At 71.6% G+C, this 115343-nt stretch carries 87 protein-coding genes, 13 tRNA genes and 2 pseudogenes (1 of these 102 only partly in view); 38 read left to right on the forward strand and 64 right to left on the reverse strand.

The genetic code is table 11. From position 1 onward, the window contains the following. Positions 1–790, forward strand: partial view of a restriction endonuclease subunit S gene (locus WME83_RS34130; protein WP_437313896.1) — the 3' portion only. It extends 572 nt beyond the left edge of the window; 790 of the gene's 1362 nt are visible here — the last part of the coding sequence; its start codon lies off the left edge, out of view; the stop codon is at positions 788–790. A 16-nt stretch (positions 791–806) separates the two neighbouring features. Here the strand turns inward: WME83_RS34130 and WME83_RS34135 are convergent, their stop codons facing one another. From WME83_RS34135 to WME83_RS34155, 5 genes are all read right to left on the reverse strand, one after another. Next, entirely contained in the window at positions 807–2324 is a 1518-nt protein-coding gene (locus WME83_RS34135) for a hypothetical protein (RefSeq protein WP_437322080.1), read from the reverse strand. Positions 2325–3172: 848 nt separating this feature from the next. After that, positions 3173–4066: a polysaccharide deacetylase family protein gene (locus tag WME83_RS34140; RefSeq protein WP_437313897.1), complete on the reverse strand. Its 894-nt coding sequence runs from the start codon at positions 4064–4066 to the stop codon at positions 3173–3175. Between the two features lie 142 nt (positions 4067–4208). Continuing rightward, entirely contained in the window at positions 4209–4886 is a 678-nt protein-coding gene (locus tag WME83_RS34145) for a hypothetical protein (protein WP_437313898.1), read from the reverse strand. A gap of 106 nt (positions 4887–4992) precedes the next feature. Next, complete coding sequence (locus WME83_RS34150) at positions 4993–6957, reverse strand: S9 family peptidase (RefSeq protein WP_437313899.1); 1965 nt, start codon at positions 6955–6957, stop codon at positions 4993–4995. A gap of 299 nt (positions 6958–7256) precedes the next feature. Then, a complete protein-coding gene (locus WME83_RS34155; protein WP_437313900.1) occupies positions 7257–7565 on the reverse strand; it encodes a 4Fe-4S dicluster domain-containing protein in 309 nt (102 codons plus the stop codon). Positions 7566–7742: 177 nt separating this feature from the next. Here WME83_RS34155 and WME83_RS34160 point away from each other — a divergent pair, with 177 nt between their 5' ends. Continuing rightward, positions 7743–9140 (forward strand): sigma-54 interaction domain-containing protein, encoded by a 1398-nt coding sequence (locus WME83_RS34160; RefSeq protein ID WP_437313901.1) that lies wholly within the window; start codon positions 7743–7745, stop codon positions 9138–9140. A 55-nt stretch (positions 9141–9195) separates the two neighbouring features. Here the strand turns inward: WME83_RS34160 and WME83_RS34165 are convergent, their stop codons facing one another. Further along, a complete protein-coding gene (locus WME83_RS34165; RefSeq protein WP_437313902.1) occupies positions 9196–10113 on the reverse strand; it encodes a class I SAM-dependent methyltransferase in 918 nt (305 codons plus the stop codon). Positions 10114–10444: 331 nt separating this feature from the next. On the opposite strand from WME83_RS34165, the gene WME83_RS34170 reads away from it, so the two are divergent. Beyond that, positions 10445–12259 (forward strand): alpha/beta fold hydrolase, encoded by a 1815-nt coding sequence (locus WME83_RS34170; protein WP_437313903.1) that lies wholly within the window; start codon positions 10445–10447, stop codon positions 12257–12259. A gap of 187 nt (positions 12260–12446) precedes the next feature. Here the strand turns inward: WME83_RS34170 and WME83_RS34175 are convergent, their stop codons facing one another. Continuing rightward, positions 12447–12911, reverse strand: coding sequence for a hypothetical protein (locus tag WME83_RS34175; RefSeq protein WP_437313904.1), 465 nt, complete (start codon positions 12909–12911; stop codon positions 12447–12449). Between WME83_RS34175 and WME83_RS34180 the strand changes: the two genes are divergently transcribed. Further along, entirely contained in the window at positions 12910–13452 is a 543-nt protein-coding gene (locus WME83_RS34180) for a hypothetical protein (protein ID WP_437313905.1), read from the forward strand. The two genes, WME83_RS34175 and WME83_RS34180, sit on opposite strands and share 2 nt — an antisense overlap. A gap of 1176 nt (positions 13453–14628) precedes the next feature. Further along, positions 14629–14994 carry a hypothetical protein gene (locus WME83_RS34185; RefSeq protein ID WP_437313906.1) on the forward strand — a complete coding sequence of 122 codons (366 nt, stop codon included), beginning with the start codon at positions 14629–14631 and terminating at the stop codon, positions 14992–14994. Between the two features lie 196 nt (positions 14995–15190). Here the strand turns inward: WME83_RS34185 and WME83_RS34190 are convergent, their stop codons facing one another. After that, the gene (locus WME83_RS34190; protein WP_437313907.1) at positions 15191–15616 is read right to left on the reverse strand and encodes a hypothetical protein; all 426 of its coding nucleotides are present in this window, start codon (positions 15614–15616) and stop codon (positions 15191–15193) included. An 823-nt stretch (positions 15617–16439) separates the two neighbouring features. Between WME83_RS34190 and WME83_RS34195 the strand changes: the two genes are divergently transcribed. Further along, positions 16440–16985 carry a hypothetical protein gene (locus tag WME83_RS34195; protein ID WP_437313908.1) on the forward strand — a complete coding sequence of 182 codons (546 nt, stop codon included), beginning with the start codon at positions 16440–16442 and terminating at the stop codon, positions 16983–16985. A 316-nt stretch (positions 16986–17301) separates the two neighbouring features. Here WME83_RS34195 and WME83_RS34200 read toward each other — a convergent pair whose 3' ends face one another. The 3 genes from WME83_RS34200 to WME83_RS34210 form a co-directional block, all read right to left on the reverse strand. Beyond that, positions 17302–18309, reverse strand: coding sequence for a tetratricopeptide repeat protein (locus WME83_RS34200; protein WP_437313909.1), 1008 nt, complete (start codon positions 18307–18309; stop codon positions 17302–17304). 9 nt (positions 18310–18318) lie between these two features. Continuing rightward, entirely contained in the window at positions 18319–20481 is a 2163-nt protein-coding gene (locus WME83_RS34205; protein WP_437313910.1) for a protein kinase domain-containing protein, read from the reverse strand. A 293-nt stretch (positions 20482–20774) separates the two neighbouring features. Continuing rightward, the gene (locus WME83_RS34210; protein WP_437313911.1) at positions 20775–21533 is read right to left on the reverse strand and encodes a hypothetical protein; all 759 of its coding nucleotides are present in this window, start codon (positions 21531–21533) and stop codon (positions 20775–20777) included. Positions 21534–21853: 320 nt separating this feature from the next. Between WME83_RS34210 and WME83_RS34215 the strand changes: the two genes are divergently transcribed. The 3 genes from WME83_RS34215 (at position 21854) to lysA (ending at position 25499) form a co-directional block, all read left to right on the forward strand. Beyond that, positions 21854–22111, forward strand: a complete 258-nt coding sequence (locus WME83_RS34215; protein ID WP_437313912.1) for a hypothetical protein — start codon at positions 21854–21856, stop codon at positions 22109–22111. A gap of 213 nt (positions 22112–22324) precedes the next feature. Beyond that, on the forward strand, positions 22325–24022 hold the full coding sequence (locus WME83_RS34220; protein WP_437313913.1) for a phospholipase D-like domain-containing protein: 1698 nt from the start codon (positions 22325–22327) through the stop codon (positions 24020–24022). 178 nt (positions 24023–24200) lie between these two features. Then, on the forward strand, positions 24201–25499 hold the full coding sequence (gene lysA / locus WME83_RS34225) for a diaminopimelate decarboxylase (protein ID WP_437313914.1): 1299 nt from the start codon (positions 24201–24203) through the stop codon (positions 25497–25499). 56 nt (positions 25500–25555) lie between these two features. On the opposite strand, the gene WME83_RS34230 is transcribed toward lysA, so the two are convergent. Then, complete coding sequence (locus WME83_RS34230) at positions 25556–26146, reverse strand: hypothetical protein (protein ID WP_437313915.1); 591 nt, start codon at positions 26144–26146, stop codon at positions 25556–25558. A gap of 268 nt (positions 26147–26414) precedes the next feature. Between WME83_RS34230 and WME83_RS34235 the strand changes: the two genes are divergently transcribed. Continuing rightward, positions 26415–26783 carry a VOC family protein gene (locus tag WME83_RS34235; protein ID WP_437313916.1) on the forward strand — a complete coding sequence of 123 codons (369 nt, stop codon included), beginning with the start codon at positions 26415–26417 and terminating at the stop codon, positions 26781–26783. A 107-nt stretch (positions 26784–26890) separates the two neighbouring features. Here the strand turns inward: WME83_RS34235 and WME83_RS34240 are convergent, their stop codons facing one another. The 4 genes from WME83_RS34240 to WME83_RS34255 all read right to left on the reverse strand — a co-directional run bounded on the left by WME83_RS34240 (position 26891) and on the right by WME83_RS34255 (position 33475). Next, the gene (locus WME83_RS34240) at positions 26891–28249 is read right to left on the reverse strand and encodes an LLM class flavin-dependent oxidoreductase (RefSeq protein WP_437313917.1); all 1359 of its coding nucleotides are present in this window, start codon (positions 28247–28249) and stop codon (positions 26891–26893) included. Positions 28250–28567: 318 nt separating this feature from the next. Next, on the reverse strand, positions 28568–31279 hold the full coding sequence (locus WME83_RS34245; RefSeq protein ID WP_437313918.1) for a hypothetical protein: 2712 nt from the start codon (positions 31277–31279) through the stop codon (positions 28568–28570). Between the two features lie 199 nt (positions 31280–31478). Further along, positions 31479–32531 (reverse strand): ABC transporter permease, encoded by a 1053-nt coding sequence (locus tag WME83_RS34250; RefSeq protein ID WP_437313919.1) that lies wholly within the window; start codon positions 32529–32531, stop codon positions 31479–31481. After that, the gene (locus WME83_RS34255) at positions 32531–33475 is read right to left on the reverse strand and encodes an ATP-binding cassette domain-containing protein (RefSeq protein WP_437313920.1); all 945 of its coding nucleotides are present in this window, start codon (positions 33473–33475) and stop codon (positions 32531–32533) included. Before WME83_RS34255 ends, WME83_RS34250 begins: the two co-directional genes overlap by 1 nt. Before the next feature lie 339 nt (positions 33476–33814). Here WME83_RS34255 and WME83_RS34260 point away from each other — a divergent pair, with 339 nt between their 5' ends. The 3 genes from WME83_RS34260 to WME83_RS34270 are packed head-to-tail and all read left to right on the forward strand — an operon-like array spanning position 33815 to position 38713. Next, positions 33815–35581 (forward strand): protein kinase domain-containing protein, encoded by a 1767-nt coding sequence (locus tag WME83_RS34260; RefSeq protein WP_437313921.1) that lies wholly within the window; start codon positions 33815–33817, stop codon positions 35579–35581. 5 nt (positions 35582–35586) lie between these two features. Continuing rightward, positions 35587–36900, forward strand: a complete 1314-nt coding sequence (locus WME83_RS34265) for a tetratricopeptide repeat protein (protein WP_437313922.1) — start codon at positions 35587–35589, stop codon at positions 36898–36900. 1 nt (position 36901) lies between these two features. Next, the gene (locus WME83_RS34270; protein WP_437313923.1) at positions 36902–38713 is read left to right on the forward strand and encodes a hypothetical protein; all 1812 of its coding nucleotides are present in this window, start codon (positions 36902–36904) and stop codon (positions 38711–38713) included. Between the two features lie 200 nt (positions 38714–38913). Here WME83_RS34270 and WME83_RS34275 read toward each other — a convergent pair whose 3' ends face one another. Beyond that, on the reverse strand, positions 38914–39429 hold the full coding sequence (locus WME83_RS34275; RefSeq protein WP_437313924.1) for a hypothetical protein: 516 nt from the start codon (positions 39427–39429) through the stop codon (positions 38914–38916). Positions 39430–40046: 617 nt separating this feature from the next. Further along, on the reverse strand, positions 40047–40721 hold the full coding sequence (locus tag WME83_RS34280; protein ID WP_437313925.1) for a hypothetical protein: 675 nt from the start codon (positions 40719–40721) through the stop codon (positions 40047–40049). Between the two features lie 762 nt (positions 40722–41483). Here WME83_RS34280 and urtA point away from each other — a divergent pair. The 5 genes from urtA (at position 41484) to urtE (ending at position 46557) form a co-directional block, all read left to right on the forward strand. After that, positions 41484–42788 (forward strand): urea ABC transporter substrate-binding protein, encoded by a 1305-nt coding sequence (gene urtA, locus WME83_RS34285; RefSeq protein ID WP_437313926.1) that lies wholly within the window; start codon positions 41484–41486, stop codon positions 42786–42788. Positions 42789–42896: 108 nt separating this feature from the next. Next, positions 42897–43793: an urea ABC transporter permease subunit UrtB gene (gene urtB, locus WME83_RS34290; protein ID WP_437313927.1), complete on the forward strand. Its 897-nt coding sequence runs from the start codon at positions 42897–42899 to the stop codon at positions 43791–43793. 14 nt (positions 43794–43807) lie between these two features. Then, positions 43808–44971, forward strand: coding sequence for an urea ABC transporter permease subunit UrtC (gene urtC, locus WME83_RS34295; RefSeq protein ID WP_437313928.1), 1164 nt, complete (start codon positions 43808–43810; stop codon positions 44969–44971). 16 nt (positions 44972–44987) lie between these two features. After that, positions 44988–45851, forward strand: coding sequence for an urea ABC transporter ATP-binding protein UrtD (gene urtD / locus WME83_RS34300; RefSeq protein WP_437313929.1), 864 nt, complete (start codon positions 44988–44990; stop codon positions 45849–45851). Between the two features lie 4 nt (positions 45852–45855). Further along, positions 45856–46557 (forward strand): urea ABC transporter ATP-binding subunit UrtE, encoded by a 702-nt coding sequence (gene urtE / locus WME83_RS34305; protein WP_437313930.1) that lies wholly within the window; start codon positions 45856–45858, stop codon positions 46555–46557. A gap of 80 nt (positions 46558–46637) precedes the next feature. On the opposite strand, the gene WME83_RS34310 is transcribed toward urtE, so the two are convergent. Further along, complete coding sequence (locus tag WME83_RS34310) at positions 46638–47531, reverse strand: hypothetical protein (protein ID WP_437313931.1); 894 nt, start codon at positions 47529–47531, stop codon at positions 46638–46640. A 721-nt stretch (positions 47532–48252) separates the two neighbouring features. On the opposite strand from WME83_RS34310, the gene WME83_RS34315 reads away from it, so the two are divergent. Next, entirely contained in the window at positions 48253–49419 is a 1167-nt protein-coding gene (locus tag WME83_RS34315; RefSeq protein ID WP_437313932.1) for a formylglycine-generating enzyme family protein, read from the forward strand. Positions 49420–49428: 9 nt separating this feature from the next. Here WME83_RS34315 and WME83_RS34320 read toward each other — a convergent pair whose 3' ends face one another. After that, positions 49429–50397 (reverse strand): alanine dehydrogenase, encoded by a 969-nt coding sequence (locus tag WME83_RS34320; RefSeq protein ID WP_044986383.1) that lies wholly within the window; start codon positions 50395–50397, stop codon positions 49429–49431. Between the two features lie 279 nt (positions 50398–50676). Here WME83_RS34320 and WME83_RS34325 point away from each other — a divergent pair, with 279 nt between their 5' ends. From WME83_RS34325 to WME83_RS34340, 4 genes are all read left to right on the forward strand, one after another. Continuing rightward, positions 50677–52263: a DUF4215 domain-containing protein gene (locus tag WME83_RS34325; protein WP_437313933.1), complete on the forward strand. Its 1587-nt coding sequence runs from the start codon at positions 50677–50679 to the stop codon at positions 52261–52263. A 58-nt stretch (positions 52264–52321) separates the two neighbouring features. Beyond that, complete coding sequence (locus WME83_RS34330) at positions 52322–53398, forward strand: hypothetical protein (protein ID WP_437313934.1); 1077 nt, start codon at positions 52322–52324, stop codon at positions 53396–53398. Between the two features lie 542 nt (positions 53399–53940). After that, positions 53941–54348 (forward strand): hypothetical protein, encoded by a 408-nt coding sequence (locus WME83_RS34335; protein ID WP_437313935.1) that lies wholly within the window; start codon positions 53941–53943, stop codon positions 54346–54348. A gap of 34 nt (positions 54349–54382) precedes the next feature. Then, positions 54383–54958, forward strand: coding sequence for an HPF/RaiA family ribosome-associated protein (locus tag WME83_RS34340; RefSeq protein WP_044986385.1), 576 nt, complete (start codon positions 54383–54385; stop codon positions 54956–54958). A 75-nt stretch (positions 54959–55033) separates the two neighbouring features. On the opposite strand, the gene WME83_RS34345 is transcribed toward WME83_RS34340, so the two are convergent. From WME83_RS34345 to WME83_RS34445, 21 genes are all read right to left on the reverse strand, one after another. Next, positions 55034–57265 (reverse strand): protein kinase domain-containing protein, encoded by a 2232-nt coding sequence (locus WME83_RS34345; RefSeq protein ID WP_437313936.1) that lies wholly within the window; start codon positions 57263–57265, stop codon positions 55034–55036. Positions 57266–57379: 114 nt separating this feature from the next. Then, positions 57380–57898 carry an HNH endonuclease gene (locus tag WME83_RS34350; RefSeq protein ID WP_437313937.1) on the reverse strand — a complete coding sequence of 173 codons (519 nt, stop codon included), beginning with the start codon at positions 57896–57898 and terminating at the stop codon, positions 57380–57382. A 60-nt stretch (positions 57899–57958) separates the two neighbouring features. Then, positions 57959–58031: transfer RNA gene (locus WME83_RS34355), tRNA-Leu, on the reverse strand. 4 nt (positions 58032–58035) lie between these two features. Next, a tRNA-Leu gene (locus tag WME83_RS34360) sits at positions 58036–58117 on the reverse strand. A gap of 15 nt (positions 58118–58132) precedes the next feature. Further along, positions 58133–58206, reverse strand: a tRNA-Pro gene (locus tag WME83_RS34365). Between the two features lie 43 nt (positions 58207–58249). Continuing rightward, positions 58250–58323 (reverse strand) — tRNA-Pro (locus tag WME83_RS34370). A 26-nt stretch (positions 58324–58349) separates the two neighbouring features. Continuing rightward, a tRNA-Gly gene (locus WME83_RS34375) sits at positions 58350–58423 on the reverse strand. Between the two features lie 168 nt (positions 58424–58591). Then, a tRNA-Ala gene (locus WME83_RS34380) sits at positions 58592–58663 on the reverse strand. Between the two features lie 154 nt (positions 58664–58817). Then, positions 58818–58889 (reverse strand) — tRNA-Asp (locus WME83_RS34385). A gap of 7 nt (positions 58890–58896) precedes the next feature. Continuing rightward, a tRNA-OTHER gene (locus WME83_RS34390) sits at positions 58897–59017 on the reverse strand. Between the two features lie 76 nt (positions 59018–59093). Continuing rightward, positions 59094–59165, reverse strand: a tRNA-Arg gene (locus WME83_RS34395). Between the two features lie 184 nt (positions 59166–59349). After that, a complete protein-coding gene (locus WME83_RS34400; RefSeq protein WP_437313938.1) occupies positions 59350–61029 on the reverse strand; it encodes a TROVE domain-containing protein in 1680 nt (559 codons plus the stop codon). Between the two features lie 97 nt (positions 61030–61126). Further along, a tRNA-His gene (locus tag WME83_RS34405) sits at positions 61127–61201 on the reverse strand. Between the two features lie 12 nt (positions 61202–61213). Further along, a tRNA-Pro gene (locus WME83_RS34410) sits at positions 61214–61286 on the reverse strand. A gap of 101 nt (positions 61287–61387) precedes the next feature. Then, positions 61388–61459 (reverse strand) — tRNA-Asn (locus WME83_RS34415). Between the two features lie 154 nt (positions 61460–61613). Continuing rightward, positions 61614–61687: transfer RNA gene (locus WME83_RS34420), tRNA-Lys, on the reverse strand. A 486-nt stretch (positions 61688–62173) separates the two neighbouring features. Further along, the gene (locus WME83_RS34425; protein WP_437313939.1) at positions 62174–62350 is read right to left on the reverse strand and encodes a hypothetical protein; all 177 of its coding nucleotides are present in this window, start codon (positions 62348–62350) and stop codon (positions 62174–62176) included. 403 nt (positions 62351–62753) lie between these two features. Next, positions 62754–63833, reverse strand: a complete 1080-nt coding sequence (locus WME83_RS34430; RefSeq protein WP_437313940.1) for a protoporphyrinogen/coproporphyrinogen oxidase — start codon at positions 63831–63833, stop codon at positions 62754–62756. A 179-nt stretch (positions 63834–64012) separates the two neighbouring features. Then, positions 64013–64387, reverse strand: a complete 375-nt coding sequence (locus WME83_RS34435; protein WP_020738635.1) for a hypothetical protein — start codon at positions 64385–64387, stop codon at positions 64013–64015. Between the two features lie 185 nt (positions 64388–64572). Continuing rightward, a complete protein-coding gene (locus WME83_RS34440) occupies positions 64573–66063 on the reverse strand; it encodes a hypothetical protein (RefSeq protein ID WP_437313941.1) in 1491 nt (496 codons plus the stop codon). A gap of 190 nt (positions 66064–66253) precedes the next feature. Further along, positions 66254–67918, reverse strand: a complete 1665-nt coding sequence (locus WME83_RS34445) for a Ppx/GppA phosphatase family protein (protein ID WP_437313942.1) — start codon at positions 67916–67918, stop codon at positions 66254–66256. Between the two features lie 41 nt (positions 67919–67959). Here WME83_RS34445 and WME83_RS34450 point away from each other — a divergent pair, with 41 nt between their 5' ends. The 4 genes from WME83_RS34450 (at position 67960) to WME83_RS34465 (ending at position 71877) form a co-directional block, all read left to right on the forward strand. Continuing rightward, the gene (locus WME83_RS34450; protein ID WP_437313943.1) at positions 67960–68589 is read left to right on the forward strand and encodes a hypothetical protein; all 630 of its coding nucleotides are present in this window, start codon (positions 67960–67962) and stop codon (positions 68587–68589) included. Further along, on the forward strand, positions 68586–68849 hold the full coding sequence (locus tag WME83_RS34455; protein WP_437313944.1) for a hypothetical protein: 264 nt from the start codon (positions 68586–68588) through the stop codon (positions 68847–68849). The genes WME83_RS34450 and WME83_RS34455 overlap by 4 nt, the downstream gene beginning before the upstream one ends. Positions 68850–68889: 40 nt before the next feature. Then, positions 68890–69066, forward strand: a complete 177-nt coding sequence (locus WME83_RS34460; RefSeq protein ID WP_437313945.1) for a hypothetical protein — start codon at positions 68890–68892, stop codon at positions 69064–69066. A 441-nt stretch (positions 69067–69507) separates the two neighbouring features. After that, on the forward strand, positions 69508–71877 hold the full coding sequence (locus WME83_RS34465; RefSeq protein WP_437313946.1) for a hypothetical protein: 2370 nt from the start codon (positions 69508–69510) through the stop codon (positions 71875–71877). 1 nt (position 71878) lies between these two features. Here WME83_RS34465 and WME83_RS34470 read toward each other — a convergent pair whose 3' ends face one another. From WME83_RS34470 to WME83_RS34520, 11 genes are all read right to left on the reverse strand, one after another. After that, positions 71879–73912, reverse strand: coding sequence for a hypothetical protein (locus tag WME83_RS34470; protein WP_437313947.1), 2034 nt, complete (start codon positions 73910–73912; stop codon positions 71879–71881). A gap of 77 nt (positions 73913–73989) precedes the next feature. Further along, entirely contained in the window at positions 73990–74364 is a 375-nt protein-coding gene (locus WME83_RS34475; RefSeq protein WP_437313948.1) for a PAAR-like domain-containing protein, read from the reverse strand. Next, a complete protein-coding gene (locus tag WME83_RS34480; RefSeq protein ID WP_437313949.1) occupies positions 74361–75404 on the reverse strand; it encodes a beta-ketoacyl synthase N-terminal-like domain-containing protein in 1044 nt (347 codons plus the stop codon). The genes WME83_RS34475 and WME83_RS34480 overlap by 4 nt, the downstream gene beginning before the upstream one ends. Then, positions 75401–76414 carry a DUF2169 family type VI secretion system accessory protein gene (locus tag WME83_RS34485; protein WP_437313950.1) on the reverse strand — a complete coding sequence of 338 codons (1014 nt, stop codon included), beginning with the start codon at positions 76412–76414 and terminating at the stop codon, positions 75401–75403. Before WME83_RS34485 ends, WME83_RS34480 begins: the two co-directional genes overlap by 4 nt. A 21-nt stretch (positions 76415–76435) precedes the next feature. After that, entirely contained in the window at positions 76436–79111 is a 2676-nt protein-coding gene (locus tag WME83_RS34490) for a type VI secretion system Vgr family protein (protein ID WP_437313951.1), read from the reverse strand. A 3-nt stretch (positions 79112–79114) separates the two neighbouring features. Then, complete coding sequence (locus tag WME83_RS34495) at positions 79115–81355, reverse strand: type VI secretion system Vgr family protein (protein ID WP_437313952.1); 2241 nt, start codon at positions 81353–81355, stop codon at positions 79115–79117. 12 nt (positions 81356–81367) lie between these two features. Continuing rightward, positions 81368–83572, reverse strand: a complete 2205-nt coding sequence (locus WME83_RS34500; RefSeq protein ID WP_437322081.1) for a type VI secretion system Vgr family protein — start codon at positions 83570–83572, stop codon at positions 81368–81370. 124 nt (positions 83573–83696) lie between these two features. Then, on the reverse strand, positions 83697–84254 hold the full coding sequence (locus tag WME83_RS34505) for a hypothetical protein (RefSeq protein ID WP_437313953.1): 558 nt from the start codon (positions 84252–84254) through the stop codon (positions 83697–83699). A 106-nt stretch (positions 84255–84360) separates the two neighbouring features. Continuing rightward, positions 84361–84801 carry a hypothetical protein gene (locus WME83_RS34510; protein WP_437313954.1) on the reverse strand — a complete coding sequence of 147 codons (441 nt, stop codon included), beginning with the start codon at positions 84799–84801 and terminating at the stop codon, positions 84361–84363. 76 nt (positions 84802–84877) lie between these two features. Continuing rightward, positions 84878–85486 carry a hypothetical protein gene (locus tag WME83_RS34515; protein ID WP_437313955.1) on the reverse strand — a complete coding sequence of 203 codons (609 nt, stop codon included), beginning with the start codon at positions 85484–85486 and terminating at the stop codon, positions 84878–84880. Continuing rightward, positions 85483–85779, reverse strand: a complete 297-nt coding sequence (locus WME83_RS34520) for a hypothetical protein (protein WP_437313956.1) — start codon at positions 85777–85779, stop codon at positions 85483–85485. The genes WME83_RS34515 and WME83_RS34520 overlap by 4 nt, the downstream gene beginning before the upstream one ends. A 157-nt stretch (positions 85780–85936) precedes the next feature. Here WME83_RS34520 and tssC point away from each other — a divergent pair, with 157 nt between their 5' ends. Together tssC and WME83_RS34530 are read left to right on the forward strand one after the other, a co-directional pair. Beyond that, on the forward strand, positions 85937–87271 hold the full coding sequence (tssC, locus tag WME83_RS34525; RefSeq protein ID WP_437313957.1) for a type VI secretion system contractile sheath large subunit: 1335 nt from the start codon (positions 85937–85939) through the stop codon (positions 87269–87271). Continuing rightward, on the forward strand, positions 87268–88011 hold the full coding sequence (locus WME83_RS34530) for a ferritin-like domain-containing protein (protein WP_437313958.1): 744 nt from the start codon (positions 87268–87270) through the stop codon (positions 88009–88011). The genes tssC and WME83_RS34530 overlap by 4 nt, the downstream gene beginning before the upstream one ends. Before the next feature lie 81 nt (positions 88012–88092). Here the strand turns inward: WME83_RS34530 and WME83_RS34535 are convergent, their stop codons facing one another. The 4 genes from WME83_RS34535 to WME83_RS34550 all read right to left on the reverse strand — a co-directional run bounded on the left by WME83_RS34535 (position 88093) and on the right by WME83_RS34550 (position 94084). Then, positions 88093–88659, reverse strand: coding sequence for a hypothetical protein (locus tag WME83_RS34535; protein ID WP_437313959.1), 567 nt, complete (start codon positions 88657–88659; stop codon positions 88093–88095). A 272-nt stretch (positions 88660–88931) separates the two neighbouring features. Next, a complete protein-coding gene (locus WME83_RS34540) occupies positions 88932–89498 on the reverse strand; it encodes a hypothetical protein (protein ID WP_437313960.1) in 567 nt (188 codons plus the stop codon). 59 nt (positions 89499–89557) lie between these two features. After that, complete coding sequence (locus WME83_RS34545; RefSeq protein WP_437313961.1) at positions 89558–90064, reverse strand: hypothetical protein; 507 nt, start codon at positions 90062–90064, stop codon at positions 89558–89560. 216 nt (positions 90065–90280) lie between these two features. Further along, positions 90281–94084 (reverse strand): RHS repeat-associated core domain-containing protein, encoded by a 3804-nt coding sequence (locus WME83_RS34550; protein WP_437313962.1) that lies wholly within the window; start codon positions 94082–94084, stop codon positions 90281–90283. A gap of 142 nt (positions 94085–94226) precedes the next feature. Here WME83_RS34550 and WME83_RS34555 point away from each other — a divergent pair, with 142 nt between their 5' ends. Continuing rightward, entirely contained in the window at positions 94227–95150 is a 924-nt protein-coding gene (locus WME83_RS34555; protein ID WP_437313963.1) for a hypothetical protein, read from the forward strand. A gap of 27 nt (positions 95151–95177) precedes the next feature. On the opposite strand, the gene WME83_RS34560 is transcribed toward WME83_RS34555, so the two are convergent. Continuing rightward, on the reverse strand, positions 95178–96047 hold the full coding sequence (locus WME83_RS34560) for a phytanoyl-CoA dioxygenase family protein (RefSeq protein ID WP_437313964.1): 870 nt from the start codon (positions 96045–96047) through the stop codon (positions 95178–95180). Positions 96048–96262: 215 nt separating this feature from the next. Here WME83_RS34560 and WME83_RS34565 point away from each other — a divergent pair, with 215 nt between their 5' ends. After that, positions 96263–96937: an HAD family hydrolase gene (locus WME83_RS34565; RefSeq protein WP_437313965.1), complete on the forward strand. Its 675-nt coding sequence runs from the start codon at positions 96263–96265 to the stop codon at positions 96935–96937. Between the two features lie 62 nt (positions 96938–96999). Here the strand turns inward: WME83_RS34565 and WME83_RS34570 are convergent, their stop codons facing one another. From WME83_RS34570 to WME83_RS34590, 5 genes and pseudogenes are all read right to left on the reverse strand, one after another. Continuing rightward, on the reverse strand, positions 97000–98619 hold the full coding sequence (locus WME83_RS34570; RefSeq protein ID WP_437313966.1) for an ABC-F family ATP-binding cassette domain-containing protein: 1620 nt from the start codon (positions 98617–98619) through the stop codon (positions 97000–97002). 1 nt (position 98620) lies between these two features. Beyond that, a pseudogene (locus tag WME83_RS34575) lies at positions 98621–99058 on the reverse strand (AraC family transcriptional regulator ligand-binding domain-containing protein); the annotation flags it as partial. A gap of 131 nt (positions 99059–99189) precedes the next feature. Then, positions 99190–99786, reverse strand: coding sequence for a DUF4142 domain-containing protein (locus tag WME83_RS34580; RefSeq protein WP_437313967.1), 597 nt, complete (start codon positions 99784–99786; stop codon positions 99190–99192). 303 nt (positions 99787–100089) lie between these two features. After that, positions 100090–100542 (reverse strand): annotated as a pseudogene (locus tag WME83_RS34585) (MFS transporter); the annotation flags it as partial. Between the two features lie 61 nt (positions 100543–100603). Next, a complete protein-coding gene (locus WME83_RS34590) occupies positions 100604–101698 on the reverse strand; it encodes an AraC family transcriptional regulator ligand-binding domain-containing protein (protein WP_437313968.1) in 1095 nt (364 codons plus the stop codon). Between the two features lie 131 nt (positions 101699–101829). Here WME83_RS34590 and WME83_RS34595 point away from each other — a divergent pair, with 131 nt between their 5' ends. Together WME83_RS34595 and WME83_RS34600 are read left to right on the forward strand one after the other, a co-directional pair. Further along, the gene (locus WME83_RS34595; protein WP_437313969.1) at positions 101830–104298 is read left to right on the forward strand and encodes a membrane dipeptidase; all 2469 of its coding nucleotides are present in this window, start codon (positions 101830–101832) and stop codon (positions 104296–104298) included. A gap of 511 nt (positions 104299–104809) precedes the next feature. Beyond that, entirely contained in the window at positions 104810–105955 is a 1146-nt protein-coding gene (locus WME83_RS34600; protein ID WP_437313970.1) for a hypothetical protein, read from the forward strand. A 145-nt stretch (positions 105956–106100) separates the two neighbouring features. Here the strand turns inward: WME83_RS34600 and WME83_RS34605 are convergent, their stop codons facing one another. Beyond that, on the reverse strand, positions 106101–107123 hold the full coding sequence (locus tag WME83_RS34605) for a hypothetical protein (RefSeq protein WP_437313971.1): 1023 nt from the start codon (positions 107121–107123) through the stop codon (positions 106101–106103). Between the two features lie 1322 nt (positions 107124–108445). Here WME83_RS34605 and WME83_RS34610 point away from each other — a divergent pair. The 3 genes from WME83_RS34610 to istB all read left to right on the forward strand — a co-directional run bounded on the left by WME83_RS34610 (position 108446) and on the right by istB (position 112931). Further along, the gene (locus WME83_RS34610; RefSeq protein WP_437313972.1) at positions 108446–109891 is read left to right on the forward strand and encodes a glucuronyl esterase domain-containing protein; all 1446 of its coding nucleotides are present in this window, start codon (positions 108446–108448) and stop codon (positions 109889–109891) included. Positions 109892–110560: 669 nt separating this feature from the next. Next, the gene (gene istA, locus WME83_RS34615) at positions 110561–112168 is read left to right on the forward strand and encodes an IS21 family transposase (protein ID WP_437313105.1); all 1608 of its coding nucleotides are present in this window, start codon (positions 110561–110563) and stop codon (positions 112166–112168) included. Beyond that, positions 112155–112931: an IS21-like element helper ATPase IstB gene (istB, locus tag WME83_RS34620; protein WP_437313106.1), complete on the forward strand. Its 777-nt coding sequence runs from the start codon at positions 112155–112157 to the stop codon at positions 112929–112931. The genes istA and istB overlap by 14 nt, the downstream gene beginning before the upstream one ends. A gap of 133 nt (positions 112932–113064) precedes the next feature. Here the strand turns inward: istB and WME83_RS34625 are convergent, their stop codons facing one another. Then, entirely contained in the window at positions 113065–113331 is a 267-nt protein-coding gene (locus tag WME83_RS34625) for a hypothetical protein (RefSeq protein WP_437313973.1), read from the reverse strand. A gap of 62 nt (positions 113332–113393) precedes the next feature. On the opposite strand from WME83_RS34625, the gene WME83_RS34630 reads away from it, so the two are divergent. Then, on the forward strand, positions 113394–113945 hold the full coding sequence (locus tag WME83_RS34630; protein ID WP_437313974.1) for a hypothetical protein: 552 nt from the start codon (positions 113394–113396) through the stop codon (positions 113943–113945). A gap of 446 nt (positions 113946–114391) precedes the next feature. Continuing rightward, the gene (locus WME83_RS34635) at positions 114392–114976 is read left to right on the forward strand and encodes a hypothetical protein (protein ID WP_437313975.1); all 585 of its coding nucleotides are present in this window, start codon (positions 114392–114394) and stop codon (positions 114974–114976) included. Positions 114977–115343 lie beyond the last annotated feature (367 nt).

The raw sequence follows: 115343 nt of genomic DNA on the forward strand, positions 1-115343 counted from the left end.
CCGCGCCCCGCCGCCGTCGCTCGCCGCCGCCGCGCCGCCTTCCGCCGAGCTCGCGGAGACCCTCGTGCGCGCGTGGCCGCTGGCGCCTCTCACGGCGAGCGACGGCGGCGGGGCGCGGCCCCTGCCGGCGTCGTGGGCCCTCTGCCCGTTCGGCGCCCTGGTGGACAACCACGACGGCAAGCGCGTCCCCCTGAACTCCACGGTTCGAGAGCGGCGCCGGGGCCCGTACCCTTATTACGGCGCCTCGGGGATCATCGACTCGATCGACGGCTATCGGTTCGACGGAGACTACCTGCTCGTCGCCGAGGACGGCGCGAACCTCCTGTCCAGGAGCACCGCGGTGGCCTTCGCCGCGAGCGGGCGGTTCTGGGTGAACAACCACGCTCACGTCCTCCAGCCGAAGCCCGGCGTCGTCCTCGGGTACCTCGAGCTGCTCCTGAACTCGCTCGATCTCCAGCACCACGTGACCGGCTCCGCGCAGCCGAAGCTCACGCAGGCGGCGCTCAACGCCATCCCCGCCCCGGTCCCCCCGACCGAGGAGCAGGCCGAGATCGTCCGCCGCGCGCGGGCGCTGTTCGCGCTCGCCGGCGCGATCGAGGAGCGCGTGACCGCCGCCGCGGCCCGGGCCGACCGGCTCCCGCAGGCGATCCTCGCCCGGGCGTTCTCTGGAGAGCTCGTCCCCACCGAGGCGGAGCTCGCCCGCGCGGAGGGCCGGGGCTACGAGCCCGCGGACGCGCTCCTGCGCCGTATCCACGGCGAGCAGGCGGGCTCCGGGACGAACAGCGGGTGATGCAGATGGGGCGGGCCTAGTTCTTCGTCGGCGCGGGCGCGCCGTCTTGGATCCACTGACGGAGGGTCGCCAGCTCGGCGCTCGTCAGGGTCGGCTTGTTGTCCGCGGTCTGCGGCATCACGCCCGTGTTGCAGCTGGCCGTGGCGCTGGGCCTGCATCCGGCGCTCGCCGCCGTCCCTGCGACCTTGCGGTAGAGCCAGCTCTGCTCCGGATCGCCCGGCACCACGAGCTTGAACTGCCCACCGCCCCTGGCCGGCTTGTTGACGAGGCCCGCGACGATGTCCGTCGAGCTGATCTCGCCGCCGAGCGACAGGCCGGCCTGCGGGCCGGTCGACGGCGCGGCGTGGCAGCCGCTGCACTTGTTGATCATGCTCTCGAAGATCGGACGGACCGTGGTGTGGAACACGCCCGACTCCGTGGGCAGGGGGTCGACGGGGTCCGGATTCAGCTCAGGGTTGATGACCCGAGCGATCGCGTCCATCTCGTAGCACTGGGCGGCGATCGCGTCCTTCAGCTTCTGGTCGTCGGGCGACAGGCCCTTGGCGACGCGGTACTTCTCCCAGACCTTGTCGATCCAGCCGTGCAGCTTCCAGAACATGTAGTTGTCGATGTTCGTGAACTGGTTGCCGAGGCCGTGGTCGGTGTTGTTGCTGCGCACCCATTTGAAATGGAGCTCGCCGTGCAGGCCGCTGGCCGTCACGCTCGCACCCGGGATGGCTTGACCGGCGAAGCACTGGAGCCACATGCCGAACGCGCCTTCGTCCGGGAAGCGGCTCAGGTTCTCCGGCTTGTCGATCTCGTCGGCGATCTTCGCGTTGGCGATCGTCGTGGCGCTCCAGGGCCTGAAGTCCGCCCTCCACTGCTGGGGCAGCTCCTCCGCGCTCGTGGGGAACTTGTCGAAGCCCTCGAACTGCTCCGAGTGATTCGGCCAGAGCTGCTTCAGCGACTGGATCATGTGCCGATGCATGGCGAGGAACTGGAAGCCGTCGCCCGTGGATTTGCACTCCTGGTCCGACGGGACCGGGACCGACGAGTTGCAGATATCGACCCTGCTCATCCCGCCGAGCCCGCCGGGACCGCAGCGCCGGATGCTGTGCCACTCGAAGTGGGCGGCCTGCCATTCGTTCTCCTGCATCCAGGCGATCACTTCCGGCTGGACCGTGAGATCGGTCTGGCCGTTCTTGACGAACTCCGCCGGGCCGTCCTTGATCGTCGCGTCGCTGGGATGGGGGTCGAAGCCGTCCACGCAATGATCCTTCGGGTGCGTGACGCCGGTCCCGCTCGAGCCGCCGCCGCCGCCGCTGCCGACGCCCGGTCCGGCGGACGAGGAGGTCGCGGTCGCGGAGGAGGAGTTGGACGGGCCGCTGCCGCTGCCGCTGGCGACGGAGGTCGCGCCGCCCGCTCCGCCCGCGCCCTCCCCTCCCCCAGCGGTGCCCTCCGCGTCGGGGTCTCCGCTGCTGCAGGCTCCCAGCAGAAGGGCCGTGACGCACGAGACGAGACAGAACGTGCGCTGCGAGATCTTGCCGAATGACACGGTGGACAAGCCTGCCTGATCGTTGATTCGCATGGTGCTCCTAGGTACCGCTGGACGCCGGGTGCGTGCTCCCGCGCAGCCGCTGGGCGAGACGCCGGATGGGGGACGTCAGGCAGGGGCTGGTCGCATCGACTGGCACGAGGCCTCCGAGCAGAAAGGCGAATGAAAGTTTGTTGAAAGAGAGCGTCGCCGTCGTTGGATGAACCGAGGGAAAAGGAAGAGCGAAGCGACTCCGAGGATATCAAGGGCGAATCGCCACGCTCGCCTCAGGTGACAGAAGGTTCCTTACGCGATCCGCCTCCCTCTTGAAAAAGTGATGCTGTATCAAGAACTTACCCATGCATCGAAGATGCGCGTCACGCCCATCAGGAACGGAGCTTTGGTGTTGAGCGCGCGTGGCGAGCTCTGCCTCCCCAGCCGTCTTCAGGTGGAGCCAGCCCCGATTTCGAGGATCGGCCCGGGCTCCTCTGCGCGACAGGCTCATCCGTGGAGGATTGAAGAACGCTCGCGCTTCAGGGACATCAAAACCTGCCTTCCTTAAGCTCTACGCAGGCAGCACACGGCGCCCTCGCCGTGGACCACCCCACCCCTGACATTCCCGCGGCTCCGAATTTTGATCACCCGGACTCGCCGATCGTATCAATACCGCATTCAGCAGAACATTTTCACGAGACGAGATCATGGGCGCGGCGGGCCTGCGCTCCGGAGTGCGTGTTCCACTGTGCCCGATGAAGCTCAGTGGATGCGCTCGCAGACGCGGGTTCCTCGACCGGGTTCGTCGAGCTCTGCCGTTCGGTCGAGCGACGTCCTCGCCGTCGGGGCTGGTGGAGAGGTGTACCGACGCTCCATCAAGGATGCGTCGACGCATCGACGGGGCCGCCTTCACGCCACAGCCAGCCTGCTGGCGCAGGCGCCTCCCCGCGGATCACCTGCCGTACCGTCAGGACGACCACGCGGCCCGCCTCGCGCTCCTCCGCGAGCCAGCCCAGGAGCGCGGAGAGGTCCTCGATGGAGATGCTGTAGTCGTCGCAGCCGTCACAGATATGGTGGAAGGTGAGCTGTATCCATCCGCCATCCTGCTGCCCGCGCCGGACGAGCGCCTGAATCGTTGAGAGGCGGTGAACGAGGTGGAGGGAGCCGGGCGTGCGGGTGGCCATGGGGTCGCGCGGCGGGATGATCTCCGCGCGTGCGCAGAGGATGCACGGGGGTATGCCAAGCCCGCCCGCCCTCCTGGCGCTGTCGTAACCGCAGGAGCGCACCTGCTCGGCGCTGACGCTGTCGTGGTCGCCGCGGGGGTACGCGAAGTCGCTCACGTCGAGGCCGAGCGCGAGGAGGGCGCGGCGATCGTCGCAGACCTGCCGGCGCAGCTCTCCGGCAGGGAGCCCGGGCAGCGGCACGTGGTCGACGGTGTGGCCGCCGATCTCGTGGCCATCGGACGCGAGCGCGCGGAGCTCTGCGACCGTCAGGTAGCCGGGACGGTCGAGTCGACCGCTGTTCACGAAGAACGTGGCATGCATCCGGTGCTCGGCGAGGATGGAGCGCGCGGAGAGCTGATTCGCCAGCGTATCGTCGAACTCTAGGGACACGACGGCGACGCCCGGGGGACACCCTGCCAGGAGGATCGTGGCGAGGAGGACGGCGGCGAGGCACGCTCCGATGCACACCAGCACCACCTGGTCCTGACGCGTCGCGAGGCGCCGCGCGCCGCCCTTGTCTGTGCGCAGGCTCTCCACAGCAGACACCGCCGTATCATCGGCCGTGCCTGCGCCTCCAGCGTCCTCCCACGGAGATCAGCGCGCGATGCGCCTTCCGGGAACGTCTGGCGCCCCTCCCGAGACCGGGAACGACGAGCACCGACGGATTCGACAGGATCGTGTCAGAAGCCTATCTGCCCACCCTCTGCGCTCCCAGATCGAGCATCGCGTCCCAGAACATCTTCTCGTACGCCTGAAATAGCCGGGTCGTGCGGCGGATCGCCCGGGGCTCCACGCCGCGGTCGAGCCCGTCCTGCACGATCGCGACCGCGGTGTCCTCGAACGACGGCAGGTTCGCGAAGGCGTCCAGGAAGGCCGTGTGCTCCGGGCCGAAGCCGTACCGGTCGCGGAGCGCCTTCCCCATCCTGCCGCAGCTGAACCCCCACGCTGGGAAGTTGATGAGCAGGGCACACGCGATCTCGGCCGCCGAGGCGTTGGCCGCCGCCCAGGCCATCTGGGTGGCGTAGGCGAACCCCTCCGCGGTGACCTCGTACCGATCCAGGTCGCCCCTCGTCATGCCGAGCTTCTCACCCATGGCGGCGATCGCGGCGGGCGCCGCGAGCTCGCCTTGAAGGACGCCGCTCCAGAAATCGCGAAAGGGCGTGTCCGCGAAGCGCTGGAGCATCATCGCCATCGAACGCATGTCGCTGAGCACCACGTGGTGCTGGTGCCCCGGAAACGCCTTCAGCCCCTCGAGCGTGATCTCGCCGCGCGAGAGCGCGCCCGGATAGGGGTGATCCCTCAGCTGATCGTCGATGTTGCGGAGCTCTTCGCGGATGTCCTTCACCAGCGCGGTCGCGGCCTTCATGGATGACGTCCTCCGTTCGGTCCCCATCCTACCACCGCTCGCCCCCCGCGTTCCCGCCGATGTGCGCGCGGAGATCGGGCCATGACGGCGGCAGCGCAGCGCGCGGTCACGCCCCCTCCGGAGCGCGCCCCTTCGCGCAGAAGCGCTCGATCCACTCGACGATGCGGCGGCTGTAGAACACCCGGTGGCTCGGCTTGCCGCGCTCGGCGAGGTGGTGGTCGCCGCCGGGAAAGCGAATGAGCTCGACGGGCGCCTTGCCCGAGCGCACGAGCGCCGCAAAGAGCTCTTCCGACTGGCCGATGGGGCAGCGGTGGTCCTCCTCGCCGCACAGGATCAGGGTGGGCGTCGCGGCCTCCCCGGCCCAGGACACCGGTGAGAGCTTGCGGTAGAGCTCTCGCCGGTCGAACGGCTCTCCGCGCATGTCGTGCGGATCGACGTAATAGCCGGTGTCGGACGTCCCGTAATGCGACTCGAGGTTCGCCACCGGCGCGCTCGAGACGGCGGCGCGGAAGCGCTTCGTCTTGCCGATCGCCCAGGCCGCCATGAAGCCGCCGTACGACTTGCCCGCGATGGCGACGCGATCGCCGTCGACCGTGCCCTCGGCGACCAGCTCGTCGATGGCGGCGAGGTGCTCCGGCAGGTCGCGCTCGCCCCAGCGCCCCCGCAGGCGATCGGCGAACTCCTTTCCGTACCCACCGGAGCCGACCGGGTTGAGCGACAGGACGGCCCATCCGCGGGACACCAGGGCATGCCAGTACGGCCGGTACGTGAAGCCGAACTCGACATAGGCGTGCGGGCCGCCGTGCACATGGACGAGCAGCGGCGCTGGCTCCCCGTCGCGGTCCGGCGGCAGCAGCAGCAGGCCGGCGTTCTTCGTGCCCGACGCGCCGCGGAACTCCCGCAGCACGACGTCGGGCCAGGCGCGGCCCTCGCCCCACGCCTCGTTGACGTTGACGAGGAGCCGCGCGTCCGAGCCGTCCCAGCGCGCGCTCCCGAGCAGGCTGCAGAGGTGCATGGTGCTCCACAGGAACGCGAACGTGCCCGCGCCGGGCGCCGCGCTGATCTGCGTGATCTGCCGCTCGTCCGAGATCGCCTTGTGGAGCGTGCGCTGCTCGACCGAGACGAGCGCCACCTCCGAGGTGCTCTCGGTCGCGAGGACCACGGCGAGCTCGCGCCCGTCCGCGGACCACGCCGGGGGCATCACCTTGCCGAGCGGGAAGCTCGCGACCTCCGTGTCCTCGGCGGTGACCATGCGCGGCTCCGCCTCGCCCCGCGCGTCGACGACCCAGACGTGCTGTCGCGAGCCGCCCTCCTCGCGCGGGCTGTAAAACGCGAGGGCGCCGCCGTCCGGCGACCACGATGGCATCGCGGCGAGCGGGCAGCCGCGCGTCACCTGCCGGAGCCCTTCGCCCGACGGCGTCATCACCCAGAGGTCGCTCCGGTGGGCGTCGCGGGGGCCCGTCCGCGTCCGGCTGAACGCGATGTGGCGCCCGTCGGGCGACCACGCCGGGTCGCTCTCGTTCGCGTCGCCGCGCGTGATCTGCCGCGCCTCGCCCCCGTCGGCGGGGACGACGAAGAGGTGCGTCCGGCGGTCCAGCACGAACCCCTCTCCGTCGCTTTTGTAGAGGGCCCTCGTCACCACCCGCGGAGCGCCCGGCGGCGCGCCGGAGGCGACCTTCGCCGAGAAGACCAGGGCCGCGCCGTCGGGCGACCAGGCGGCGAGACCGGCGCCCGAGGCGAGGTCGGTCAGCCGCCTCGCCTCGCCGCCGTCGATCCGCATCACGTAGAGCTGCGCCGGGCCGCCGCCGCGATCCGAGAGGAAGACGATCCGGGAGGAGTCGGGCGAGAAGCGCGGGCTCTCGTTCGTGTCCGAGCCGAACGTGATCTGCCGGGGGGCGCCGCCGCCCGCGGGGAGCAGCCACAGGTTGGAGACATAGGTGTCCGCCTCGGCGTCGACCTCCTCGAGGACGTAGACGATCCACCGGCCGTCGGGCGAGAGGACCACCTCGGAGACGAGCTTGAAGGCCAAGAGGTCATCCGGCTCGAAGCGGCGAGCGTCGGGCTTTCGCATGGGCAAAACAAGGTGGACCGGGAGGCGGACGTCAAGCCTCCTCGGCGAGGCCATGACCTCGCGAGACCGTGCGCCGCGCGCGGTGGACAGGCTCGCTCTGCGCGGATCCGCGGATCGCCCGACAGGAGCTCCGGCAGGCTCATGCGCGCTCTCGGCGCCGGTCTGGTCGACTCGTCTGGTCGTACGACGTGCGCTGTCCGCGGGAACCCGGACACGGCTCCGTCGGATCATCGATCCCGCCGCGTCGTCCGTTCGCTCCCGCGAGGCGGGCCGCCTCGACGACGCCGCCGGGCGGCAGGTCAGGCGCGCTGGGCGAAGAAGCGGGCGTTGATCTCCCGGTAGTGCCGCCACTCGGCCGGCAGCTCGTCTTCATCGAAGATGGCGTCCACCGGGCACTCGCCCTCGCAGGCGCCGCAAGAGGTGCACGACTCGGGATCGATGTAGAGCTGGAGGCGCGCGAGGCGCGTCTTCCGCTCTTCTTCCGGGAGGTCCGCGATGCGCGCGATCTCGTCGGCCGGGATCGGGCCGTGGATGCACTCCACGGGGCAGACGGAGACGCACGCGGTGTCGCAGGTGGCGATGCAGGGCTCGGCGATGACGTAAGCCATGAAGGGGTCCTTTCCGCGGAACGATCGCCCGCGCTCTCCTCGCTCCTTTGTGCATGTGCACGGCGCATACCCGCGGCCCGAACGGCCCTTTCTCGGGCCTGCGCCGGCCTTGTGCGGCCCTGGCAACGCCCCTACGGTGCCGCGCAACGCCATTTCGGTGGCGTCGCTCCCCGCCCGATGACCGCCCCCGCCGATCGCGCCCTCCTCCTGCTCGCCGACCTCGGCGAGGCGGCGGCGCGCGCGCACACGGAGGCGACGCTCGTCCCCGCGGTGAGCGCCGTGCTCGCGCGCCACCTCCCGCTCCGGCGGCTCGATCTCCGCCGCGGCGCGGCCGCGCCGGGCGCGCCGGAGATCCGGCGCGGGGCGGGCGGCGAGGCGACCGCCGTCTTCGCGCTCCGCGACGCGGAGGGCGACGTCGGCTGCGCCGCGATGGAGCTCGGCGAGGGCGCGGCGCTCGACCTCTCGCCCGCGCTGCTCGAGGCGCTGGGGCGCCTGCTCGCCGTGGCGCTCCGGCAGGTGCAGGTCCTCGGGCGCGTCGCGGCGATCGCGCGCCGCGCGCAGGGCGAGAAGCGGGCGCTCCAGGAGGAGCTCGACCGCGTCGCGCTGCCCCGGGAGGTGGTCGCGAGGGGCCCGGCGATGCGGGCGATCTTCCTGGAGATGGTGCCGCTCGTCGCGCGGCAGGACACGACCGTGCTGGTGCGCGGCGAGACCGGCACCGGCAAGGAGGTGATCGCGCGCCGCATCCACGCGCTCTCGCGCCGCGCGGAGCGGCCGTTCCTCGCGGTGAACTGCGGCGCGCTGCCCGAGGGGCTCGTCGAGAGCGCGCTCTTCGGCCACGAGCGCGGCGCCTTCACCGGCGCCGCGGCGCGGCACCTCGGGACGTTCGAGCGCGCGAGCGGCGGGACGCTGCTGCTCGACGAGATCGGCGAGCTGCCCAGGGCGGCGCAGGCGAAGCTCCTGCGCGTGCTCCAGGAGGGCGAGATCGAGCGCGTCGGCGGCGAGGGCGCGGTGCGCGTGTCGGTGCGGGTGATCGCCGCGACGCACCGGCCGCTCGAGGCGATGGTCGCGAGCGGGGCGTTCCGCGAGGACCTGTACTATCGGCTGCAGGTGTTCCCGATCGTCGTCCCCCCGCTGCGGGAGCGGCCCGAGGACCTGGAGCCGCTCACGCGGGGCATCGTGGAGAAGGTCGCGGCGAGCTTCGGCCGGCGGCCGCCGCGGGTGAGCGCGGAGGCGATGGCGCGGCTGCGGGCGCACGGCTGGCCGGGCAACGTGCGGGAGCTGGAGAACGTGATCGAGCGCTCGATGGTGATGTCGACCGGGGACGAGCTCATCCTGTCCGCGCCGCTCGCCGCGGCGCCGCGCGCGGCCGGGCGCGCGATGACGTACCGGGAGGCGGCGCAGCGCTGCATCGAGGACGCGCTGCGGGCTTCGGGCGGGAAGATCTACGGGGAGGACGGGGCGGCCGCGGCGCTCGGGCTGAAGCCGACGACGCTGCAAAGCAAGATGCGGAAGCTCGGGATCCGGCGGGAGGATGGCGGGAACGGCGGGAAGGGCGGAAACGGCGGGAATCGATGACTCGAGGCCAGCGCGGCCGGGCATCGGGTGATCGGCCGCCGTCGACGAGGCCGCGTCAGCGCTCCGCGACGGCGAGCCGCTCGATGGTGCGGACGCCGCGATGCGTGGGCCAGTAGCGCGCGGCCCAGTCCACGGTCGACCCGTCGGAGAGCACGCGGAGGCCGGCGCGCGCGAGGAGCTCGCGCATCTCCTCGCGGGCGAGCGGCGTGCGAACGGGCTCGCCCAGGGAGCGGAACATGCCCCGGATCACGCGCTCCGCCCAGGCGGGGAGCTCGGCGTCGGGGAGCATCCCGTAGGTGAGCGCGATGCGGCTGCCGGGCGCGGAGAGCGCCGCCGTGAGGCGCAACGTCGCCTCGATCGCCTCGCGCGTCAGGTAGACGGTCACGCCCTCCCAGATCCAGAACGTGGGCTCGGCCGGGCGGAAGCCGGCCGAGAGGAGCGCCTCGTCGAGGCGGTCTCGCTCGAAGTCCACCGGCACGCGCGCGAGGCCGCGGGCCTTGAGCTCCGGCGCTGCGCCCGGCGCGCCCGCGCCGCTGCCGTCCCCGCGCGCGAGCGACGCGAGGCGCTCGACCTTGTAGCGCTGCGTGCTCGGGTGATCGACCTCGAAGACCTGGACGCCCGCGAGCTCGGGCAGGCGCATCGCGCGGCTGTCCAGGCCGGCGCCGAGCAGCACGAGCTGCGATGCGCCGCGCGCGACGGCCTCGCGGAGCGCGTCGTCGATCGCGCGGGTGCGGAGCGCGACGTGGTAGCCGACGCCGAACGTGGCGACGCCGATCGCGCGGTGGAGGGCGCCGGCGGCGGCAGGAGAGCCCGCCGCCCGCGGGAGCGCGCGCGCCGGCAGCGCGAGCGGCCACGGGACGAGGCGGGCCGCGAGCGGGTCGGGCGCCACGCGGTAGGGCTCGGGCATCTCGGTGTAGAGCGCCCGCAGGGCGGCGACGAGGGAGGCGGTGAGGCTTGGGCGTCGAGATCGCACGGGGTGCCGGGGCTCGCGGTGGGCCGCCCCGGGTCGCCCGCGGCGGCGCCACGGCAGCGTACATGCCGCGTCGCCGGCGCGCCCGTCTCTCGTCGTTCGGTTCCCGCTTGGCTCCAGGGCGCGGTCGCCGCTGTTCACCTCCCTGCGTCAGCGCGCCGAGGCTGCGGACAGCCGAGGCGCGGAGGGCCGCGAGCGCGGCGCCACACCGGATGCACCGGTTCTTGCCTTCGGCGCGCCGCGGACCGGTGGAGCCGCGGTGGCGTGTCGAGAAACCAACGGTTGCCCTTCACGAGCCGTGCGGGGCTGCACCCATTCTTCAGGAGTGCTGAGCATGAGAGCGAATCTGGCTTGCGGCGCGATGGTCATCTTGCTTGCCCAGGGCGTGCTGGGATGCGGTGACGATACGGATCCCGGTGGAACCGAGTCGTCGAGCTCCTCGGCGACCGGCAGCGGCGGGAGCGGCGGTGGCACCGGCGGCGCTGGCACCGGTGGCACTGGTGCCAGCAGCGGTGGCAACGGCAGCGGCGGCGACGGCGGCGGCGGCAGCGGCGGCGACGGCGGCGGCGGCAGTGGCGGCGACGGCGGCGCGGGGGGCAGCGGCGGCGGTGTCGACGCCATCGCCTGGGCACCTTGCTCCCTCGTCACGGACGGCGACGCCAAGGACGCCGAGTGCGCCCACATCCCCGTCCCGCTCCACTGGGACCAGCCGGAAGGCAAGACCATCACCTTCTTCGTCAAGCGCAAGCTCGCCGCGACGCAGCCGAGCCGCGGGCAGCTCTGGCTCCTGAACGGCGGGCCGGGGAACTCGGGCGTCGATTTCGAGCCGCTCGTGCCGTTCCTCGCCAGCGTCGACCCGACGCTCGACCTGTACATCCCGGACCACCGCGGCACGGGCCGCTCGAGCCGCCTCGGCTGCGCGGACGGGGAGACGCCGGAGAGCGAGGCGGGCAGCAACCTCACCGACGCCGAGGTCGCCGCCTGTCTGCCGGCGATCGAGGCCGAGCTGGGCGACGACATCAAGGGCTACACCATCACGAACGCCGCGCGCGACGTCGGCGAGACCATCGCGCGGACGCGCGCCCCGGGCGGCGAGGTCCTCATCCTCGGCCGCTCCTACGGCACGATCTGGGGTCACCGCTACCTCCAGCTCTACCCTGACCAGCCGACGGCCGCGGCGCTCACGGGGCTGGCCGTCAACGCGCACCTCTCGAACCTCGAGTTCTGGCTCAACGACCTCGGCCAGCGCTACATGGCCCTCTGCGGCGCCAACCCGTCCTGCGCGGAGAAGCTCGGCGCCGACCCGTGGGCGACGATGACGGAGACCCTGGATGCGTTCGACGAGGGGGCCTGTCCGGAGGTGGCCGCGCTCGGCTATGATCGGCCGCTCTTCCAGCTGGCGTTCGCGCGGCTCCTCCTTCTCCAATGGCCGCACTGGTCGCTCATGCCGGCGCTCGTCTACCGGCTGGACCGGTGCTCTCCCGCCGACGTCGCCGCGTTCGACCACCTCAAGGACATCCTCCAGGCGCGCTTTCCCGAGCCGCTCCCGCCGAGCCAGCGGCTCTCCTCCCCGGTGCTCCGCTACAACATCACGCTGTCGGAGCTCTGGGCCGACCCGCCGCCGTCCGCCGCCGAGGTGGACGCCTTCCTGGCGGAGGCCAACATCGCCCTCGGGCAGATGGACGATGGAGTCGCCATCCGCGAAAGCTGGCCGCGCTACACCCCCGACGCCTACGCAGGGCAGTGGGCCACGACGAGCGTCCCCCTGCTGCTCCTCCAGGGGGAGCTCGACTTCGTCCCGAGCGCGGTACCGGAGGCCGTCGAGAGCCGCTTCACCGGCCCGAACCAGACCTTCGTGATGCTGCCGCGGGCCCCTCACACCCTCGAGAGCCCGACCAGCAGCGGCACCTCGTGCGACCTGGAGATCCTGCTCCAGTTCATCGCCGATCCCGAGGCGCCCCTCGACACGTCGTGCACCGAGCGGATCCTGCCCCTGGATTTCAGCGTCGATCCGACCGTGAGCGCCACCTTGCTCGGCACGGACGACGCATGGGACGGCGACCCGGGCGCGGGGCGGCGCACGTCCACCGCGTCGCCCGAGCACGAGCGCGCGCTCGCGCGCCTGCGCGAGGCGATCGCGGCTCGGTGACGATGACGGGCGGCATAGAGTTACAACAAGACTAGATCAGGAAGAACGTCTCCCGGAGTGCGGCGAATTCTGCTAGAGCTGTGAGCCGCGTCGAGCGCGGATCGCGCCCCGACGCGAGCGGCAAATTCTTAAGACGACGGCGAACGTGCCGCGCTGCGGGAGCGCGCAGCTCCGGCGAGCGGGCCTATCACCTTTCGGGCATCGACATGACTTCTTCTTTGCATCGCGACATCGCACGCTTCACGTGGGTTGGGATCTCCTGTCTGGCCCTGTCCGCCGCGGCGGCGGGGTGCTCGGACGACGGGAACGGCGGCTCGGACGCGGGGGGCGCCGGCGGCGCCGGCGCGGGGACCGGCGGCGCCTCGAGCGTGAGCTCGGGCACGGGCAACCCCGTCGCCAGCAGCAGCAGCGCCGGCGGTGGCGCCAGCAGCAGCACCACGACCGGCAGCAGCACCACGACCACCAGCACCACGACCAGCAGCAGCACCGGGACGCCGACCACGACGAGCACCACGTCGAGCACGGCCGCCGGCACGCCGACCGGCGCGTGCCCGGCGACCGCGACGTTCTGCGCCGACTTCGAGGGCGACGGGCTCCCGGAGGGGGCGACGTACCGCCCGTCGTACCAGGCGGCCGACGCGCTGAAGAACATGGAGATCGACGCCTCGATCGTCCACGCCGGCGCGCGCTCGCTGCACGTGAAGCCCGGAATGAGCGGCTACGACTGGAGGATGCTCTCCGTCCCGGCGCCCGGCCCGACGTTCTGGGTCCGGCTCTACGTGCGCAGCAGCGTGGATCTCGGCCAGTCCGACCACAACGCCTACTTCCAGGCGATGACGGGCACCGGCGAGCCGAACGAGGGGGACAACGTGGAGGTCGCCGAGCAGTACTGCCAGATCGTCCTAAACCTGCGCGACGATGTCGTCCTGCCGACGGGCGGCGATTTCCGGTGCGGGAGCGGCGGCGCGAGCCTCCCCAAGGACCAGTGGCACTGCATGGAGGCCTACTTCGACGGCACCAAGGGCGATGTCCAGGTCTACGCCAACGGCACCAAGATCATCGACAAGACCGGCTGGAAGAAGCTCGACTTCAAGACGTTCAGCTTCGGCTACCTCGGCTTCCACGGCCCCGCGCGCTCGATGTGGTACGACGACGTGGCGGTCGCGCCCGAGCGGATCGGCTGCGCCGACTGACACGCGCGGTCGGGCAGGAAGGCGGGGCGTCGGGAAGAAGAGGGACGCTCTCTTCTCACCCTCCCCCCTTCCTGTGACTTCGTCAGCACCGCGGGAAGAAATCCCGCCCCCAAGAAGACGATCGATATCGAGCCGCCGCCGGAGCGTGACTGTCAATCGCGACCGGGATGGCGAGACGGAACCTGCTCCTGCGTAAGCAGATCAGAACGGGCGGGCGCGCCCTCCGCGCCGCTCGCGGGCCCGGAGGCCGCGGACATCAAGATTGCGGTGAGGACGTCGAGGCGCGCCGTGAACTTCATGTTCGTCTAGTTGTACGAGCGCGTCCTTTCTGGGAAGCTCTCCGAGCAGCATCTCAGGACCAGGGGAAGGTAATCCGCAGTGCGGACGGCCACGGAACGAGATCGGCACACGTACTGGACGTGCTCGGTCCCTGCGTCACGTTCCCGACGTTCATCACCCGTGGCGCGCGAGAAGAACAGCGACGGCAAGGGGAGATGCGGATCGGCCACGCCGGACCCATGCTGTTCGCAGCATATGACGAGCGTCGCTGGAGAGCACGAAGCAGCGCGAGCAGCGCACAGTCCGAGGCGGAATGCGGCACCGCGCGTCGAGGCAAGGCGACGCGAAATTGTGTCCGGAGCGGCGCGGAGGACGTGCACGCGTGGAGCGAGGTGCGAGAGCAGCCAAGCGCGGCGGCGAGGAGCCGGTTCCACGGCGGCGCTCGCTGCGCGCGCCGGGCGCCGGTAAGCGCCGGAGCACAGCGACGCAGACCGCCAGCGTAGCGCCGCGCGCACAGGCGACCAGACGAGCAATACGCTGCGTGTGAGGATCGCTGGACTGACCATCTCACGCACCTCGCTCGATCTCCTTCACCACGAGCCCCCCGCACATTGGAGCGACCCGCGCCTCGCGCGCTCACGGCGACGCGCCGCGAACTAACGCGCTCTACGTCGCCGGGCCGGCCTCGCCAGAAAACGTCCGTTCACTCGAAGAAGGAACACAGATGACATCACTCTCACACGGATGCTCGGTGGGTGTGCTGGTGACACCGCAGCGCGAATACAGGTCGATACAGGCGTCCCACGCACATACGCACGCAGGCACGCCATTCGCTTACCCCCGAGTCGAGATGCCGCGGACCAGACGGTCCGGTCACAGGGCATCGCTGGAGGAACCATGCGATCGATTTTCTGTGGAGCGACGTTCTTGATGGTGATCGCGGCCGCGGCGACCGGGTGCGCGGTCGAGCAGGCGGACACGTACGACAGCGAGGTGAGCGAGGACGCCGAGATTGTCGGCTCGAGCGCCGCCGCGATCGAGAGCGAGGTCGGGAGCTCCCGCGTCGGGATCGACTTGGTCGCGGGACCTGGGCAGTCCTACGTTCCGCAAATCGGGCAGCTGGCGCCGAAGAAGGAGATCTTCGTGTCGAAGCACGGCCTGCCGACGAAGCTCGTCCCGACGGTCACGCAGTACCCTGGCACCACGCAGTACCCTGGTATCTGGCAGTATCCTACGAATCCGCCGATCTATCCGCAGCTGTAGTCCGCGACAGCAGTCGAGGTCGCCAGAGGTGGTGGCCGCCGCGGCGGACACCGGTCGCGCGTCGCAGCGCCGCGGCGCGCCCCTGAAGAGGTGAAGGCTGATCGAGGCCAGCGCACCTGCTCGCCACGATCGCGAGGGGCCGCGGCCGCCCGTCACTCCCCCGGGCGGCGCGGCTCCTCGCGATCGCAGCGCGCGGCTAAGGATAATACACCGGGAGGAGATCCACCGAGCCGCTATACAGCACCCCGGTCACCCCGTCTCGAATGGTGATGGCCACGCAGCCTCGCAGCTGGGAGGCTATCTTGGTGAGGTGGCCGCTGTTCCAGATGGGAATATGGCTCAGGCTGACAATCGTGTCGCCCGGGTCCGCATGGAACCGACCGATGCTCGGCGACCACATGGCGCGCAGCGGGCTGTTGGCGGCGATGGACCCGATCTGGGCGCCGACCTGGCCGAAGCCGGCGGGCGGCAGCAGGGACGCGCCTAGCTGTGGAGAATAGTACAGAAAATCCACTGGAGCATAGGTGAGCGGCAGCGGGGTGCGAGCAGATGCCCACGCCGGCGCGAGCATGGAGGCCGCGGTCACCGCGCACACGGCCAGACCTTTGGCTGCGAACTTCATGATTTTTCCCTTTCATGGAGATGGTCGTGAGAAGCCGCGCAGGCAGCCCTCGCGGCGCGTTGATGCCGGTTCGAGCCCTGATCCGCCTCAGAGCAATGCCGGCGATCACACACCTTCAATGCAGCCGTTTCGTCCAGCGTCAACTCGCGCCCGGACGCAAGACGTTCCGGGTCATCATGGGATGGCAAGCCTATTGATTGCATGGAATCCCAGTAACGCCAGCCGCTCGTGGCTGCGCTGCATCTCCGGGAGGACGTCTGTATGATGGGATGCTCCTGGCGCCGCAGCGCGCGACGACCAAGAGCGACTCGCCAAACCACGCTCGCCGAGCGAACGACAGGACCCGCGGCGCGTCGGCCTATCGCCGCGCGCCCCAGGCGGCGCACCCCGAGCGGCGCGCCGACGCGCAGGGACCCCGGCGCGCGGAAGACCGCTCGTGCGGGTTCGCGTCGACCGACGAGCTCGCGCACCGCGCTCGTCCGTTCGACCAGGGGTCCTCCGCGCCATCGATCTCGATCCTTCACTCCAGATCTCACCTGCGCCGCGACGGTGCGCCTGGCAGCCGCCGCGCCGGCGCGGGCCGGCAAACCCCGTTCTACCCACGACAGGCACACGGACAACACTGCACCGAGACGGCCGCCCAGTGAGATCACCGGTGCCATCCTGCCTCCACGAATGCCTGCTGGCAGACACGGCCCAGGACGCGCCGGGTGATCCTATGCGGCCTGCGCACAAACGCACACGGGCACACCACATGCTTAACATCGAAGGCGAGATGTCCACGGACCAGGCGGTCCAATCGCGGGGCATCGATGGAGGAAATATGAGATCGATTTTCTGTGGAGCGACGTTCTTGATGGTGATCGCGGCGTCGATGACCGGTTGCGCGATCGAGCAGGCGGACATGTCCGATGACGCGATGGGCGAGGATACCGAGATGGTCGACTCGAGCGCTGCCGCGATCGGGATGGACGACGACCCTGGCGAGTCGGCGATCGCGGCTCCCCCGTCCGCGGCTCCCGGGGCTGAGCTCGGCCTCGTCGCGGGACCCGGGCAGTCCTACATTCCGCAGATCGGGCAGCTGCCGCCGTCCAAGTTCGTCCCGCCGTCGAAGTGCGCACTGCCGTCGAAGTGCGCGCCGCCGTCGAAGTTCGTCCCGCCGTCGAAGTGCGCACCGCCGTCGAAGTTCGTCCCGCCGTCGAAGTTCGTCCCGCCGTCGAAGTGCGGACCGGTGTTCACGCAGCACCAGTGCACCAAGCAGTTCCCGAGCTACGTGCAGTTCCCGAGCTACGTGCAGTACCCGAGCCCCGTGCAGTACTCTGGCCCCGCTCAGTTCCCGACGGCTCCGCCGCTCTATCCGCAGAGGTAGTCCGCGCCGCGGCTCGTGATCGCCACGGCCGTGCCCGCCAGAGCGACACCGGTGGTGCGTCGCGACACCGCGGCACGCCCGTGGAGAGATGAAGGCTGGAGCGAGGCCAGGGATGCCGGCGCCGGTACTCCAACATCGGCTCCTGGGAGCTCAGCGCCCCGTCCCGGGCTCGCTCTTCCACCTCGACGCAGAGGCGCAAAGGCGCAAGCAGAACAAGATGTGATGCATTTTTGCGGCGCTGCGCTCTTTACGCCTTTGCGTCGAGCTCTCTCGCAGGATCCCTGGCCGGTGGATCTAGACGCCTCCGCTCGCCCCCTCAGAACGTGGCTCGCAGACCTATCACGCCTGGCCCGAGCACCGGTGTCAGCGCCGCGCGCGCGCCCGGCGTCGAGCCCTGCGCCGGCAGCATCAGCAGGCCGGCGACGCCGACGCCGGCGCCGATCGCGAGGACCGCGAAGCCGGCGTTGGAGACGTTGGCCAGCGTGTTGGCCGCGTCGAGCTCGTCGCGCCGGCTCGGAGGGCAGCGGTCGTTCGGGCACGCCTCGGCGAGCGCCCCGGACCTCGCGAGCGTGAGCGCGCCCGCGACGGCCCCGACGCCCAGGCCGATCGCGCCGACGCTGAACCCCGTGGCGGCCACCACCATCCCGGCGCTCCCCGCCCGCGGATCCCGCCCGGACGCCGGCCCGGACGCGCGCGGCGACGGCGCCGCCCCCGCGGACCCCCGCGCCGCCGGCGGCGCGTCCTCCAGCGCCGGGACGGCGACCACGATGGCGGCGCGCTCGGCCGGCACCTCGACCTCGGTCGACCACGCCTTCTTGCCCGGCGCCGCGGCGGCGACGCGATGCCGGCCCGGATCGATGGGGAACGGCGCGTTCAGGGCGGCGCCGTTCAGCGGCTCGCCGTCGAGGGTGAGGCGCAGGCCCGCGGGCGGCTCGGCCATCCTGACCTCGAGCCGCGCGAGCCGCTCCTCCAGCGCCTCGCGCTGCGCGCGCGCGAAGCCCTCGCGGTCCTTCCGACCCTCGCGCCGCGCGACCTCCTCCACCGAGCCGAGCTCGGCCCAGGCGGTCGCGAGCTTCCCCACCTTCTCGTGGCACACGGCGAGGTTGAGGAGCGTCCCGGGCTTCGGCTCGAGGCGCTGGCTCTCCTGGAACTTGTCGCAGGCCTCGGCGAACTGCCCCCGCTTGAAGAGCTCGCGCCCCTGGCGAAAGAGCGCCTCGGCCACGGGCTTGACCGCGCGCTCGGCGCGCTGCGCGGAGGCGGCGCCCGACAGCGCGACGGCCCCGAGCAGCACGCCGGCGCCGAGGAACGAGATCCCTCGCTTCATCTTCCCGGCTCACTCACGCTGATCGAGGAGCCTCTCCACGTTGCCCTGGCCCGGCGCCGCGGCGCGCCGCGGCCGCGCCGGCAGCGGCGACAGGCTCACGGCGACCTCCCGATCGCGGTCCGGGCGGAGCTCGACGCTCCGGTCCTCGAAGCCGGGCTTCCTCAGGACCAGCGCGACGGGCTCGCTCCCGCGCGGCAGCGCGATGGGGTCGCGGGCGCTCCCGACCCGCGTCTCGCCGAGCCAGACGTCGGCGTCCGCGGGCCGGGCCGACAGCCGCACGACGACCGTCCCCGCGGGCGCCGCGGGCGCCTCCGCCGGCGCGGCGGGCCGCGGCGCGGGCACCCCGGCCTCCGCGGGCGCGCCTTCCGGCGCGGGCGCGGCCGCCGAGGCGAGCGCCACGGCACCCCCCGGCGCCGGCGCGGCGGCGGCCGAGGCGAGCGGCGCCGGCGGCGCGGCGGCCGAGGCGAGCGCCACGGCGCCCGGGCCGTCGAGCGGGGGGAGCCCGGAGGGACGCCCGGCGGCCCACATCCACGTCGCGGCGAGGAGCCCCGCGGCGGCCGCGACCAGGAGCTTCCAGCGCCGCGCCGCCGCCCGCGCGGCCGGAACGCTGGGCGGCGCCTCGACGGCGGCCAGCTCGCGCAGCGACGACCGGCCGCCCGCCTCCGCGCCGCGCGCCGGATCCGCGGCGCCGGCGCCCGACCCAGCGGGGCGGGAGCTCGCGCCTCCAGGGCCGGCCCTCCGCCCGGACGCGCTCTCGACGACCGTGAGGGTCGAGCCCTCGAGCGCAATCGAGGGCTCCGGCGTCGGCCCCGTCCCGGCGTCCGAGCGACGGTCCGGCGCCCGGCTCCTGTCGGTCGACGAGGGCTCCGTCTCGAAGAAAGCGCCGAACTCCAGGGTAACCGTGTCCTCGGTCGCCGCGGGCGAGAGCCCCGGGGTCCACGTCGCGCTCACCGTCCCCACCCCCTCCGCGGTCGAGGGCGCCGCTTCCGGGGTCCACGTCGCGCTCACCGTCCCCACCCCCTCCGCGGTCGAGGGCGCCGTTTCCGGGGTCCACGTCGCGCTCACCGTCCCCACCCCCTCCGCGGTCAAGCTCCCCTCTCTCGGCGCCCACATCGCGCTCGCCCGCGCGACGTCCTCGGTGCCCGAGCTCCCCTCTCCGGGCGCCCACGTCGCGCTCCGGCGCGCCGAGGCCGGCTCGTCCGGCGCGCTGGCGCGCGTGAGCCCGATCCGCCGCGCGGCGTCCAGCAGCGCGGCGACCGCCTTGCTCGCGGTCTCGGGCCTGTCGCCCGCGCGCTTCTCGAGCATCGCGAGCACCGGCAGATCGAGCTCGCGCGGAAGATCGGGGCACACGCTCGACATCCGCGGCGGAGGATGCAAGACGTGGTTGTACATCACCGCCATCGCGGACCCCCCGGTGAACAGGTACTTTCCCGTCAGCATCTTGTGGATCATCACGCCGAGCGCATAGATGTCCGCGGCCGGCCCGATCCGCTCCCCGCGCGCTTGCTCGGGCGCCATGTACTGCGGCGTGCCCAGCACGACCCCGGTGCTCGTCTCCTCCGACCCGTCGGCGAGCTTCGCGATCCCGAAGTCGAGCAGCTTCGGGAACCAGGTCCCGTCGCGCTCCGCCGCGAGGAAGACGTTGTCGGGCTTGAGATCCCGGTGCGTGATCCCCGACTCGTGCACGGCGTCGAGCGCGTCGGCGATGCCCCGCAGGATGGGGACGATCGTCGGGAACGGCAGCCGCCTCCTGCGCCGGCACAGCTCGCCCAGCGTGAGGCCGTCGAGCAGCTCCATGACGAAGTAGTGCCGCTGCTGCTCCTGGAGCACGCCGAAGGAGAAGATATCGATGATGTTGCGCTGGCGGATCCGGTTCACCGCGCGCGCCTCGGCGACGAACCGGGCGACGGCCTGCGGCTGCGCGGCGAACCGCCGGTTCAGGACCTTGATGGCGACCTTCTTGCCGATGAGCGGGTGCTCGCCGGCATAGACCTCTCCAAAGGTGCCTGCGCCGAGCTTCCGCTCGATGCGGTACTCGCCGACCATGGTGTGCGGCGCGAGGAGCGGCTCGGCGGCTAGGCTCAGGCCCGCGGGCAGGAGCGGATTGCCGTCCGCCGAACACGCCTCGACGTCTTCATCGTACACCGCACCGCACTGGGGGCACGTCGCCATACGAAGCCATGCAAGCTAGGGGTCGCGTGGTCCTGGCTGCCCCACGCGGGGCAAGTCGTTGCAAAGCCCTAGAATATCGGGGTCGCGCGGTCTTGGCTACCCCATCCCGGGCGGTGCCGGGGTCCAGGTACCCGCCCAGCGCGTCCCGCGGGTGTCGCGTCGCCGCCGCATCCGCCGCGTTTTCCCTCGCTTTCCCTTGTTTTTCCCTCGCTTTCCCTTGTTTTTCCCTCGCTTTCCCTTGCTTTCCCTCGCGTTCCCGCCATGAGCGCCGCGCGGCGCGGCGACCGCGCGGATCACCGGCACAACTGCGGCATGCACGAGCACGAGCTCCCGCACACCTGATCGACGATGGTGGTCTCGAGGATGCAAGCAGCGACGCAGCGGTTCGCCCCACACTCCAATTTTACGTTGCTCGCGCAACCCGAACGGCTGCACTCGAGGTAACACGGGCCGTCATGGCTGCACCGCATGAGCAGGCCTTGACACCCGCCGTCGCCGCAGACGACCTCGCACGGGTACGGTCCTATGCAGACCACGCGGATGTTGTTGCACTGGTCGTTGCACTCGAGCCGCGCCGGGTGCTCCTTGGCGTCGAGCATCCGGTCCCGGACGCACTCGCCTTCGGTGTCGCACCGGGTGATGCACTTGCCACCTTCGCAGCGCTCGCAGCCGTCGCACGGGGCCGGATCGGGCGGGCTCGCCCCGCACGCCATGCACGTCGCGCTCATCGTGTCGCAGACCGCGTGCTCGACGCAGCCGTCGTAGATCGAACAGATCGTGGCGCACGCGGTCCCGCTCGGGTCGCAGTCGTACGACCCGCAGCTGCTCGGCTCGGCGGAGCACGTGCCGTCATCCCTGCAGGTGCCCGGAGGCGTGACCACGCCGTCCTTGCACGTCCCGCCGCACCTTTCGCCCACCGGCCCGCAATCGCCGACGACGCCGCCCGCCGACTGGTCGACGTCCATCGCGTCGATGCCCGAGACGAGCTGGCATCCCGCCGCCGGAAGGCTCACGAGCAGCGCCAGCGCGCCGCGGACAGCGAGCGCCCTCAAGTCAAGGTCGTGCATCCCGGCGGAGAGATCAGCCCAGCGGGGCGCTCCGGACAAGCTCAACCGTCAGCGCCCGTGCACTCAGGTAGACGGCTTCAATCATGGTGGATTTTTCTTCCCTGGCCGCCCCCCCGGCGGCGTGGCGGGCCCGCTTCGCCGCGTCCTCCGGGCGCGACCGGCGGCGACCGGCGGCGAACGGGGCGAGGCGTGCATGGATGCGCTTGCTCCCCCGCGCTGCCGGCTCCATAGCCGACCGGCCGTCGCGCCGGCGCGGCGAGCCGGGATGAGGGCATGCCCGGGATCTCGGCACAAAGGTAGATGCGATGCCGTACTTTGCTTTCCGGAATTTCCCCGACGATACGCCGATCCCCGATGACTGCTATAGCTGCGACGGTTCGCCGGACTGGGCGGCATTGCTGGAGTGGATATGCCCCGACCTCTCGCGCGACGAGGCGGAGCGCCTCGCCGACATCGGCGAGGCGAGCGGAGACCGTCCGGACGTGGCGGGCCTGAAGCGGCTCATCGCGGCGCACGCGAGGCCAGCGCCGCAGGGCGCGGAGCGCCCGGGCGCAACGACGTGAAGGCGCGACGACGCGAACGACGCGAACGACAGATGAAGGCAAAGACCCGAGAAGGATGCCGCGGAGCGAACGTGATGACGTGGTGTCATGCGTCTGACGCCCTCGTCTCGGCGGCGAGGCCGCGCCGTTTCCTCCGCGTGGCGCCGGCGGCTCCGGCCCTCGGCGTGCGCGGCGCCCTGGCGGGGCGCCTCGCGCGTCGCTAAGGATGGGGCGATGGCGAAGATCATCGACCCTCGACGTCACACGTGGTGTAGCACCCCGGTGGACGACTTCGGCCTTCTGGTCGATGCCGACGAGTATTACCCCGAGTTCTACCGGGTCGCCGCCAAGGCGCGGCGCTACCTGCTCCTCGCCGGCTGGCAGTTCGACAGCGACGTCGCCCTGCTCCGCGGCGGGCGGGAGGCGGAGGTGTCGAGCCCGATCACGCTGCTCAAGTTCCTGAACCACCTCTGCGAGATCAACCCCGATCTCCAGATCTTCATCCTCGCCTGGGATTTCCACCTCGTGTTCGCGCTCGAGCGCGAGTGGCTGCAGCAGCTCGTCTTCGAGTGGACGAACCACCGGCTGCACTTCCTCTTCGACTCCACCCACGTCGAGCGCGCCTCGCACCACCAGAAATTCGTGGTGGTGGACGGCGAGCTCTCCTTCCTCGGCGGCCTCGACCTGTGCGACCACCGCTGGGACGACCGCAGCCACGCGAACAAGAACCCGTTCCGCGTCAGCCGCGGGGAGCCGCACAAGCCGTTTCACGACGTGCAGGCCTACCTGCGCGGCCGCGAGGTCGCCCGGGCGCTGACCGAGATCTTCACGGATCGCTGGCGGCGCGCCGGCGGCGTGCCCATCGCGCTGCCGGACCTCGAGGGGGCCGAGCCGACGTTCCCCGACTACCGGCCCGAGGGCGGCCTCCCCATCGCGGCGCGGCGCGTGACGCTGAGCCGCACCGATCCGCACGGCGCGCCGACCGGCGCCCCGAGCTGCACGGAGATCCGCGACCTCTACCTCGACGCCATCGACGCCGCCGAGCGCTTCATCTACATCGAGACGCAGTACTTCAGCTCTCACGTCATCGCCGAGGGGATCGCGCGGCGGATGCGCGCCGAGGGCCGGCCGCTGCTCGACGTGGTGCTCATGTTGAACATGGAGGCCGAGACGATGAAGGAGCAGATCGCCGTCGGCCTCTCGCAGGCCAAGGTGCTCGGCGCGCTGCGCGCGGCGGCGGCCGAGACCGGCCACCGCCTCGGCATCTACTACACCCTGCCGGCGTGCGGCGAGGACGAGACGGCCGAGCGCGCCACGTACATCCATTCCAAGCTGATGATCGTCGACGACCGCTTCCTCACGGTGGGCTCCGCCAACCTGACGAACCGCAGCCTGTCGATCGACACGGAGATCAACGCCTCGGTCGAGACCGAGGACCCGGGCGACGCGCTGGGCCGCTCGATCCGCAGGGTGCGCGCGTCGCTCATCGGCGAGCACCTGGGCGACACCGAGTTCGACCGGGTGGACGACCTCGTCGCGTACCTCGACGGGCTGGCGAGCCCCCCGACCGGGCCGCGCACGCCCGGGAGCTCGTGCCGGCTGAGGCTCCACCCGTCGCCGACGGCGGACGAGCGCGCCCTGCTCGAGGTGATCGACCCGCATCAGCTGCCGTTCGACCCCGCCGCGACCGAGGACATCGACAAGCGGAACGGCTCGCTGTTCGTGGGCGGGCTCGGCGCGCTCTGGCGCCACCTCTTCAGCAGCCGCAGCGACGCGAGCCACGCCGACGCGAACCACGCCGACGCGAGCCACGCCGGCACGAGCCTCACCGACGCGAGCCACGCCGGCACGAGCCTCACCGACGCGAGCCACGCCGGCGCGAGCCTCACCGACGCCGGCCGCAGCGACACGAGCCGCACCGACGCCACGTAGCCGGCAGGCGGCGCTCCGCGCTTGCCGACGGGCGGGCCGCACGAAGGCCCGCGCCGCGCGCGCCGTTGCCGGCCGCCGGTGGCACATGGTATGCTGGTGTACTGGTAACCTGCAAACGGTTCCTTCGGGTGTTCTCTCGAATTTGAAGCGTTTCTGAAGCGTTGACGCGACGAGGAGTATGCAAGAGGCAGAGATCAAGATCGGGGGCATTTCGGTCCGCGACCTCGCGGAGCAGTACGGCACGCCGCTCTATGCCTACGATGCCGAGCGCATCCGGGAGAACTTCCGTCGACTCACGCGCGCGCTGCGCAGCTGTTACCCGGAGGTGTCGGTCTTCTACGCCATCAAGGCGTGCAACAACCTGGAGATAGCGAAGCTCCTGGTCGAGCAGGGCTCCGGCGTGGACGCCGCGAGCCCGAACGAGATCCGCCTGGCGCAGGCGCTCGGGCTCTCGGGCGAGCAGATCATCTACACGGGCAACAGCCTCTCGGACGAGGACCTCGCCGCGGGGCTGCGCGCCGGGGTGATCTTCAACGTGGACGACCACGGCATCCTGCGGCGCCTGTTCGCGCTCGGGCGGCCGCGCTGCATGTCCTTCCGGATCAACCCGAGCGGCGAGGACATCGCGACGCCGGATCTGAAGCCGTTCGCGGGGCCGTCGGCGAAGTTCGGGATCCACCCGCGCCACGTGGAGGACGCCTACCGCACGGCGCTGGAGAACGGGGTCGAGCGGCTCGGGGTGCACATGATGCCGCACTCGCAGGCGAACAAGCCGGAGAGCTTCGCGCACGTGACGGCCAAGCTGCTCGACCTGATCGGGCCGGTCGCGCGGAAGCTCGGCTTCGATCTGTCGTTCCTCGACATCGGCGGCGGGCTCGGCATCCCCTACCGGAGGGAGCAGCCGGCGCTCGACGTGGACGCCGTCGCCCGCGAGATCGCCGCGGTGGTGCAGCGGAAGTGCGCCGAGCACGGCCTGAAGGTGCCGCGCCTCGTCATGGAGCCGGGGCGCTACTTCGTCGGGGACGCGGGCTACGTGCTCGGGCGGGTGATCTCGATCAAGCAGGGGTACAAGACGATCATCGGCACGGACATCTCGATGAACACGATGGCGCGGCCGGTGATGTACGGCGCGTATCACGAGGTGCGGATCAACGGCCGCCGCGGCAAGACGGCCCCGATGGCGATGACGGGGCAGGTCTGCGAGAACACGGACATGTGGATCAGCGAGCGCGAGTTCCCCGCGGACGTGGCCGAGGGAGACGTCGTCGTGCTGATGGATGCGGGCGCGTACGGGCACGTGATGAGCTACGACTACAACGGCCGGCTGCGGCCGGCGGAGGTGCTCGTCGACGGCGGGAAGAGCCGGCTCATCCGGCGGAGGGACACGTTCGAGGACCTGGTGTCGCGGATGTGCCTGTCCGACGACATCAAGGAGCGGCTGCGCACGATGGGGGTGGATCCGGCGGGGCGCGGCTGAGCGGCGAACCCCCTCTCCGGGGGCCTGCCGTCTTCACGAGCGCGAGGGGTGGAGTCTCACGGGAACGGGGCGAGCGGATCCTGAGGGACAGGCACGCCGAGGCCTCCGGACGGAGGGGGCCAGTCGCCGAGCTGCGGGCCAGGGAGACCGCCGCCGGGCGGGGGCCAGTCGCCGAGCTGCGGGCCAGGGAGACCGCCGCCGGGCGGGGGCCAGTCGCCGAGCTGCGGGCCAGGGAGACCGCCGCCGGGCGGGGGCCAGTCGCCAGGCTGCGGGCCAGGGAGACCGCCGGCTATCGCGACGACAGGAGGAGGCACGGGCCCCCACTCCGAGCCCGGCAAACAGATGACGTTGCCGCGACCCGTCAGGATGGCGCCGTAACGGCACCCGTAGGCCCCCGGCGTGGCATCGAACCTGGCAGGCTCGGTGACACAGGTGTTCACCACGGCGACGTACGTGGTCCCCGGCGGACAGCCGTGACAGTGCTGAGCGGCCGGCGCCTCACCCACGCTCTCCTCGACGTCCGCCGGCGCCAGGGCGGCAGAGGGGTCCTCCCGCCCATCCCCCTCGTCCGTCGCCGCCATACAGCCGGCGATCGCCGCCGACAACGAGGCCGCGATCAGCACGACGATCTTCCTCGATTCAGCCATGTGGAATCTCCTGATTGAAGGGCGAGACGAGATCGCTCGACCGCTGCCCTGAAAACCGACAGAGTCGCCGCGACACAGCTGACCAGCCCCGACCACGTTGGATGACACAGTCAGCTCGTCAATCGCGGCGGAGCGTCGAGAGAGGCGGCAAAGGACGAATGGATTCGCGCGAATCCAGCGACAACCATCCACCGAACGGCGGCTCGATCGGCGCGCGTCGCGCCCGGCGCCGCTCGCGAGCTGCCCTGCTTTCTTGTATACGTGGCCTATGCCGTTCACGTTCGTCTGCATCGATCACGTGCAGCTCGCGATGCCGCCCGGGCAGGAATCGCGCGCGGTGGCGTTCTACCGGGACGTGCTCGGGATGGAGCACGTCCCCAAGCCCGAGCCCCTCGCGTCGCGCGGCGGCGCCTGGTTCCGCGCAGGCGCCGTGGCGGTCCACCTCGGCGCGGAGCACGACTTCAGGCCGGCGCGCAAGGCGCACCCCGGGCTCGTCGTGAAGGGCATCAATGACATCGCAGCAGCGCTCGAGGCCGCGGGCCACGCCGTGCGCTGGAGCGACGAGCTGCCCGAGGTGCGGCGGTTCCACACGGACGATCCGTTCGGGAACCGCATCGAGATCATCGACGGCGGCTGAGGCGCGCCGCGCAGCCCGAGCTTCACGGCGCGACCGCCGCAGGGACGCGCGCCGCGCGGACCACCTTCCCGTCGAACGCGACCGCCAGCGCGTGGATCGGCGCGCCTTCAGGCCGCCGACGCCCGCGACCCGGCCTTGCTCGCGTGGCGGTTCGCCGGCCGGGCCAGCCCGAGGTTCTCGCGCAGCGTGCGGCCCTCGTACTCCGTGCGGAACAACCCCCGCCGCCGCAGCTCCGGGACCACCAGCTCGACGAAGTCGTCCAGCCCGCCCGGGAGCCACGGCGGCATCACGTTGAACCCGTCGGCGCCGCCCTGCGTGAACCAGGCCTCCAGCTGGTCCGCGACCTGCTCCACCGAGCCCACGATCGTCCAGTGCCCGCGCGCCCCAGCCACCCAGAGGTAAAGCTCCCGGATGGAGAAGTTGCGCTTGCGGGCGATGTCGAACATCAGCGCCTGCCGGCTCTTGTTGTTGTTGGTCTCCGGCAGGTCGGGCAGCGGCCCGTCCACCGGGTACCCCGAGAGATCGATCCCCCCCGACAGCCCCGAGAGCAGCGACAGGCCGACCTCCGGCAAGATGAGGTCCTGCAGCTCCTGGTACTTCGCCCGGGCCTCCGACTCGGTCCGGGCGACCACCGGGAATACCCCCGGCATGATCTTCAGCTGGTCGGGGTGGCGCCCGTACTTGGCCATCCGCCCCTTCACGTCGGCGTAGAAGGCCTGCGCGTCCTCGAGCGTCTGCTGCGCGGTGAAGATGACCTCGGCCGTCTCCGCGGCGAGCTCTCTGCCCGCCTCCGAGGACCCCGCCTGCACGATCACCGGGTGCCCCTGGGGCGGGCGCGGGATGTTGAGCGGCCCGCGAACGGAGAAGAACTTCCCCTTGTGATCGAGCGTGTGCAGCTTCTCCGGGTCGTAGTAGACCCCCGACGCCTTGTCGCGGAGGAAGGCGTCGTCTTCCCAGCTGTCCCAGAGGCCGGTGACCACGTCGACGAACTCCCGCGCCCGGACGTACCGCTGCGCGTGGTCGGGGTGGGCGTCGAGCCCGAAGTTCCCCGCCGCCTCGCCCCCGCCGGTGGTGACCACGTTCCACCCCGCCCGCCCCTGGCTGAGGTGGTCCAGCGAGGCGAACTTGCGGGCCAGGAGGTAAGGCTCCTCGTACGTGGTGGACGCCGTGGCGATGAAGCCGATGCGCTCGGTGACCGCCGCGAGCGCGGAGAACAGCGTGACCGGCTCGAAGCTGGCCCCATAGGCGGTGCGGCCCTGCGCCCCCGGCCGGTTCTGCAGCGCGAGCCCGTCCGCGAGGAACACGGCGTCGAACTTGGCCCGCTCCGCGGTCTGCGTGATGCGCTTGTAATGCGCGAAGTTGATGCCCCCGTCCGCCTGCGCCTCCGGGTGCCGCCACGCTGCAACGTGGTGCCCTGCGCCGGGCAAGAAGGCGCCCAGACGGATCTTTCGTTGATGATCGCTCATGGATGTCCTCGGTCCTCGCGTCCGCGCGTGGGCGCGCGCGCGTGCCGCCGCGCGGCCGCGCCGCAGCCGCGCCGCAGCCGCGCCGCGCACCGCAAGCGTCGTGCCCGGAGACGGCGCCACGGGCACACCGGCCGGGAGCAAGGCACCTCCCCTCCCCGGCAACGGGGCTGTGCTGCGAGAGCAGCACTGGACCGCCCGCGCTGCGGAACCATTGCTGTCAGGGAAGCACCCGGCCGCGGCCAGCCCGCCGTCGACGGTCGTCCTCCCGCTGGCGTGCTCGCCCCCCCCGCACGGCCTGTCACGCCGCGGCCACCCCCATCACGGAACCCGATTCGGATCGGCCGGGTCGCTGCGCGCGTCCCGCTCGTCGCCGTCGCGGAAGCCATCGCCGTCGCGATCGATGCCGATGCGCTCGCCCGACCCGGGCGGCACGCAGGTATACGTCAGCTCGCCGCGGCGCCCCGTGGCGAGCAGGCGGAGCTCGGCGTCCGATCTCCACGGCTCGCGCGCGCGGTCGGGGTCGAACCAGCCGTTCCCGAGGTACAGAAAGCCCAGCTCGGCGCCCTGCGACCAGCCCTTGACCACGAGATCGCAATCGCCGGCGTCGGCGCGCGCCACGAGCAGGTCGACGCGCGGGCCGGCCGCCGCCGCGTTCGACGACGTGAGCGTGATCTGCTGGCCCACGATGGGCTTCAGGTTCGACTCCAGCGCCAGCATGTACGCTGCGACCTGGTGCTTCAGGAGGTCCCCCTCGAGGCCGACGGCGAAGCCGCCGGGGTTCTCCGGGGTCTGGACGAAATCGGAGAAGGAGTTGAAGCGGAAGAGCGTATCGACGGCGCCGTCGTGGAGGAAGCCGAAGCCGCGGACCTGGTCGCCCATGTGCGCGTTGGAGCCGCCGAACGGGAAGACGAACGACTCCGCCATGCCGAACATCCCGACCTTCTGGTACTGATTGCGCAGGTGCGGGACCTTGAAGACCTGGGACTCGTTGGCGTTGGCCGATCCGCCGTCGCTGCCGAAGAAGCCCGGCGCGAAGTCGTCGGGGTTGGCGCCGGGGTCGACGACGTGGCACCCGATGCACGAGGTGCCGAGGATGCTCGAGACGGGCCCCCCGAAGAAGGCGCGCCCCGCGAGCTGATCGGGCGTGAGCGCGTCGTCGAGCGCGCGGATGGGGTTGGGCGGATAGGTGATCTGGAGGATGAAGTCCGTGAAGTCCTCCATGTCCTCCTCTGAGATCGCCTCGTCTCGCCCCAGCAGATCGACGAATGCGCCACGGAATTTCTTGAACGCCGCCCGCTCGTCGAACACCCCTGTGTCCGGCTGGGAGGTGGGCTCGTCATGGCCGCCCGTGCGGTCGCCGCGCCAGTGCATCGGCCCGTGGTTCGCCATGCCGCGCAGGCTCTGGGTCGTCATCGGCCCCTTCATCGGATGGAGGCTCGGATCCAGGCCGAAGAGCTCGGTGCAGAACGGCCCCGGGTTGTCCAGCACCGAGCCGTCCGGGTTTCCGAGGTCCCACGCGAGGCTGTCGAAGTCGCCGAAGATGTGGCAGCTCGCGCAGGACGAGTCGCCGTGGCTCGAGCTCAGCGACGCGTCATAGAGGAAGCGGCGCCCCCGGACGACGCTCGGGGGCTCCGGGTTGTGCATCGGCACGTGCGCGACCTCGCGGCGGGTCCGTGTATCGATGACCGAGATCGCGTTGTCGAAGCGCGTGAGCACATAGAGCCGGCGCCTGGCTTCGTCGAGGACGAGGCCGGTCGGGCCGCCTCCGGGGACGGGGATCTGGTTCGCCGTGCTGGGCACGAACGTACCGTCCTCGAGCCTCGCGGTGTCGAAGATGCCGATCTTGTCCGAGCCGAGCGCCGCGACATACAGGGTCGCGCCGTCTCTCGTCACGGCCATCTCCACCGGCTGCGCCAGGCTCTTCTCGCTCTCTTCGTTCGGCACCGGCGCGCAGCAGCTGCTGTAATCGATGTGTTGGTTGAGGTGCCTCGGGACGACGCCGTCCGGGCCGAGGACGGTGATCCGGCTCTCGTGCAGGTGGCCTCGCACGCTGTGGCCAGCGAAGAGGCCCGGCCCCTCGAAGCGCTGCTCGTTTCGGGCGTCGGTGTTGGATACATAGACCTTCCCGTTCACCGGGTTCACGACCATGTTGAAGAGGACGGTCCCCACCCCCGTGAAGAAGCCGCCCGGCCCGTCCACCTGACGCGGCGGGTCGGCGGTCGCGTCGATGACGAAGACGTCCTTGTCGGGCAACGAGAAGCGCACCATGTCGTCCCAGGGGCGACCCAGCTCGTCGACCCAGTGGGCCCCGTCGAACTTGACGATCAGCCCGACCTCGGGCTGTGGAACGCCTTCGACATTGGTGTTGGGCCAGGGCAATCCGCCCGCGGCCTCCCCGCCGTTCGGCACGAGGCTCTCGTCGATGGAGGTCGTGCGGTTCCCCGAGTGGAAGGCGGCGGCGTAGACCCGGCTGCCGTCCGGCGTCACCGCGAGCGCGCGCGGCGTATCGCTGAAGAGCGTCACGATGGAGAGCGGCGCGCCGCCGAGCGAGGTCCCGAGCTGTCTGGCATCGAACACCCACACGTCCGCGCGCCCCACGCCGGGCGTCGTGATCTGCGGATCGAAGGGGACGTTCTGCCCGCGGTGGGCCGTGGTGATGAAGGCCCGCGAGCGCTCCGGTCCGGCGAATACGATGTCGCGCGGCTCGTCACCCACGAGCAGCGTGCGGACGACGCGCGCCCTCGCGGCGTCTCGAACATCGACGACGCTCACGCTGTCGGACAGGTGGTTCACCACCCAGACTTCGTCGCCCCGGGCAGCCACGGCGACAGGCTCGAGGCCCACGGGGACCGACGCCGCGAGCCGCAAACGACCGGCCTGGACGCGGAAGATCTCCAGCCGGTTGTCGGGGGTGTTCGCCGCGAAGAGCAGCTTGCCGTTCGCAGAGAGAGCCAGGGGGCGGACCTGGCCCGATTCGAACGTCGTGAACGACGGGGCGGCCGCCGCGGGGAGAGCGGCGACCAGGAGCATGGCTGTAACACTGGAGCTCACAGCAAGAAGGCAGCGCAAAGCGCGTGATGGCAGCATTGTCCCAAGTTAGTTAAATTGTTGATATTTTACAATGTCGCGCACCGTGGGCCCGGTGGCGGGCTGGCGGGGTCCCAGGAGCGTGGTGCGACGAAGGTGCCGGCGAACCGCCCCGCTCCTCCGCTGGCCGCGGCCGCGCGGGCTACTGCCAGCGGAAGAGCTTGAGGGCGAGCGCGAAGCAGACGGCGCCCCAGCCGGCCAGCAGGGCGAGCTCGGGCGCGAGCGCGGCGAGGGGCGCGCCCTCGAGCATCACGCCGCGGAGCGCGTCGTTCAGCGCCGTGAGGGGCAGCGCCTGGATGAACGGCTGCATCGCCGCCGGGAAGCGCTCGGTCGAGAAGAAGACGCCGGAGAAGATCCACATCGGGAACATCGCCAGGTTGGTCAGCCCCGAGACGCCCTCGAGCGTCCGCGGCCGCGCCGCGACGAGCAGGCCGAGCCCCACGAACGACAGCGCGCCGACCACGATGACCAGCGCGAGCGCGGCGAGCGAGCCCGCGATCGGCACGCCGAGGGCGAGGACCGCGAACAGGAGCAGGGCGACGACCTCGATCGCCAGGAACACGAGCCGCGCCCCGAGGTGCGCGACCAGGAGCTGCCAGCGCTTCATCGGCGCCGCGACGAACAGCTTGAGGAGCTTGCCGATGCGCTGCTGCACGATCGAGAAGCCGATCGCCCACATCCCGGTCGACATCACGTTCATGCCGAGCAGCCCGGGCACGAGGAAGTCGATGTAGCGCGAGCCCCGCTCGGTCATCTCGAGCGCGGCCGGCTGGAACGCGTCCGCGCGCCCCGCCGCGCGCTGGAGCGCCTCGTCGACCTCGAGCCGGGCGGCGCGGCTCTCCGGCCGCGTCGGATCGAACCAGTACGTGGGCGGATCGGTGTCCAGCACGACCAGCGCGACCTTGCCGGTGCGGAGCTCCCGCTGCGCCTGGTCCCGCGGGACCACCCGGGGGGCGATCTGCCCCGAGGCCTCGAGCGCGGCGCGCCGCGCCTCCGCCCCGGCGCCCGCCTCGACGCTCACCGGCAGCGGCGCTTCGGCCCGGCCGCCGAACGCGACGGCCAGCGCCGACGAGAGCAGGATCGGGAACACGAGCATCCAGAAGATCGCCTCGGGCTCGCGCAGGAACTCCACCACCCGCGCCCGGATGAGGAGCGCGAGCGGCGAGCCGCGCAGGGAGCGGAGTCCCCTTGCCATCACGCCGCCTCCTCGCTCGCGAGCTTCCGGCCGGCGAGCGCCATGAACACGTCCTCCAGGCTCGCGTGGTGCGTCGCGAGCCGCCTCGGCGCGGCGCCGCGCGCGGCGCAGAGCGCGAGCAGCGGCGGGAGCACGCGCGCCACGTCGCGCACCGTGAGCCGGAGCGCCCCCTGCGCCGAGCGCACGGCCTCCACGCCGGGCAGGCCCCGGAGCTCCTCCTCGTCGAGCGCGCCGTCCACCTCGATCTCCACGACGTGCTCGGCGCCCAGCGAGGCGACGAGCGCCGCCGGCGTGCCGAGCGAGAGCAGCCGCCCGCGGTCGACGATCGCGACCCGATCGCAGAGGCGCGCGGCTTCCTCCATGTAGTGCGTGGTCAGGAGGATCGTGCGGCCTCGCGCCTTCAGGTCCTCGACGATGTCCCAGATCTCGCGGCGCGACGCCGGATCGAGGCCGGTGCTCGGCTCGTCGAGGAAGAGCACCTCCGGGTCGCCCGCGAGCGCGCAGGCGAGCGACAGCCGCTGCTTCTGCCCGCCCGACAGCCCGCGCACGAACGCGCCCGCCTTCTCCTGCAACGACACGCGGCGCAGCGCCTCCTCCGGGTCGAGCCCGCGCGGGTAGAAGCTGCGGAACAGGGCGATCACCTCGCGGACCCGGAGCTTGTCCGGGAAGCGCGTCTCCTGGAGCTGGATGCCGAGGCGCTGGCGCAGCGCGATGCCGTCGCCCGTCCAGCGCTCGCCCAGCACCTCGACGTCGCCGGCGTCGGCCCGGGTCAGCCCCTCGAGGATCTCCACCGTGGTCGTCTTGCCCGCGCCGTTCGGGCCGAGCAGGCCGAAGCATTCGCCGCGCCGCACCTCGAGGTCGAGCCCGTTCACGGCCGTGACGTCGCCGTAACGCTTGACCAGACCGCGGCAGACCAGGGCGGGAGGAGCGGACACGGAACGCATGTATCGCGGGGAGGGCCGAAACGGAACCACCCGGCTGCAATCATGCGCGGACCGCGCGGACCGCGCGGACGGCGCGGACGGCGCGTGCCGGGCGGAGGCGCGCTCCACATCGCCCGCGGCGCACGGAGCGCGCCCGCACGTGCCCACAGGAGCGCCGGAAAATTCGACAGGCGACGCGACGCATTGCCTCTCCGGAGAATCGAATCTCACCAGAGCCTGCGGCAAGCGCGACGAGCGTGGCCCTGCAAGGAACCATCCGGTCCGAGATCGTGGCTGGCCGGTCTGCAATCTCAGAGCGACGGAGTGGGGGGGCGCGTGGTGAGCGATGAAGAGGGAGTGGTGCCCGTGCACTGCGGCGAGGTCATCGCGGACCGCTATCGGGTCGAGCGGCTGCTCGGGATCGGCGGGATGGGGGCCGTCGTCGCGGCGCGGCACCTGTCGTTGGGCGAGCTCGTGGCGATCAAGTTCATGCGGGCGGAGCACTGCGGGAACGCGGCGCTGCTGAGGCGTTTCCAGCGCGAGGCGCGCGGGATGTTCCGGCTGAAGACCGAGCACGTGCCGCGGGTCTACGACCTGGGCGCGCTCGCGCCGCGGGCGGGCATCGCGCTGCCGGTGCCGTACATCGTGATGGAGCACCTCTCGGGCAACGATCTCCGCTCGATCGTGGAGCGCCGCGGGCGGCTGCCGGTGGACGAGGCGGCCGAGTACGTCCGTCAGGCCTGCGTCGCGCTCATGGAGGCGCACGCGCTCGGGATGGTGCACCGGGACCTGAAGCCCGCGAACCTGTTCCTGACGTACCGGACCGACGGCACGCCGCTCGTCAAGGTGCTCGACTTCGGGGTCGCGAAGTTCACGTGCGCGAGGCCCGAGGAGGACGGGCTCGAGATGACGACGGCGCGGTCGGTCATGGGCTCGCGCCGTTACATGGCGCCCGAGCAGATGCTCACGCCCAAGGACGTGGACCTGCGCGCCGACCTGTGGGCGCTCGGGGTGGTGCTCTACCAGCTCGTGAGCGGCGCGCTGCCGTTCGGCGCGGAGACGATGGAGCAGCTCGTGCTCGTCGTGTCGGAGCAGGCGCCCCGGCCGCTCCGGAGCGCGTGCGCCGAGCTGCCCGAGGGGTTCGAGGAGATCGTGATGGGCTGCCTCGAGAAGAACCGGGCCCGCCGTCCGGCCTCGGCCCGCGAGCTCGCCGCCGCGCTCTCGCCGTTCGCGCTGCGCGGGCCGCCCGACGCGACGCTGCCCACGACGGTCCACCGGAGCCAGGCGACGTACACGTGGCTGGACGAGGGGCCGCCCACGACCGCCGCCCGGCCGCCCACGACCGCCGTCCGGCCGTCGGAGGCGCCGGCATCCGGGGTCCGCCGCCCGAGGCGGGCGTGGCTCGCGGCCGGCGCCTTCTCCGCGAGCGCCGCGCTGGCCGCGACCGTCTCGCCGCCCGGGTGGCCGCGCTCGGCGGGGGTCGCGTGGTCCGACGGCGCCAGCGCGCAGCACCTCGCCGGGGTGCCGCAGGGGCTCGCCGCGGAGCCGCTGGGCCTTGCGGGAATGCCGCTGGGGCTCGCCGCGGGGCCCCTGGAGACCACCGCGGCGGACGGGTCGCTCCACGCGCCCGGCGGCGCCGCCGACGGCGCGCTGCACGGCAGCGCCGGCGCGGCGTCCGGCGCGCCCGAGGCCGACGTCAGGGCAGTGCCCCCGGACGTGTGCGGCGGGGCCGGCGCCGTCGCTCCGGCGAGGGGCGCGCCGCACGCGCGGGCGGGCGCAGGGAGGCCGCCGCGGGCGTCCCCGCGCACGGGGGTCGTGGCGGGGCCGTGGGAGGGCCCGGCGCCGCAGGGGCGGTCCGAGCGACTGGAGCCGCCGGCGGCTTCCGGGGGTGCGCCCTCGGGAGGGCGCGATGGGACGTCGCGGCGGCCTGGGCCGACCGAGGTGCGCCCGCCGGCGGTGAGCCCCGTCGCCGCTGGGGGGGAGGCGGAGACGGCGGCCGCGGAGCCGGCGGCTCCGGCGCCGCCGTCGGGTCCGGGTAGCGCGGCCGGCGCGCCGATCTCCGTGGCGGCGCCCGGCCGCGGCGCGGAAGCCCCGCCGTCGGCAGGCGGGCAGGACAGCCCCTGGTGATCGCCATGTGCCGAGGAGCTCTCCCGAATGTCAGCTGCTCGCGTCCGCGCGAGCTCGCCTGTGTCCTCGCGGCGCTGTCGTTGCTCCTCTCGCCGGCGAGCGGCACGGCCGCCGCGCCCGGCGTGAGGCACGCCAACCCGGGTCAGCCCAACCCGGGTTCGTCCGGCTCGGCGCACCTCAACCCGGGTCAGCCCAACCCGGGTTCGTCCGGCTCGGCGCACCTCAACCCAGGTCAGCCCAACCCGGGTCAGCCCAACCCGGGTTCGTCCGGCTCGGCGCACCTCAACCCGGGTCAGCCCAACCCGGGTCAGCTCGGCGGGGCGCACCTCAACCCGGGTCAGCCCAACCCGGGTCAGCTCGGCGGGGCGCACAAGGAGCAGGTGCTCGCGCTGTATCAGGCAGCGAGGCAGCTGCTCGATGCCGGGCGCGTCGCGGAGGCCTGCGCCGTGCTCGAGCAGGGCAGGACCCTGGATCCGACGGCGATCAACCTCCTCCTCCGGCTCGGCGAGTGCCTCGCGCGCGCGGGCAGGACCGCGGGCGCCTGGAACGTCTTCAGCGAGGCCGCGGCCGTCGCCAAGAGCGCGGGCGACCCCCGCGCCGCGCGCGCGGCCGCGATCGCGTCCGCGCTCGAGCCGCGGCTCTCGCGCATCACCATCGACGTGCCCGCGGCCAGCGCCGCGCCGGGCCTGGAGATCCGTCGCGACGGCGAGCTGATCCCGCCCGCGCAGTGGGGACGGGCGCTCCCGGTCGATCCTGGAACGCACACCGTCGAGGCCCGCGCGCCCGGCAGGAGGCGCTGGTCCACCGTGCGCGCCGTCCCGCCCGACGGCGCGCGCGAGCTCGTCCACGTGCCCTCCCTGGAGCACGAGCCGCCCCCGCGCGCGCTCTCCGCGGCGCCGCCCGGCCCCCGCGGGCAGGCGCCTCGCCTCCTGGCGAGCGCCGGCCGCAGCGACGGCGACGGCGGCGGGCGCGCGCAGCGGGTGATCGCGCTCGCGAGCGGCGGCGCCGGCCTCGTGGGGCTCGGCCTCGGCGCCGCGTTCGGCCTGGAGGCCATCGCCCGCCGGGACGCCTCGAACCGGGGCCACTGCGACGCGCGGAGCCGCTGCGACGCCGCCGGGGTCGCGCTGCGCGAGGACGCGCAGGCGGCCGGCACCGCCTCGACGATCGCCTTCTCGGCCGGCACCGCCGCGCTGCTCGCGGCCGGCCTGCTCTTCTGGACCGCCCCGCCCCAGGCCGCCGCCCCGCCCGCGCGCCGCGCCACGGCGGCGGCCACCGCCGGCCCCGGGGCGTTCTCGCTCGTCGTGGGCGGGAGCTACTGACATGCGCGCGCGCGGCTCGATCCCCATCGTCGGCCGGCTCTCGCGCGTGGCGCTCGTGGCGCTCATCGCGCACGGTTGCGCCGGCTGCAACGCGCTGCTCGAGCTCGAGGACGGCATCCTCGTGGAGGAGCGCTGCGAGCCGCTCTCGACCGTCGCCTGCTACACCGGGCCGCCGGCGACCGAGGGGGTCGGCGCCTGCCGGACCGGCCTCCGGCGGTGCAACGCCGACGGCGACGGCTACGGCCCCTGCGAGGGCGAGGTCACGCCGGCGCCGGAGCGCTGCGGCAACGCGGCCGACGACGACTGCGACGGCGCGGTCGACGAGGCGGCCGGCGGCGCAGGCGGCCCCGCGGCCGGCGGCGTCTGCGCCTGCGACCCGGGCGCGGTCGAGGCGTGCCCCTACGGCGGCCCGCCGGGGACCCTCGGCGTCGGCGCGTGCAGCGCCGGCCGGCGCACGTGCGGGAGCGACGGCCGGTGGGGCGCGTGCACCGGCGAGGTCACGCCGCGGGCCGAGGACTGCGCCACCCCGGCCGACGAGGACTGCAGCGGCGGAGGCGACTGCGGCGCGGTGATCCCCGGCGGGGTCCTCGGCGCGCTCCTCGGCGGCTCCGGCCACCAGCGGGCGCGCGCGCTCGCGGCGGGCCGGGGCTTCGCGATCCTGGGCGGCGAGTTCGAGGGCTCCCTCGACCTCGGCGCCGGCCCGATCGCGACCGGCGCCGATCGGGACGTCTTCGTGGCGCGGATCGAGGCGGACGGCGCGATCGCCTGGGTGCGGCGGCTCGTCGACGAGGGGCACGGCGCGCTGCGGGCGCTCGCGGTCGACGCCGAGGGCAATGTCGCGATCGTGGGCGAACTCGAGGGGATGATGGGCGCCGAGCTCACCGCGGACCGGCTGCAAGGGTTCGTGATCAAGCTGGACGCCGGGGGCGGGCTGGTGCGCTGGAGCGAGCTGCTCCCGGGCAAGCCGCAGGACGTCGCGACCTCGGCGGCGGGCGACGTCGTGGTCGCGTCGGCGCTCCTCGGGCACGGCGGGAGCGACGTCGCGGTGGCCCGGTACAACCCCGAGGGTGAGCAGCTCTGGGAGCGGGTCTTCGACGGGCCGGGGACGCAGGAGCCGACGGGCGTCGCCGTGGACGCGCACGGGGACGTGCTCCTGACGGGGACCTTCGAGGGCGAGCTCCGCTTCGGCGAGGGGGCGCCCCACCTCTCGTCCGCGGGGATGAGCGACCTGTTCCTGGCCAAGCTCGACGCGGGCGGCCAGCACGTCGCGTCGCAGTCCTTCGGCGACGGCCGCCGCCAGCACGGGGGCGACATCGCGATCGGCCCGGGCGGCGAGATCGCGCTGAGCGGGACGTTCGAGGGGCTCCTCGGCCTCGGCGGCGGCAGCGCGCTGTTCTCGGAGGGGTTCTCGGCGTTCGTGGTCGAGCTCGGGTCCGCGCGGGAGCACCGCTTCAGCCGGGCCTACGCGGCGGAGCAGCCGCCGCGCATCGCGCTCGAGACGGACGGCGGGCTCGTCCTCGCGGGCACCGTCGAGGGGCCGACCGATCTCGGCGGCGGGCCGCTCGACGGCGCCGGCCGCGGCAGCGACATCGTCGTGGCGCGGCTCGACGCCGAGGGGCGCCACGTGTGGAGCAAGCGGCTCGGCCCCGGCGCCGGGGAGAGCGGCGGGAGCCGGTCCGCGGCGGGCGTCGCGGCGCTCGTGGACCGCGGCCACGTCCTGCTCGCGGGGACCGTCGAGGGGAGCGTGGACCTCGACGGCGTCGCGGCGCAGGCGCGCGCGGCCGACATCCTGCTGGTCCGGCTAGCGCCGTAGGTCCCCGGCGGCTGGCTCGACCGAGCGCCGGCCCCACAGGCTCGACCGCGCGCCGACACGGCACAGACCCGGCCGGCTGGCTCGACCGCGCGCCGACAAAACAGGACAGGCGACCCACGGGTGGTCGCCTGTCGTGCCCGGCCAGCGCCGGTCGCCCCAGGATCTCTGGCGCGCGGCGCTCGCTCAGCGTTCGCGCGATCTCACTCGCTGCAGGAGATCAAGCACTCGAGGTACGGGTTGCAGTCCTCATCCCCCTCGCAGTCCGCCGTGGCGGCATCGTAGCAGGGAGCGTCCCCATCGAGGCCGTTCAGGCACGCGACGCAGTCGGGGTTCGTCACGTCCGTCATGCCACCTTCGTCGGAGCAGGAGTCGGTCGTGGCATCGGTCGTGTCGCACACGTCGACGCACGGCGAATCCGCCATACAGCCACACTGCGAGAAGAGGTAACCCGCGATGATCGCGCTCTCATCCGGGAGCTCCTCATCGCAGCAGGTCTGACAGGTGGCCGCGCTCTCCTCGGCGCAGACGCCGCCCCCGCCCTCGCCGCCCGTGCCGCCTTCACCGCCGGTCCCCGACGTGGTGGTCGTCGTGGTGGTACCCGCGCCGCCCTCGCCGCCCGTGCCGCCCTCGCCGCCGTCGCCACTGCCGTCGGTGACCGTACAGGCCGCCATCGCACACACGCTGACCAGGATCGCCGCAAAGTTGAAAGCTTTCATCCCTGAATCCTCCGACAAGAAGAGTTGCGCTGCTGATGGGGAAGGACGCGTCGGGCGACGCCGCCCGGCAGCCCTCCCTGTGCACTTCAGCGCCGCCGTTGGCGCCGGGTTCTGTTCCTACACCAGAAATTTACGCGATGGTATCCGCTGCGTGCTCACACCTGCGCCCTGGGGGCGCCACCTGGCGGTCGTTCGGAGGGCATGCGCCTCCGCGAGACGCGCCCGCCATGGTGTGTGCGCGATCGAACATCAGTGAATTTGTGAAGCAGGAGCAGACCCTACCACGGGCGCGATGCGCGGGATCGAGCGCGCTGCGCAGATAACCTGCTCTCCGGGACCGCGGCGAGGCGCACCACGAGCGGAGGCGGGCTCAGCGGCTCATGCGAAGACATGGAGGCGGTAGAGCCCGCCCGTGTGACATCGCCCTACAGGCGAGCGGACGGGGGAGTCAGCCCTGTTGATGCAAGCGGTGCGGCTTCCGGACGACCGCGCGGCTCAGCCGGGCTGAGCCGTGAGCTCCAGAGCGTCGGCGCGACGCCTCGGCAGCTTGCTTTGCGCTTCGACGAAGTGCTTTGAGCTCCCACGAAGCAGGGAGATCGCGGGCTCCTCGCGCGGCGCTACGAGCCGCCCGTCGCGCGCCGCATGGCGCAGTCGAGATCGCCGTTGCAGGGATCGCCCGCCGCGCGCGCGCCGCCCTGGCTCGGCGGGGCGGCGCCGCCGCCGACCGGTCCGCTGCTCTCGGCGCGCCTCGCCGCCGCCTTGCCCGCGCCTCCCGGGGCAGCGGGCCGGGCCTTCGCGCCGCGCGCGGCGCGCTCGTTCGCCTTGTCGCCGCGCTTCGGCGAGGTCGCCGCCTCGCTCTCGGCTTGGGCCTTCGCCTCCACCTTCGGCACGCGCGAGAGCGCCGCGCTCGCCGCCGGGCGCACCCCGGGCTGCGCGGCCGCGCGCAGCGCCTCGCGCGGGGCGCCGAGCCACACCGCGCTCGCCACGACCGCGGCGCCGGCGACGGCCATCACCCCAACCCGCACGCCCGCCGCCCGCCGCGCGCGCGGCGGACGCAGATCGACGGGGACCTCGGAGGGCACCGGCGTGAGATCGGGTGGCCTGAACGCCGGCAGCTCCGGCCCGCCGAACGGGAAGAGATCCAGATAGCTGCTGCGCTGCTGATCATCGCCGGCGGCCAGCCCCTGGATATCCACCATCCCGGAGCCCTTTGGCCCCTGATCGCCCCGCGCGCCCGCTGGCTTCGCGGCGGCGGCCTCCACCGCGAGCAGCGCGCTCAAAGAGATCACCACCGAGTTCTCGTCCCGCGGCCCGGCCGCCGCGCCGTCCGGCGCAGCGCCGCCGCTCGAGGATCGCTTATCCGCATCACCGGACATGGATTTCGTGCTTCCCATACGCTCCACCCCGCCTGCCCTCCGTGTCGTCCGAGCACAGGGCGCAGACAGCATCCACCAATCTACGTGGACTCCTCCGCTCTTGATACAAGTTTTTCGCTGCACTGGAGAGCGCACCTCATCGCAACAGGGCCGTAGCGCTCAGCGCTCGTGCGCGCCGAGGACAGAGCGCCCCACACCGGTTCGGCGCCAGCGACACCGGCGCGGCGGGTCGGACGCCGGGCCGGCGCTCCGGAGCCATCGTCGACCACCCGGCCGCGCGGGCGCCTGGGACGGCTCCGCCTGCGCGCTGCCCCGCCTCTCCGCGGCGCGGTACCGCCAGGCCATCGCCGCGGCGCGGCCGAGACTCGCTTTGTGATCGGGGACCCTGATTGGCGCTGCGGAAAGCGCGCCTCGTCCCCCGGCCGGTCGACATTTCATCTCGACGAAACCTCGAGGAAACATGGCGCTCGGCATAAGACATTTCACCACGACGTCGTGTCGCTGGCCCCTGTCCGAGGGCCGAGCCTCGCTGTGCGGGGCGGTCCTTCGGTGTCCGGCCGGGAGTCTCGAGTTGCCGACTCCCGAGCTTCCCAACGGCTCTTGTGCAGTCGGTCCGCCGCGCCGCGTCGATGCAGGGCATCGAACGCGCACCGGCACCCCAAGGAGGATGCGTTGAATATGTTCACGTCTGGGCGAAGCGTTGAGGAGCGGCCGGCGGCGGGCTCCTTTCGGCGGCGGTCGCTCTGCGTCGCGGCGGCGGCCCTCGCCGGCGCGGCCTTGCTCTCCGCCTGCGGCAACGAGGGCAAGGAGGCGCCGGCGCCGGGGGGTTCGCCCGGGGCGGCGCCCGCCTCGGACAGCGCCACCATCAAGGTCGGCGTGCTCCACTCGCTGAGCGGCACCATGTCGATCAGCGAGGTGGCCGTCAAGGACGCGACGATCCTCGCGATCGAGGAGATCAACAAGGCGGGCGGCGTGCTCGGCAAGCAGCTCACGCCGGTGATCGAGGACGGCGCCAGCGACTGGCCCACGTTCAACGAGAAGGCCAGGAAGCTCGTCCAGCAGGACGGCGTCGCGGTCGTGTTCGGCGGCTGGACCAGCGCCAGCCGCAAGGCGATGCTGCCCTCGTTCGAGGAGCTGAACGGCCTGCTCTTCTACCCGGTCCAGTACGAGGGCCTGGAGCAGTCGCCCAACATCTTCTACACCGGCGCCGAGCCGAGCCAGCAGATCGTCCCCGCGGTCGACTACCTGCTCGAGAAGGGCAAGAAGCGAATCTACCTGCTCGGCTCGGACTACGTCTTTCCGCGCACGGCGAACAAGATCATCAAGGCCCAGCTCGCCGCGAAGGGCGGCGAGCTCGCCGGCGAGGAGTACCTGCCGCTCGGCGGGACCGAGGTCAGCACGATCATCAGCAAGATCGGCGCCGCCAAGCCGGACGCGATCTTCAACACGCTGAACGGCGACAGCAACGTGGCGTTCTTCAAGCAGTTCAAGGACGCCGGCTACACCGCCGACAAGCTGCCGGTCCTCTCGGTGAGCGTCGCCGAGGAAGAGGTGCGCGGCATCGGCGCCGACAACATCGCCGGACACCTCGTCTCGTGGAACTACTACCAGACCACGGACACCCCGGAGAACAAGAAGTTCGTCGAGGCGTACAAGGCCAAGTACGGCGCCGCGCGCGTCACGGACGACCCCATCGAGGCGGGCTACTTCGGGGTCTACCTCTGGAAGATGGCCGTCGAGAAGGCGAAGTCGACCGAGGTCGCCAAGGTGAAGGAGGCGGTGAACGCCGGGGGCATCGAGTACGCCGCGCCCGAGGGGCTGGTCCGGCTCGACGGGAAGAACCAGCACACGTGGAAGACGGTGCGCATCGGCAAGGTCCGGCAGGACGGCCTCATCGACGAGGTCTGGAGCACGGGCAAGCCGATCCAGCCGGATCCGTACCTCACCGCATACCCCTGGGCGAAGGAGCTGGCCGCGAAGTAGCGCGGCCGGCCGCGCGGAGCGCACAGGGGGAATCGCCGTGAGCCCCCCTGTGCCTCTGCGGCTCGAACCTCTCTTGCGCGGCCTCTCAACCCTGTTCGGTGCTCTAGCATGAACGAAGTTCTCCTCCACGCCTTCAACGGCCTGAGCCTGGGCTCGATCCTCCTGCTCATCTCGATGGGCCTCGCGTTCTCGTTCGGGCTGATGAACGTGATCAACATGGCCCACGGCGAGTTCATCATGGCGGGGGCCTACACGACGTACGTCGTCGGGCAGCACGTCGCGCCGCTCGTCGGGGGGACGGACGCCGGGCTCTGGTTCCTGCTCGCGCTGCCGGCCTCGTTCCTCGTGGCCGGCGTGCTCGGGCTCGTGCTCGAGCTCTCGATCGTGCGCTTCCTCTACGGCAGGCCGCTCGACACGCTGCTCGCCACGTGGGGGGTCGGCCTCGTGCTGCAGCAGGCCGCGCGCAGCCTGTTCGGCGCGTCCAACGTGCAGGTCTCGAGCCCGTCGTGGCTGAGCGGCGGCGTCGCGCTGTCGGGCGGGGTGCAGCTGCCTTACAAGCGCGTCTTCCTGATCGCCCTCGTGATCGCGTGCATCGCCGCCGTCTACACGTACCTGCACCGCTCCGCGGGCGGCAGGCGCCTCAGGGCGGTGATGCAGAACCGGGAGATGGCCTCGTGCCTCGGCGTCCGCACGCGCCGGGTCGACGCCGCGACGTTCGCGCTCGGCGCGGGGCTCGCCGGGATCGCCGGGTGCGCGCTGACGCAGCTCGGCTCGATCGGCCCGTCGCTCGGGACGAACTACATCGTCGATGCCTTCATGGTGGTCATCCTCGGCGGCCTCGGGCGGCTGCCCGGGACGGCCATCGCGGCGCTCGTGATCGGCGTCGCGAACACGCTGCTCGAGCTGTCGACGACGGCCTCGCTCGGCAAGGCGCTCGTGTTCGCGCTGGTGATCGCCTTCCTGCAGTGGCGGCCGACAGGCCTGCTCGCCCTGCGCACCCGATAGGAGAGGACACGGACATGGCCCCTCGAGACTCCGCCCTTCGCACCTTCCTCTGGACCTGGGGAGCGCCCCTCGCCGTGGCGTTGCCGCTCCTCGTCGCGCCGCTCGTGCTCTCCGATTTCCGGCTGAACCTGCTCGGCAAATTCCTCACGTTCGCCATCGTCGCCCTGGGCCTCGACCTCATCTGGGGCTACGGCGGGATGCTGAGCCTCGGACAGGGGCTCTTCTTCGGCCTGGGCGGCTACGCGATGGCGATGTACCTCAAGCTGGAGACGTCGGGCTCGCGCCTCCCCGACTTCATGAGCTGGAGCGGCCTCGAGGCGCTCCCGCTCTTCTGGGAGCCGTTCCGCTCGCCGGTCGTGGCCCTCTGCGCCGTGGTCCTCGCGCCGATGGCGATCGCGTCCGCGGTGGGCTACCTCGTCTTTCGGAGCCGCGTCCAGGGGGTGTATTTCTCGCTGATCACCCAGGCGCTCACGCTGATCGCGTCGATCCTCTTCGTCGGCCAGCAGGCGATCACGGGCGGCACGAACGGGATCACGAACCTGAAGACGATCTTCGGCTTCGCGCGGGGGGCCGCCTCGACGCAGACGGTGCTCTATTTCGTGACGCTCTTCTGCCTGGGGGCGCTGTATCTCCTGTGCCGGCGGCTCACCCAGTCGCGCTTCGGGCGCCTGCTCGTGGCGGCGCGCGACGACGAGAACCGGGTGCGCTTCCTCGGCTACAACCCGGTCACGCTGAAGACGCTGGTGTTCGCGCTGTCGGCGGGCATGGCCGGCATCGCCGGCGCGCTCTTCGTCTGCCAGGTCGGCCTCATCTCGCCGTCCTCGATGGGCGTGATGCCGTCGGTCGAGATGGTGACGTGGGTGGCGGTCGGCGGGCGCGGCACGCTGATCGGCGCCGTGGTCGGGGCGATCCTGGTGAGCCTGGGCAAGAGCGCGCTGAGCGAGTCGTACCCCGAGGTGTGGCAGCTCGGCTTCGGCGCGCTCTTCGCGGCGTCGGTCATGCTGCTGCCGACGGGCATCGCCGGCTTCCTGCGCCGCCACGCGTCGCGGCTCGTGCGCCGCGACGCGGGCGGCGCGGCGGGCCCGGCGCGCGCGCGCGGCGAGGCCGCCGTGGACGACCCGGTGGGCGTGGGCGAGGTGGAGGCGCGCACCGAGGCGCCCGCGACGTCCGGGCGCTGAGGGGGAGGAAATGGACATGAGCGGAGATGAGCGCGAGAGCGAGCAGAGGAGCGATGGGATGAGCCGCGGCAACATCGTCGAGGTCCAGCAGGTGACGGTGAGCTTCGACGGCTTCAAGGTGCTGGACGGGCTCGACTTCTCCATCCAGCGCGGGGAGCTCAGGTTCTTGATCGGCCCGAACGGCGCCGGGAAGACGACGCTGCTCGACATCCTCACCGGGAAGACGAAGCCGTCGAGCGGGCGTGTGGTGTTCCACGGAGGTGGGGAGTCGGGGCGAGAGGCGGTCGAGGCGCACCGGCTCCCGGAGCACGCCCTGGTCCGGCTCGGGATCGGGCGGAAGTTCCAGACGCCGGCGGTGTTCGGCAGCCTCACGGTGCTCGAGAACCTCGAGGCGGCGATGGGCTTCCGGGAGAGCGCGCCGGGGCTCCTCCGCGGGCTGTCCGCGGCGCAGGAGAAGGAGATCGCCGAGGCGCTCGATCGGATCGGGCTCCGGCGGCGCGCCGACGTGCGGGCCGCGGTGCTCGCGCACGGGGAGCGGCAGTGGCTGGAGATCGGCATGCTGCTCGTGCAGCAGCCGAAGCTGCTCCTGCTCGACGAGCCGGTGGCGGGGATGACCCGGCGCGAGCGCGATCGCACCGGGGAGCTCGTCCAGGAGATCGCGAAGGAGCGGTCGGTGCTGGTCGTGGAGCACGACATGGAGTTCGTCCGGCGGTACGCGAGCACGGTGACGGTGCTGCACGCCGGCCGGAGGCTGTGCGAGGGGCCTGTCGAGGAGGTCCAGCGCAACGCGCAGGTGGTCGAGGTCTACCTCGGTCGGGCGCACGACGCCGGGCGCGCGCGCGGCGGCGCTCGGGCCGCGGTCGCGGCGGAGGAGCGGTAGAGAGATGCTGGTGGTCGAGGATCTCGCGGTCTATTACGAGGAGAGCTGCATCCTGTCGCAGGTCAGCTTGGACGTCGCGCCCGGCCGGGTCTCGTGCCTCCTGGGGCGGAACGGGGTCGGCAAGACGACGCTGCTCAAGGCGATCATGGGCGTGCTGAAGCCGCGGCGCGGGAAGGTGGCGCTCGACGGGGCGGATCTCACCTCGAGGTCGCCGAGCGACCGGGCGCGCGCGGGCATCGGCTATGTGCCGCAGGGGCGCGGGATCTTCCCGTACCTGACGGTGCGAGAGAACCTGCTCATGGGCTTCGAGGCCAGGAGCGACGCCACGCCGAGCCCGGCGGCGCTCGAAGAGATGATGTCGATGTTCCCCATCCTGAAGAAGTTCCAGGCGCGGGCGGCGGGGACGCTGAGCGGCGGGCAGCAACAGCAGCTCTCGCTCGCGCGCGTGCTGCTGCGGAAGCCGAAGCTGCTTTTGCTCGATGAGCCGACGGAGGGGATCCAGCCGTCGATCATGCAGGAGATCGGGGAGGTGATCAAAGACCTCGGGAAGAAGGGCGACATGGCGATCCTGCTCGTGGAGCAGTTCTTGGATTTCGCGCTCTCGACGGCGAGCGAGTACTTCATCATGGATAACGGGGGGATCGTGCGGCGGGGGAGCGTGGCGGAGTTCAACGACGAGATCGCGAGGGAGTTTCTGGCGGTGTGAAGGGGCGGCGCCGGAGCTCCTGACGCTGGCAGCGGCACGTCCGCGGGCAGGTGGCCGCAAGGCGCGCCAACGGCGCGGGACTATGCCAGCGCGTCTTCTGCGCTGTCCGCGGTCATGGCCTGGTCCAGCCATCGGTGCAGGGTGTCCAGCTCGGAGCAGGCGTCGATCTGGGTCTCCATCGCCGCGGTCGGCGCGAAGCCGCGGCGAGCCAGCAACCTGCGTAGCAGCGCGCGCGCCTCAGTGAGCTGGCCCTCCTCGATGAGCTGCTCCTTGACCTCCGGGCTGTGGGCGAGCAGGGCCTGGAGGATCCACTGCCTGCGCGCCTCGATCTCCGGGTCGTCGACGCGGGCGAACCGTCGCAGCAAGTCCTCACGGGTCTTCGGTGACATCGGCAGGTATTCTAGCATGGAGATCACCCATTCCACATCCCGCCGCGGTGCGACCCACCGGGCGAAGTCGTCGAGGGCCTGTCCTGAGCGCGCCGTCAGGAACGGCACGAGCTCGTCGCGCAGCGGCAGCTCGTTGGCCGCGATCCAGAGGAACAGAAATGGCGAGGGCCCGACGCGGTAGCAGCCGGGGGCGAACCGCTCCAGCGCCCGGACGGTGTGCAGCCACGATGGCAGGTGGGGAGCGACGACCCAGAGCGGCTCCTCGCCCATCCAGGGCGGCTCGCGCTCCTCGATGCGCTCGATCTCGCGCGCGAGCCGGCGGAGCGTGGCGCGCTTGAGCTCCACGATGTCGACGTGGTCGCCGGCCATCTTGATCTCGACGACCACCTCGTCATGGCCGCACGCCTCCGGCCAGGGCGCGGCAAGGGGAACGAGCCCGTCGGGCCGCACCACGCGGAGATAACCGTCGGCCTGGACGCGCTCGAGCCGGACCTCGGGCGGCCGGTGCCATGCGGCGGAGCCGGCGGTGACGCTCGGGGTCACCTCGGCGAAGGTCAGCTTCGCGAACCCGTCCAGCTTGCCCACGGGGGCGTTGATATCAGCTCACCTGCGGCAATGCACTTCGAATAAGCGCTCTGCACGGCAGATAAAGAGAGATGGATTCGCGTGCCTGCGCGCAAGTGCGTGAGAGCGGGTGACCGTGGCCCGGAGCCAGGGGCGACACCGCACCGCGCGATCGGGCCGGCCGCGGAGCGCCGCGGAGCCGCGCGAGGGCCGGCCGCGGCGGGGTGGGCACGGCCTCTCATCCGCCACAGGCCGAACACACGCCAAGCGGACGGGCGCGGACCGTGGGACGGCGCCGCCTCCCGCGAGCCCACGAGGCTCAGACGGCAGCGCCTGCCGGCGGCGATCCGGCGCCCACCTGAATCCACGGCCCCCGAGCTCGGCCACCTCCTCCTGCGGCGAGGACCTCGGAGGTGGCCGGATTCGAGAAGGCGGGAAGAAAGCTCGATGCTCTTGCCACCTTCCCTTCTTCATGGAATCGCGCCCAGCATCGACCGCGACGCCGCCTCGCTCGCCCGCGGAGCCGGCCGCGCTGCGGGCCGCGGCGACGTGCGCGCTGGGCTCGCCGCGCTCGACATGGCTCGACATCGACCGAGGAACCCTGGGACCATGGGCATCCGTCGATGAGCTGCCCGAGCTGGTGCGAGGCGTACGCGCTCGGCGCCGAACGGACCCGTGAGCGAGCTAAGGAGAAGAGATGCGAAGTGTGCGCGCTGGATGGTGGTGGGCAGCATCGGCCTTCGTGGCCAGCGGTTGTACGGCGCTCCTGGGGCTCGACAAGGACTATCACCCGCTGGACGGCGCGGGCGGCGGCGCCAGCTCGAGCGGCGGCGACGCCGGCTCCGGCGGCGGCGACGCGAGCTCGGGCCGCGGTGGCGCCGGTCATGGCGGCGGCGGTGCCGGAGAGTGTACCCCCGACGACGCGCGGTGCTCGGACAACCAGCTCGCGCGGTGCAACGACGACGGCCAGTGGAACGCCCCGGAGCCGTGTCCCTCGGAGGCGCCCGTGTGCCGCGGAGCCGCGTGCACGACCCCCCCGAGCTGCGACGGTCTGCCGTCGACGTGCGGTCCCGGGGCGACCGAGAGCTGCTGCGCGAGCGCGGTGGTGCCCGGGGGAACGTTCAACCGCGGCAACGATCCCGCATCCCCGGCGACGGTGAGCGACCTCCGGCTCGATCGCTTCGAGGTGACGGTGGGGCGGTTCCGGAAGTTCGTGGAGGCGTACCCCGGGAGCCAGCCCGCGGCAGACGCGGGGGCGCACCCGGGCATCCCGGGGAGCGGATGGAACCCGGCCTGGAACGGCGAGCTGCCGGCAGACGCGGCGGCGCTGCGCGCCGCGGTGATGTGCAATCCGGACAACCCGGACATGCGGACGTGGACGGAGGAGGCAGGCGGTCAGGAGCACCTGCCGATGAACTGCGTGAGCTGGTACGTCGCCTTCGCGTTCTGCGCGTGGGACGGGGGCCGCCTCCCGACCGAGGCCGAGTGGAACTACGCTGCGGCCGGAGGGGGCGAGCAGCGGCAGTATCCGTGGTCGAATCCACCGGAGTCGACGACCATCGACGCCACCTACGCGTCCTACGATTGCAGGGAGAGCGCGGCGCCCGGCTGCACGTTCCAGAGCGACTTCAGCGACATCGTGCCCGTCGGATCTCGCTCGCCGAAGGGCGATGGGCGGTGGACGCAGGCGGATCTCGGCGGGAGCATGCGGGAGTGGGCGCTGGATGGATACGGGACCTATCCGGCGGAGTGCGTCGATTGCGCCAACCTGACGGACACCTCGAACCGGGTGGTCCGCGGCGGGAGCAGCTTCGGCGCGCCGAGCTACCTGCTGACGTCCGCGCGGGTCAGCGTCGCCCCGTCGGCCCCGTACTACAGCCTCGGCGTGCGGTGCGCGAGGAGGCCGTAGGCGCCGCGCTCAGCCGAAGAAGTCGAACGCAGTCCCGGCGCCCCTCTCGCGCGCGGCGGCGTAGATGACGCGCGCGAGCGCCACGTCCTGGATCGCGAGGCCGGTCGAGTCGAACACCGTGATGGCCGCGTCGCCGCGCCCCGCCAGCTTGCCCGCGACGACCTCGCCGAGCGTCCCCTGGATGTGCTCGCGGTGCATGGCGCCCTCGTGCAGCGGCACGTTGACCTCGCCGCTCTCGGTCGCCTGCGCCCAGTCGTCGATGATCACGCGCGCGTCGCGGAGGATCTCCGGATCGAGCTCCTGCTTGCCGGGCGCGTCGGCGCCCATCGCGTTGATGTGCGCCCCCGGTCGGACCCACGCGCGCCGCACGACCGGCGCGCGCGCGGGCGTGGACGTGCAGAGGATGTCGCAGCCGGAGGCCTCCTCCACCGAGACGGCGCGCCCGCCCGCCTCGGCCGCGAACCGCTCGCTCGCCTCGCGCGACGCGTCGGCGGTGAGCACCTCCAGCCGATCGCCGTAGACGGCGCGGTGGGCGTCGAGCAGGAAGCGCGCCTGCACGCCGCAGCCGATGAAGCCGAGCGTCCTCGCGCTCTGCCGCGCGAGGTGCTTCGACGCGATCGCCGCGGCCGCGCCGGTCCGTACCGCCGTGAGGCGGGTCGCGTCCATCACGGCGAGGGGCACCGCCGTGGCGGGATCGCTGAGGATGTAGAGCCCCATGACGGACGGCAGGCCGAAGCGGGCCGGGTTCTTCGGGTGCGAATTGACCCACTTCACCCCGGCCGCCCCTTCGGCGTAGGCCGGCATCGCACGGAGGTCGCCGTCGTGGGCAGGCAGCCCCAGGTACACCTTCGGCGGCATCGCGGCCTCGCCGCGGCCGTACGCCGCGAACGCCGCTTCCACGGCGGCGATCGCCGCGTCCATCGCGAGGAGGGAGACCACATCGGACTGGGAGAGGAGCAATGTTTTCTCGGGCTTCATCCGATGCGACCGTACGCGACGCCGAGCGCGAACGCACGCGTTCCCACGTGCGGACCGGTGTGCACGCATGCTCCGCCCGCCGCCTCCATGGGCCCTCTTTTCGTGAAAGGGACGGCTGTCCCGCTCGGATCCAGCGGCCGAGAGCGGCAGTCACGGAGCGCCGGCGACATGAACCGGGGGGTTGGCAGGCCACGCCGTTGCGCTGAAGATGGCGTAGCTGCGCCGTGGGGTGGGGTGCACCCCGCGTGTCGATGATCTCTCTTGTGGTGGAGCGGGTGGATGAACGTACGACTCGTTGCAGGTCTCTTTGTGCTCGCGCTCTCGGCGACCGCCGGATGCGGTGATGATGGAGGCGAAGGGGGCAAGGGCGGAGCCGGCGGCGCTGGCGGCGCCGGCGTCACGGGCAGCGGCGCCGGCGCATCGGGCGCGACCAGCACGGGCAGCAGCGGCGGCGCCGAGCCCACCGGCACCGGCGGCGCCGGCGGCGCCGAGCCCACCGGCACCGGCGGCTCCGGCGGCGCCGAGCCCACCGGCACCGGCGGCTCCGGCGGCTCCGGCGGCGCCGAGCCCACCGGCACCGGCGGCGGTGGAGGGACGCCCGTCAACTACGGCGCGGCGTGCACCTACGATGGGGCGTGCGACGGCGAGTACTGCATCCGGGAGACCGACTGGGGCTGGCCGGCTGGTTCCTGTGCGGGCCTCTGCGATCCCATCGTGGGCGCCTGCGACGAGGGCGGCGTCTGTGTCGATTTCGGCGATCTGGGCCTGTGCATCCGTCGCTGCAGCACGACCGACGAGTGCCGCGACGGCTACAGGTGCAGCGACATCGGCGGCGAGATCACGGCGTGCATCCCGGCGTGCACCGAGAACGCGCAGTGCGCGGAGCTCGGCCTGTGCGACAGGCTCGACGGCCTCTGCAAGCTCGGCGAGCTCGAGTGCTCCGACGGCGAGGACGACGAGGGCGACGGCCAGGTCGACTGCGCGGACAGCGACTGCGCCGCGACCTGCCGTCCGCTCGTCGACGCAGCCTGCGCGGGCGCCGCGCCGGTGACGACGACGATCGAGGGCGACACGTCGAGCGGCACGCGCGTGCTCCACGGCAGCTGCACCGGCGCCGGGCCGGAGGAGATCCACATGTTCACGCCGCCCGCCGGCCAGTCGGGCACGCTCCTCGTCGTGCTCCAGTCGGAGAGCAACCACGGCCTCTATACCCGCGCGACGTGCGCGGACGCGTCCACCGAGACCGCGTGCGAGGATGAGCACGCCGCCTCGGGCGCCGAGCCCGACGAGGAGGAGCTCGAGGTCGTCGTGCACAAGGACCAGGCGGTGCCGATCGTCGTCGACGCCCGCACGCCCGCCGACGCGGGGCCGTACACGCTGGACCTCGTGTTCTCGCCGGCCACCTGCGGCGATGGGATCGTCAGCGAGCCGGAGGAGTGCGACGACGGCAACACCGCCGACGGCGACGGCTGCTCCGCCGCGTGCACCCTGGAGATCGACGACGTCTGCGCGGACGCGCCCGCGGCCGTCCTGGGGAACAACGCGGGCGACACCACGGGCGGCACGATGGTGTTCGAGGGCACCTGCACCGGCCGTGGTACGCCGGAGAGGCTCCACGCGTTCACGCCGCCGAGCGACGGCACGCTCAGGCTTGTGCTGTCCTCCGAGACCGACCAAGGCTTCTACGTGCGGACGGGCTGCTCGGGCCGCCAGCTCGCGTGCGTCGAGGACCAGATCGCCGGCAACGACGAGCGGCGCTCGATCGACGTCGAGGGCGGCGTGCCCCTGATCGTCTTCGTCGAGGCGTACCGCCTGACAGACGTGGGGCCTTACTCGCTCCGCCTCTCCTTCACCCCCTCTCCCTGAGCTCTGACGCCGCACGGCGTAGCGCCCGCCGGGCCGGTGGATGAGGTACGCTGCGCGCGTGCTTGCCGCCCTTCCCTCAGCTCAGCCATATCGCCGCGCGCGCCTGCTCGCCGCCGCGCTGCTCGCCGTGTGCGCCTGCCAGCCGGCCGCCGCGCCGCCGGCCCGCACCTCCCAGGACGCCCCGCTGCACCCCGGCGCCGCGACGCCGCCGTCTCGCGTCGCCGACCCGGCCCCACGGCCCGCGCCAGCGGCCGCGGGCGACAGCGCCGCGCAGCGCGCGCAGGAGGCCGGGGGCGATCGCGCGCCGGGCGCCGGCGCGGCGCGCGCATCGTCGCTCGACGGCAGGTCCCCCGTGAAGCTCGCGCCGCCGCCGTTCGGCCAGGCGCTCTTCCGGCCCGCGCCGGCCGGAAGCTCCGCCGCCCCGCGCCTCGTGAAGATCGCCGAGCAGAAGAACAAGATCACGGACGAGGCGGCGTGGTTCGCCGCGAACGGCCTGTCGCTGCCGACGCTGCAGGTGCCGAGCGCGGCCGCGGGCGAGGCGAGCGGCTCCCGGCCCCTCCCCTCCTTCGTCCCCGAGAGCTACCGCGACCAACCGCTCGTCAAGGCGATCGATCACGGCGACCACCTCGCCCTGTTCTACGGCCCGAGCTTCGCCGAGGCGCGCTTCGTCGCGATCCTCGACGCGGCGCACAGGGTCGCCGCCTTCTTCGATTTCGAGAGCTTCCTCATGCCGCCCGAGATCGCTCCCAACGAGGCCGATTTCGTGCGGGGCCACGTCGGCTGGGCCGTCGTCAAGGACGGCGTGCTCTACGTCTCGTCGGGGCACAGGACGTACGCGGCCTCCTCGAAGGGCAAGAACGCTTTCCTGTCAGCCATCGATCTCGCCTCCGGGCAGCTCCTCTGGCAGAGCGCGCCGCTCGTCTGCAACGCGGAGAACTTCGTCCTGCGCGGAGATCATCTCCTCTGCGGTTACGGCTTCACGGCCGAGCCGGATTTCCTCTATGTCCTAGAGCGCGCCACCGGCAAGGTGGTCTCGAAGCTCTCGCTGAAGAGCGGGCCTGCGTTCCTCGTCGAGAAGGACGGCAAGCTCTTCGTCCGCACCTACGACACGGATTACGTCTTCGAGATCCGCTGAGCGGCGCTCGGGCGCGGCCGGCGCGCTGGCGGCCGGCCCGATGCGGGGCCGCGCAAGCGCCGCGCTCGCTCCCCTGGTGCCGCCCGGCCCCGGCGCGACGCGCCGTGCGCACCTGCTCCCGATCGGCACGGCTGCGGCGCGGCGGGCGAACCACCGAGTCGCTCGGCGCGGCCGAGGCCCGCCGCGGTGGTCATGCCCGCCGCCGGGAGCGGTCGAGCTCGCTCGACTCGTGCTGCCTCGGTTTCCCGGACCGGACAGGCGCGTGGCATTCCGAGGAGATGTGACGGAACGACCCGAGACGCCCCGCGTGTCGCAAACTGCCCCAGCGGAGGACGCTCCGTCGCTCATCGCCACGCCCCCCGCGCCAGCCTGGAGATCCACGACGGACGCAAGAACCTGCGCCTGTCGCGCAGAGCCTGCGCCGCCCTGACCCGGCCCGGCGCGGCTCGACCGCGGAGCTCGCCGCCCGCGGCTGCCGCACGCCGGAGCGACCATGGCAGCGAACTTGCTACCTGCTCACTTCAAGCACACACGAGGTGTTCATGGTCGCGAAGAACAACCACTCGGAACCTGCGCCTCAGGCGAAGCAGAAGCATCCCGATGAGCTGCATCGCGATTTGAACCCGAACCACATGGCCGGGCAGAACCTCGGGGGCGGGCCTTCCATCCTGGATCCGAGCGTGAAGCTCGCGTCGGACATCAAGGAGCTGACGCGCCAGCTTCAGGACTTCACCTCGGACGAGCTCCGGGAAATCCCGGTCCTGCCCGAGGGGGCCCGGCTGCTGCAGGACGCCGTCTACGTCGACCTGGCAGACCCGGAGCGGCGCGAGCTCCGGGCGACCGCACAGATGCTCGCGAGGTCCGGACAGTACCTGGTACCCAGATCAGACACCCCGCACATGTACTGGAATCGGCTGGTACGAATCAGCGATTCACATCGACTGCAGTGATGCGTCCCAGCGACGCAGGATGAAAGGAGCGAGCATGCAAGTGGAGCTCACCTTCCGACACATCGACAAAAGCCCCTCGCTCGAGGAGCTGATCCGGGAGCAAGCGAACAAGATCCAGCGGTTCAACGACCACATCAACAGCTGCGCCGTGGTCGTCGAGCGCGACCATGCGAGCCAAGGCACGGGCGGAGAGTACCGCGTGCGCGTCGATCTCCACGTCGCCGGCAAGCACGAGATCGTGAGCGAGGAGCGGGCCGCCAGGAACCTGCTGCCCACGGCGGTGCGCGACGTCTTCCAGCGCGCCGGCCGCCAGCTGAAGAAGCTCGCGAGCGAGCAGCGGAGCGAGGTGAAGTCCCACCCGGCGCAAGACACGGCAGGCGTCATTACCAAGCTGTTCAACGACTACGGGTTCATCACGACGATCGATGGTCGGGAGATCTATTTTCACGAGCGAAGCATCGTGTCGGCTCCGTTCTCCGAGCTGAAGATCGGCATGGGCGTCGCCTACACGGAAGAGGACGGCGACGAGGGGCCCCAGGCGAGCACGGTGCGGATCGTGGACGCGCGCGGCGGCAACCGCGGTCGCGAGGAGATCCCTACGCTCAGCTAGTCCAGAGCGAAGAGGTCGCGGGGCTCGTTCGCGCGGCGCGCGAGCCCCGCTCTCGCTCGTTCCCCCAGCGAGCGGCTATATCGTCGTACCCCGCGGCAACGGCGGGAGAGGCGCCGGCGGCGGCGTCGAGTCCAGCGGGGGCTCGGCGGGCGGCGTCGCGATCTCCTCCTTCTCTTCCTGTACAGGGACCGCGTCCCCGTCCCGGGGCGGATCGGGCTGCGGCTGCGCCCTGGGCTGCCGCATGACGCACTCCTCGCGCTGCCGCTCGAGCGCGTCGATCCGCTCGGAGGCCTCGTCGAGCTTGCGCTCGAGCCAGCCCACGCGCGCGGACTCACGCCTCAGCTCCGAGAGCGCCGTCCTGAGATCGTGATCTCTCGACCGGAGCGCGGCCCTCACCCGCTCGCGCTCGCTCTCGGCCTGATCGAGCCGCGCCGAAAGGCGCTCGCGGTCGATCTCGAGGCCGGCGATCTCGCGCTCCAGCGCGCTCTTCGACTGCTCGTAGCGCGCGTCGGCCTCGGCCTTCGCGGCGGCCGCGGCCTGGGCCGCGCGCCTCGCCCGGAGCTCGGCGCTCTCGGCCAGGCGCTTTGCCTCGGTCATCGACTCCTTGGCAGAGTTGGCGCTCTTCGCGTCGTCGCTCGCCTTCATCGCGAGGGCGAGCGCCTCCTCGGTCGCGCGCTGCGCCTCGCTCATCTTCGCGAGCGCCTCCTGCGCCGAGGCGTTGGCGGCCGCCTCGAGGCGGCTGTGCTCGCGCGCCGCGCGCTCGGCGGCCTCCGCCGCCTTGCGCGCTCGTGTCGCGTGCATCCAGAACAGGGTGGTCGTCGCGACCATCCCCATCAGGACGACCACGCCGAGGGCGAGCAACGCCCGCGTGAGGCGCTCGCGGCGCGCCTCCGCGGCGACGGCCGCGTCGAGGAAGCTGCGCTCCAGGCCGGAGAGATCGTCGATGTCCCGGGCCCAGGCGGACAGCTCGTGCAGCGCCTTGCCGCGCGGCAGGAGCCCCGGCGCCCTGCCGCCGGCGACCCACCTCGAGAGCGCCTCGTCGAGCTCCTTCTTCGCCCGGCCGAGCCGGTGGAGCGCGCTCGCCACCTCCGCCATGCGCGGCCGCGCCTCGGGATCGAACGCCAGCACCCGGTGGATGAGGGCGACGAGATCGGGCGGCGTGGCGGCGCTCATCGGGGGCGGCCACGCCGCGCTCGGCGCGTCGGGCGTCCGCCCCTCGAGCAGCTCATAGAGGATGACGCCGAGGGAGTAGACATCCGCCTTGACGTCCACGCTCCCGGAGTGGCGCTCCTGCTCCGGCGCCATGTAGCTCCTCGTCCCGAGGCCCCACACGCCCTCCTGCGTGAACGGCATCGTGGGCTGTCCCGCGCCCTCGCTCTGCGGCGCGGGCGCGCCGGGCTCGATCGACGCGCGCGACCCGCGCGGCGCCGCGGAGGAGGCCGCCTCGGGCGGGACCTCGACCGGCGCGGGATTGATCGCGGGCCTGCCGATGCTCACGATGGGGAGGCTCCGGAGCGCGTCGTCCTCGTGGCCTTCGCTCGCTGGCGTGGCGCTCGCGCGGCCCAGGGCGCTCTCTGACGTGGCGCTCGCGCCGCCCAGGGCGCTCTCTGACGTGGCGCTCGCGCCGCCCAGGGCGCTCGCTGGGCCGGTCGCCGCGCCCACCGTCGGCGCCGGCCGCGTCGAGAGCTCGGTGCGGATCGTGGGCACGGACGCGGGCGACAGGGAGCCTCTCCCCTCGAGCTCCAGCACCTCGGGCAGACCCCCCCAGAGGACCTTCGCGATGCCGAAATCGAGGATCTTGACGCGGCTGCCCCCGGGCGCGAGCTCGTCGTCGACCACCATGATGTTCTCCGGCTTGAGATCGCGGTGGACGACCTTGGAGGCGTGGGCCGCGGCCATGGCCGACGCGATCTGGTAGCCGAGCCGCACCACCTGCCGCGGCCGATCCGCGGGCGGCACGGCCTGCACCCAGTCGCGCAGCCCCCGGCCGTCGAGGTACTCCATCACGATGTAAGGCGAGCCGTCCTCGAGCTCGCCGGAGTCGAAGACGCGGACGATTCCCGGGTGGTTGATGATGTTGACGGCGATCGCCTCCTGCCGGAAGCGGGCCACGACGTCCGGCCGGCGGGCGTAATCGCCGAGCAGCACCTTGATCGCCGCCCGCGCCCGCGTCTTCGGGTGACGCGCCCGGAAGACCCGCCCCATCCCGCCGCGGCCGAGCTCGCCCTCGATGAGCCAGCCGCGCAGGACCGCGGGGAACGGCGCGAGCTCGTCCTCGATGCGGTCGGACGTCGGACGCATCACCATGCCCGACCATCCTGCACCTGCCCGCCCGGCGGCGAAAGCCCCGAGGCGCGCCGGCGCGCCGGACGACTCGCCCGTGGGGCGGCGTCATGGTCGCGCCGGCGCGCTGGGCTCGGGTCATCCCGCGCTCGCGCAGTAGCCTGCCCACACCTCCGGGATACGCCGCTCGCTCAGGCCCAGAACGGGCGCCGGGGGCAGCCACTTCGGCTTCACCGGGGCGCGGAGCAGCTTCATGCCGGCCTGCTCCGGCGTCCGGCCCCGCTTCATCGTGTTGCACGCGTAACACGAGGCCACGATGTTGTCCCAGACGGTCTTACCGCCCTGCACGCGCGGGATGACGTGGTCATAGTTGAGCTCGCGTGCCTCCTTCTTCACGCCGCAGTACTGACAGCGGAAGCCGTCGCGCAGCAGGACGTTGATCCTCGAGAACTTCACGCCGCGCTTCATCCCAAGCGTCGGCCGCTTCAGCCGCGCCACCGCGGGCGCCTTGATGGAAAGCGACGGCGACCGGATGACGTCGTCGTACTCCTCGATGATCTCCACCTTGCCCAGGAAGCTCATCGTGACAGCGGTCTGCCACGGGATGACCTTATGGGGCACCATCCATGGCGTCAAAAGCAGCGTCTGCGCGGTCATGGCCCACCTCGTTAGCGTCTCTTTCTCTTCATGATGTCGCTCCAGGTCACGTGCGATCGGTGCCCGGGGAGGGAGTCGAACCCCCAGTAGGCTGGGTCTAAGCCAGCAGCGTTTGCCGTTTCGCCACCCGGGCAGGGTGTCACCGGTGGGACTCGAACCCACATACCCCGAAGGGCGCAGGATCTCAGCCTGCCACGTATGCCGTTCCGTCACGGTGACGTCCGCGCGCCGCGGTCTGGGTGAGAGGATTCGAACCTCCAGCCCCCGGCTCCCCGAGCCGGTGCTCTACCAGGTTGAGCCACACCCAGGGATCTCCGTCGCGCGTCGCGGCGAGGCTTCGCCTCTCCGCGGTCTGGGTGGGGGGATTCGAACCCCCAGTCCCCGGCACCCGAAGCCGGTGCTCTACCAGGTTGAGCCACACCCAGAAATCTGTCGTTGCGCAGCACAGGGATGGAGCGGTGGAGGAGAATCGAACTCCCGTCGCGAGCTTGGCACGCTCGCACTCTACCTTTGAGCTACCACCGCAGGTTACGACGAAAAAAGGAGGCGGGCCGCCGGGCGCCGCGCGCGCCCGCACGAAGTGCGGCACGCCGGCCGGCGGCCCGCCTCGGCGACGAGACGAACGGACGGGCAAGAGACGCCGTGGGGGCACACAGAACAGGTATGGTAACCCACGAGCTTCGGCCCGTCCGGTGGAGCGACGAGGGGTCGAACCTCGATCCCTGCCGTGCGAGGGCAGTGTTCTCCCGGTTGAACTATCACCCCGGACCAGCGATCATCGCGTCAGATCTTCATCGTCATCTCCTTGTGCATTGGACAGCGAGCTGTCGGTTTCTTTGGACCGAGCTCGCTCTTTTTGGAGGGAGCCGGGCATGAAGGAATCGAGTCGTATCGCAGGAGCTCTGGAGAGCTCCCGAGGCGCCCCCGAGGAGGATCGAACTCCCCTCACCTGATCGACAATCAGGCTGCTTCACCAGATGCATACGAGGGCAACGCGGCGCCGCCGGCGGGATTCGAACCCGCGACATCCTAGGTTACGGTAACCGTCCTCCTTCGGCCCGGGTCGGGCAAGCGGGCGGAGAACGGCATAGGTGCTCTACCAGGCTGAGCTACAGCGGCAAGGTCGGGATCCGAGAACCGTCGTCCTTCGGCCCGGGTCGGGCAATGGAGCGAACGACGGAGGGCGGGATCCCGGCGCCCCCGGCGGGACTCGAACCCGCATCGACCGGCTTCGTAGGCCGGCCCCTATCCGATCGGGCTCGGGGGCAGCTCCTGGGAGCGGGACGCTGGAGTCGAACCACGAGAACTGTCCTTCGACGGCCCGGGCGAGCCCGGGCAAAGCATGAAGAACAGGTGCCATCCATCATGGCGGCGTCCCGCAGGAGGGGCGCTCGCGCGGCGCCCCGGCGTCGGACGGACGGGCCGGCGGAGCCCGTCCGTAACGCTGTCTGTCACGAGACACCCCGGGTGAAATCCGCCATCACCTGGGGGGCCGCCCCGTCGAACCCCACGACATCGAGCATGCCGGGGTCCGTGGGGTCGGCGATCGAAAAGCCGGTCGACGTCAACCCGACGACGATCAGCTTCGCCGGTCGGCCCATCGTTTGCCGGTACTCCCTGAGCGCCTGAAACGGGTGAACGCCGCCCGCCCAGGTCTCGTTGTCCGTGTAGATGACGAACGAATCGACCTCCACCCGGTTCCGCTTCGCCCAGATCATCGGCAGAGCACAGTCGGTGCCGCCGAAGGGGAGGCCCTCCACCGCGCGCAGCACGTCGTCGAGCCGCTGCTCCGGCGAGATCGAGAGCGGCAGGAGGCCGGGAGCTCCCCCGCCCCACTTGCCGCCGTACCCGCCCGACGCCGCCGAGAAGCCGACCACGCTGTACTCACGCTCGATCCGCGCCGTCGCCATGGCCATGGCCGCGCTCGCCACGCGCGGCGTCAGGCCAGGGACGCCAGCGATAGAGCCGCTGGTCATGGATCCGGAGATGTCGAGCGCCAGGAGGTGCTTCTTCCTGGTCGGCTCGACCGACCGGAACGCGAGGTAGAACGCCTCGTTCAGCGCGTCGACGATCTCGCGGACCGGGGTCCACGCGAGCGCGTTCTCGCGCCGGCGAGCGCGCTCGCCGTGGCCCTGCTCATAGACCTTGAGGGCCGAGAGCACGGCGACGGGGTGGACCCGCGCCGCCTTCAGGCGGCCGGCGTCGGTGAGCTGTTGCGCCACCCTGCGGGACGCGTCGCTCATGGGCGCGAGCAGGCCGATCGCGGTCATCTTCCCCAGGTTCCGGATGAGCGCCGTCTGGGGCATGTGCTCGAGCAGCGCCTCCCACACCGCGGGGTCGTTCTTCCACTCGGTCTGGAGCATCTCGTGCGTGAAGCGGTGCTGTCGGATCAGCGCCGTGACCTGCTTCCGGTTCGTCGCCGCGCGGAGCGACTCGAACGCGCGCACCGCGTCCGGCAGCTCCCCGACGGGCAGCGCCTTGCCGCGCGCCGACTCCTTGCCGAGCGCCTCGATGCCGCCGACGATCCAGCGGTAAAGGGCGTCGTGCTGCGGGGTCGACGCGACAGGATGCGCGAGCCGCAGGAGATCGCGGTGGCTGAAGCCGTCGCGCTGCTGGTACTTGATCGCCTGATACGCGACCTTGTCGGCGGGCTTGCCGTTGTACCACGCAGCGACGGCGGACCGGAGCCCGCGGCCCCACTTGCGGAACCCCTGCACGTCGCGAGCGAAGTGGAAGAGGTCCGTCCCCGTGCGGCACACCTCGGGCAAGGCCGCGAGCGCGGCCTTCCGGGTCTCGAGCTTCGGGTCGGCAGAGGCCATGGCGAGCGCGAAGATCGCAGGCGCGTTCTTCGGCGCTCGCCCCGAGCCGCTGACGTCGACGATGCGCTGCACGGCGCGGGGCCCGTCCGCGGCGAGGCAGGCCTCGACGGCGCGGGCGTTCTCCACGGTGAGCTTCCGCTCGGTCGCGTAGTAGGTTCCCCCCTCCGCGCCGAGGATCAGCCAGCGGTCGAGCCTCGCCCACTCGTCCAGGGCGAAGGCGAAGCCACCGGCGCTGTTCTGCACCTGATCGGCGCGGGCCTTCCGCCGCTGCGGGGTGACCAGCGCGGCGAAGTGCTTCAGATAATTGGCCATGACACCACCTCCGGCCCGAGAGCCCGGGCAAAAGAGGACGGATAAGCGGCGCGCTCGGAGGATCTCCCAAAGATAACCGAGCGCGATCGACCCGTCCTGGGTGGGCGTACGGGGATCGAACCCGTCTCCGCAGGGTCACAACCTGCCCTCTTCACCAGAAGAGCAACACCCACGCAAGCTATCGTCGGGATGGCCGGATTCGAACCGGCGGATCTCCTCACACCCAATGAGGCGCCCTTCCACTGGGCTACATCCCGGAGCGCCTGCTCGCGGCAGGCGCCGATGCGCCTCCGGCCGGCGGCGGGCCCGGGCCTCGCGTGAGCGAGGCGGGACCTGCCTCCGAGCGCCGGGGGCGCGGCTCCGGCGGGAGGGATCGAACCTCCAACCCACCGCTTAACAAGCGGGCGCTCTACCATTGAGCTACACCGGAACATGGAAGCGCAGCGCGCCTCCATCTACATTGCACATCCTGGTTGTCACAGAACGAGCGACCCCTCCGCAAAGGGATCCATCAGAGCGCTTCGACGATCTCTGCGCTCTCACGGCGCGCCCCGCCGGCATGGAATGCCGAGCGGTGCGCCGGGTGGACCCGGGAGGAATCGAACCTCCAACCGTCCGCTTAAGAAGCGGCTGCTCTATCCAGCTGAGCTACGGGTCCGCGCGGAGGACGCACCTCCGCATCGCCTGCCGCGCCGGCAGGCCGTCACGATCTGAAGAGCTCGAGCCTCCGGGCTGGAAGAGACGGCGACCTATGGCCGCTCGAGCTCTACCGCGCCCAGCGCCGACGCACACGAATCCCCATCGCGCCCTCGCGAGCGCGCATCCTGCCCCCCGAATGTCATTCGCTATCCAATCGAATGCTTCCAGCGCATTCTCTACCGCGCCTCCTTTCCATGGGCGCAATCCCCCGCCGCAGCGCGCGGCGGCCTCGCACGCGCGCAACAAGCAAGACAATCCCTCTCCTCGACGAGCCTATCGCCCGCGCCCCACAGCAGGCCTGAGGCCCACAAGGCAGCTACGGCCCACGACAGGCCTGCAGTCCACATCGGACCTACGGCTCACGAACCCCAAAACGCCGAAGGCCGCCTGGGTTTCCCGAGGCGGCCTTCGCGAACGTCGTCGATCGACGCGTGCTTAGCTGCCTCTAGGCGCTATTCTCCGGGTTACCGAGCTTCCGCGACGGGCGGATGCCGCAGGAGTAGCCGTGATCGTGCGCCAAGGAATCGCCACCCAGCAGATGGTCCCATGCCACGATCGCTTCAGGCGTCCCCGCCTTGGGCTGGTTGGCGATGAGCTGCATGTTGTCGCGGCGGCTGAACATAACGAATCCCTGTGTGCCGAATGAGTACTCCCCTTGAAGGGGCCGCGCAACAGAAAAGTTGTTCGAGTCGATTCTTTTTTCTTCGCCTTCGAGACAAGGGCTCGCAGGACCCCAGCGCCGGTCGGCGCAATCGGGAAATACCGCGGATCGACGGCGATTGCCCTGGAGTTGCCGAGGGCGGCGGAAGGCAGCTGCGCAATGCACACCTCGTGCCCTATCGGACAACGGCCTCGATCCGGAATCGCTCATTGCGCCCGGCCCCCGAGACCACCACGCGGCCTTACCTCGGTCGTCGCCTCGCCGGGCGCCTCCCCCCGTCGTGGCCGACGCGATCGGCGCGCAGCAAGCTGCCGGTGAGGTGTGTGGTCATGGCGCCCATCCTCCTCGCGTCGGGTCGGGGGCGTCACGGCAGGGCGCCGACGCGCTCCGCGGCCGCCTCGGCGGAGCGCACGGCCGCGTCGATCCCGGAGCCGTGGAACGCCGAGCCGGCGAGGAGCACGCCGCTGCCGGCGAGCGCCCGCTCGGCCTCGCGGACCCGAGCCGCATGCGCGGGCGTGGAGACCGGGAGCGCGCTCGACCAGCGCGAGACCCAGGCGCGCTCGGCGGGCCCGCGCACGCGCAGCACCCGCGCGAGCGAGGCCTCGGCGCGCGCCGCCCACGCGTCGTCGCCCATCTGCTCGAGGTCCGCCGGCTCGGGGCGGAAGAAGAGGCGCAGCGCGACATGGCCGGCGGGAGCGCGCTCGGCGAACTTCGAGGTCGTGAACGTGCACGCGCGGAAGCCGTGCTCCTGGTGCCCCGCGGCGACCACGAAGCCGGTGCCGTCGAGCGGGTGATCGATCGCGGCGCGCGGGTAGGCCAGCGAGACGGTCACGCTGGAGAGCGTCTCCGCGTCGCAGAGCGGCCGCGCCGGCTCGCCGAGCAGCGCGGCCGCGCCGGCGGCGTGGGTGGCGACCACCACCGCGTCGGCGTCGACCTCGGCCCCGCCGGCGAGCGCGAGCCGGAAGCCGCCGCCGGCCGCCCGCTCGAGCGAGGCGACCGCGGCGGAGGTGCGCACGTCGACGCACCCGTCGCTCGCGAGCGCGCGCGCGAGCGTCTCGGTCAGCTGCGCCATCCCGAGGCGGAAGGTCCGGATCCCCTTGCCGAGCTCGTCGCGCGGCACCTGAAAGCCGAGGAACGCCGCCGCCTCGCCCGGCGCGAGCTCCCGCAGCGCAGCGCCGTCGAAGCCGAACGACCTGTGCGTCTCCTGGCCGACGAGATCGCCGGCGATGCCGAGCGCGCCCGCCAGCGCGGGCACCGCCTCGCTCCGCGCGATGAACCCCTCGGCGCCGTGCTCCACCACGAAACCGGCGGTCCGCTCGGTCCAGAGCTGCCCGCCCAGCCGCGGCGCCGCCTCGACGAGCGTCACCCGATCGCCCGCCGCCGCCCGCCTGAACGCGACGATGCACCCGGCCAGACCGCCTCCGACGATGGCGACGCGTCGCATCGCCCCCGTATACCACGCGGCGGCGCCCCGAGAGGCGCGCTCGGCCGCGCGCCCCCGGAGGTCCACTGCACCGGATCGCGCGCTTCAGGGCCGCGCCACAGGATGCCTTTTGTGCCCGGCGCGCGGCCGGCCGGGCCAGCCTCCTCGACGGCCCGTTTTCCTCGATGTTCGCCGGCGCCTCAGCCGAGCTGCGACAGGAACTTCCGGAGCTGCTGCGCCTCCACCATCGTCATCACCGGGACGAGCCAGGCCTCGAGCGACGTGGTGTCGCGAAACGCCTTTCGGCTCGAGTTGTGCGCGTCCCGGATGAGCCGCTCGACCTGGAGCCCGAGGATCGCGTTCGCCACCGGCAGCAGGTAGGCGGTCCGATGCACCGTGGCGTTCTGCACCCGCATCATCTCCAGGAACTTCTCCGCGCTCTCGGGCGCGAGCACGTCGACCTGGAGCAGCTCGATGCACACCACGGCCCCGTGCCGGTTCTGGGTCACGATGCCCTGGATCCTGGCGATGCACGCGTCGACCTCGCCAGCCGGGAGCGGTGAGGCCAGCCTCACTTCGATGAGACGACCGGCTCTGTTGTCAACGGAGTACATGAGCGAAATTAAACCTACCGTAGACGTCTGAGCCAGAGCGCGTCAATCAACGGCGAATCCGTGCGGTACGGCCCCGTACGCGCGCCCACGACAATGACGCTTTGTCGGCAACCGCCTCGATGAAACAAAACCGCCCGAGACGGTGCTCACGCGCCGGACGAGAAGATCACCTTCCCGGGGCGCGCCTCGTCCTCGGAGGCGGCCTCCCGCTCGGCCTCGAGGGCCTTCGCCTCCGTCTCCAGATCCGGAAAGCGGTACCGGATCCCGTCGCCTGCCTCGAGGTCCACGTCACCCCCGAGCGCGACCACCTCGCGGGTGATCTCCTCCGAGTCCGAGCGCGGCGCCTCCCCGGCCGCGTCCTGCCAGGCCCGCTGGAGCACCGCCTCCGTGATCGGCTCCCGGGCCTGCCGCGCGCCGATGCGGGTGAGGATCGCCCGCAGCACCGCCCGCCGGGCGTTCCGCCGGGCGAGCCGCCGCCGCTTCAGCGGGCGCAGGAGCGCGCGGCCGAGCGGCAGCGCGAAGAGCGCGAGCGAGAAGACGAGCGGCACCACCCCGAGCGCCACCGCCGTCCCCGTGGCGGGCAGCTCCGCCATCGGCACCCCGCGGGCCAGGAGACCGAGGTTGTCCAGCGTGAGGTGCGCCCCGAGGGCGTAGAGGCTCATCATCAGGTTGAACCCGTTGAGCGCCACGATGAGCGCGTTCACCCCCGGGCCGTTGCCGGTGAGCGGCGGCAGCTCCTCGCGCTTCGCCCAGACCGGCGCCGGCGCCCGCGACGGCGCCTCGGCCGCCGTCCGCCGGATCGCCTCGAACCGGTACACGATCCCCCCCTCCTCCGAGACGTCGACCGTGCCGTCGTAGTCGAGCATCAGCCGCGCCATCATCGGGTCCGCCTCGTCGCGCGACAGCCCGGTCACGCGCATCACGTCGGCGAGCCCGATCCGGCCCCGCTGCGCGCGGATCTCGGCCAGGATGAGCTTCTCGTTCTCCAGCGGATCGCGCGGCGCCGGCGTCGGGCCGAAGAAGAACCGGTTGACCTTCTCGTAGAACGGCGTCTCGTCCCTGGGCTGCCCGAACGCCCCGCGGCGCTCGTACGACGAGGACGAGGACCAAGGCGGCTCGGCCGTCCACACGAACGGCGAGAAGGGGTGGAACGTCCAGAAGATCGCGTCGAAGACCATCCGGAAGAGGACGTAGCCCGCGAACGAGCCGGAGAAGCTGCCGTGATCGCGCGAGTCGCTGCTCGACCGCGCCAGCAGCTGGGCGATCAGGATCCCGACGAAGATCACGACGTACGCGATCAGCACGATCGCGATCCACGCGCGCACGACGAAGCGGGCCACGCCGGCGGCGCCGCGGAGGACGAACCCGAGCGCGCGCTCGAGCCGCGTGCGGGTCTCCCACGGCTTGGTGAAGCCGTGCGGGAAACGGAAGAGCAGCTCGCCTTCGGACGTCGCCTTGAGGTGCCCGCGGTACTCGCTGACGAGCAGGTGCAGGCCGCTCTCGGCGTCGCGCAGCGGCAAGCCGCTCCTCGCCGAAGCGTCGGCGAGCGTCAGATCGCCGGTGTGCCCGCGCAGGGCGGACTCCAGGACGCCGGCAGCGCGGCGGGCCTCCATCAGCTTTGGAGATTTCAGCGTCAACGGTCGCTCGCCCTCGTTCTCCGCGACGGCGCTGCCGCCCTCGCTCGCGGCACGGCCGCGCTCGGTGGCACGGCGTCGCCGCGCTCCCTCCCGGAGGCACAGTTTCCCCCGTGCTGACCTACATGGGGACGCGCAGGGCTCCGCGCAAACGCCGCGGCGATTTTTTCGGAGGCCGCGCCGGCTCCGCGGATCAGCCGCCGGAGGTCGCGCCGGAGGTCGGCGGGTGCGATCTCGGCGTGGCGTCGACCATCCGCACGTCCAGGCCGAGGGCGTCGCGCAGCATCCCTGCCTTCGCGACGACGGTCCACTCCTCGAGCGCCCGGTCCTCCGCGCCCTGCACCTCGAGCACCAACGTGTCCTCCTCGATGCGGCCGCTCACGTCCGCGACCTTCGCCCGGTGCTCGCGATCGAGCGCGTCGGCGATGCGGAGGATCGACGCCATCGCCTTCACCTTGGCGCGCGCGTCGCGCGAGAGCGCGCGGAAGTTGTCGTGGTCCATGCTGGGCGGCGACTTCCTGTGGTAGCGCGCGATGTTGGCGACGATCGCGCGCTCCTCCGGGGTCAACCCCATGAGGTCGCTGTGGGCGATGATGTAATAGCTGTGCTTGTGGTGCCCCTCGTAGCGGACGAAGTCGCCGATGTCGTGGAGCAGGGCCGCCGCGCGCAGGAGGATCCGGTCGCGCTGGCCGAGGCGGTGGCGCGGCGCGAGGTCGTCGAAGAGCCGCTCGGCGAAGCGCGCCACGAGCGCGCCGTGCTGCTCGTCGAAGTGGTAGCGGCGGCCGAGCCGGATGCAGGCGTCGCTGACGGCGGCCGCCTCGCCGCGGAAGTCGGGCCCGAGGAAGTGCGCGTGGGCGAGGTCGACGAGCACGCCCTCCTTCAGCCCGACCCCCGGCGCGACGATGAACGGCTGCACGAACGACTGGGCGACGCGGCCCAGGATCGTCGCGGCGGGGACGATCGTGTCGGCGCGGTCCGGGCGCAGGCCGTAAATCTGCGCGCGCTCCTCGGGCGTCTTCGACACCAGCTCGTCGAGCAGGCGGGACATCGCGGCCACGTCGATCGCCCGCCCCTCGACCGGCGCGCCCGGCATGGGGCAGAGGTCCGCGAGCGTCTCGATGTTGCCGCCCGTGCCCACGAGCAGATCGATCCCCGAGCCCGAGCCCTCGCCGAGCAGCTCCACGATCTCGCGCGTGGCGTCGACCATGACGCGGTCGACGTACTCCTCGACCAGCCGCCGGTGCCCCGCGTCGACGGGACGGCGATCCTCGAGGAAGGTCTCGACCATCCGCACCGTCCCCACGGGGAGCGAGCGCGAGAAGACCGCCCTGCGGCCGCGGAGCAGCGTGAGCTCGGTGGAGCCGCCGCCGATGTCGACGAGGAGCGCGGTCCGGTCGCCGAGCGCGACGCGCTCCAGGACGGCGAGCTGGACCAGGCGCGCCTCCTCGACGCCCTCGATGACCTCGATGTGGACGCCGGCCTCGCGCGCCGCGCGCTCGACGAAGAGGTCGCCGTTCTGGGCCTCGCGCGCGGCGCTCGTCGCCACGGCGCGGTAGCGGTCGACCTTGGCCGCATCCATCGCCGTGCGGAAGCGGCGGAGCGCCTCGCAGGCGGCGCCGATCACCCCCGACTCGAGCCGGCCCTTCGTGAACACGTCGTGCCCGAGGCGCACGGAAGCGCGGTCCGCGTGGACGTCGCGGAACGGGTGGAAGCGCGGCGCGTCGTGCGCCCCGGCCGGGCCCCCGGCGAGCGCCGGCTCCCGGCCGCCGCCGAACGCCCCGAGCGCCGGAGGATCGACGTCGACGATGCGGAGGCGGATGGCGTTGGATCCAATGTCGATGGCAGCGAGCCGCGCCATGTCGGGAGAAGTAGCGAAGCTCCGGGCGGTTGGCTACTCTCATGCCGCTCATGTGGAGGAAGCTTCAACGCGGGTCGGGGGCCCGCCATCTCGGTCCCCTTCAGCATCGGCCTTCAGCGCGCGAGGCCCCGCCCGGCGAGGCCCGGGGCGCGCGCCGTCTCCTCGGCGGCGCGCGCGGGGCGGCGCGCACCGCGCTGGGGATCGCGGCCGCGGCGCTCGCGCTCGCCGGCTGCGGCGGCGGTGAAGCGCGCGCGCCGAACCCGTTGCGCGCCCTCGACGAGCGCCGGGCGATCGAGGTCATCCGCCGCGCGATGGTGCAGGAGGGCGCGCGGCCGGTGCTCGGGCGCGAGGTCGACCTCGTCAGCGGGGGCAAGGTCCGCGTCGACGTCGGCGTGCAGAACCGCTCGTACGGCGTCGTCTACGTGACCGAGGAGGACGCCCAGGCGCTCGGCGCCGCGATCCCGCCGCCCAACGGCCGGGACGAGAAGCTGCGCATCGTCCGCGGCGGGCCGGACGGGGCCGTCCGCGTCGTGCTCCTCTACCAGCAGAACTACCTCTACGACGACCTCGTCGGCGAGTCGCACGAGCGCACGACGATCACCGCCGAGCGCGAGCTGACGCGCGACGTGCAGGACTTCATCACCTACGCGCGGACGCAGAAGTTCCCGTGAGCGCGGTCGATCAGGGCGAGGCGGCGCGCCGCCCGACGCGCCGCCGGGGGCAGCGGACGGAGGAAGAGGCGCGCGCGCGCCGCGCGCTCGGCGGCGGGGGGATGCTCCTCGTCGCCGGGCTCGCCCTCGTCGGCGTCGGGCCGTCGGACGCCGGCATGGGGCTCACGCTGATCGCGCTCGTCGTCCTCATCTACGGGATCCACAGCTTCGGCCGCCTGGGGCCGGAGCGGGACGAGCGGGCGCGGCTTCCGTCGCGTTGAGGCTTGCGCAGCGCGGCGCCTTCGAGCAGCATCCGCCGCCATGCATCGCCCTACGCGCCAGCACCAGCACCTCACCCTCAAGGTCACCCAGAAGCAGGAGAGGAGCTCCCAGAGCTCCCGCAAGCCCGGCCGCAAGGCCAAGCGCTGGAACAAGTTCCTCGCGCAGTACGCGCCGCTCATCGCCGGCGCCGAGACGGCCGCCCCCGCCGAGAGCTGAGCTCCGACCCGCGGTCGCCGGCCGACGGCGGCCCAGGCGCCCGGCGCTCCTTTTCCGCCTTCATTTTAATTTTACGAAGCCATCCCCTGGCGCGAGCCTCGTCCGCTCCAGGCGGCGGCGGTCGCGCCGTCCCCACACCCGGCGACGGTCGCGCCGTCCCACGCCGCGCCACGGCCGCGCCGAGGCTGCGCGACCCGACGACCGCACCACCCCTGCGCGACGCGACGGCCGGCCCGCCCTTCCCGTGCTTCCTGCATTTTTCGTGATGGCGCCGCGCGGCTCTTGCCACGCAGCCAAGAGAACACCCCCTCTCCGCGTCTGAACTCGCGATCGCCAGGCGGCCTGTCATCCACTCCGCGCGAGACAGGCGCGCCGGCAGAGCGCGCGCGCCGCGTGCGACGCGCGAAGGGACCACTCCATCTCTCGCGCAAGGAAGGATTCATGGCCGATCGCCCTCCGTCCCGCGCTGCCCGCGCAGCCGCGTTGCTCTGGTGCTCCCTCGTCGTGGGCGGTACATCGCTCATCTCGGGGTGCTTGACCCGACCCATCGCCGAGCAGGATACGCGCACGACGGGCACCGTCGTCGAGCGGCTCCCGCAGCACGTCGACAAGATCGATCTCCTCCTGACCATCGACAACTCGTCGTCGATGAAGGACAAGCAGGAGATCCTCGCGCTGGCCGTGCCGGACCTCGTGAGGCGCCTGGTCAACCCCCAGTGCGTCGATCCGCTGGACCCCGCGAGATCGTCGCCGCCGAAGAACGGCGCCTGCGAGAGCGGCATGGAGCGCGAGTTCGAGCCCGTCCTCGACATCCACATCGGGATCATCAGCACGAGCCTCGGCGACCATGGCGCTGCGGCCATGACCCGTGACGGGAAGAGCGCGTGCGCCGGGACGAGCGTGCACTTCTCCACCAACGACATGGGGCACCTCATCGCCCGGAGCGACGGCGACGACGCCCCGCCGACGTATGACAACAAGGGGTTCCTCGCCTGGGATCCAGAGCAGAGGCTCAACCCTGCCGGCGAGTCGATCCTCGACGACGGCGCGGGGCACGGCCTCGTGCCGACGCTGACGAACATGGTCCGAGGGGTGGGCGACGTCGGGTGCGGCTACGAGTCGCAGCTGGAGAGCTGGTACCGCTTCCTCGTGGACCCAGCGCCCTACGAGACCCTCGAGGTGGTGGACGGCAAGGCGATCCGGACAGGGCTGGACAAGGCGCTCTTGGATCAGCGCAAGGCGTTCCTCCGGCCGGACTCGCTGCTCGCGATCATCATGCTGTCGGACGAGAACGACTGTTCCATCCGGGAGGGCGGGACGGACTTCTGGGTCGCGCGGCCGTCCCCGTTCCGGATGTTCCAGCCGCGCAAGGAGTGCACGGAGAAAGGCCCGGACGATCCGTGCTGCGCGTCGTGCGGAGTGGACGCCCCTCGCGGGTGCCCGGTCGATGAGACCTGCAGCGAAGGAGGCAAGGTCAAGGTGCTCGACCTGGAACATGACCCGCCCAACCTGCGCTGTTTCAACCAGAAGGAGCGGTTCGGGATCGACCTGCTCTACCCGATCGGCCGCTACACGGATGCGCTCACGAAGACGCAGCTCGAGGATCACGACGGCGATATCGTCGACAACCCGCTCTTCTCGGATCTCGACCCGACCGACGAGCTCAGCACGGTTCGATCGCCGGAGCTCGTGTTCTTCGCGGGCCTCGTCGGCGTCCCCTGGCAGGACATCGCGCGCCAGAACGACGCGGGCCAGCCCGACCTCCAGAAAGGCAAGGACAAGGACGGCAACCCCGTCGGCGGCTTCAAGAGCGCCGAGGAGCTGAGCGCCCCGATCGCTGGCTTCCAGAGCACCTGGGACATCATCCTCGGAGATCCCAAGGCGCGCCGCCCCCCCGCGGATCCACACATGGTCGAGTCGCCGGCCCCCCGCGAGGGCGTGAACCCGATCACCGGGACGCCCATCGCCGGCGTGAGCTCGCCGGACGACGCCAACGTCATCAACGGCCACGAGTGGGAGCCCAAGACGACCTTCGGCGACCTCCAGTTCGCCTGCGTCTTTCCGCTGGAGAACCCCGTGATGAACGGAGACTGCGACAAGTCGACCGACAAGACGGACTACAATAGCCCCCTGTGCCAGGACAACCCCGACGGCACCGACAGCAACCTCCAGGTGAACGCGAAGGCGTATCCGGGCCTCCGGCAGCTGGAGCTCATCCGGAGCCTCGGGGACCAGGGCATCGTCGGATCGGTGTGCCCGGCGCAGCTCAAGAACGCGGCCGAGGGCGCGCTCGACTACGGCTATCGGCCGGCGATCGGCGCGATCGTCGATCGTCTGAAGACGAAGCTGGCCGGGCAGTGCCTGCCCCGCGCCCTCCAGCCGAACGACCAAGGACAGGTCAGCTGCCTGGTCCTGGAGGCGCGGAGCGTGGCCGACGGGCAGTGCAGCTGCGACGGGCTCGCGGCGCGGCGGAAGGTGCCCGCGGAGAACCGCGGGGCGGAGCAGATGGTGCTCGACGATCCGGTCGCGACGGCGAACGGCTGGAACTGCGTCTGCGAGGTCGAGCAGCTCAGCGATCCGGCCGAGCTGAAGGCCTGCCAGGACACGGTGCCGCCGGCGCCCGTCGAGGTCGGCGGCGAGAAGGTGCACGGATGGTGCTACGTCGACCCGCAGCTCGGCCTGGGCAGAGAGGAGGTCGTCGCGAAATGCCCGTCCACGGAGCGCCGGCAGGTCCGGTTCACCGGCGACGGCGACGCCCAGGACGGCGCCACGCAGTTCGTCATCTGCTCCGGCGACACCGCCAAGCGGTAGCCTATTCTCCGAGCTGATGCCCCCAGGCCCCCGGCGCCTCGCGCGTCCCCTGGAGCATCGCCTGCCACGCCCCGAGGCACCGCTCCTGCTCCGTCACGAAATCGTGCGGATCGAAGCGCGCCCATCTCCCTGTCTGCGCCGCAAGCTCCCTGCATAGCCGCCTCCGATCCTCGACCGGGAGCGAGAGCGTCCACAGCTCGTGAAGCGACACCGACGGTGAGTACATTCGCCCGCGCCGCAGCCGCCGTTTCGGGTCGAAGCGCCCCCTGTGCTCCGACCAGTACGCCCGCCACTGCGCGGGATCCGTCGATGGCACCTCCAGCGTCTCTTTGGATCCGACCGGCGGGCGGTCGCGCGGATCGCTCACCAGCTCTCCGAGCGGGCGACGCCCCCGGGACGGCTCGGGGTCCGGATCGATCACCACCCCATCCTCCAGCGCCTCCGGGTCGACCTCCACCTCCTTCACGAGGTTGGCGCCGAGCAGCCGTTCGAGCGCGGCGCCGGCGGCGCGCGCCACCTCTTCCACCGCCGACTCCAGCAGATCCAGCAAGCTCGGGATCGCCTCGACGAGCCCGGCCCACCCCACGGCCTCGACGGCGGCGGGCGTCGGCGAGCGCTGCATGCGCTCGAGCAGCCAGAAGGCATCTTCCTCGCGGGCGGCCAGCGCAAGGCGCACGAGCGCCCGATCCCCGAGCGCCCCTTGCGCCGCCTTGCGCGCGGCCTCGGCCGTACCCCGGTGCGCTGCGAGGAGCATGGCATCGAGCGCCGCCGCCTGGACGTCGAGATCCCCGTGCGCGAGCGCCCGCTCCATCGCGTGTCGACCGCGCGGATGTCTCGCCGCGGCGAGCGCGGACAGCCCCAGCGCAAAGACGCGCGCGTCTTCCTCCTCGCTCAGCGCCTCGAGCTCCGCGGGCGTGAGCCAGCCGCGGTGCGCCAGCACCTCCACGGCGATCGCCCGGCACCCTCGCTCGGAGGACGCGGACAAGGCCCGCAGGCAATTCGGCAAGAACGGGTTCCGGGCGAGCTTCATGGCCGAGACGAACGCCTCGGCGACGACCGGATTGCCGGGGCCGAACCGGAACAGCACCCGTTCGGCGCAGGCGAGCACGTCGCGCCCCTCGAGGCACCCGGCGATCATCGCGGCTGCAAAGACGCGCATGGGATCGGCGGCCGGCGCATCCATCGCCATCGGCTCGACGTGCGCGATCGCCGTCGGACCGAGCGCGGCCAGCGCGTCGATGGCAGCGACCATGCGTAGCTCGAGCGCCTGACATGAACGCCAGTCGTCCCCCGGGAGCGGCGCCCGCTGGACTCCCAGCATCCCGATTTCCTCGAAGCACACGCGCGACCAGCGACGGACGAAGTCCCCGTCGGAGATCGCGGCGGGCGGCGCGAACGCAAAGCCGGGCGGCGCCTCTCCCCCGGCCGAGGCCGGCTTCGCCAGCCTCGGCGCGGGTCTCGCTGGACGGACGAGCGCCTCGGTCCGCTCGCGCGCCAGGCGGCGCATCGCCTCGGCCATGGCGGCCAGCTCATCGAACGTCTTCGGCTCCGAAGGCGTGAGCTCTCGCGCTGCGGGCTCAGGCTCGGGCACCCTCGGCGCGCGGAACGATGGGACGAGCGACGCCCGCTCGACGACGTGCAGCGGCGGACCGTCGACGCCCGCGCGAAGCACGGCGGCGCTGGGCCCGGCGAGCGGCGCGCCGGGGAATCGCTCCTCGGCCGCGACGAGCGCTGCGCACGCGTCCCGGAGGGAAGCGAGCTCCCGAGGGTGACCCGCGCGGGCCACGAGCACAGCGGCCGCCCAGACATGGCCATGCGCGCGACCGATGGCCGTGACGCGGTCGGCGCGGCCATCGAACGCGTCGTACAGCGCGCCGAGGCCGCTCTCGAGCTTGCGCGCCGCGGGCGCGAGATGGGCGCTCGGCTCACGCTGCGCTTCGATGAAGCGCGCGACCGCGTGGAGGAGCGCGTGCGCGCGCTCCAGGTGCTGCACCCAGGGCGCGCCAGCGTCGAAGGCGGAGAGCTCGTCGGACATGGCGGGCCGCCTCACCCGACGCCTTGCGTGCGCACGCGCCCGGCGGGACCGCGGCGCCCAGCGCCTATCGACATGAGTCAGAGCCCTCCCTTGTTCAAGAATCCGGGGCTGCCGGTGATCCCCACCATGCCGAGCTCCACGAACACGATCGGCGCCCCCATCACGATGAACGACGGCCCGCCGGTGTTGAGGCTGACCACCTCCTTCAGCGTCCCTGGCTCGTTGCCGTGGCACGCCTTGAAGCTCCCCCCCACCGTCAGGATCTTCGCGCCGCCCATCTTCGTTCGTACCGGCGCGTTCTTGATCCCTTCGGCCGAGCTCGCGAACACCGGATACGGCACCGGAACCGGGCCAGGCGCGGCCGGCGTCGTGCAAACGCTGGCCGCCAGCGGGACCATCTGGTGCCCCGACCTGGCCGTGATGCAATCCATGCTGCACGCCGTGATGCTCATGCCTGCTCCTCCCTCTCGGCCCCTCGCGCAGCGCTCGCGAGCAGCACCGCAGCCCGCTCCCCGCCGTCGTTCCCCGCCGTCGCGATCGCCACAGGCGACGGCGCAACCCCGTGCTCCCACCCTGTGGCCGCCATCGCGATCAAGAGCGGCAGCGCCGCGGCCCCCAGGTAGCCGATGCGCTGCGCTGGAGAATCGATGACATAAGGGCGACCGAGCACGTCCTGCATCCGCACGAACGCAGCCTGCCACTCGCGGAGCCGCCGCATCTCCCCCGTGAGATCGGTCAACATCCACCCCGCCGTCCTCCCGGCCCGCGCCAGGGGCTCGGCCGCCTGCTGCGCCGCGCTGGTCAGCCCGAGCGCCTCGTAGGCGGGCGCGTCGTCGCCAGGCCGGGCGCGCTCCCGCCCGGCGCCGACGCCGAGCACGCGCGCGAGCGCTCGGAGGCCCTGGCGCTCCGCGTCCGCGTCGCGCATCAGCGCGAGGAACACCGCAGCTTCCCCCGGGATGCGCGCGTCGAGGTTGTCGGGAGAGAAGAGCCGCCCGCTCTCCTCGAGGGCCGCAATCGCACGCGGGTCGTAATCGCTGTGCACGCCGCCCAGGATCACCGCGTCGACGAGCCTCGACGAGAGGGCGCTCAGCGCCTCGGAGAGGAGCGGTCCCAGGGCCGCTTCGCCTCCGGCGACGATGCCCACGGTCGCCGAAGGCATCGAGCGCTTCACGGCAGCCGCGAGGAGCTGCGTCGCCGCCAGCGCGTCGGGATATCCCTCGTCCAGCGCGAGCTGGACCACCGTCCTCCCGTCGCGGATCGGCGCGGCCGCCTCCTCGAACGCCGGCGCCGCGAGCAGGACGAGCCGCTCGGGCCCCACGATGCGCGGATCGATCACCGGGATGAATCCCATGGAGATCGCCTCGCCCGCCGAGCTCGCGAGCGGCGCCTCGGAGACCGCCGGGAAGCCCGTGCGCAGCAAGAAGCCCGTCTGCCGGGCGTTCAGCCCGATCGGCGTCCGTGCCCCGACCCTCACGACCCCGACCTCGCTCACCCTGCCCCCGTCTCGGTCACGACGATCTCGATCTCCTTCATGCGCCGCGGGGGCTGGAACGCCGCTCGCCACACGAGCTCGACGACGACGCCCGCCGGCGCGAGCGCGTCGACGAGGACCGTATCGACCTCGGGCCAAAGGACCTCAGGCGCTCGCCCTCTCGCCCTCATCGCGATCTCGACGGCGGTGCTGGGGAGCCGGAAGCGCGTCGTCCCCCCTCCCGGCGTGAGGTTGAGCAGGGCCACGTCCTCTCCCCCGCGCAGCGACGGAGCCGCGATGAGCCCCGGCGAGGCGCACAGATTGGCGCGGTCGTCGTGATCCAGGGGCAAGAGCGGCGCGCGCTGCCTGCGCCAGGCGGCGTCGTAGGTCCCCAGATGACGCCGCCGCGGCTCCCAGTGCCGGCCGATCGCGCCGAGCCCCGCGGGCGCCGGGCGCGTGCTCGCCGAGGCGATGAGATCCGCCGGATCCTCGATGAACGGAGCAGGCTTGTGCGTCAGCGCCGCCGGATCCCGCGCGATCCCCGTCCCCACCGGATTCCGCGGCTCCTCCACGGGGCGCGACGGATCGCTCCGATCCAGCCCGCCCCACGCGTGGTCGTACCGCACCTCGATCCCGGTCGTGGGGCGCGGCTCGGAGAGCCCGGCGCCCTTCGCCTGCCAGACGCGCAGCCCGAAGATCCGCACGACCTTCTCCAGCGCGCCGAGCCGCACGCCGGCATCGAAGAAAGGGACGGCCTCCCCGCCGGGCGCGTGCGCCGCCGCCACCACGATGACGTCCGTGCCCGGCTTCGCGATGCACAGGTCCGATGGATACTTGATGCTGCTCTTCTCCGGATCGCCCCACGGCACGTCGGCGCTGCGGATGCGGCGCTGCTCCGCCCTGTCCGAGAGCTCGAGCTCGCCCTGCCCGGCCACCAGCACGAACGTCGCCTTCACCACGACGACGAGGCGCTCGCCGTCCTTGCCGATGAGCAGGAACGGCGCAGCGGCGAAATCGGTCCTGTTGTCCACACGCGGCGCATCCATACCGCCTCACATCAAGGACACGTTGCGCTTCAGCCTGACGTTGGGCGCCGTGATCGTGACGAGCCCGGCCTTGATCGTCACGCCCCCGCCGTCGATGACCACCTCGCTCGGGCCGCACTTGAGCAGGATGGCCCCCGCGGCGTCCACCTTGTGAAACGCCCCGATGAACATGCCTTTGCCGCCCGCCACGACGGTGTGCGATCCGCCGATCCTGTCGATCACGGCGCCGCCCACCATCGTCGTCCGGCTGCCGCCGACCCGCTCCGCCTCCGGCGCGCCGCTCACGACGGCCAGGCCAGCCGCCTTCTCCGTCTTGTCGGCGAGGCACGTCTCGACCCGCGCACCGGCCACGAGCTCGACCCGCGCCGCCCCGACGCGCTGCACGCGTGCGCCTCCCACCGTCGTGTGGATGCCGGCCGCCGCGATCGTCGCCCTCATGCCGCCGACCTTCTCGTCGTGCGTCGAGGCGCACACGTTGACGGAGTGCCCCGGCCCGGTGGCGCTGTCCGATGCCAAGGGGCTCGCCGCGCCGCCGTCCGGCCCCGCTTCGCTCTCGCCCGAGGCGCCGGAGCCGGCGCCCGACGCATCGCCGGGGCGGCCCGAGCCGGCCTCCCCTCCGCCCCCGAGCAGCGCGTCGAGCCAGCCAGCGTCGCCGCCCGGGGGCGCTGGCCCGCCGGCGATCGCTCCGAGCGACGCGCCGAACGCCGCCGGCGAAGGCAGGCTCGCCGCCGCGTCGAGCGCCTTCCCCGTGGCGCCCAGGTTCCCGGCCCCGAGGGCGTCCATGGCAGCTCCCAGATCCCCGAGCTGGCTTTCCAGCGCATGGACTGGCGCCATCACCTGATGGACCTTCGCCGCGACGGCCCCGTCGAGCGCCATGAGCGCGCGGCGCGCCTCTGCTGTCGCCGCCTCGGTCGGCGCCTTGCCGGAGAGGGACAGCAGGGCGCTGGCCGGATTGCCGTCCATCTCCTTGTGCGTGCCGCCCACCGTCGCCGCGCTCGCCCCCCTGGCCGTGAGCCCGAAGGCGGCGCTCACCTGCACCGCGCGGTCGCCGCCCACGGTCGCGGTCTGCGCGCCGCCGACCGTGCTCAGGGTACCGTTCGTCACCTGGATCTTCTGATCCGCGCCCACCGTGAGCCGCGCGTCGACCTCGACGCTCTTCGACTCATGGCCGCCCGTGGAGCGCGTCTTGTCGTTCGCCGTCGCGAGCGTCGTGTTCCTCTGGGACCGGATGCTGATCTCCTCGCTCCCAGCCCTGTCCTCCAGGCGGATCTCGTTCGCGCCCGACCCGCCAGGCGACGAGCTCGTCCGGAGCGCGGTGCGCGACTTGCCCTCGGGCAACGCGTAAGGCGGCATGAATCGCCCGTTGAAGACGCGCCCCGTCACGACGGGCCTGTCGGGATTGCCCTCCAGGAACTCGACGATCACCTCCCATCCCACCCGCGGCAGGAGGATCGCCCCGCTCGCTTGCGGCTGCGCCACGCGGATCCAGCACGACGCCGTGTCATCGCCCTCGCCGTGGCGATCCCAGTGGAACTTGACCTTGCACCGGCCGTGCGCGTCCGTATGGATGTCCTCGGCGGGCGCGCCGCGCGGCGCGACGACGACCGCCGTCTGCGGGCCTTCGATGATCGGCGCAGGCGTCCGCCGCGGGCTGCGGTAGCGGACGCTCCTCGGAACGGTCGTGGCGCGGGCGAGGTACACCCCGTTGCGCAGCTCGTGGTCGGCAGCGGTGATGAAGTGATCGCCGTCCAGAGCGTCGGGGGCATCGACGAGCTTGAGCCACCGGCCCGCCATGAGCCGCGGGCATCCGGACTCCAGCTCGAGGAGCGCCCGCTCGGCCTGCAGGGCTTCCAGCCGGACCCGGGCGAGCCGCTCGCCCTCGCGCCGATCCGTGTACAGCCCCGGATGGTCGTACACCTCGAGGTCCGCGTCCGTATCCGCCGCCGCGGTCACGGTCTGGTCCAACGTCGGCGCCTCGAAGTCATAGTCGCGCAAGACCACCTTGCCCGTCGCCGTTCGGCACCGCCGCGTGAGGACGCCGATCGCGGCCTCGGCGCCGGCGAGCCCGGCGTCGAGCCGATAGGGCACCTCCTTGTCTCCGTCGATCGGATCGCTCGACGTGCTGTCGTCCTCGAAGACGACGACCTCGCCAGCGTCGCCGGACTCGGCGTGAAAGTAGATGCCCTCCTCCTCGAGGAGCCGCGAGACGAAGGCCAGCGAGCTCTCGTTGTACTGCACGCAATGGACGCGCTTCGGATAGCTGCTCACGAGCCGCCATGCCTGGCGCCGGTCGTCGATACCAGCGCGCCGCAGCACCTCGGAGACGATCTCCTTCACGTCCTTGTCCTGGAAGATGCGGCAGTCGACCTCGCGCTCGAGCAGCGCCATCCACGAGGCGACGTGGATCCGGTACAAGGCGCCCTGGAGGTCCTGGTCCGCCGGCGTGGCGGCGATCTCGACGTCCGTCACCACGCCGTGGACCTCGTGCTCCGGGCCCTCCCAGCCGAATGCAAGGGTGGCAGGGCTGCCGAGCAGCTCGTCCGGATCGACGTAGGCCCCGGAGCGCAGCTCGACCTCCGCCCTGGTGACGAGCCCGAGCCGGCGCTCGACCCGGAACCCGAGGACGTCCCGCGACGCGATGGCGTGGGCTCGGAAGAACGTGCTCAGCGTCCGGGGTGCCACGGCTCAGTTCTCCTTGATGACGCCCAGCTCTTCGCAGTCGCCGTCGAACGTGATCGCGGCGCCGGCGATCGACACCGACGCAGGGGTCAGCGTGATCGTCGAGGCCCCCATGACGACGCTGAGCAGGGTTTGCGCCTCGAACACGACGTTCGTCGCCTTGACGATCTGCGCGCCCCCCGCGATCTCGAGGAAATCCGCCTCGCTCACGTCGTGGCGGTCCCCGGCGACCTGGTTGAGGATCGCGCCCGCGGCCTTCTGGCTCAAGCTGGTACCGACCTCGACCGAGCGGCCGCCGCCGGCGAGGATCACCTTGGCCGCCCCCGCGGTCTCGGTCCGACTCCCCTTCACCGTCACGGTCCGATCCGAGGCGGTCATCTCGATCAGCGCCGCGCCGACCGTATCGTTCATCGTGGCCAGGGTCGCCTCGTCCACCGAGCCGGCCGCGACCTCGACCTGCATGCCGCCGATGGTCAGCGTCGAGCTCCCGGTGACCGTGCGCTTGTGATCTCCGCCCGCCGCGAGATCGCGGTTGCCCCCGACGGTGAGCGAATGGCTGCCGACGTCATCCACCATGAACGTCGAGGCGCGCACGCTCTGGTCGCCGCCGATCGCGAGGTCCTGGTTCGCTCCGACCGCGGCGGACAAGCTGTCGGCCACCGCAAGCGTATGATTGGCCCCGATGGAACGCGACTCGTTGTTTCCTATGCTCTCGGTCGCGTCGTTCCCTGCGCGCACCGAGGCGTCCCGGGACGCGCTCATGAGCACCTCCTCGGCGCCCGCCCGGTCGTCCATGCGGATCTCGTTCACCGAGCCGCCGCCGGGGGTCGTGGCGGTTTGAAGGGCCGTCCGGGTCTTGTGCGCCGGCAGCGGATACGGCGGCGGAGACGCCGCGTTGTACAGCCGCCCCCCCACGAACGGCCGGTCCACGTCGCCCTCGATAAAGGCGACGCACACCTCCCAGCCCACGCGCGGCGTCAGCATGCCGCCGCCGAGCGGGAGCTGGCTCGTACGGATCCACGGGCTCGAGGCGTCGTCGGCCCTGCCCCGGCGGTCCCAGGGAAACAGGACCTTCACGCGGCCATGCCGATCCGGGTGGATCTCGCTGCCCGGCGGTCCCGTCGTGACGGCCGACTGCGCGCCTGCCACCGTCTTCGCCGGCGGGGCTCGCGGGGGCCGATAGGTGGTCGTCGACGCCGGGATCGCGCGGAAGGCGACGCGCGCGCCGCGCCCCATCGCGTGCCCGCGCGGCTCGGCCGTCGCGTGCGCCTCCAGCGCGATGTCGACCTCCACGACCAGGTACTCCTGGTTGAGCGGCTCGTACGGGTGGTCGACCAGCGAGAACCTGCGCCCGGGGCGCACCCGGAGGGTGTTCGTCGTGCCGCTCGCGAGCTCGCGCCGGGCGCGGAGCGACTCCAGGAGCACCCTGGCGCGGCGATCGCCCGCGGCGGGCTCGGTGAACCGGCCGGGGTGCGCGTACACCTCCAGCGCCCTCTCCGGCGCGTCGTCCCCCTCGGCCGTGGCGTCGAGCTTCACCCGGGGTCGCTCGAAATCGTGATCGCGCAGGCGCACGCGCCCCGGCGCGGTCGTCCTCTCGTACGAGAGGGTGGTTATCGCGTCATGCGCCATGTCGAGCCCGTCCGCGGGGCGGAAAGCCAGCTCTCTCTCCCCCTCGATGTCCTCGGGCTCGCGGTCGAAGAAGACGACCGTGTCGGCGCCCGTGCTCGAATCGACGAAGAAGGCGATCCCCTCCTCCGCGAGGAGCCGACGGACGAAGTCGTGATCCGTCTCGCGGTACTGCGCCGCCATGTCGCGCGCCGGGTAGCTGTCCACGAGCCGCCAGCGCTGCGCGGAGGCGGGGATGCCCGCGCCCGCGAGGACCTCCTTCACGATGTCGGGAGCCGACATGTGCTGGAAGACGCGGCAGTCGGCGCGCTGGGTGAGGCGGAACAGGCGGGGGCGCGCGACGAGCCGCGTCCCGGGCTCCTCCGTGCCCCGCGAGGTCCCGCGCTCGGCCTCGACGACGACGCCGGCCAGCCTGCGCTCCTCGCGGCCGCCGCGGCGCGACAGCGTGAGCACGAGCGGCTTGCCGACGAGGGTCGCCGGGTCCGGCCCGCCGGCGCCGCCCGCGATCTCGCACCGGAGCGCGCCGATGTCGTCGATCGCCTCGCGCGCCTCGAGCCAGAGGAGGGGAAACGGCGCGCCGTCGATCGTGAGCTCGTGTCCAATCTCGATGAGGTCTGCCACGCCTGGCCTCGTTCACCCGATCTTGAGGCTCGCCGCCTGCCGGACGATGAGCGCCGCGTCGATCGCGATCTTCGGGCCCTCCAGCGTCATCGGGCCCCCGTCGAGCTTGATGGCGCTCCCGCCGCCGATGAGCCTCGCCGCGCCGCCCGCGAGGACGATCTGCGGCGCCTCGACGACGCAATCGCCGCCCACGTTGCGCAGGTGCAGCCCGCCAATGAGCTGCTTCACCTCGCCCGCCTGTGTCGAGAGCGCGCCCACGCTGTGGATCTCGCCCGCGGACGACGTCTGGTCCTTGCTCGCGGCGACGCTCTCGACGCTCGCGCCGGCGACGAGCTGCGCGATGAGCGCTCCGGCCGACTCATCGTAGGTCGAGAGCATGTCGTCATCGATCGAGGCGAGCGAGAGGCTGGTCTGGACCGAGCCGACGTCGCGCGTGAAGGCGCCCGCGATCTGCTGACGGACGCCGCACGAGAGGGTGATGTGGTCCCCGCCCACGGCATAGTCGCGAGCCCCGCCGACCTTCTCCACGAGATCGGCGCTCGCGTGGATCCGCTCGTCGCCGCCCACGGAGATCGTCTGCGCGCCGGCCACCTTGTTCTGGAGCGCGTTGCCCACGTCGATCGACTGGTTCGCGCCCACCGTGGTCGACTCGCTCGCGCCGATGGAGACCGCGTAGTTGCCCCCGACGCTGTGCTCCTCGTCGACCCCCACGGTCTCGTCCTTGTCGTGGCCGGTGGCGATGTGGAGGTCCCGCTGGGCGGAGATCGAGAACCCCTGACCGCCCGCCGTGTCGCTCATCGTGATCTCGTTGTGCCCGGCGCCGCCCGGCGTGGACATGCTCTTCAGCGCGCTCCTGGCCGCCGCGCCGGGCAGGGCGTAAGGAGGGGTGTCCTCGGCGTTGAACGCGCGCCCGAGCACGAGGGGGCGGTCCGGGTCGCCGTCGAGGAAGCCGACCGAGACCTCCCAGCCGACGCGGGGCAGGATCATCGAGCCGCCGAGCGCGAGCTGCGATACGCGCAGCCAGGCGCTCGAGGTGTCGTCCTGTCTGCCCGAGCGATCCCACAGAAATCGCACCTTGATCCGGCCGTACCGGTCGACGTGGACGGCCTGGGGCTCGTTCGATGGCCCGGTCACGATGGCCGTCTGGACGCCGCGCGCTCTCGGCTTCTTCGTGCGGCGGGGCGGGGCGAACGGCGCGCCCTTCGGGATGGCGGAGAACTCGTTCTCGCACGCCGCTGCGCCCGCCCGGCCTCGCGACCGGAGCTCGACGACCACGAACTCTCCCTCGAGGAACGGCTCGGCCGCCCCCGCGATCGCCACCGGCGCGCCGCACAGGAGCCCCGCCGCGCCGGTCTTGCCGCGGCAGAGGTCGACGTCACCGCGGAGGGAGCTCAGCCGCCGCGCGGCCTTCCGTGCGCCCTCGGCGGCCGCCGTGAAGCCGCCGGGGTAGTCGAAGTGGCGAATCGCCCGGTTGCCGGGCGCCGCCGCCGAGGCTGTGGGGAAGACCTCGGGCTTCTCGAAGTCGTGGTCGCGCAGCGCGACCTCTGTGGGCCTCAAGGCCTTTCTCCGGCGCAGATCGATCACCGGCCGGGCGTGCGCGCCAGCGCCCTGCCGGACGGAGAGCCGCACCTCGGGGGTCCCGTCCAGCGGCGCGAACGCCGCCGGGTCGTCGGCGAGGACGAGCCTGTGCCCGTCGGGGCCGTGGAGGAAGAAGTAGAATATCCCCTCTTCCTCGAGGAGCCGGTGGACGAAATCCAGCTCTGTTTCGCGGTACTGGCACAGGAGCTCGCGCCGCGCGTAGCCGTGGCGGAGCCGCCATTCCACGCCGCGGTCGACACCGGCGTCGGCCAGGACGGCCTTGACGACATCCACCGGGCTCCTGTCCTGGAAGATGCGCGAGCCCTCGCGGTGCTCGAGGGCGGCGACGGCGGGCCGGAGCCGGAGCTCGAAGACGTATTCGCCGGCCCGGTGCGCGAGGAAGCCGACGCGGTCGGGCAGGCCGTCGTAATGGCGGACGCTCCCGTGGCCGTCATCGACCTCGAGCAGCATCCGGCGCTGGAGGCACGCATCGACGCGAAAAGACGGGTCGCTGGTCGAGATCTCGACGCGGACCGCGTACGGGAGCGAGATCGCCTCGTGCGCTTCATAGGAATGCACCCGCACATCGCCGGGCAGACCGTCGCCCGCGAGGAGGAGGTGGCCGAGCGTGGCCTCCATCAAGCGAGCCCTCCACGATCGCGCCCCCTCGGGAGCGCCCGTGCTCGCCGCCCCTGGCAACGCGGCTCGCGCGGGGCCCGCGGGATCTCCTCGGGGCGCTGGGCGCACCGGCGCGGGCGCGGGCTCAATTCAGCCTCAAGATCCGCCCGACGAGGCGGAACAGCCCGCGGGAGGCGGCGCTGATGCGGCTGCCGATCACCTCGATGTCCCCGTCCTGGCGGATGCGGACCGCGCCGTGTCCCGAGCGCAGGAGCACCTCGTCCTCGGCCTCGATGTGGATCGTGGTCGCCTGCAGCCGGAGCTCGCGGGGCTTGCGCGTCGCGAGCGCCGCGACCACGAGCGGCGCTTCGCCCTCGCAGCACTCGACGAGCACCGAATCGCCGTTGTCCAGGGCGTCGGCGATCACCTCGGGATCCACCTCGGGCGCGAGCTCTGCCTCGACCGCCGCGGGCGCGCCGCGGAGCACGATCGTCGCGCTGCGGCCGGCCACCGCGAGCACGCGCGCGGTGCGCGTGCCGGCCGCCGGCGCGACGCTCGCCCGGCGCGGCGCCGGCTGCGGCTCCGGAGAGGTGGGATCCGGCAGCAGATCGTCGATGGAGAGGCGCGACGCCGGCGCGGCCTCCTCCAGCGCGACGGTCGCGCCGCCGGCGGCGTCGGCGCCTTTGTCGTGAGCTCCCATCATGCCTCCGAGACTCCCTGTGGCGGCAGCGCGCGACCGCGGCGACCTCGATGAGCGACCATGGTTCTCCAGGTCGACCGTGCGGCGAGCGGCGCCGAGGTCGACGCCCTCATTCCGGGGCGCCCCCGGTCTCGCCGCGGAGCGCCGCGTGGAACCGCCTCTCCATGCCGGAGTCCTCGGCCATCCGACGGCTCCAGTGCTCGCTCCCGCGCACGTAGTCGGCCAGGGTCACGCCCACCTGGGCGAGCGCGGCCTGCACGTCGCCGGTCGACTGCAGCAGCGATGTCACCCGGGCGAACTGCTCGAGCGACACCGGCGGCGCGGCCGCGCGCGACGCCGCCTGGTAGGCCTCGCAATACGCGGCGAGCAGCGCCGGGACCGGTTCGTCCTCGTCGGCCAGAGCGCCGGAGAGGCGCGCCTGCCAGTGGGCGTCGGCGGCGTCCCATCGCGCCTCGTCGACCCCGTGCCGCGCGAGCACCTCGGCGCGCGCGCCGCCGGACTCGGCGAGCCGAGCCATCACCCGCGCGTACGTCTCCAGATCGAGCACCATGAGCGAGCTGCGGAGCGTAGGCGATGCGGGTGTGTCGATCCACCACGGAGCACGATGAGCGTCATCGACGGAGCGGTCAGCGAGCGTCGCCGCGGGCCGAGGCGCCGCGGCTCTCCTCGTGCAGGGCGATGGCGCGATCGAGCGCCTCCCGCGCCCCGCGCTTCTCCCGAGGGAACGCCTCCACGTGATCCCACCGAGGCCACGCCAGCGCGCGCGCGATGTCCGGGAGCGCCGCCGGCGGCTCGTTCGGGTCGGCGTAGCGGTGCACCTGGAAGAGCACCGGCACCTGCTCGGGCGGTCGTCCCGCCGCGATCAGGTCGGCGCGCAGCGTGGCCGCGCGGTGCACGCCGAGGGCGAGCCGGCGCGCTCGGCCGTCGATCGGAAGCACGACGACCTGCGCGCGCCTCAGGGCGTCGAGCTCGCCGCGCACCTCGTCGCTCTCGGCCGCGAGGGCGTCGATGGGCGCGTGCCAGGCGACCCCGCGCGTCACGATCAGCGAGAGGTGCAGCGGGAGCACGGCGGCGCCGCGCGGCCAGAGCAGCTCGGCCCGCGCCGGGGTCGGGCCGGCCTCGATCGAGGCCGAGCGGGCGAGGGCGGCGAGGTGCCGGAGGAGCCGGTAGGGGCTCCCGGCGGGGCCTGTGTAGTAGGCGACGTGGAGCGGGTGCGGCTGGGCGGGGGAGCTCACCAGTCGAGATCCTCCTGCTCGACGAGCACGCGCGCGTTCTCGAACAGCGCGGCGACGAGCTGCCGCCGGTCGTCGAAGACGAGGCCCTGGGCGTAGTCGACGATGCGCCCGCCGGGCTCCTCGTTGACGCAGTGGACGCCCCAGGACACCGGCTCGCCCGTGGCGTCGTCCCAGGTGCGGAGCGGCTCGGGCGCGCCGTCGGGTCCGCAGGCCACGAGGACGAGCGGCGCGCCGCCGCCCTCGGCGGCCGCGCGGGCGGCGAGCTGCCGGCAGAGGAGGTTATTTGGCTTCATGTTCGGCCATCATTCTTCGTAAAGCGCGATGGCGCGGTCAAGCGCTCCCTTCGTGCAGCGCTCCTCTCCAGGAAAGGCTTCGAGGCGATCGGAGCGCGCCCAGCTGAGCGCCGGGACGATGTCGGATGTGGGATCGTGGAGTTGCGGATCGCGACGGATGCGGCTCTACTCGTTCACCATGACCACGATGCCTCATCGCCCCATCGACGACGATCGGATCCTCCAGCTGCTCCCGGAGAGGCTCGACGACGTGATCGCAGGCATCGACCGGCGTATCGCGGCGCAGGTGGACTTGATCCTCCACGACCCGACCTTTCAACGGCTCGAGCGGGCCTGGCGCGGGCTCTGGTTCGTCGTCGAGAGGACGCTCTTCGACGAGAACATCCGTATCGACCTGCTCAACTGCTCCAAGGAGGACCTGCGGCTCGATTTCGATGCCACAGGCCCGGCCGACAAGGGCGGGCTGCACGCGATCGTCTACGCGCGCGCGATCGGGAGCGGGCACGAGCCCTATGGAGCGATCCTCGCGAATTTCGAGTTCGGCCCGGAGCCGGAGGAAATGGCCCTGCTCCAGCGATGCGCGACGGTGGCGCTGCTCGCGCAGGCGCCCTTCGTGGCGGCGGCCTCGCCGCGTCTCCTCGGGATAGAGGGTTATCGCGCGCTCGGCGCCACGGACGGTGGCCGAGAGCCCGACGTGTTGCGGCGGCTGCGCGAAGAAGAGGAGGGCGCACGCGCGCTCGGGCTGGTTCTGCCCCGCTTCCTGCTGCGCGCGCCGTTCGGGCGCGGCGAGCGCACAGAGGCGAGCTTCGCGTACGAGGAGAGCACCGAAGACCACGAGAGCTACTGCTGGGGCAACGCGATCTTCGCCTTCGCCACGCGGCTCACCGACAGCTTCGCGCGTTACCGGTGGTGTCCCAACATCATCGGCCCCGGCGGCGGCGGGCTGATCGAGGGGCTGCCGCAGCCCGAGCGCGAGGGCGTGATCGAAGCCCCAACCGAGGTAGCGCTGTCCTTCCCCCAGGAGGCCGCGATCGCCGAGCGCGGGCTGATCCCGCTCGTGGCGGTCGCTCCTGGGCAAGCGTGCTTCTTCTCGGCGAGCTCCCTGCGTGCGCCCCGATCCTTCGGCGACACCGAGGAAGCCAGGGCCGCCGAGATGAACTACATGCTCGGGAGCCACCTCCCCTATTTCTTCATCGTCGCCCGCGTCGTCCATTACCTCAAGGTCATCTATCGTTCCTACCAGCATGCCTTCGAGACGCCGGAGGAGGCCGAGAAGGAGCTGAACGACTGGCTGGCTCAGTACGTTGCGGATCGGAACGTGGTGACCGCGGCGTCGCGCGGCCGGAAACCCCTGCGCAAGGTGAAGGTGCGCATCCTGAACACCGAGCACGAGAGCGACTGGTACAGGCTCGAAATTCAGCTCCGACCCCACTTCAAGTACATGGGCGCCTTCTTCACCCTGGGCGTGCACAATCGGATCGAGAAGAGATGATCGAGCTCGCTACGGACGATCCGATCCTCGCCCGCTTCGCGCGCGATCTCGACGCACAGGCCTCGATCGGCGTCGGGGACGCGCCCGGAGCGAGGCCCGATCTCGATCGCTTCACCGCGGAGGACATCGAGCACGCCCAGCTCGCTTGGAGTCACCGTGTCATGGGCGAGTACCGCGGGGTGGTGATCTACACCGAGCTCCTCTCGGCCCTCGTCGAGGCGGAGGCGCCGTACCCAGCGCTCGCGGCCGTCCACCGGATCATCGGAGACGAGCTGCGCCACACCCGTCTGTGCGCAGAGGTCGTCGGTTGGCTTGGAGGATGGGAGTCGCTCCACCTCGATCTCGGAGGGCAGCGGATGCTCCGCACCGACGAGCCTCCCGCGGCCAGGGCGCTCGAGATCGCCGCCCGCGAGCTCGTGGTCGTCGAAGAAGCATCGGTGATGACGCTGCACGCCTACGTGCGCGCAGCCGGGGAGCCCTCGATCCGGCGGACCTTCGAGTCGCTGCTGCGCGACGAGGTGCGCCACGCCGCCGCCGGGCGGTCGCTCGTGGCGCTGATCGAGCGCTCGTACCCGGAGAGCGAGCTCGCGACGGTCAAGGCGCGCCTCTGCGCCCGCCTGCCGGAGGAGCGGCGGCACTTGTACGAGCAGGCGGTCGCGCGGGCCGTGGGCGGCCCGGGGCGAGAGCTCGGCGCGAAGCTCGGTCCGGGCGATCTCGAGGAGTGGCCGGGCGTCGGGTGATGCCGGTTACAGGCCGCGACGGCGAGCGGCGCGCGGCCGCCCTCGACGGCCGCGCGGGCGGCGAGCTGCCGGAAGAGGTGGTTACTTGGCTTTATCTTCGGCCCTCATCTCTTCGTACAGCGCGATGGCGCGGTCGAGCGCTTCCTTCGCGCCGCGCTTCTCCTCGGGGAAGGCCTGCGCGTGATCGCAGCGGGGCCACGTGAGCACCTGAATGATCTCGGACGCAGGCGTCCTGTCGACGTCTTCCAGGCGATAACAGTCGATCTGGAACAGCACCGGGACGGAGTCTGGGTCCCGCCCTGCGGAGATGAGGTCGGCGCGCAGCCTCAGGAGGAACGGCCGGTTACGCCTGAAGCGGTAGGCCTGATTGTCGGTCACGAAGACGACGACCTGGGCACGTTTCAGCGCAGCGAACCTCTGGGCGAAGAAGGTGCTACCGTGGCCCTCGGCGGCCTCTTGGGCCGCGTCTTCCGCCATGGTCGGGACCGGCCACGTACCGCGCAGCCGGGCGAAGAACAAGTGGAGAGAGTACAGGACGTCGCCGCGCTCCCAGAGCACGCGGCCTTCGTACGGCACTGAGTCGTCGCCCACGATACCGTCACGCCCCTGTGCGCAGAGGTGCCGGAGAAGCCCGTCGGGGGCGCTCATCGTGGTCTTGTAGTAGAATACATCCAAGTGCGGGCATGGCGGGAGAGGAGTCACCAATCTCTCCTGGGATCGACTTCGATGTGATAGCTGACCTGTCGATTCTCGAACATCGCCGTCGCGTGCTGCTGGCAACTATCGAAGATAATTCCGTGATCGTAATCGACTAGCCTCCCAGCGCGGTCCTGGTGCACCCAGTGTGCTTCCCACAGCTTGGGCGTGCCCGTACTGTTCCCTTGGCGGCCGCGCGGGCGGCGAGCTGCCGGCAGAGGAGGTTACTTGGCTTCATGTTCGGCCCTCATCTCTTCGTAAAGCGCGATGGCGCGGTCAAGCGCCTCCTTGTCGCTGCGCTTCTCCTCGGGAAAGACCTGCACGTGTTCGCATCGAGACCAGGTGAGCACCTGAATAATGTCGGACGCCGGCGTCTTCTCGATGTCTTCTCGAAGATAACAGTCGATCAAGAACAACACCGGGACGGCATCGGGGTCCCGCCCTACCGAGACGAGATCAGCGCGGAGCCTCAGGAGAAACAATCGATTCCGTTTGAAGCGGTACGTCTGATTGTCTGTCACAAAGACGATGGCATTCGCACGTTTTAGCGCAGCGAGCTGCTGGGCGAAGTAGGTGCTGCCGTGCCCCTCGGCGGCCTCCTGGGCAGCCCATTCCGCGATGGTTGGGGCCGGCCAGGTACCGCGCATCCAGACGAAGAACAGGTGGAGGGAGTACACGATATCGCCGTGCGGCCAGAGCACACGGCCCTCATACGGCACTGAGCCGTCGGCCACTACGCCATCACGACCCAGTGAGCAAAGGAGCCGGAGATGTGCGTCGGGGGCGCTCATCGTGGCCTTGTAGTAGGCCACATCCAAGTGCGAGTGCCGGGAGAGGAGGCTACTTGGTTTCATGCCCCAGCTCTCATCTCTTCGTACAGCGCGATGGCGCGGTCGAGCGCCTCCTTCGCGCCCCGGTGATCCTCGGAGAAGGCCTGCACGTGATCGCAGCGGGGCCAGGTGAGCACCTGAAGCAGGTCCGACATCGGCATGATGGGGGGGCCCCAATGATTGATCTGGAACACCACCGGAACGCTATCGGGGTCCCGCCCAGCGGCCACAAGGTCGGCGCGGAGCATCTTGACGAAGTGCCGCATGCGCCCGAAGCAGTGCTCCGCATTCGTGGCCAGGAAGACGACAGCCTGAGCGCGTTTCAGCGCGGCAAGCTCGTTGGCGAAGGCGAAGTCGGTGCGGCCGTGGTCTTCAGCAGCCCTGGCAGCCTCGTCGGCCACCAGATTCTCGATGGCGACGTTCCACGCGGCGCTGCGCTCCCAGACGGAAAACAAGTGGAGAAAGTACAGGGCGTCGCCATACGTCCAAAGCACATGCCCCTCCGTCGGCGTTCCCTCGTCGTCCACGGCGCCATCACTGCCCAGCGAGCAAAGATACCTGAGAAGCGATTTGGGAGTATTCCAATTAGCCTTATAATACACCACCTCGATAGACATACGCGGCGGGACGGATGCAAGCATAACATCTGCTCCTTTAATGACTACCCGGAGGAGCGGGCCCAGAGCTGGCCCATGTCTCGTGCGGAACCCATGAACCAAGCTCGCCTCCAATAGTCGATTCAACTAAATCGGCTTAGCCCAGATCACCTCCTTGTTCTCAAACATTCCCACAACCATTTGCTGGCGGCTTTCCCATACCATTCCCTGATCGTAGTCGACGATCCGTCCGTCGGGGTCCTCGTTGACAAAATGATCGCCCCACTCCTTGGATTTTCCTGTAGTCAAATCGACGGTGCGTAGATCCTCTTGATTGTGCCACTTATCCGATGGCCCATAAAGAGATATGACGGAGCCGGCGCCCAGCTTATGCGCATCGTCGGCGACATGTTGGCACCGCAGGGCGTTCCTGGAGGTCGGGATCATCTGCTGTCTCGCCTTGAGCACCGGATCCGCCTCGAACCTCGCTCGAGCCGCGTCGCGCATCGCCTTGCGCTCGGCCGGGCTGATGGGTTCGTTAAAGACTACCTCGACCCCCGGGAAGTATGTCTTGCCATAAACATCGGCCTCCGCCGTCGGATCCCCCCCTCGCGCATAGAGGTTCACCCCCCCTTCCAGCCCGATCGGATCCGGGCTGATGAACCTCCCCACCTCCGGGTCGTAGTACCGGTGCCGGTTGTAGACGAGCCCCGTCTCCTCGTCCGCGTACTGCCCGAGGAAGCGGATCGGCGTCGTGACGCCCCCCTCTCCGCTCCCCTCGATCCGCTTCCCCCACGCCGACAGCCGCAGCTCCCCGGCGATGTCGCCGCGCTCGTCCAGCAGCCGCTCCGGCGTCCCCAGGGGGTCGTTCACGTAGTGGTACCAGCGCGACGCCACGTCGCCGCTCGCCCGGCGGGTCTCGCAGTGGGCGAGCGGGACCGCGCTCCCGCCGTCGAACACATACGTCCGCTCCTCGATGACCGCTTCGCCCTCGCGCGTGCGCACCTCGTGCACCGGCACGTGCCGATCCCAGTAGAACCGCGTGCGCGACACCAGCCGCCCCCCCGCGCCGTCCAGCGTCGAGACGCGCTTCTCGATCCGCCGCGCGAAGGCGTCGTACGAGAACTCCACCCGGCGCCCGTCCGGCGTCTCCACGCGGCGCAGGAGCCCGCGCCCGTCCCACGCGTAGCGCGTGATCCGCGCTCCCCCCTCGCGCTTCTCCACGAGCCGCCCCAGCGCGTCGTAGCGGTACGCCACCTCGCCTCTCCGGATCAGCCGGTCGCCAGGCCCATGCTCGCGCGCCGGCGCCAGCGGGCCCGCATCGACGAGGTTCCCGGTCGGATCGAAGGCGAAGACCTCGGATAGCCCCGCCTCCGCGATGACCTCCAGCAGCCGCCCGGCCGGATCGCGGCGGTACGCGGTGCGACCGCGCGCGAGATCCTCGACGGCCTCGAGGCGCCCCGTCGGATCATAACTGTAACGCGCGTCCACGACCGTCCCCGCCGGGCGCGGGCCCACCCAGCCGGGACCGCCGGCGCCGATCGCCGGGTCCGCCGCGGCACGGCGCACGACGCGGCGCGAGAGGCGCCCGGCGGCGTCGAAGGCGCTGTGCACCTCCCCGCCGCCCGGCAGCACGCGCGCGATCTCCCGGCCGACCGGATCGAAGTGCCGGCGCACCACGTGCCGGCCGTCGAGCGTCACCCGGGCGGCGCGGCCGTCCGGCGCCGGCTCCCACGACAGCGTGTGGCCGAGCGACGTCCTTCGCCCGACGGTGCGCCCCTCGGCGTCGTGCCCCACCTCGACCGTGAACGCGGGCCCGCCCGGGCCCCGCTGCGTCTCGCGCACGATGCGCCCCATCGCGTCCCGCTCGAACGCCACCGTCCCATCCGGCCCCGCCACCGACTCGAGGAAGCCGCGCACGTCGTACGCGTACACCTCGCGCTTGCCCTCGACCTCGCGGGCCACGAGCTGCCCGGCGAGATCGTAGACGAAGCCGATCGGCGCGCCGACCCCCGGCTCGACCCGCGTCTGCTGCCCGGCCGGATCGTAACGGTAGCGCAGCACGCGCCCGTCGAAGGTCCGCTCCTTCACCCGGCGCAGGGCGGCGTCGTACTCGAACACGTGCCGCTCGCCGCGCGCGTTCTCGACCTCCAGCACCTCCCCCTCGCGCCCGTAGCGCATCCGCGCGGTCCGGCCGGTCGCGTCCGCGACCTCGTGGAGCCAGCCGTACCCGCACCATGCGATGCGCGACGTGCGCCCCGCGCGGTCGGCGACCGAGACGAGCCGGCCCTCCCCGTCGTGGGCATACCGCGCCGTGGCGCCCGCCGGATCCGTGGTCGCCACGAGATCCCCGCGCGGCGAGTGATCGAAGCGGCTCACCGCGCCCGTCGGATCGGTCATCGACAGCGTCCGGCCGAAGAAATCGTAGGTCCACTGCCACCTCCCGCCGCGCCGATCGAGGAGCGAGACCACGTTGCCGTGGGCGTCGTACCCGATGCGCACGGCACGGCCGGTCGCGTCCTCGGCCTCGATCATCTGGCCGCGCGCGTCGTACGCGAAGCGCCGCACCGCGCCGGTCGGATCCGTCGTCCGCACCGGCAGGCCGGAGGCGTCGCGCTCGATCGCCGTCGCGAGCCCCGCGGGATCGATCACGCGAACGACGTCGCCCCGCGCGTCGCGCTCGTAGCGCACGGCGCGGCCGAGCGGATCGGTCTGCGAGAGCAGCCGGCCCCGCGCGTCGCGCTCGTAGCGCGTGGTGGCCTGGAGCGGATCCGTCTCCGAGAGCAGGTGCCCGGCGTCGTCGTAGGTCGCCGACACGGCGTGCCCGCCGTCCACCTCGAGGTCGAGCAGGCCGTGCCGGTTGCCGAAGAAGCGCTTCACCTGCCGGGAGTTGGCGACCTCGCGGTAGCCGTCCGGCAGGTAGGCGAAGCGGCAATGATAGATGCCTCTCGCGCGCGTCGCGCCGTCGGCGAGCAGCGGCGGCAGCCCGTCGGCGAGGCCGGGATCCGGCCCGCCGTCGCGATCGCCCCAGGTCTCGACGCAGCGCCGCTCGGCGTCGTAGCGGTAGTGGAACGTGAGCCCGGCGCGATCGGTGTGCTCCGTGAGCAGGTTGCGCTCGTCGTACGCATAACGCGAGGTGAAGCCCTCGGCGTCGGCCGCGGCGACGAGGCGGCCGAGGTCGTCGTGCTCGTAACGCGCGAAGCGGACCCAGCGCCCCTGGGCGGCGGCGTTGTAGACGCTGATGGAGGCGATCCGCCCCTCGGGGCTCGGCGCGAAGCGGACGCGCCGGCCGGCGCTGTCCCGCACCTCCGCGAGCCGCGATCCGTCGTAGGAGATCTCGATCCGGTTCCCGGAGCGATCCTCGATCGCCGTGAGCAGCCACTCCCGCTCGCCGGCGAGCGGCAGCGCAAAGGCGTGGAGCAGGCCGTCGCCCCTGTCGAGGCGGTAGCCGCCGCGCTCGCGCCGCAGCAGCCAGCCCCAGGGCCCGATCGCCTCGCCGCCCTCGGCCAGCGCCGGAAAATCGACCGAGATGCCCTCGTCGGTCCAGACCCGGATCGCGCGCCGGGCGACGGTGACACGCCAGCCGAGGCTGTGCGCCCAGCCGTGGCCGAGGCCGACGTCGCGCTCGGCCATCGCCGAGGAGTATCGGCGGACGAAGGAGAACGGGAGCGGGCCGGGCAGCGCCAGATCGGCCCGCGGCACGGTGTACACCCGCCCGGTGACGACATCGACCGGCTCCCCTTCGGACCTCTGCCTCCCCGCCCCGGAGGGGGCGTTCTTCTGATCGCCGCCCCCGCCCTTGCCGCTCCCGCTCCCCCCACCGCCGCTGCCGCCATCGCCGCCGCTGCCGCCGCCGCCGCCGTCACCGGACCCACCGCCGCCTCCCAGCACGGCGACCCCAGGGCACATCCCGGGGGGAGCAGAGGCATCAGGCGCCGGTGCGGTCGACATGGCTCAGCGTGCTCTCCGGGCAGGTGATTCGGCCGCGAGATCGCGGCGACAAACGACGCGAACGTATCGCTTCCCCGCGGCGCGGCGCAACGCCTCGAGGCGGCGCAGCAGAGGAGCGACGCTTCAGGCTAGGATGCACGCGATGGGTACGGCGCTTTCGCTGGAGCGCTACGCGGAGATGCGCGCGCAGATGGAGGCCGGAACGCTCCGCGACGAGGTGCTCGCGCGCGCCGGGCTCACGGCGGACGAGTGGACGGCCGCGCAGCGCGATTGGCTCGAGCGGATGGGGGCGGAGCTCGAGCACGGCAGCTTCGAGCTGACCAACCGGTACACGCAGGCCTTCCTCGAGCACCAGCGCGCGATCCTCGCAGCCTCGCCGCCCGCGAGCGCGACGGCGGCGAGCCCACTGCCCGGTCCAGCGCCGGCCCCGACGAAGGCGGCACCGGCGCCGCGTCGGTCGGCGCCGCCCGCGTCCGCCGGCACGGCCCCGCTCCCCGACATGCCTGCGCTCGTCGCGGCCCTGCCCTTCCTGTCCAGCGCGCCGCGTGGCCCAGCCCCGGCCGCGCCGTCGGCGGCCGGCCCAGCGCCGCGGCGCCCGGCGCCGCCCGGGCTCACCGGCACCGCGCCGCTCGCTGACATGCCCGCGCTCGTCGCCTCCCTGCCCTTCACCCCGGCCCCGGAGAAGCGCCCCGCGCCGGCCACACCGCCGGCCGAGCCCATCGCGGCCGGCACCGCGCCGCTCGCTGACATGCCCGCGCTCGTCGCCTCCCTGCCCTTCACCCCGGCCCCGGAGAAGCGCCCCGCAGCCGCGACACCGCCGACCGAGCCCATCGCTGCCCGCACCGCGCCCGCCCTCTCGCTGGAGCACTACGCCGCGCTGTGCGCCGAGCTCTCGCTGCTCCCGCGGAGCGCCGCGGCCCTCTACCCCCGCTACGGCCTCCGCGACGTGTCCGCGTGGCAGGCCACCGACACCGCGTGGCAGCTCCGGATGCGCAGCGACCCCGCCCTCGAGGCGCGCTGGCAGCAGCTCGTCGCTCATTACCGGGCCTACTACAGGGCGCGCTGAGCCGACCCGCGCGCCACGCCCGCGGCGCTACGCCTCGAACCCCCGCGCCGGCAGGTCGGGCGCGCGGCGCAGCCAGTTGTCCTCGGGGTAGCGGCACGCGCCGTCCACCACGTGGAGCGCATAGGCGTGGCGGGAGCGCTCGGATCGGTTGGCGCCGCTCCAGTGCGGCAAGAGCCCGTGGAGCAGGACCATCGTGCCCTTGGGCGCCTCGATCGGCACGTAGGGAGCGCGCGGGGCGACCGCCGGGAACGGGGTGTCGTCCAGCGCGAGCATCCTCGTGGCATCGCCGTCGCGCACGAAGCGCCTGCGCAACGGGCCCCGGTGACCGCCGGGCAGGGCCCACATGCAGCCGTTGTGCACGGTCGCGTCCTCCAGCGCGAACCAGAGCCCGACCACGCTGAGCGGGTCCGTGTAGAGGAACGTCGCGTCCTGGTGGCAGGCGACGTCGCCGCCGATGAACGGGTTCTTGAAGATGTACATCGATTGCAGGAGCAGCGGGCGCGCGAACGCGAGATCCGAGACCACCGACGCGAGGGCCGGCCCCCGCGAGAAGCGCGCGAAGACCGGATCGAGATCGTGGAGCGCGTGGCCGATCTTGTTGATCGAGCAGGCCTTCGCCTGCCGCAGCGAGCCGTCGGGCAGGAACGCCTCCTCCTCGAAGAAGAACCGGATCCGATCGCCGGAGCCGAGGAAGTAGGCGTCGGTCGAGCGCGCCTGATCCCGGGTCGAGAAGATGGAGATCTCCGTGGGATCGAAGCCCTCGACGAGCTCGGCCGCGCGCGACCGCAGGGCGTCGCACTGCGCCGGGAGCACGAAGCCCTCGATGACCAGGAAGCCGTCGCGATCGAAGCGGGCGCGCTCGTCGGCGGTGAGCCCGGGAGGCCTGGCGGAGAACATGCCCAGAACCGTACCAGAGCGCCGGCGGGGCGCAGGCCGGCGCCCGGACGGCCGGGGTCGCGGGGCCGGGCCCGCGCGGACCGCCCGGCGACGCGCGGAGCGCCCGACGCGGATCTCCGGCTGGCTCCGCCGCCGGGCGGAGGAGCGGCCGGGCGCGCGTTGCTGCTCCGGCGCCGATCGGCGATTCTCCGCGGTCGTCGCCCGGGAGCTCGCCGTTGACCTCATCCCCTCTCCAGGACATCAAGGCCGTCCTCTTCGATCTCGACGGGACGCTGTTCGACCGCGAGACCGCCGTGCGCGACGTCGTGACGGGACAGTACGAGGCGTTCTCGGGTGAGCTCGCCGGGGTGCCGCAGGAGCGGTTCGTCCGGCGCGTGCTGGAGCTCGACGCGCACGGCTACGGCGACAAGGCAGAGGTCTACCCGCGCGTCGTCCGGGAGCTCGGGTTGCCCGAGGCGCTCGCCGCGGCCCTCACGGCGCACTTCTGGGAGGCCTACGCCAGGGTGGCGCCGGCGCTGCCCGGGGCCCACTCTACGCTCGCCGCGCTGCGCGGCCGCGGCCATCGGCTCGGGATCGTGACCAACGGCAGGGTGAGCGTGCAGGAGGGCAAGCTGCGCTCCCTCGGCGTCCTCGACGCCGTGGACGCGGTGCTCATCTCCGAGCGGGAGCAGCTCCGGAAGCCGGACCCGGCGCTCTTCCGCCGAGCGGTCGAGCGGCTCGGCCTGCGCGCGCACGAGGCGTGCTACGTCGGAGACCACCCGGTCAAGGATGTGAGGGGCGCCCACGACGCCGGGCTGAAGGCCGTCTGGCTGCGCACGCCGCACTTCCCGGCCCCGGAGGTCGCCCACACGGCGATCGGCGCGCTCGGCGAGCTCCTCACGCTGCTCTGAACCGGTCCTGACGGGGCCCGAGGCGCCGCGCCCCCGCCGGGCGCGGCGCGACGGCGCCCTGGCTACGACGCCTTGGCGCCCTGGTAGGTGCTCGGGTTCCCCGGCCCCTCGAGGTACTCGTCGTACGTGCCGTTGAAGAGCTGCGGGCCCCGGGACGACAGCTCGAGCACGCGGGTGCCGAGCTTGCCCACGAAATGCCGGTCGTGGCTCGTCACGATCACCGTCCCCTTGTACTCGATGAGCGCCTGGAGGAGCGCGTCGATGCTCTCGACGTCGAGGTGGTTCGTCGGCTCGTCGAGCACCACGACGTTGTTCTTCACCAGGATGAGCTTCGCGAGGAACAGGCGCGCCGCCTCGCCGCCGGAGAGGTTCTCCGTCTTCTTGAGCCCGGCCTCGCCGCTGAACAGCAGCTTGCCGAGCACCGACCGGACGTGCTCCTTGGGCGCGCTCGGATCGAACCGGTACAGCCAGTCGTAGGCCGTGAACCCCGGCTCGATCGCCTCGTGGTGGTCCTGCGCGAAGTAGCCCACGTTCGTGTCGTGGCCCCACGTGACCTTCCCGGCGTCGGGCGTGAGCTCGCCGACGAGGAGCTTGAGCAGCGTCGACTTGCCGATGCCGCTCGGGCCGATAACGGCGAGCTTGTCGCCCCGGTTCAGGTTGAAGTCGAGCTTCTGGATCACGCGCAGGTCGCCGAAGCTCTTGGCGAGGCCCTCGACGCGCAGCACGTCGCGGCCGGACGGCTTCTCGATCTCGAACTTGATGTACGGCCGCACGACGCTCGAGCGGCGCACCTGGATGCCCGCCTCGAGCTTCTCGATCTCCTTCACGCGCGACTGCGCCTGGCTCGACCGGCTCGCGCTCGCGCCGAAGCGGGCCACGAAGTCCTTGAGCTCGGCGATCTTCTTCTTCTTCTGCGCGGCGTCGGCGTCCGACTGGCGCTTGCCCGTCGTCTTCTGCTCGATGAAGTCGTCGTAGTCGCCCGTGTACAGCGTGACCGTCTGGTAGTCGACGTCGGCGACGTGCGTCGCGATCGCGTTCATGAAATGCCGGTCGTGGCTGACGACGAGCAGCGTGCCGCGGAAGGTGTCGGTGAGGTACGACTCGAGCCAGCGGATCGAGTCGAGATCGAGGTGGTTCGTCGGCTCGTCGAGGAGCAGGACGTCGGCGCCCGCGAAGAGCGTCTGGGCGATGAGGACGCGGAGCTTGTACCCGCCCGCGAGCGTGCTCACCGTGCTCGTGTGCCGCGCGGTCGCGATCCCGAGCCCCTCGAGGATCTCGGCGGCGCGCGCCTCGGCGGTGTAGCCGTCCTCCTCGCCGATCGTGCCCTCGAGCTCGGCCAGCCGCATGCCGACCTCGTCGGTCATCTCGACCTCGTACAGCCGATCGCGCTCTTGCATCGCGTCCCAGAGGGCCCGGTTCCCCATCAGGACCGTGTCGATGATGCGGCTGGACTCGTAGGCGAAATGGTCCTGCTTGAGCACGCCGACCCGGAGCTGCTTCGGGATCTCGACGGTGCCCTGATCCGACTCCTCCTCGCCGGAGATGACCTTGAGGAGCGTCGATTTCCCCGCGCCGTTCGCGCCGACGAGCACGTACCGCTTGCCGGGGTCGAAGCGCATCGACACGTTCTCGAAGAGAATTTTTGGACCGTACCGCTTGGTGAGCTTTTCGAGCGTGATCATCTCAGCGGCGCCGGGGATAGCACGTGGGCGCCTGCGCTTCCGGTGAATTCACGCGGCGCGCCCGCGCCGGCCGGTCACGCCGAGCGCCGCGCGGCCGAGAGCCGCGCCGGCGGCTCCCCCGCCCCCGGCAGCGCGTGCCCCGCCGCCTGGCCCGGGGCGGCGCGCCGGCGTCGGCCGTGGTCGCTGCGCCGGCCGGGGCGCCCAGGACCTCCTCGTACGCGCTCGCCGCGCACGAGGACGCGTGCGCGAAGCGGATGAGGCGCGGCGCGAACGCCGGCCCGAACGTCGTCCGGGCGCGCCCGACGATCAGCCCGAGCAGCAGCTCCGCCAGCGACGGCAGGCCGCCGGGCGCAGCGTGGCGGAACCGGAAGGTGCGCCGAGCCACCTCGGTCCAGACGCGCCCGGCGTCCGCGAGCAGCGGGAGGTACCGCGTGAGCTGCGCGAACGCCTGGTGGCCCCCGGGCGTCCACGAGGCGACCGGTCGGCTGCTTGGGCTGGTGGCACGAGGGGGCCGACGTCACCGGCGCGCAGGCCGACGTCACCGGCGTCCAGGGAGCGCCGGAGAGCGCCTCACCCTCCCATGGACTGGAGGACCCGCTCGGCGCTCGCGAGGTGCGCAGCCACCACCGTGTCGCGGAACATCTCGAGCTCCGCCCTGACCTCCGGGCTCTGCGCGCGGGGCAGGAGCTGCTCGTCGATCAGCGAGAGCCCGCTCGAGTGCGCCTTGATCTCCGTGAGGATGTACTTCCGGTCGAAGGAGCCGTCCGATGCGCTGTAGGAGACCGTGAAGGCGGTGGCGTCGGCCACGAGCGCCGCGCTTACCGGGTTCTGTCGAGGCGAGACCCCGAGCTGCGCGAAGAAGACGGACTGGCGCTGCTCCGCCTCGGTGTGCATGCGCAACATGGACCTCGCGAAATCGAGCACTGCCGGGAGCTGGGCGCTCTGCAAGGCGACCTGGGCTCGATGGATCTCGCTCGCGTTGACAGCCGATACGACAGCCGCGATCTCCGCGTCCGACACGACCACCGGTCCCTGTTGCTCGGGCGTGCCCCTGTCCCGGCCAGAGAGATCGGCGATGTCCTCGGTGCTGCACCCGGCGGGCCCGAACAGGGCACAGCCGGCGACGAAGAGGACGACGGGGCAGAGCTCACATCGCTTGCGGTTCATGGATTCCCCCTACAATGCTCCGATGAAACGTCGAAAGGACGCGGCACCAGCCGTAAAAGCTGGACGTCGCCGAAAGCGCGCAGCATCGCGCACGCGCGATAGCGCGCCACGGCTCGAGTCAAGCAAGCGGCGGGCCGCTTCGGAGCCGCCATGGCGCGCTGTCGGCGCCCATGGCGGCGGTCATCCACCGGACGCAGGCGCCGTCGGCTGCAATGCGGCCGGAGAGCAGCGCGGCCGCGGCGCTCTTCGGCGACGGCTCCCGGCGCGCGACGAAACCTCCGTGAGCGGAAGCGGCATCCGCCCTCAACGTCTCGCTCGGCGCTCCGACAGCCCGAACCACATCGTCGCCAGAGCAGCCAGAGCGAGAGGAGGAAGGATCGCCACGTTGACCGCTCCCCAACCGTAGCGGGCAAGCACCTGGCCAGCGAAGAGCGAGCCGAAGGCCGAGGAGACGAACGTCGTCAATTCGCTCACCGCTTGCGCCTTGGCCTGCTCCCCTGGACGATACGAGTGGGCGAGCAGCGTGCTGCCGCCGACGAACATGAAATTCCACCCAACGCCGAGGCACGCGAGCGCCGCATAGACGTACTGCACGTCGGTCAACGCGAGCAACGCCAGCGAGAGCATGCCGAACACCGTGACGACCAGGTACGAGCCGGCGTACGTCACAGACGGCAGGAGATCCTTGCTCCAATTGGCGATCACGGGGCCCGCGACAGCCGCGACGACGCCGCCTGTCAGCACGACGCCTTGAGCCGTTCCCGAGGGCGGGCGACAACGCACGAGGGGCCAGGACCACCCGGCCCTACACCACGGCTCACGCGCCGGCGGACGGCGCCGCTCCCGCCCCCGGCAGCGCGCTGCGGCCGCCCCCACCCGTCGGCGAGGCGCCGCCCTCGGCCACGGCGCCAGGGGTCAGCCCGGTCCACCGCTTGAACGCGCGGTGGAAGGCGCTGGGGCTCGAGTAGCCGAGCTCGTGGGACACCTCCTTGAGCTGGGCGCCGCCCAGCGCCTGCCGCGCCCGTTCCAGCCGCAGCTCCTGCAAGAGCTCGCGGTGGCTGACGCCCACGGCGGCCAGCCGCCGCTGCAACGTCCGCGCGCTCATCCCGAAGCTCTCGCCGATGCGCACCAGGCTGGGGTCGCCCGCATCGAGCGCCAGCGCGAGGGCGTGCCGGAACGCCGGCACGAACTCGCGATCGAGCGAGGATGCGGCCCGGAGGTCGATGTGCAAGCGGGAGAGCGCCTCCTCCGCCTGCGCCACGAGGATGCCCCGGAGCGCCGGGTCGTGGCTGGAGACCGGCGCCCGGACGATGTCGCGATCGAAGACGAGCTCGTCGAAGTCGCCGCCGAACTGGACCGGGGCGCCGAGGACCTCCTCGTACGCGCTCGCCGTGGCCGAGGGCGCGTGCGCGAAGCGGATGAGGCGCGGCGCGAACGCCGGCCCGAACATCGCCCGGGCGCGCTCGACGATCAGCCCGAGCAGCAGCTCCGCCAGCGAGGGCAGGCCGCCGGGCGCGGCGTGGCGGAACCGGAAGGTGCGCCGATCCACCTCGGTCCAGACGCGCCCGGCGTCCGCGAGCAGCGGGAGGTACCGCGTGAGCTGCGCGAACGCCTCGGCGCCGGTCGTGCTCGTCTGCGCGAGGTAGTCCAGGATGTCGAGGCTGCCCGGCGGGAGCTTGCGGGCGGCGCGCAGGCTCAGGAGAGGGTCTGCCGCCCGATCCGTCAGCCCGCTCCAGGCGCGGCGGACCAGGGCGATGGGGACCCGGGCGCCCCGCTTCTCCAGCAGATCGCCGGACACGGCCACCACGCGCCGCACGTCGTCGACCTCGAGCCCGTCCTTCGCCGCGGCCGTCATCAGGACGCGCAGGAACTCCGTGGACGCCGAACCGGACGCCGAACCTTGGGCTGGCACGATGTCGCATTATGAGAGCGTGTCGCGAAATGTAAATCGGTCGCGGCGTCCGATCGATGACAGCGTAGCTACGCTGCCTGCCCGCACGAGCCGGGGACAACCTCACTCGAACCCCTCCGGCCGCAACAGCGATGACCAGCCTCGACCACCTCTCTCCACTTGGCCCATCCGTCTCCCCCGGCCTCGCCGGCGTCGCGCCTCGCCGGCGCCGCGCGAGCCCGTTCGCGACCGCGGCGCTGGCCGTCGCCGCGCTGCTGGCCTGCGCGTGTGACGCCGCGATCCTGCCGTCGGACAGCGGACAAGACGCGATGAGCGAGCTCACCCTCGCTGCGCGGAGCGACCTCTCCGCCGAGACCGCGGCGGCGGCCGAGCCCGCCGCGTGGGCCTCGCTCGCCGCGCCGGCTGCGTCCGGCGCACCCCCGGTGAGCGGGTTCGCGGATCTGCACTTCCACATGATGTCCGAGGAGGCGTTCGGCGGCGGGTGGCTGCACGGCAAGCATGACGGCCCCGGCGCCCTGGACGACTGCGACGGCGGCATGCCCGAGAGCGACCACGCCCGCGTTCGACAGGACCTCAGCAGCCTGCTGGACAGCTGCCCTCAGTCGACGATGCTGGACTTCGCCAGCAACGGCGCGCTGTCGGCGCTGCTCGGCATCGGGGGCGGCGTCCTCGGCTCGGAGGCGATCGGCAAGACCGAAGGGACGCAGGGCGACACCGGGCTGCACCTCCAGCGGAAGCGCTCCTCCGAGGGCTGGCCGCGCTGGGACACCATCGCTCACCAGCAAGGCCACGTGAGCTGGCTGCGCTCGGCCCACGATCGTGGGCTGAGCCTCATCGTCATGTCGGCGGTGAGCTACGACTGGCTGTGCTCGATCCTGCCGGAGCAGAACCGCGAGCGGGCCTGTGACGAGATGGCCGACGTCGACCTCCAGCTCCAGATGACCCACGCGCTGGCCGCGCGGAACGCGGGCTGGATGGAGATCGCGCTCTCGCCGGCGCACGCCCGGCAGATCATCGGGGCGGGCAAGCTGGCGGTGGTCCTGTCCATCGAGGCCAGCCACCTGTTCGGCCGCGACGTCGACGCGGCCAGGATGCGCGCGCAGCTCGACAAATACCACGCCCTCGGGGTCCGGACGCTCCAGCCGGTGCACCAGGTCGACAACGCCTTCGCCGGGGCGGCGCTGCACAACCCGATCTTCCAGTTCGCGCAGTACACCGAGAGCTGCTTCATCGACACCGACTGCGGCGCCACCCTCGCGGGCGTCACCCTGGGCATGGACGTCGACGCGAATTGCAACAACACGCGCGGGCTCACGCCGCTCGGCGAGCAGCTCGTCGGCGAGATGATGGACCGAGGCATGCTGATCGACGTCGCCCACATGTCCGAGCGAGGCGTCGACCGCGTCTTCGAGCTGGCGCAGGCGCGCGCCTATTACCCGATGTACATCTCTCACGGTCACTTCCGGGAGATCATGAGCCCCAAGGTGGCCGAGACCGAGAAATCCACGCCCGCGCGGGTGATCCGGATGCTCCGGCAGACCGGCGGCATCTTCGGCCTGCGCACCGCGCACGACGAGACCAAGCAGTACACCCGCAGCGCGGTCGAGAACAGCTGCCAGGGGTCGTCGCGCTCCTTCGCCCAGGCCTACGACTACGGGCGGCTCGGCCTCAAGGTGCCGATGGCGTTCGGGGCCGATCTCAACGGCTTCATCCAGCAGACGCGGCCGCGCTTCGGCGAGGACGGCGCCTGTTCGGCGGCGTTCCAGGCGGAGGCCGATTGCCAGGCCTGGGAGCAGCGCGAGCAGGGGCCCGGCCCCCTGGGAACGGAGTTCGACGACAAGGGCCTCGCCCACGAGGGGATGCTGCCCGATCTCGTGGCCGACCTGGACCGCCTCGGCGTGGACACGACGGGTCTGCGTTCCTCGACCGAGTCCTTCCTCCGCATGTGGGAGCGCGCGGCGGGCCCGCGCGCCGGCGTGGCCGACCCCGCCGCTGACATGGACGAGAGCGGCGTCGCGCCGTTCGTCCCCGCGGAGGAGCGCGAGCTCGCCTACCCCACGAAGTGCGGCGCCGCCTATTGCCCTGGCTTCCAGGAGCTCGGGGGCAGCTGCAGGTTCAACGAGGAGTGCGAGAGCGGCCAGTGCACCGCCGTCGCCTGCAACGCGATCCCGGGCCGCTGCGTCTGCAACGACGACGCCGACTGCGACGACAGCGTCGCTTACTGCGCGCTCAAGACGCCGGGGCTCGGGGGCGACAACGAGTGCGTGCCGGACAAGGGAGATCACGCCACTTGCACGCGCGACGGCCAGTGCGCGTCCGGCCGCTGCGGCGGGCTCATCGCCGGCACCGGCTGGTGCTACACGCCCGGATCGAAGGCCATCGGCCAGGGGTGCCGGGTGAACGAGGAGTGCCCGAGCAACCGTTGCGGCGACCTCACCCAGACCTGCCTCTGCCGGAACGACGCGCACTGCGGCGCGAACCAGTTCTGCGGCTGGGGCACCAACGAAGGCGAGTGCGTCAACAAGCGCGGCCGAGGCGCGGCGTGCACGAAGGACAACCAGTGCCAGTCCGGGAACTGCAGGTTCCTCTTCTGCCGCTGACCTGGAAGCGCACATGAGCTCATCGTAGGACAGCCGCTAGTCGCAGAGGCATGTCGTTAGGCCCATCGGTCGGAAGAGGACCTCCTTGGATGCCTGACCTGTCAGCGGGCGCCGAGGCGTGGACTGAGGCAACGCCCCGCGCGGAGCGAGCTCAACAGCCGCCGTTCTCCGGAAAAGCGCGCAGGCGGGCGGGGCGCTACGAGCGACTGGAGAGGAGCGGCCCTGGCCCATCTCCTCCAAGCAGCGTGGTTCGTGACAGAAGGTTCGGGCGAGGTGAGCTCACGTGAAACCCAGCCGTCTATTCGACGGCGCCGATCTCTCTTGAGTTGCTTTTACGTTCGACCCTCCTCGAACGCTTTGTGTGCTATAGACCCCGCGTTTGCACCTGACTCAGTACGATCGCCGAGGGTATCCCATGAAAATCTCTCGAGAACGCTCCGGGCTTGTGGTATCCGCGTGCGCCGCGGCCGGTCTCCTCGCTCGCGGAGCCTCTGCGCAGCCGGCCCCCTCCGTGGAGACCACGTATGTCGAAGCGCCCGCGACCGATCCGGGGCGCGTGGACGGCTGGTCACCGGGGCTGCTCCTCGGCGGCACGTTCAACCTGGCCAACAATCGCAGCGTCGTCGGGCAGGCAGACGGGACAGGCATCTCCGCAGGCTTCATCCTGGAGGGCTCCCTCGACTTCAATAAGGCCGCCCATGAGCTCCGCATGACGCTCGGGGCTGGCGCTGGCGTGACGCGCACGCCGGCCCTGGATGCCTGGGTCAAGACGCGCGACGCGCTCGCCTTCGAGGCGATTTACCTCTACCACGTCGTGCCCTGGTTCGGGCCGTTCGGTCGCTTCGCCCTCGATACGCAGATGTTCCCTGGCAGCGATCCGCGCTCGGCGCCGACGACCTATGCGATCACGCGCGCGGACGGGACGACCGAGGCGATCACCGGGACGCGCCTTCACCTGAGCGATCCGTTCCAGCCAGTGACGCTCAAGCAGTCGCTTGGCGTCTTCGTCCAGCCTGTCAATCGGGAGTCCGTCCTTGTCGAGGCTCGCGCCGGCGCTGGCGCGCAGGAGGTCATTGCGTCGGGCGCGCTCGCCCTGGGCGACGACGACGGGACGCCCGAGGTCGAGGTGAGCGAGCTCTCGAGCTATAACCAGCTCGGCGCCGAGGCTGTCATCGAGGCCTCGGGCGCGCTCCGTGAGAAGCAGATCACGTACAAGGCGGGCGTCGCCGTCCTCTTGCCGATCGTGTATTCGGATCTGGACGCAGGCGACGAGCGCGGCGCGCTGGACCTCATGAACGTCGACATCGTCGGGGGGCTCACCTTCAAGCTCGTGGAGTGGGCGTCCCTCGACTACCAGCTCCATGTCGTGCGCCAGCCGCAGCTCGTCGACGCCTGGCAGGTGCAGAACAACCTCCTGCTCACGCTCTCCTATGCCGTGGGCTCGAAGGTGCCAGGGTTGCCGCCCTGCGTGCCCTGCAGGCCGGCGCCAACCAAGGCGGAGCCCGCGCCAGCCCCGGTGCCCGCGCCAGCCCCGGTGCCTGCGCCGGCCCCGGAGCCCGCGCCGACGGCTGCGCCCACGCCGGCCCCCGAGCCCGCGACTGCGCCCACGCCGGACGCGGCGCCTGCGCCGGACGCGGCGCCTGCGCCGATGCAATGATTGATAAACGCTGGCGGGGAAACACCATCAAGAATCATCGGGAAGAGGGGATTCGTGTGAGCCTCGTTCCCTGAGTCCAAGGAATTTGCGCTCACGGGCAGCGTGGTCGTTCTGGCAGTCGGCGTGAGCCCCGGGCGCGCCGGCGTCAGGGCGTCAGGGCGAAGCAGTAGATCCCGCCGTAACCGCCGCCGGCGCCGACGCTGGTCGAGCCCTGCTGCGGTCCCCCCGCGTCCACGAGGTTGACGCCCGGGGTGCACCCGGCTGCGTCGTGGGCCGACATCCAATGGGCCATGTTGATGCCGCCGGCCCCGCCGCCGCCGAAGTTCCTCGGCCACGAGTGCCCGAGGCGCGGCTTCGAGTTCCTGTCCGCTGCGGCGCTCGTCCAATCGCTGCACGTGGCCGTCGCGCCATGGAGCCGCCCCTCCGCGTTGCTCCCGGTCATCGTGTCGTGGTTGTCCACCTCCGGCAGGCTCGGATCGGGCTGGTGGTTGGGGAGGCCTTCCTCGTTCGGCAGATCGTCGGCGACCGCCTCGTCCGCCCCGGAGGGGCGCTCGTTCAAGAGCTCTCCCTTGTTGTTGGCGACCAGCCGGCCGAGGCGGTCGTACCAGGGCCCCTCGCCGATCCGATCGATCGCGTCGACCTGCTTGCCGTCCTCGCCTGCCGCGGCGCTCAGGAACGCGCGCCACTGCTTGCTCCCAGCGCCCGGCATGCTCTTCTCGGCGATCGTCGCGCAGATCTTGTCCGCGCCGCGGAGGCCGGCGCCCGGGCCGGTCTCCCCGAAGCGGAGATCGCCGCCGAAGCCGTCCTGGGAGCCCGACAGCTCCCGCATGGCGGCGAGGCTGGTGACGAAGAAGCTGAACTTCTCGGTCGTCCCGCCGCCGGTGGACGCGGTGGTGGTGCCGCCGCCGGTGGACGCGGTGGTGGTGCCGCCGCCGGTGGACGCGGTGGTGCTGCTGTCGCCGCCGGTGGACGCGGTGGTGCTGCTGCCAGTGGTCGCGGAGCCGCCGCCGGTCGCGGAGCCACCGCCGGTCGCGGAGCCGCCGGAGCTCGACGACGCGCCGGTCGCTCCGTCGCTCGGGGACTCGGTGTCCGAGCCGGAGCAGCCGAGCGCGGGAGAGAGCAGAGCCAGGGTGAGGGGAAGCAAGGAGAGGTGATGAGCGCGTTTCATGGTCTCGTTTCCTTGTCTTGGTAAGCTGGACTGTCGGTCGCGCCGCGATCGGCGAGGCTCACTGGCCCCGCCCCCGCGCGGCTGATGGCAGAACGGCGCGCGCGGCGTGAGGCGCCGACGAGGCGCGTGGGGGTCGCCGGCCGCTCCGTCCGGCGCCCGGAGCCGTCGGGCCCCGCGGCGTCCGGCGTGCCGCTCGCGCCCTCCGTCGAGGTCGAGCAGCCGAGCGACAGGCGGCAGAGGAGCCCGCCGAGGGCGCCGGCGCGGCCTCCGCACCGAAGGGAGAATTTTACAATTCCGAGGCGTTTTTGCGACATCTCAATGAACAAGTGGAGGTGTCGCGGGACGGGAGTCAATCTTTTTTACGGGCGCCGTGCCCGCGCGAACGCCGGCGCTCACCTGCCACTCCGGAGGCGCGTACAGTATAGCGGTAACCGCTGATCCCAACGGGACACGCGTGCCCGCCCGATACTGGGGTTTTCTGGATGGCACGAACACATCGTGTGTTGTGCGATGATGTCCATCGAACGTCGAGGCGAGTGGGCGCTTGCCTCCGCAAAGGCGTTTGGACCCCCTACTCACGATGATGTCCATCGAACGTTGGGGCGAGTGGGCGCTTGCCTTCGCAAAGGCGTTTGGCCCTTCTACCCACGTCAGGCCGCCTGGCGGCGGAAGAAGGGCCGTCCGGTGCCGGTGAGCGATGGATCACATCGACTACAGGATTGTCGAACATTTGCATCCCAACCAAACACTGCCCGCTCCGGTCGTACGATTCTTAGCGATAAGCGTGATCGAAAGGCGCTCCGCTGGGAATGGTCGTCTGATGGTGTCGTTCCGGCCAGCCTTCTCCCAACCTCTCCCCCCAACCGCCCTCCTCCCCCTGTTCGTCGCGTGCGGCCCCAGCGACGGCGGCATCACCGTGGATGAGGATGACACCACCAGCACCGGCAGCCCGACCAGCGGCTCTTCGTCGGCTGGCACCGCGTGGTCCGTGGCCGGCACCGGCGGCGGTGGCACCGGTGGCGGAGCGCATGGCCACATCCGGGGCTTGCTCTCCCGAGCCCCGGGAGCGCCGTTCCCATCGCTCAGCTTACGGGTCCTCGGCTCGACGGCGAACGCATCGCACCGCGCCCTGAAGCTTCTCGTTCACGTGTCATTGGCATAGTCACAGCGCAAATTCCCACGCGTGACAAAACAGCGTTACCAACGCGAAAACACATAGACTTATCTACCATCTGCTATAAGTACGGCGATTGCGTGTCACGCACTACGTGTCATGCCCGCGTGTCGCATTCCGCCACTGCACTCGAAACATGGAGGCCTTCATGTCTGTCCGTTCTCGTGCCTCGCGCAAATTAATCGCTCTCGCGGTTCCCGTCCTCGCGCTCTTGAACTTCCCTGGCTGCTCTTCAGAGGTAGGATCCGGCGGTGCCGGGGGAGATGGTTCGGGCACAGGCGGCGGGACACCGAGCGGGAGCGGGGGAGTCACCACGGGTGGAGGCTCCTCGACCAGCGGTCCTTCCGCGACCAGCGGAGTCGCCGGTACGGGCGGTTCTCCGACCGGTGGAACCGGCACGGGCGGCTCCCCGACCGGCGGTGCGAGCGGGACCGGCGGGACCGGCGGCGGCGGCAGCTTCACATGTACCCTGCCCACTCTGCCTGAACCGAGCGGGCTGACCGAGGTAAACGAGAAACTCCCGGATCCGTTTACGTTCTTCGACGGAACGAAGGTCACCACCAAAGAACAGTGGGAGTGCCGCCGCAAGGAAATCCTGGCGATGGCGGCCAAGTACCTTTACGGTCCAGTCCCCTCCGAACCGGACGAAGTGACCGGGACCGTCTCCGGAGGCACCGTTTCGATCACCGCCAAGGTAGGTGACAAAACGGAGAGCTTCACGGCGAACATCAGCGGATCCGGCGACGTGATCGCCCTCGAGCTGTCGGGCGGGATTTTCCCGTCGAGCAGAAAGAAGCTGTCGTTCGGGAGCGGCTTCGAAGGCAAGATCAGAAATCTCTTCGGCTTGCCCGAGCTCAACACCAATATCGCCAACGGTTGGATGATCGACCGGGTGATGGACGTGCTGGAGCAGAACCCGGGCAGCGGCCATGATCCCACGAAGGTGATGGTATCGGGATGCTCCGGATGCGGGAAAGGCGCTTACCTGGCGGGTGTCTTCAGCCGCGCGCCGGTGGTCGTCATCGTGGAGTCGGGCGGAGGCGGCGTCGCCAACCTGCGTCAGGCAGAGTGGTTCAGGCACGGTGAAGGCAGTTCTGTCTGGCAGTGCTCGGACGCCAAACCTCAGAGCATCGACAACCTCGAAGACAGCGGCATCTGCGGACCCTGGGTGACCAGCGCGGCCCGCTGGCTCCGGAGCGACCCCTCGAAGGTATACAACCTCCCCTTCGATACGCACATGATCCTGGCGACCATCGCTCCACGGCATCTGGTGCACTTCACCAATGCCAATGGCAGGAACTCATGGTGTCACCTGGGTGGGACCTGCGAGGCGCTCTCCGCGTGGGCAGCAAAGCCGGTATGGAAGGCGCTCGGCGTCCCGGAGCGCATGGGCTTCCAGATGTACAGCGCAAACCACTGCGGCGCGTCGGGCTCTCAAACCGCCCTTGCAGGCGAGATGTTCAAGCGAGCGTTCGAAGGCAACACCAGCGCGAACACGGACGTGATGAGCATCCTGGACAACGGCGTTCAGCAGCCGGTCAGCGAATGGAAAGACATGTGGGTCGACTGGGACATGGATACAGTGCTGCAGTAGTGATGCCGTCGGGGGGCATGAACGCCATTCTGGGCTTGCCCGGGCTCCACGGAGCTCCACGGAGAAAGGGCAGCTCCACCAGGTCCGGTCCAACCGGACGTAGGTGTTCATCCAGCGGGCCGCCTCGCACTGGGCTTCCGGCAGGGGCGGCCCGATCGGCCGGTTGAGGCGCTCGCCTTCCTCCCGCGCGGAGAGCTGGTGGCGCAGGGCCCAGCCCATCGGCTCGAACCAGGCTGGCCCCCCTTCCGGAGCGAAGCGGGGCCGGCTTGTCAGGGACCGGCCTATTGGATCGCGACCGGGATGGCGAAACGGATCGGCCTCGGGCCGGCCAAGTGGATCGGTGTCGGGTCGGCCAAGCGGATCGCGATAGGTAGGCGCCTGACCGCAGGGAGGGCCCTCGGAGGGAGAGAAATTGGGTCGAGTTTCCGGAATGCGTCACACGCACTGTCGGAGACGGCGATCGTAGGAGCGGGATCGGCGAAGTGGATCGTAGCCGGGTCGGCCAAGCGGATCGCGACCGGGTCGGCCAAGCGGATCGCGACCGGGTCGGCCAAGTGGATCACGGCTGAGACGGCGGAAGTGCCGGTTCTCGGGCGTCAGACAGCGATGAGGCATGTACACCCGAGCCTGATAGGGCCGGGCATGGCTCCCGGCTTCGAGGAGGCCGGGATGAGCGCGAGGAGGACGGAGATGCACAGGCTGCAGGAGCTCGTGCGCCTGCACCGCAGGGGCGAGGACTGCCGGGAAGTAGCGCGGCTGCTGGGGATGGGGCCCAACACCGAGAGGCGGTATCGCACGGCGCTGTCGCAGGCTGGCCTGCTCGAAGGCAGCGCGGAGGAGATCCCCGCGCTCGAGGAGCTGAAGGAAGCGGTAAAGAAGCACGTGCCGCCGAAGGTGGCGCCGCAGCAGCAGTCGAGCGTGGAGCGGTGGCGAGCGTACATCGCGGCGCGCGTCGAGGAAGGGCTCAAGCCGGCAGCGATCTACGACCGGCTGCGGCTCGAAGAGCGCGACTTCAGCGGCAGCCGCTCCGCGGTCAAGCGCATGGTCGCGACGCTCCAGAGGGAGCAAGGGATCAGGCCCCAGGACATCGCCATCGTTGTGGAGACCGATCCCGGGCACGTCGCGCAGGTCGACTTCGGGTACGCGGGGCGGCTGTGGGACCCTGAGACCAAGAGCCTGCGCAGGGCGTGGGTGTTCGTGATGGTGCTCGGCTACAGCCGGCATCTGTTCGCGCAGATCGTGTTCGACCAGAAGACCGAGACATGGCTGCGGCTGCACGAGGAAGCGTTCCGCGCCTTCGGCGGGGTGCCGTCGACGATGGTACCGGATAACCTCAAGGCGGCGGTGGTGCGGGCCGCGTTCGGCGTGGACGAGGACTCGGGGTTGAGCCGCAGCTACCGCGAGCTCGCGAGGCACTACGGCTTCACCGTGGACCCGACGCCGCCGCGAGCGCCGCAGAAGAAGGGCAAGGTCGAGGCGAGTGTGAAGTACGTCAAGCGCAACGCCCTGGCGGGTCGCGAGGGGCAGGACGTGGGCGAGGTACGCGCGGCGCTCGGTCGATGGATCGTCGAGATCGCGGGCACACGGCAGCACGGCACCACGAAGCGAAGGCCGCTCGAGGTGTTCGAGGCCGAGGAGAAGAGCCGGCTTCAGCCGCTGCCGCTGCGCCCGTACGAGCTGGTGACCTGGAAGCGGGCGCGGGTGCATCGCGACTGCCACGTCGAGCTCGGAGGAAGGCTGTACTCGGTGCCCTGGCGGCTGGTGGAACGCGAGGTGTGGCTGCGCGCGACGCCGTCGAGCGTGGTGGTGTATGCCGACGACGAGGCCGTGGCACGGCACGATCGGCGCGGCGCCGGCCTGCGCAGCACGCTCGATCGGCACCTGCCCGAGGAGCGCGCGGCGCTGCGGCACCGGAGCCGCGCCTACTGGGAGCAGCGCGCCGACCAGATGGGCCAGGACGTGGGCAGGTTCGTCCGCGAGGTGTTCGACGCCGACGACGTGCTCTCGCAGCTGCGCAAGGTGCAGGCGATCGTCACGCACCTGGAGAAGTTCCCCAAGGAGCGCGCGCAGGCCGCGTGTCGCCGAGCGAGCCATTACGGCAACCTCAGCTACCAGGGTGTTCGCGACATCCTCCGGCGCGGTCTCGACTTCGAGCCGAGCCCGCAGAGCGCTGCGCCGGCGGCGTGGGCGGAGGCGCCTCCGCGGTTCGCGCGCGACCTCCGGCTGCTCGCGGCCTCGCGGCTGTCGTCGACAGGAGGGGACCATGGGCCTCACTGACGAGCTCGTGCCGGTGCTCAAGAAGCTGCGGCTGTCGGGCGTACTGCAGTCGCTGGAGGTACGCGTGCGGCAAGCCGTCGACGAGCAGCTCTCGCACGAGGAGTTCCTCGTGCGGCTGCTGTGCGACGAGGTCGATCGCCGTGACGGGCGGCAGTTCGATCAGCGCATCCGCCGAGCGGGCTTCGACAGCCTCAAGACGCTGGAGGACTTCGACTTCCAGTTCAATCCGAGGGTGCCGAAGGCGAAGGTGATCGACCTGGCGACCTGCTCCTTCGTCGAACGCCGGCAGAACGTGCTGCTGGTCGGCCAGGCGGGGGTCGGCAAGTCGCACATCGCTCAGGCGCTCGGTCACCGCGCCTGTCGCGCGGGCTACCAGGTGCTGTACGCGGGCGCCGGCGACATGCTCAAGCAGCTGCGCGCCGGCCGCGCCGACGGCAGCCACGACCGCCGGCTAGCGCGACTCGTGGGGGTCGACCTGCTCATCGTCGACGACCTCGGTCTCCGCTCGCTGACGGTCGAAGAGGCGGCCGATGTCTACGAGGTCATCCGGCTGCGTTACCAGCGCGGGGCGATGATCCTGACGTCCAATCGCGCCGTGGAGGAGTTCGGTGGACTGTTCGGCGACCCGCTGCTCGCCAGCGCTGCCATGGACCGGCTGCTCCACGACGCCCACGTCCTCGTCCTCGAGGGCGATTCGTACCGCAACCCTCCCCCGGGCCGGCGACGCCGGGCGGCGGAGGCATCGAAGGAGAGCAAGACATGAGCACGTCGAGCGGGTGGCAGGATCCGCTTGGCCGACCCCAAGCGTCGATCGCCCGGGTCCTGATCGCGGTGCTGGCGGCGCTCGCGATCACAGGATCCGCTTGGCCGACCCAGGCGCGATCCATGAGGCCGAGCTATGACAGGCTCTCGGCGTCCGCCCCCAGCCCTTGCCAGCGCTGCAGCACGATCGGCAGCAGGGCAGGGTGCAGCAAGTCCGTGATCCAGGTGCGGATCGCCGGGACGGCGGCCAGGTCGCGGGCCAGCGCCGCGACGACGTCGGCCTCCAGGTACAGCAGCAGGGCCTCCGTCACCGCCAGGACGCCCGTCGAGGCCTCGCCGACGTCGGCCAGCAGGGCGCGGCGCGCGTCGGGCTGGGAGAGATCGACGGAGCTTCGACCCACTCTTCGTCGTGACCTGCTCGGCCGCCGTGGTATCGGTCGAGCTCCGCTCGGAGCGCATGACCATGATGGAGCCGAAGATCGTTCACGTCGGACCCTACCCCCTTCGGCTGCCCGAGCTCTGGTACGAGGAGGGTGACGTCCGCGAGAAGCCTGGCTTCTTTGGGTACAACGCCGTCGCCGTCGTGGGGGTGAGCTTCGACTTCTACGTCATCGTCGGGCGGGGGCGGGACGAGGAGGAACGACGGCGGCACGTCGACGGGTTCGTGAAGGGTAAGGCACCGCTGCGTCACCTCCGCGAGAGCACGAGCTGGCAGGGCGTGGCGTTCGAGCGGCACCGATTGGAGGAGTGCACGAAGCTCGCCCCCGGGGCGGTGTACGAGCTGTTCCTCTGCGAGGCCTACGGCGACCTGCTTCTGTTCGGCTTCGGCTTCGTCGCGCCGCTCGAACAGGAGGAGTCCCTGCGGAGGCTCTTCACGACGATGGTGAGCGGCGCCATCGTGGAGCGGGGCGATTCGCTCCACGGGGAGGGCGCCGGGAGCGGTGGTGACGGCGGCGCGCCACGCGCCGCCGCACAGCCCAAGCGAAGCTGGTGGAGCCTGTTCCGGCGGCGGTAGCAGCGCTTATCGACCACCTGCTCACGGGTGGGCTGACGATGGCCCCGCGCGCCAGGGGCCTGCTTGACCTTGCGGCGACCCGGACCTGATCCGATGCTCGCGAGATCGCCCCCACGAGCCTTGCCGCACCCTCCCCCGCCGCGGGTCTTCCCTGCAGCGACGCGCCCGAGCCGCTCCGGACATAGCGATGGCAAGCATTGCCAGGAGGGCAATGCTTGCCATGCGCACGCCGGCAAGGATTGCCAGGGGGGCAACTCTCGCCACGCGCACGCCGGCCGAGCCGCGCGTGCGGCCGCGGGGCGACCGCTCGGCGCCGCTGGATCGGTGCGCCGCGCAGCCCGCCTTTCCTCGGAAGACCCTTCGCGCGGAGGGCCGGCACGCCGGTTGCGAAGTCGCTCTTCCTGCCGGGCTCGCCGGCGATGATCGTGAAAGGTAGGGGACAAGCCATGAAGACACTCCACATCATCCTCCGTTGCGCTCCCATCTTAGGCCTCTTCGCGGTGGCCTTGCCGGGTTGTACAAGCGAGTCCTCAGACTCGGTAGAGCCCGAGGAGATCCTCTGTGACAAGCTCGCCGAGTGCGGGCAGCTGAGCGGCGGCGTGACAGCCGAGCGGTGCGCCACCGATACCCGCCGAGCCCACCAGCAGGCCATCAAGGAGGTGAGCATATGTACGCCGGTCTTCGCGCAGCTCCAGAGCCTCATGGTCTGCGCGGCGCAGCAGGAGGGGTGCGAGATCGACGTCGGTGCGAAGGCGGCCGAGCTCCCGGGGGATCATCCGTGCTTCGCGGAGAGCGAGAGCTACAAGAAGGCCTTGCAGCAGGCGGTGGAGCAGAGCCATGAGCCCGATGCGGGAGACCTGTGTGCCTTCTATTATACGAGGGCCATCGATATGGTGACGACCCCCGCGACCGGCCAGGCGTGCACGACGAACGCCGATTGTCCAGACGTCGAGTGTCCGGACCCGGCGCTCGGGAGGGCGGGCTTTTGCCAGAGCGGCAAGTGCAAGACGGCGATCGACATCTGCAGGTGAGCGCGACGGTCGAATCACCGGGGCGGGACGCGCTCCGACGCCGCCGGAGCGGGACGCGCTCCGATGCCACCGGAGCGGGACGCGCTCCGCAGGAGCAGCGCCACGTCGTGCCGTATCGCCGGGAATGGCGGTCCGAGAGAGCGCGGTGAGCGTGTCGCGTCGACGAGGATCCAGCCCCTGTTTCCAGTCCTCCCGGAGCAGGGGCCCGTAGCTCAAGAAAGTGTCACCGCGGCTCCCGGTCAGGAGTGTTACCAGGGCTCCGCTCGTACACGTCCCGACGATCCCCTCCTGCGCAGCCCCGTCGGCCGTCCTGTGCAGCCCCGTCGGCCCTTCTGCGCAACCCATCGGCCCTCCTGTGCAAGCCCCG

It is taken from the genome of Sorangium sp. So ce385 (genome assembly GCF_051474135.1).
Lineage (GTDB): Bacteria > Myxococcota_A > Polyangia > Polyangiales > Polyangiaceae > Sorangium > Sorangium cellulosum_D.

Excerpts from the sequence above, each read along its gene's own strand:
- WME83_RS34160 (WP_437313901.1), top strand. The coding sequence starts at position 7,743 with ATGACCGCCCCCGCCGATCGCGCCCTCCTCCTGCTCGCCGACCTCGGC.
- WME83_RS34185 (WP_437313906.1), top strand. The coding sequence starts at position 14,629 with ATGCGATCGATTTTCTGTGGAGCGACGTTCTTGATGGTGATCGCGGCC.
- WME83_RS34170 (WP_437313903.1), top strand. The coding sequence starts at position 10,445 with ATGAGAGCGAATCTGGCTTGCGGCGCGATGGTCATCTTGCTTGCCCAG.
- WME83_RS34245 (WP_437313918.1), bottom strand. The coding sequence starts at position 31,279 with ATGCTCCTGGTCGCCGCTCTCCCCGCGGCGGCCGCCCCGTCGTTCACG.
- WME83_RS34595 (WP_437313969.1), top strand. The coding sequence starts at position 101,830 with ATGACCAGCCTCGACCACCTCTCTCCACTTGGCCCATCCGTCTCCCCC.
- WME83_RS34630 (WP_437313974.1), top strand. The coding sequence starts at position 113,394 with ATGATGGAGCCGAAGATCGTTCACGTCGGACCCTACCCCCTTCGGCTG.
- WME83_RS34555 (WP_437313963.1), top strand. The coding sequence starts at position 94,227 with ATGGGTACGGCGCTTTCGCTGGAGCGCTACGCGGAGATGCGCGCGCAG.
- WME83_RS34275 (WP_437313924.1), bottom strand. The coding sequence starts at position 39,429 with ATGAAAGCTTTCAACTTTGCGGCGATCCTGGTCAGCGTGTGTGCGATG.
- WME83_RS34150 (WP_437313899.1), bottom strand. The coding sequence starts at position 6,957 with ATGCGAAAGCCCGACGCTCGCCGCTTCGAGCCGGATGACCTCTTGGCC.
- urtA (WP_437313926.1), top strand. The coding sequence starts at position 41,484 with ATGTTCACGTCTGGGCGAAGCGTTGAGGAGCGGCCGGCGGCGGGCTCC.
- WME83_RS34175 (WP_437313904.1), bottom strand. The coding sequence starts at position 12,911 with ATGTTCTTCAGCGCGTCGGCCGCCTGGTACGACGGGCGGTACGTCGCC.
- WME83_RS34580 (WP_437313967.1), bottom strand. The coding sequence starts at position 99,786 with ATGAACCGCAAGCGATGTGAGCTCTGCCCCGTCGTCCTCTTCGTCGCC.
- WME83_RS34250 (WP_437313919.1), bottom strand. The coding sequence starts at position 32,531 with ATGGCAAGGGGACTCCGCTCCCTGCGCGGCTCGCCGCTCGCGCTCCTC.
- WME83_RS34570 (WP_437313966.1), bottom strand. The coding sequence starts at position 98,619 with ATGATCACGCTCGAAAAGCTCACCAAGCGGTACGGTCCAAAAATTCTC.
- WME83_RS34450 (WP_437313943.1), top strand. The coding sequence starts at position 67,960 with ATGCCGCTCATGTGGAGGAAGCTTCAACGCGGGTCGGGGGCCCGCCAT.
- WME83_RS34500 (WP_437322081.1), bottom strand. The coding sequence starts at position 83,572 with ATGGAGGCCACGCTCGGCCACCTCCTCCTCGCGGGCGACGGTCTGCCC.
- WME83_RS34425 (WP_437313939.1), bottom strand. The coding sequence starts at position 62,350 with ATGTTCAGCCGCCGCGACAACATGCAGCTCATCGCCAACCAGCCCAAG.
- WME83_RS34345 (WP_437313936.1), bottom strand. The coding sequence starts at position 57,265 with ATGGTGATGCGTCCGACGTCCGACCGCATCGAGGACGAGCTCGCGCCG.
- WME83_RS34145 (WP_437313898.1), bottom strand. The coding sequence starts at position 4,886 with ATGAAGGCCGCGACCGCGCTGGTGAAGGACATCCGCGAAGAGCTCCGC.
- WME83_RS34155 (WP_437313900.1), bottom strand. The coding sequence starts at position 7,565 with ATGGCTTACGTCATCGCCGAGCCCTGCATCGCCACCTGCGACACCGCG.
- WME83_RS34460 (WP_437313945.1), top strand. The coding sequence starts at position 68,890 with ATGCATCGCCCTACGCGCCAGCACCAGCACCTCACCCTCAAGGTCACC.
- WME83_RS34335 (WP_437313935.1), top strand. The coding sequence starts at position 53,941 with ATGGTCGCGAAGAACAACCACTCGGAACCTGCGCCTCAGGCGAAGCAG.
- WME83_RS34445 (WP_437313942.1), bottom strand. The coding sequence starts at position 67,918 with ATGGCGCGGCTCGCTGCCATCGACATTGGATCCAACGCCATCCGCCTC.
- WME83_RS34215 (WP_437313912.1), top strand. The coding sequence starts at position 21,854 with ATGCCGTACTTTGCTTTCCGGAATTTCCCCGACGATACGCCGATCCCC.
- WME83_RS34540 (WP_437313960.1), bottom strand. The coding sequence starts at position 89,498 with ATGAGCGCCCCCGACGCACATCTCCGGCTCCTTTGCTCACTGGGTCGT.
- WME83_RS34535 (WP_437313959.1), bottom strand. The coding sequence starts at position 88,659 with ATGAGCGCCCCCGACGGGCTTCTCCGGCACCTCTGCGCACAGGGGCGT.
- WME83_RS34520 (WP_437313956.1), bottom strand. The coding sequence starts at position 85,779 with ATGAAGCCAAATAACCTCCTCTGCCGGCAGCTCGCCGCCCGCGCGGCC.
- istB (WP_437313106.1), top strand. The coding sequence starts at position 112,155 with ATGGGCCTCACTGACGAGCTCGTGCCGGTGCTCAAGAAGCTGCGGCTG.
- WME83_RS34320 (WP_044986383.1), bottom strand. The coding sequence starts at position 50,397 with ATGAAGCCCGAGAAAACATTGCTCCTCTCCCAGTCCGATGTGGTCTCC.
- WME83_RS34635 (WP_437313975.1), top strand. The coding sequence starts at position 114,392 with ATGAAGACACTCCACATCATCCTCCGTTGCGCTCCCATCTTAGGCCTC.
- WME83_RS34195 (WP_437313908.1), top strand. The coding sequence starts at position 16,440 with ATGAGATCGATTTTCTGTGGAGCGACGTTCTTGATGGTGATCGCGGCG.
- WME83_RS34190 (WP_437313907.1), bottom strand. The coding sequence starts at position 15,616 with ATGAAGTTCGCAGCCAAAGGTCTGGCCGTGTGCGCGGTGACCGCGGCC.
- WME83_RS34550 (WP_437313962.1), bottom strand. The coding sequence starts at position 94,084 with ATGTCGACCGCACCGGCGCCTGATGCCTCTGCTCCCCCCGGGATGTGC.
- WME83_RS34560 (WP_437313964.1), bottom strand. The coding sequence starts at position 96,047 with ATGTTCTCCGCCAGGCCTCCCGGGCTCACCGCCGACGAGCGCGCCCGC.
- WME83_RS34220 (WP_437313913.1), top strand. The coding sequence starts at position 22,325 with ATGGCGAAGATCATCGACCCTCGACGTCACACGTGGTGTAGCACCCCG.
- WME83_RS34235 (WP_437313916.1), top strand. The coding sequence starts at position 26,415 with ATGCCGTTCACGTTCGTCTGCATCGATCACGTGCAGCTCGCGATGCCG.
- WME83_RS34325 (WP_437313933.1), top strand. The coding sequence starts at position 50,677 with ATGAACGTACGACTCGTTGCAGGTCTCTTTGTGCTCGCGCTCTCGGCG.
- urtB (WP_437313927.1), top strand. The coding sequence starts at position 42,897 with ATGAACGAAGTTCTCCTCCACGCCTTCAACGGCCTGAGCCTGGGCTCG.
- istA (WP_437313105.1), top strand. The coding sequence starts at position 110,561 with ATGAGCGCGAGGAGGACGGAGATGCACAGGCTGCAGGAGCTCGTGCGC.
- WME83_RS34470 (WP_437313947.1), bottom strand. The coding sequence starts at position 73,912 with ATGTCCGACGAGCTCTCCGCCTTCGACGCTGGCGCGCCCTGGGTGCAG.
- WME83_RS34240 (WP_437313917.1), bottom strand. The coding sequence starts at position 28,249 with ATGAGCGATCATCAACGAAAGATCCGTCTGGGCGCCTTCTTGCCCGGC.
- WME83_RS34255 (WP_437313920.1), bottom strand. The coding sequence starts at position 33,475 with ATGCGTTCCGTGTCCGCTCCTCCCGCCCTGGTCTGCCGCGGTCTGGTC.
- WME83_RS34465 (WP_437313946.1), top strand. The coding sequence starts at position 69,508 with ATGGCCGATCGCCCTCCGTCCCGCGCTGCCCGCGCAGCCGCGTTGCTC.
- urtC (WP_437313928.1), top strand. The coding sequence starts at position 43,808 with ATGGCCCCTCGAGACTCCGCCCTTCGCACCTTCCTCTGGACCTGGGGA.
- WME83_RS34605 (WP_437313971.1), bottom strand. The coding sequence starts at position 107,123 with ATGAAACGCGCTCATCACCTCTCCTTGCTTCCCCTCACCCTGGCTCTG.
- WME83_RS34205 (WP_437313910.1), bottom strand. The coding sequence starts at position 20,481 with ATGGCGACGTGCCCCCAGTGCGGTGCGGTGTACGATGAAGACGTCGAG.
- WME83_RS34610 (WP_437313972.1), top strand. The coding sequence starts at position 108,446 with ATGTCTGTCCGTTCTCGTGCCTCGCGCAAATTAATCGCTCTCGCGGTT.
- lysA (WP_437313914.1), top strand. The coding sequence starts at position 24,201 with ATGCAAGAGGCAGAGATCAAGATCGGGGGCATTTCGGTCCGCGACCTC.
- WME83_RS34200 (WP_437313909.1), bottom strand. The coding sequence starts at position 18,309 with ATGAAGCGAGGGATCTCGTTCCTCGGCGCCGGCGTGCTGCTCGGGGCC.
- WME83_RS34505 (WP_437313953.1), bottom strand. The coding sequence starts at position 84,254 with ATGATGGGAGCTCACGACAAAGGCGCCGACGCCGCCGGCGGCGCGACC.
- WME83_RS34400 (WP_437313938.1), bottom strand. The coding sequence starts at position 61,029 with ATGGCCAATTATCTGAAGCACTTCGCCGCGCTGGTCACCCCGCAGCGG.
- WME83_RS34340 (WP_044986385.1), top strand. The coding sequence starts at position 54,383 with ATGCAAGTGGAGCTCACCTTCCGACACATCGACAAAAGCCCCTCGCTC.
- WME83_RS34510 (WP_437313954.1), bottom strand. The coding sequence starts at position 84,801 with ATGGTGCTCGATCTGGAGACGTACGCGCGGGTGATGGCTCGGCTCGCC.
- WME83_RS34270 (WP_437313923.1), top strand. The coding sequence starts at position 36,902 with ATGCGCGCGCGCGGCTCGATCCCCATCGTCGGCCGGCTCTCGCGCGTG.
- WME83_RS34530 (WP_437313958.1), top strand. The coding sequence starts at position 87,268 with ATGATCGAGCTCGCTACGGACGATCCGATCCTCGCCCGCTTCGCGCGC.
- urtE (WP_437313930.1), top strand. The coding sequence starts at position 45,856 with ATGCTGGTGGTCGAGGATCTCGCGGTCTATTACGAGGAGAGCTGCATC.
- WME83_RS34430 (WP_437313940.1), bottom strand. The coding sequence starts at position 63,833 with ATGCGACGCGTCGCCATCGTCGGAGGCGGTCTGGCCGGGTGCATCGTC.
- WME83_RS34180 (WP_437313905.1), top strand. The coding sequence starts at position 12,910 with ATGGAGATCGACGCCTCGATCGTCCACGCCGGCGCGCGCTCGCTGCAC.
- WME83_RS34350 (WP_437313937.1), bottom strand. The coding sequence starts at position 57,898 with ATGACCGCGCAGACGCTGCTTTTGACGCCATGGATGGTGCCCCATAAG.
- tssC (WP_437313957.1), top strand. The coding sequence starts at position 85,937 with ATGCGGCTCTACTCGTTCACCATGACCACGATGCCTCATCGCCCCATC.
- WME83_RS34265 (WP_437313922.1), top strand. The coding sequence starts at position 35,587 with ATGTGCCGAGGAGCTCTCCCGAATGTCAGCTGCTCGCGTCCGCGCGAG.
- urtD (WP_437313929.1), top strand. The coding sequence starts at position 44,988 with ATGAGCGGAGATGAGCGCGAGAGCGAGCAGAGGAGCGATGGGATGAGC.
- WME83_RS34475 (WP_437313948.1), bottom strand. The coding sequence starts at position 74,364 with ATGAGCATCACGGCGTGCAGCATGGATTGCATCACGGCCAGGTCGGGG.
- WME83_RS34230 (WP_437313915.1), bottom strand. The coding sequence starts at position 26,146 with ATGGCTGAATCGAGGAAGATCGTCGTGCTGATCGCGGCCTCGTTGTCG.